The following is a 112,135-nucleotide window of genomic DNA, read 5'->3' as shown; positions in this document are numbered from 1 at the left end:
GTGTTGCTCGACGCGCCGCTGCGCGCACCGGCGCCGGTGGTCCTGCGGCCCGGGCTGTGGCACTGGCTGGTCGCGCGCCTCGGCGACCGGCACGCGTGGCGCGCGGGCGCGTATCTCGTGCTCCGGGTCCCGATCTCGTTCGCCGGGTTCGCCGTCGCCGGGTCGCTCCTGGTGTTCGGCGTCGCGGCGGTGAGCTACCCGGTGCTGTGGTTCTTCACGCGCGACGTGCTGCCGGTCTACAACATCGTGAGCCGCACGTGGCCGGGCACGGTGCTGTGGGCGGTCGGCGGCGTGCTCGCGCTGGCCGCGGTGCCGTGGGTCGTGCACGCGCTGGCGGTCCTCGACCGGCAGCTCGGGCGGCTGCTGCTGTCCGGGCCCGGGTTGCTGCAGCGCCTGCGGTTCCTGGAGGAGACGCGGGCGACGGCGCTCGAAGACGCGGCGCAGCGGTTGCGCCGCATCGAACGCGACCTGCACGACGGGGCCCAGGCACAGCTCGTCGCGATGGCGATGAAACTCGGGCTGGCCAAGGAGGAGCTGGCCACGGACACCGTCGACCTCGACCAGGTGCGCGCCCTCGTCGAGGCCGCGCACGGCAACGCCAAGCAGGCTCTGGTGGAGCTGCGCGACCTCGCGCGCGGCATCCACCCGGCCGCGCTGGACAAGGGACTCGACGTCGCACTGTCCACTGTGGCCACTGCTGCCGGGATGACCGCGACGGTGTCCGTGCGGCTGGGCCGCCGCCCGCCGCCGTCGCTGGAGGCGGTGGTGTACTTCGCCGCCGCGGAGCTGATGACGAACGTGGCGAAACACTCGGGAAAGCCTTGCACCGTCCGAATCGACGAGCACGACGGCGTGCTGCACCTGACCGTCACCGACGCCGGCCCCGGCGGCGCGGCGGTGGTGCCCGGCGGCGGTCTCGCCGGGATCGCGGAGCGGCTGCGGCCGGTGGACGGCGAGCTGACCGTGGCGAGCCCGCCCGGCGGCCCGACCGTGGTCACGGCCGAAGTCCCGCTGCCTCGCTAGGCTGGCGGCAGGGGGGACGCATGCGGATCGTGATCGCCGAGGACTCGACCATCCTGCGCCAGGGCCTGGTCGAGCTGCTGGGCCTGCGGGGCCACGACGTCGTCGCGGCGGTGAAGGACGCCGAGGAGCTGCGGTCGGCCGTGCGCGCGCACCGGCCCGACGTGTCCGTGGTCGACATCCGCATGCCGCCCTCGCACACCGACGAGGGCCTGCGCGCGGCGATCGAGCTGCGCGAGGAGCTGGCGGGCTGCGCCATCCTGCTGTTCTCGCAGTACGTGGAAACGAAGTACGCCAAACAGCTGCTCGCCGACCAGGCCGGCGCCGTCGGGTACCTGCTCAAGGACCGCGTCGCGGAGGTCTCCGACTTCCTCGACGCGCTGCGCCGGGTCGCGGCCGGCGAGACGGTGCTGGACCCCGAAGTCGTGCGCCAGCTCTTCGCCGCCACCGGCCGGTCGGGGCCGCTCGCGGAGCTGACCGCCCGCGAACGCGAAGTGCTCGACCTCATGGCGCAGGGCCGGTCCAACTCCGCGATCGCCGCGGACCTGTTCCTCTCGGCGGGTTCCGTGGAGAAGTACGTGACGAGCATCTTCGCCAAGCTCGGCCTGCCGCCGTCGGAGGGCCACAACCGCCGGGTGCTGGCGGTGCTGCGCTACCTGGGTGTCTGAGACGCTGGCGGTATGTACTCCACCGAGCTCGAAGTGCACACGGGGAACACCGCCGTGGTGCACGACCTGACCCACGAGGCCGAGAAGTTCCTGCGCGACGCCGACGCCACCGACGGCCTGCTGCACGTCTGGGTCCCGCACGCCACGGCCGGCCTCGCGATCCTCGAGACCGGCGCCGGCAGCGACGACGACCTGCTCGCCGCGCTGGAGGACCTCCTCCCCCGCGACGCGCGCTGGCGGCACCGCCACGGCAGCCCGGGCCACGGCCGTGACCACGTGCTGCCGGCGCTGGTGCCGCCGTACGCGACGATCCCCGTGCTGGGCGGCGTGCTCGCGCTGGGCACCTGGCAGTCGATCTGCCTCGTCGACACCAACGTCGACAACCCCGTGCGCAAGATCCGCTTCAGCTTCTTGTGCGGCTGAGCTGCCTCAACCGGCCGCGACCTCGACCGGCCGTTCCGCAGGCCGCGCTTCGGGCAGCTCGCGCCGTGGCCGGCCCGGCCACAGGGTCAACACCAGGCCCACCGCGAGCAGGCCGGTCAGGACCCAGACGCCCGTCGCCACGTCCGGGGCTCCCGGTACGCCCTGCAGCAGGCTGCGCAGGCCCTCGGTCGAGAAGCGGAACGGTGTCCACGACCACAGCAGCGCGCGGTAGGCCGGATCGAGCAGCTCGGGCACCTGCCCGGCCACCGAGGGCGCCACGAGGTACAGCGGCGCCAGGATGGCGAGGGCACGCAGGCCGAGCAGCCGCAGCAGACCGGCTTGCAGCGCCGCGAACGCGGTGACCGTGAGGACCAGGAAGCCGAGCACGTCCCAGGTCAGCGGCAACGTCGAGTCCCACAGCGCGGCGAAGCCCACGAGCACGCCGGTCACCAGCACGCCGCTGCCCAGCACCTGGGCCAGGCGAACCGGAACGCTGACGCGACGGCCGGTGCCGAGCCGCACCAGCACCGCACCGGCGACGAGCGAGCCCAGCCACGCGAGCGCGCCGGCGGCCAGGGGCACGATCCGGCCCGCGGCGCTCGCCGGGTGCAGCATCTCGAGCCGCGGCTCGCCGGGCAGCGCCTGAGCGGCACCCGCGAGGACCTGTTGCGCCACCTGCGTGCCGGCCGGGTTCACCGCGCCGGAGAGCACGACGGTGGCGGCCGGGCCAGGACGGAGCTCCAGAACTCCGTAGACCTCCTTGTCCGCCAACAGGTTCCGGGCCTCGGCCGGGTCGGCGACGCGCCAGTCGAGCTGTGTGCCGCCGTGGGCGGCGACCTGGCGCGCCAGGCCCGCCATCGGCGGCGGCGCCGAAACGGCGACGGGCACGTGGTCGGGCTCGACCGTGGCCTGTGCGCCGAAGGTCAGGAATCCCAGCACCACGGCGGCGAGCGCACCCACCAGCACCGCGACCAGGGCGAACGCGCCCGCGGGGCGCCGAGCAGCAGCCGGCATGACGGCCTCCCAGTTATTCTTCGCCTGTTGAATTAAGACGAAAGTAGGTCGCACCCATCGGAAAGTCAACAGACGTTGAATACTTCCGCCGGTACCCTCACGGCCGTGACGACGACGCACGCGCACCGGCTGGTGCTCTGGGACATCGACCACACGCTCGTGGACCTCACGGGTGTCGGCAGCAGCTGGTACGCCACGGCGCTCACGGCCATGGGCACCGAGCTGCGCACCCATCCCGACTACGGCGGGCGCACCGAACGCGCGATCACCGCCGACATCCTCACCACGCACGGCATCGAGGCGACCGAGGAGAACATCCAGCGCCTGTGGAGCGAGCTGATCGCCGTGGCCGACGAGGCACGCGGCACACTGCACGAGGCCGGCCGGGCGCTCGACGGCGCGGCGGCCGCGCTGGCCGCGATGGCCGGCCACGGTGCCGTGCAGACGCTCGTGACCGGCAACCTGCCGGAGATCTCATTGCACAAGCTCGCCGCGTTCGGCCTCGACGAGCACCTGGAGCTGGAGATCGGCGGCTACGGCTCGCTCTCGGCGCACCGGCCCGACCTCGTCCCCCACGCCGTGGCCGCGGCGGCCGCCAAGCACGGCACGGCGTTCGCGCCCGGCGACGTCGTGGTGATCGGCGATACCCCGAACGACGTGAAGGCCGCCCTCGACAACGGTGCGGTCGCGGTCGCCGTCGCCACCGGGCACTACAGCGCCGAGGAGCTCGCGGCCTCGGGCGCCCACACGGTGCTGCCCGATCTCGCCGACCTCGATTCGGTGCGCAAGGCCGTGCTCGGCTGAGCGGTCCAACCCCTGTTTTCCGCCCCGCACGGCGGTTTCGGCCGCGCGCCGAGGCCGCCGTGCGCGGTCCGCCCCTGGTCGGGCGGTGTTCCCTGAGCCCGCATCCGCCTTCGGGTCAGGGTTTTCTCCCTCCGGGGTAGCACTCCCCTAGGGGGACAAGTCGCTCCCACGAAGGATGTCGGCTTTAGGTCCGGGCGCAAGACTCGGATCATGACGACCGCATCGCCGGCGGCGGGGACCGCCAGCGGTGCCGGCACGGGGGGACGCGGGCGGGCGGCCGGAAGGCCGAGACGCGAGCGGTTCGCCGTGCTCTGGCACCGCCTTCCGTTCACCACCACCGTCGTGCTCGCCATCCTCGTGGCCGGGGTCGCGAGCCGCACGCTCTGGCAAGCCGCGGAGCACCAGCCGGCGTTCGCCTACTACGCCTACGGTTTGCCGTCGCTGGAACACGGCCGCTGGTGGACGCTGGCGACCGGCCCGTTCTTCGCGCTGCGGCCGCTGTTCTACCTGCCGATGGCCGGCACTTTTGCGCTGCTGACGGGGTTCGCGGAGTGGCAGCTCGGCACGCGCCGCACGGTCCTGGTGACCGTCGGCGGGCAGCTGGCCGCGACCACTGCGGCGATCCAGTTCCTCGTGCTGTGCCGCCACTCCGGCTGGACGTGGGCCGCGCACATCGCGACCACGCTCGACGTCGGCTTCTCCGGCGGCACACTCGCGGCCATCGCCGTGGCCAGCGCGACGCTGCGCGCGCCGTGGCGGCTGCAGCTGCGCGCCGGGCTGTGCGGGTACGCGGGGGTCGCCATCGTCTACGTCGGCACGCTCGCGGATCTCGTGCACTTCTTCGCGCTGGTGCTGGCACTTCCGCTCGGCCACCGGCTGGCGGGCAAGGCGCGGCTGCGCGAACCGGTGCGGCCGAACGTGCGCGAGTGGCGGCTGCTGGCGTGCGCGGGACTGCTGCTGCTCGCCGTGGCCGAAGTGGTCATGTGGCTCGTCCCCGGCGACGGCCCGTTCGGCCCGTCCGACGCGGTTTCCTTGTCAGCGCCGGAGATCCTCCTCATGGGTGTGCTCGTGGTGCCGATGGTCAACGGCCTGCGCCGCGGCTCGCGCATCGCGTGGCGCTGGGCCGTCGGGCTGTGCGTGTTCGCGGTGTCGCAGGTGCTCGTGGTGAGTGGGGTGCTGGCCGTGGCGAAGCTGGTGCGCGCCGAGTACGACAGCCACGGGCTTTCGCTGTTCTTCGTGGACAATCTCTTGTGGACGGTCGAGCTGGTGCTGCTGATCGCGGCGAGCGGGGCGTTCCGCGTGCCCTCACGCCGGCGTCGCCGCAAGCTGCCGCGCGGCGGGCCGGACGGCAGCTTCGCCCGGCTTCTGCTGGGGCGCAACGGAGGCAGCACGATCTCGTGGATGACGACGTGGCCGCAGAACGCGTACTTCGTCGCCTCCGACGGCGCCTCCTACCTCGCCTACCAGCGCCACGCGGGGGTCGCGATCGCGCTCGGCGACCCCGTGGCGCCGTGTGGATCGGCGGCTCGCGCGCTCACGGAGTTTCGGGAGATGTGCGAGAACTCCGGGCTGGTGCCGTGCGTTTTCTCCGCGACGGCCGCCACCGCCGGCCTGACGCGCCAGCTGGGCTGGCAGCAGGTGCAAGTCGCGGAGGACACGCTCGTGGACCTCGAGAACCTGGAGTTCCGCGGGAAAGCCTGGCAGGACGTGCGGTCGGCGCTGAACAAGGCGCGCAAGGACGGCATCGAGTTCCGGCTGGTGCGCCTGGCCGAGCAGCCGCCCGCGATCCGCGAGCAGGTGCGTGTGCTGTCGGAGGAGTGGATCGGCGACAAGGGCCTGCCGGAGATGGGGTTCACGCTCGGCGGAGTCGCCGAGGCGATGGACCCGGCGACGCGCGTGGAGCTCGCGATCGACGCGGCGGGCACGGTCCAGGGCGTCACGTCGTGGCTGCCGGTGCACACGGGCTCGGGCACGGTCGGCGGGTGGACCCTCGACGTGATGCGCCGCCGGCCGGGCGGGTTCCGGCCGGTGATGGAGTTCCTGATCGCGTCGGCGTGCCTGGCGTTGCGCGAGGAAGGCGCGCAGTTCGTCTCGCTTTCGGGCGCGCCGCTCGTGCGCAGCCGCGGCTGCGCGCCGGCGCGTGCCGTGGACCGGGTGCTCGACGCGGTGGGCGCGCTGATGGAGCCGTACTACGGGTTCCGCTCGCTGCACTCGTTCAAGGCGAAGTTCCAGCCGCGGCGCGAGCCGCTGTACCTGGCCTACCGCGACGAGGCCGACCTGCCGCGCATCGGCCTCGCGCTCGGGCGCGCGTACCTGCAAGGGGCCGGGCTGAAGGACTTCGCGAAGCTGGCGTTGCGGCGTCAGCGCGTGGTCGGCGGCGGGGTGGTCGTGGACCGGTCGGCGGCCGGCACGCCGCGGTAGCTCCACAGCAGGCGCACGACGTCGGCGCGGCTGGTGGTGTCGTCGGTGTAGGCGAGGAGCACCACGGACTGTGTCGTGGTGGCCAAGGCGAGCGCGCCGACGGTGACGTGTTTCTGGGTGCACGCGCCGATGTCGTCCTGGGTGACGTCGGCGAGCACCACTCGGGCGGGACGGGTGGAGCCGTCGAGCTGCACGGTCGCGTCCTGCGCCGGCGCATACGTCACCTTCGCTCCGGGGTCGTAGGCACTGCCGATGAGGTCGCCGACGGCTTTGCGCGCGGCGGCTTCGGCGTCGCCGCCGTCTTCCGTCGTGACGCCGGACCCGCCGCGGCGGCCGTCGCTGCCGCAGTAGCCGCGGCCCACGGATGCCGTGGTGCTGAGCAGCATCCCCGGCGAGGTCGCCGTGCCGTCCCAGCCGTGGACCACGCCGGGTTCGGGCGTCCAGCTCGGCGGGACGTCGTAGGCGAAGCTGCCGTCGCGAGCGGCCACGGAGGACCAGCCGTCGACCACCGCGGGCACGACGACGTGCGGCTCGGGCCGGAAGGTGACCAGGCCCCGGCTGGGCGTCGACGGGCTCGCCGGGCGATGGTGGGCGGCGTTGAAGAAGTTCATCGCGGCCACCCCGAGGGCGATCACCGCCACGAGGATCCACAGCGCCCGCGACGGCCGCCGCTTCAACCGCGTGGGCGGCCGGATGCGCTGGGGCTCCGCGCGCGGCGCGTGCCCGGTGACGGCGGGATCCTCGGCGTACCAAGGAGTTCCGCCGGACTTCTCGCCGTGCGCCGACCAGGGGCCGCGTTCCGGTTCGGCCGCCGGCTCGGCGGCGGGCTGCCCGGAAACCGGGGAGCCCGTGCCGTAGCCGGCGGCCGGGAAGCCGGGTGTGTCAGCGGGTTCGTACCCGCCGACGCCGGTGAGGGCGGCGTTGTCCTCGTAGCCGCCGTCGTCCTCGCGGCCGGAGCGGCCGAAGAGCCCCACCGGTGTGCGCCGTCAGGAGCGGACGAGCTTGACCAGGTGGCCGACCACGGAGTCGACCGGGATCTCCTCGCGCTCACCGGTGCGGCGGTCCTTGACCTCGACCAGCCCGTTGGCCAGGCCGCGCCCGACCACGAGGATCGTGGGCACGCCCACCAGCTCCGCGTCGGCGAACTTCACGCCCGGGGTGGCCTTGCGGTCGTCGAACAGCACGTCGACGCCGGCCGCGTCGAGCTCGGCGACGAGCTTCTCCGCACCCGCCGCGATGGTCTCGTCCTTGCCCGCGACGACCACGTGCACGTCGTACGGCGAGACCTCGCGCGGCCAGACCAGGCCGGACGTGTCGTGGTTCTGCTCGGCGAGCACGGCGACCAGCCGCGAGACGCCGACGCCGTAGGAGCCCATCGTGATGCGGATCGGCTTCGAGTCGGGGCCGAGGGCGTCGAGCTCGAACGCGTTGGTGTACTTGCGGCCCAGCTGGAAGATGTGGCCGATCTCGATGCCGCGCGCGGCGACCAGGGTGCCGTGGCCGTCGGGCGACGCGTCGCCCTCGCGGACCTCGGCGGCCTCGATCGTGCCGTCGGGCGTGAAGTCGCGGCCCGCCACGAGGTCGAGCACGTGGTGGCCGTCCTGGTCGGCGCCGGTCACCCACGCGGTGCCGGTGACCACGCGCGGGTCGACGAGGTAGCGGACGCCGTTCTCCTTCAGCGCCTTCGGACCGATGTAGCCCTTGACGAGGAACGGGTTCTTCGCGAAGTCCGCCTCCTCCAGCAGCTCGACCTCGGCGGGCTCGAGCGACGCTTCGAGGCGCTTCATGTCGACCTCGCGGTCGCCCGGCAGCCCGACGCCCAGGAGCTCCCACTCCTTCGAGCCCGGCTGGCGGACCTTCAGCATCACGTTCTTGAGCGTGTCGGCCGCGGTGAACTCGCGGCCGAGGCCGGCGGCGTTGAAGAAGGCCACGAGCGACTCGATGGTCGGGGTGTTCGGCGTGGCGTGCACCTGGGCGGCGGGCAGGCCCTCGATCGGGCGCTCGGCCGGCGCGGGGGTGACCACGGCCTCGACGTTGGCCGCGTAGCCGGACTCCGTGCTGCGCACGTAGGTGTCCTCACCCGTCTCGGCGACGGCGAGGAACTCCTCCGACGCCGAGCCGCCCATGGCGCCCGACGTCGCGGCGACCACCACGTACTCGAGGCCGAGGCGGTCGAACAGCTTGGTGTAGGCGTCGCGGTGCGCCTGGTAGGAACGCGCCAGGCCCTCGTCGTCGAGGTCGAAGGAGTAGGAGTCCTTCATGACGAACTCGCGGCCGCGCAGGATGCCGGCGCGGGGGCGCGCTTCGTCGCGGTACTTCGTCTGGATCTGGTACAGCGTGACCGGGTAGTCCTTGTACGAGCTGTACTCGCCCTTCACGGTGAGCGCGAACAGCTCCTCGTGCGTCGGGCCGAGCAGGTAGTCGGCGCCCCGGCGGTCCTTGAGGCGGAAGAGGTTGTCGCCGTACTCGGTCCAGCGGCCGGTGGCCTCGTAGGGCTCACGCGGCAGCAGCGCGGGGAACTGGATCTCCTGCGCGCCGATCGCGTTCATCTCCTCGCGCACGACCTGCTCGACGCGGCGGAGCACCCGCAGGCCCAGCGGCAGCCACGAGTAACCACCCGGGGCGACCCGGCGGACGTAGCCGGCGCGCACCAGCAGCCGGTGGCTGGGTACCTCGGCGTCCGCCGGATCCTCGCGCAAGGTGCGGAGGAACAACGACGACATCCTGGTGATCACGGTGGACTCCCTGCGCTGAGAGACTGAGAAGATGAGCGGGGTTCGACCGACACAGCGTAGTCAACCGCCGCACGCCCACTCCACCCGGTTATCGCGTGGTCGGAGTTTTGTCGGTGCCCCGGGCTAGCGTCGGCGGCATGGCACTCGAACTGGGCATGATCACCATCGACTGCACGGACCCCCGGGACCTCGCGGACTTCTGGACGCGGGCGCTCGGCGTCGCAGTCGAAGCGGACTACGGACCCTTCGTGATGCTCGCGCGCCCCGGCGGCGGCAGGCCCGCGCTGGCCTTCCAGCAGGTCTCCGAGCCGCGCACCGTCAAGAACCGCGTGCACATCGACTTCTCCGCCCCCGACCGCGAGGCGGAGGTGAAACGCCTGGTCGGGCTGGGTGCGAGCGAGCAGGAGCGGCACGCGCAGCCCGGCATCGAGTGGACGGTGCTGGCCGATCCGGAGGGCAATGTGTTCTGCGTGGCGCAGGCGGGCGCGCACTGAGCCGGCGGCGCTAGGTTGGCGGGCATGAGCGCGCGAGTTCTCCTGCCCTGGACCGACATCGAGCTGCCCGGCGGGCTGGCCGCCGCGTACTACGACGGTGTCACCCTGCCCGGCGACGACCTGTCCGGCGTGGAGCTCTACGTGCTGCCCTACGACGCGGGCAGCGAGCCGCCGAAGCTGATCGGGGAGCTGCCTTCGCTGCGTGCGGTGCAGGCGCTCTCGGCCGGGGTCGAGGCGCTGGTGCCGCTGGTGCCCGAGGGCGTCGTGCTGGCCAACGGCCGGGGGCTGCACGACCTCAGCGTGGCCGAGCACGCGCTGGCGCTGATCCACGCGGCTCAGCGGGACCTGCCGCGGTGGTTCGCGCAGCAGGCCACCGGGTCGTGGGAGCGCGAGCACACGCGTTCGCTCGCCGACAGCCGCGTGCTGCTCGTGGGCTACGGCTCCATCGGCCACGCGATCGAGCGGCAGCTGCTGGCGGCCGAGGCAGTGGTCACCCGGGTGGCGAGCCACGCGCGCGAGGACGTGCACGGCATCGCCGAGCTGCCCGAGCTGCTGCCGTCGGCCGACATCGTGGTCCTGATCCTGCCCGAAACCGAGGCCACGAAGGGGCTGCTGGGCGCCCGCGAGCTCGCGTTGCTGCCCGAGGGCGCGCTGGTCGTGAACGTCGGGCGCGGCTCCGCGATCGACACCGCCGCGCTGCTCGCCGAAACGACCACCGGCCGGTTGCGCGCCGCCCTCGACGTCGTGGACCCCGAGCCGCTGCCGGCCGATCATCCACTGTGGAGGGTGCCGGGTGTGGTGATCACCCCGCACGTCGCCGGCGGTTCGGCGTCCTTCTACCCGCGCGCGAAGAAGCTCGTGGCCGAGCAGCTGCGCCGCTTCGTGGCCGGGGAACCGCTGCTGAACCGCGTTGAGCAAGGCGGTCGAACAGAGCTTCAGATCGGCAGTACGTAGCCGTAATAGGTGTCGGCGACCTCGTAGCCGCAGCGTTCGTAGATGCCGACGGCGCTGTGGGCGTTGTCGGTGTCCACGGACAGGGCCGAGCGCTCGAACCCGGCGTCGCGGGCGTGGGCCAGCGTGTGGCCGAGCAGCGCCGTCGCCACCCCGCGGCCGCGCAGCTCGGACAGCGTGCCGACGTAGTCGACGTACAGCTCGCGCACGCCGGTGCCCGCGAAGTCGGCCGGGTGGAACGCGCTGAGGACGAACCCGATCACCGCGTCGTGCGCCGGGGTCAGCAGCAGGAACGACAGGTCGCCGCGGAAGTCCTTCGCACCCGTGATGCGGTGGCGCCAGGCTTCGGGCGACAGCTCGGCGCTGCCCCAGTGGCCGGAGAAGGTCGCGTTGCGGGCCACGCGGGTGAGGTCGTCGTAGCGCTCGTCGAACGCGACCACCTCGTACTCGGCCGGCAGCGGCCGAGCGGGCGGCAACGCGCTCAGGTCGGCGCGCATCTCGACGAACGACCGCGCGCGCCGGAACCCGGCCCGGGCCAGCGCGTCGAGGTACCAGTGCTCGTTCTCGTGCGCCCCGGCGTGCAGCTCCAGCGGAACCTCGGGGAAGGCGCGCTCGTGCACGCGTTTGCCGGCGTCGAGGAACCACGTGGTGAGGTGCGCCGCGACGTCGGCCGTGCGGAACTCGGGGTGCGTCATCGCCTCGACGCGCGGCATGTGCACCGGGTCGGCGGCGTCGCGGCGGCGGATGGCCGCGTAGCTCACCAGGCGGTCGCCGGCCCACCCGCCGGTGCTGGCGAGCGCGAGGTCGAGGTCGGGCCCCTGCATCTCCTCGCGCAGGTCGGCGGCGGTGTAGTGCTCGCCGGTGCGGTCCACCTCCTCGGCGGCCGCGAACACGGTCGCGAGCTGCTCCGCGTCGCCGAGGGTGAGCGGGCGCCAGGTGAGCTCCATGACCTCAGCGTAGGCGGGCGGTGAACAGCGGCGCACCCCGATTACCCTCGTCGTGTGCTGGTGCTCCTCCCTCCTTCCGAGACGAAGGCCGACGGCGGCAAGGGCGCGCCGCTCGACCTCGAGACGCTGTCCTTCCCCGAGCTCAACCCCGTGCGGGCCAAGCTCGCCGACGCACTCGTCGAGCTCGCGCAAGACGTCCCCGCGAGCCTCGCCGCGCTCGGCATCTCCGAGCGCCAGAGCCACGAGGTCGCGCGCAACGGGAGCCTGTGGACTTCGCCGACACTGCCCGCGCTGCGCCGCTACACCGGCGTGCTCTACGACGCGCTCGACATCGGCAGCTTCACCCGCGCCGGCCTGGAGAAGGCCCACCGCCGCCTGGCCGTCACGTCTTCGCTGTTCGGGGTGGTCTCGGCCACCGACCCGATCCCCGCGTACCGCCTCTCGGGCGGCAACAGCGTGCCGGCACTGGGCACCGTGCGCAGCCTGTGGAAGCCCGCGCTCGAGCCGGTGCTGCAGGACATCGAAGGGCTCATCGTCGACCTGCGCTCGGGCACCTACTCGGCGTTCGCGAAGCTGCGCCCCGGTGCGGTGACCGTGCGCGTGGTCACGGAGGACGCCGCCGGCAACCGCACCACGGTGAGCCACTTCAACAAGGCCTACAAGGGCAGGCTGGCCGCGGTGCTCGCGACCTCGCGCACCGAACCGTCCACTGTGGACGAGCTGGTGAAGGTGATCACCAAGGCCGGGCTCACGGTGGAGCGCACCGGCGACCACGCCTTGGAACTGCTGACCGACGACTGATCCCTGGTGCTGAGGCTCAGCCGAACCGCGACGGCGAGCACGCCGTCAGCAGATCCGCCGGCAGGTCTTCGCCGAGGACGAGCGCCGCGATGAGCTTGCCCGCGTAGGGCGCCAGCGTCAGCCCCGCCGGGCCGAACCCCGTGGCCAGGAACAGCCCCGGCGCGGCCTGCCCGAGCAACGGCAGCGTGTCCGGCGTCGCCGGCCGGAAACCCACGCGGGTCTCGGCGAGCGTCGCGTCGGCCAGGCCCGGCGCGACGGTCAGCGCCTGGTCGAGCACTTCGCGCTGGCCGGCGGCCGTAACGCGGTAGTCGAAGCCGGAGCCCGTCTCGCGTGTCGCGCCCGCCACCACCCGGCCGCCCGCGAAGGACAGCAGGTAGTGGCTCGAGCGCGGCAGGACCACGGGCCACGCGGACGTGTCCGTGGCCGGCAGGTCGAAGTGGCTGATCTGCCCGCGCTGCGGCGCCACCGGCACGGCGATCCCGAGCGGTTCGGCCAGTGCCGCCGACCACGCGCCCGCGGCGAGCACCACGGCGTCGCCGGACAGCTCCTCGTCACCGGCGCGCACGCGGGAGCCAGTCAGCAGCGTCGCCTCCGCCGCCACGAACCGCGCGCCCCGCTGCTCCGCGGCGGCGACGAGCGCGGCCCGCATCACGCGGCCGTCGACGCGGCCCGCGCCGGACAGGTGCACCGCGGCCAGCTCGGGCGCCAGCGGCGGGAACAGCTCGCGCGCCTGCGCCGGATCCAGCCGCCGGACCTCGCCCGCCCCCGGCGCCTCCGCGACTCGCTCGACCAGCCGCTCGTGGGCCTCGTCCAGCTCGGCCGCGTCCGCGGAGACGACCATTCCGCCGACGACCTCGAACGACGCGTCCTGCCCCTGCTCGCGCAACGCCGCGGCCAGCTCCGGGTAGTACGCGCCGGCGGCGGCCGCGAGCGGGTAGATCGCGCTGTCCCACCGCGAGGTCCACGGGCTCACGATCCCCGCGCCCGCGTCGGTCGCGACGCCGGACAGCCCGGCGTCCACCACCACGACGTCGGCCCCGCTGCTCACGAGGTGGTAGGCCGTGGCTGCTCCGGCGATCCCGCCGCCCATCACGATCACGCGCATGCCTTCACCCTGCCCGCTCCTGGCCGCGCCGTCGAGCGAGCACCGCCATCGCCGCGTTGTGCCCGGGGATCCCGCTCACGCCGCCCCCGCGCACGGCACCGGCGCCACACAGCAGCACGCGCTCGTGCGCGGTCTCGACGCCCCACTTCCCCGCGTCGGCCGGATCTTCGGCGTAGGGCCAGGACAGGTCGCGGTGGAAGATGTGCCCGCGCGGCAGCCCAAGCTCGGCCTCCAGGTCCAGCGGCGTCTTCGCTTCCACGCACGGGTTGCCCGCCGCGTCGCGCAGCAGGCAGCTCTCGATCGGCTCGGCGAGCACGCTGTCCAGCGACGCGGTCGTGGCGCGCAACGCCTCGGCCCGCGCCCGCTCGTTGTCGGCCTCGAACAGCCGCGCCGGCATGTGCAGGCCGAACAACGTCAGCGTCTGCACGCCCGCCGCGCGCTCGGCCGGGCCGAGGATCGACGGATCGGTGAGCGAGTGGCAGTAGATCTCGCACGGCGGCAGCGCCGGGATCTTGCCCGCCGCGGCCTCGGCGTACGCGGTTTCGAGCTGCGAGTAGGTCTCGTTGACGTGGAAGGTGCCGCCGAACGCGTCACGCGGGTCCACGGCCGCGTCGCGCAGGCGGGGCAACCGCGACAGGACCATGTTCACCTTGAGCTGCGCGCCTTCCGGGCGCGGGCCGGGCACCGTCTCGCCGAGCAGCCGCGCGAGCGTGTCGGGGGCGACGTTGGCGAGCACGTGACCGCCCGCGACGACGTGTTCGGCGCCGTCGAGCGTGTAGCGGACCTCGCCGCCGGGCGACACCGACCGCACCTCGGCGCCGGTGACGAGCGTGGCCCCGGCGTCGCGGGCGGCGTCGGCGAGGGCGCCGGTGACCGCGCCCATCCCGCCGACGGGCACGTCCCAGTCGCCGGTGCCGTTGCCGATCAGGTGGTAGAGCAGGCAGCGGTTCTGCCGCAGGTCTTCGTCGCCGGCTCCGGCGAAGGTGCCGATGAGCGCGTCGGTGAGCACCACGCCGCGCACGGTGTCGTCGCCGAACAGGCCGGTGAGCGTCTCGGCGATCGGCCGCTCGAACATCGTGGCCCACGCTTCGTCGTCGCCGACGCGGGCTTTGAGGTCTTCCCGGCTCGGCAACGGTTCGGTGAGCGTGTCGAACGTCGCCGCCGCCACGCGCCCCGCCAGCGCGTAGAACTCGCGCCACGCGTCGAAGTCCTTTGTGGACCCGGTGACGGCGCGGAAGGCCGCCGCGGTGCGCGCGTCGTCTCCCGTGTCGACAAGGAGACCCGTGTCGCCGGACGGCGTGTAGGACGACATCCGGCGCCGGCGCAGCTCGACGCCCAGGCCCAGGTCGGCCGCGATCTTCCGCGGCAGCAGGCTCACCAGGTAGGAGTAGCGCGACAGGCGCACGTCGACGCCGTCGAAGGCGCGGAACGACACCGCCGCTCCCCCGATCTCACCGCGCCGTTCCAGCACCAGCACCGAGCACCCGGCCCGGGCCAGGTAGGCCGCCGCGACCAGGCCGTTGTGCCCGCCGCCCACGATCACCGCGTCGTACTTCCCACCACTGTCCATGCGGCCGAGGCTAGGGGTATTTCGCGAGGCCCGTTAATTCGGTTGCGCGAGCCCCTCGGACCCCGGCATGCTGCTCGCGAACCGGCGGGGTGCCGGTGGCCGACGGAGACAAGGAGGTGCGTCATGGCGAATGTCCGGGCGCTGACCTGCCCGCTTCCGTCCGCCCCTCTCGGCTAGAGCCTTCGCGCTCGCCCGGTGGGGCACCCCGATCGAGGAGAACCCACCAGTGCGCGAGCACGATTACGAAGACCTTCACGCGTCCGATTTCGAGCGTCCCCGTCGTGGGCGGCGCTTCAGCGACGAGCCCGAGCCGACCCGCCGGGGCCGGCTCACCGAGGGCGAGCGCGTCCGCCTCGCCCAGGCGCGCGACGACGCCTACACCGAAACCGATCTCCCTGGCGGCGCCGACCGCTGGACCACCTGGGACGACGCCGACCAAGGCCCCCACCCGCGACCCGATTGGGTGATCGAGGAGCTCGGGGCCGTAGACACCGACCTGGGAGTGCTCAAAACCGGCAAGGAGGCCGACGTCCACCTCCTGCGCCGCAACCTGCCCGACACGGGCGGAGTGCTGCTGGCCGCCAAGCGCTACCGCAGCGACGAACACCGGTTGTTCCACCGTGACGCCGGGTACCTCGAAGGCCGGCGCATGCGGCGTTCACGCGAGATGCGGGCCATGGCGGGCCGCACCTCGTTCGGGCGCAACCTGATCGCCGAGCAGTGGGCGGTCGCGGAGTTCGCGGCGCTGAGTCGTTTGTGGACGATCGGGGCACCCGTGCCCTACCCCGTCCAGCGTCACGGGACCGAGCTGCTGCTCGAGTTCCTCGGCGAGCCCGACGGCACGGCCGCGCCCCGGCTGGCGCAGCTGCGTCCGGAGCACGACGAGCTGACCGAACTGTGGGAACAGGCGGTGTCGGCGCTGGAACTGCTCGCCACGCAAGGACTCGTGCACGGGGACCTGTCCGCGTACAACCTTCTGGTGCACGAAGGGCACCTGATGGTGATCGACCTTCCGCAGGTCGTCGACCTCGTCGCGAACCCCCGTGGCCGCGAGTTCCTGGAGCGCGACGTGCGCAACCTCGCGGGCTGGTTCCAGGCCCGTGGCCTGCCGGAACGCGTCACGAACGTCGAAGACCTCGTGGCGGAGCTGGCCTATGCCGGAGGGGTGGGCTGATCCCCCGTCCGTACCGTGGGTGGCGTCGGGGCGCTGGGCCATTCGGCTGTGGCACAGGACACGACTGCGACGCCGCCCACAACCGGACACCTGGGTGTGAAGCAGAAGCCCTGACTCCGGTACAGTCAACGCAGACCGCAACCGGCGGCGTGGATGAGTTGGTGTCCGTCGCCTCCAAAGCCCACTGACGGGCTCGCGGTGAAATCCGAAGCATTTCCATCGGCGCTCGATGGTGGGAACTCCTGAGCGCGCCGGGTCCGTCCCTGTGAACGCCCATTGCACACCATCTTGCCCTGCCTGCGAGCGGGCAGCCCGGGCCTCCTTGCGACGTGCCACGTCCGAGAGGCATAAGTGACAGTCACGTTCAACTCCGGCCATTCCGCTGCGTCGTCCCACTCGGGGCCGGGCCGCGGTGACCGTACCGACCGGAAGCCGCGGCAGCGCCCCACGCGTGGGGACTTCCTGCGCGACGACGCCGTCGAGACGGTGGCCACGAAGACCTTCGCGGAGCTCGGCCTGCCCGACGAGCTGCTGCGCGCGCTGGCGGAAGCCGGCATCAACTCGCCGTTCCCGATCCAGTCCGCCACGATCCCCGACGCCCTCGCGGGCCGCGACGTGCTGGGCCGCGCCCAGACCGGTTCGGGCAAGACGCTGGCGTTCGGCCTGGCCATCCTGGCCCGGCTCAACGGCGGCAAGGCCCGCCCGAAGCGCCCCCGCGCGCTCGTGCTGGTGCCGACCCGCGAGCTGGCCATGCAGGTGGCCGACTCGCTGACCCCGCTCGCCAAGTCGCTCGGCCTGTGGTGCCGCACGGCCGTGGGCGGCATGGCCTTCACCCGTCAGGCCGACGCGCTTTCGCGGGGCGTCGACCTGCTCATCGCCACCCCGGGCCGGCTGTCGGACCACGTCCGGCAGGGCACCGCTTCGCTGGGCGACTGCAACTTCATCGCGCTCGACGAGGCCGACCAGATGGCCGACATGGGCTTCATGCCGCAGGTGCGGGAGATCCTCGACCTCACCCCGGCGCGCGGCCAGCGGCTGCTGTTCTCGGCGACGCTCGACGGCGACGTGAACAAGCTGGTGCAGCAGTACCTGACCGACCCGGTCACGCACTCGGTCGCGCCGTCGACCGCGAGCGTCGACACCATGGACCACCACGTGCTCCAGGTTTCGCACCAGGACAAGCAGGACATCATCACGCAGATCGGTGCCCGCGAGGGCCGCACGATCATGTTCGTGCGCACCAAGCACCACGTCGACCGCCTCACCGAGCGGCTGCGTGAGCAGGGTGTGCACGCGGCGGCGCTGCACGGTGGCAAGACGCAGGGACAGCGCAACCGTGTGCTGGCCGACTTCAAGGAAGGCCACACCCCGGTGCTGGTCGCCACGGACGTCGCCGCGCGCGGCATCCACGTGGACGACATCTCCCTGGTGCTGCACGTGGACCCGGCCGCGGACCACAAGGACTACCTGCACCGCGCGGGCCGCACGGCGCGCGCCGGTGCGTCGGGCGTCGTCGTCACGCTGGTGACGCACGACCAGCGCCGCACCGTCCGCCGGATGACCGACCGGGCCGGCGTGCGCGCCGAGACCACGGTCGTCCGCCCGGGCGACGCGGAGCTCTCGCGCATCACGGGTGCGCAGGAGCCGAGCGGCGAGCCGGTGATCGAGCGTCGCCGCGAGTCGCCGCGGCGCAGCGGTGGCCGTGGCTTCGGCGGTGGCCGCGAGCGCGGTGAGCGCAGCTACGGCGAGAACCGCGACCGCGGTGGTTACGGTTCGCGCGAAGGCCGCCCGAGCTTCGGTGGCCGTGGGCGTCAGCAGCGGTCCGGCGACGGTGCGGGCCGCCCGCAGCGCCCGGGTCGTCCGCAGCGCCGCGGTTACGACAGCTGAGTTTCCGTTCGAGGAAAAGCCCCGCCTTCGTGCGGGGCTTTTCCTTTGTGTGGCAGGGCCCACGGTTTCGCGGGTGAGGCGGGTGGGACACTGCGGGACGTGAACGCCATCCCGCAGCTGCCGCCCGAGAACGTCTTCGACTGGCTCGACACCGAGGCCGAGAAGCGCGCGGACGCCGGTCTGGTGCGGCGGCTGCGGGCCCGGCCCGCGCAGGCGGCCGAGCTCGACCTGGCCGGCAACGACTACCTCGGCCTGGCCCGCGACAAGCGGGTCGTCGGCGCCGCCGCGGCCGCCGCCATGCGCTGGGGCGCGGGCGCCACGGGCTCCCGGCTCGTCACGGGCTCGACGGAGCTGCACGCCGAGCTGGAGCTCGAGCTGGCGCGTTTCTGCGGCGCCCAGGCGGCGCTGGTGTTCTCGTCGGGCTTCGCCGCGAATCTCGGCGCCGTGACGGCGCTGTCCGGCGCCGAGTCGGCGATCGTGACGGACAAGTACATCCACGCGTCGCTCATCGAAGGCTGCCGCCTGTCGCGCGCCGACGTGGCGGCCGTGGCCCACGCGACGCCGTCGGCCATCCAGCACGCGCTGTCCACGCGCCGCAAGCCGCGCGCCCTTGTGGTCACGGACTCGGTCTTCTCCGTCGACGGCGACCTCGCCCCGCTGGGCGAGCTCGCGGAAATCTGCCGCGGCGCGGGTGCCGCCCTGCTCGTCGACGACGCCCACGGCTTCGGCGTCCTCGGCGAAGGCGGCCGCGGCGCCGTCCACGCGGCCGGCCTGTCCGCCTCGCCGGACGTCGTCACCACCCTGACGCTCTCCAAGTCCCTCGGCGCCCAGGGCGGCGCCGTCGTCGGCCCGCGGCGCGTGATCAAGCACCTCGTGGACACGGCGCGGAGCTTCATCTTCGACACCGCCCTCGCGCCCGCCAGCGTCGCCGCCGCCCTGACGGCGCTGAACGTGCTGAAGGCCGACCCGTCGCTGCCCACGAAGGTGACCGACAACGCGGGCAACATCGCCATGCAGCTCAAGGCCGCCGGCCTGCGCGCCAGCCTCCCGGACGCCGCGGTGATCTCGGTGCAGGCCCCGTCCGCCGAGGCGGCCGTCACCTGGGCCGAGTCTTGCGCCGACCAGGGCATCCGCGTCGGCTGCTTCCGCCCGCCGTCCGTCCCGGACGGCATCTCGCGCCTGCGCCTCACCGCCCGCGCCGACCTCACCGAGGCGGACGTCGACCGCGCAGTGAAGGTCATCACCGCGACGGCCCCGCAAGGGGCGGCTTCCTAGCTCGCCTCAGGGCCCTCTCCCGGCCATCGCGGGCCGGGCCTCAAGCAACGGATGCCGCCCGGCATCGAGGCACGGCCTCGCTCCGAACCCCGGCGGGGCCAACCCGGCCCGGTGGGCGGTCCGGGTTGGCCGAACTGTGCGACGCCCACCCGCCGGCTGAGCGCGCTGTCTGGTCCCACGCGCGTGGAGCCGTTGCTTCGGCCCGGAGCGCGGCTGCCTAGCCCTCCGCGGGGTCCTTCGCGACCCGGCGCATCGTGATGTGCGGGATGCCGTCGTCGAGGAACTCGTTGCCTTCGGGGACGAAGCCGAAGCGCGCGTAGAGGCGCTGGGCGTACGTCTGCGCGTCCAGGACGAACTCGCCCGAAGCGCCGGCCAGCGCGGCCTCCATCAGAGACGCCGCGAGGCCACGGCCGCGGGCTGACGCGGCCGTGACGACGCGGCCGATGCGGGAAACGCCATCCGGATCGGCGAGGACGCGCAGGTAGGCCGTGATCTCGCCGACGGAGTCCGTGAACCACAGGTGCCGCGTCGACGAGAGCAGGTCACGCCCGTCGACGTCGCCGTAGGCACATTCCTGCTCCACGACGAACACGTCGGCGCGCAAGCGGAGGATGGCGTAGAGCTGGGCGGCGGTGAGTTCGGGGCCGGTCGCGTGGTGCGGGGTCGTCACGACCCCTGCTTAACACAGCTCAGCCGAGGACCCGCTGCGGGGACGGCAGAGCTCAGCCGAGGATCCGCGGCTGCGACTGCGCCGCGATGTCGTCCGCGTACGTCGACACGCGGGTGTACACGCCGGGCTTGCCGGCCTTCGCGCAGCCGTCGCCGAAGGAGACGATGCCGATGAGGGTGTCGCCGACCACGAGCGGGCCGCCGGAGTCGCCCTGGCAGGCGTCGATGCCGCCGTCCGGGTAGCCGGCGCAGACCATGCTCGACGGGTCGTACGTGTCGTACGCCGACTTGCACGTGGAGTCGCTGACGAGCGGCACGACGGCGCTGCGCAGGTAGTCGGAGCGGGCGCCGCCGTCGGCGATGCGGCCCCACCCGAGCACGGTGGCCTGGGTGCCTTCGGCGTACTCCGCGCGGTCGCTCGCCGACGCGATCTTCGCGGGCCGGTAGGGCAGCTGGCCACGCACACTCAGCACCGCGACGTCGGAGCCCTTCGTCGGGTCGGAGAAGTCCGGATCGACCCACTCGCGCGAGACGGCGAGCACCACGCCGTCGCTCGTGCGCTTGTCCTGGCGGCCCGCGACCACGCGAACGTTGCTGCTGGGCAACGCCGCGGCGCAGTGCGCGGCCGTCGCGACCGCCGTGGAGCTCACGATCACGGCGCCGCAGAACTGGTTCCCGTTCTGGTCGGCGAGGTACACCGCGTACGGGTGGTCGGACAGCGTGGCCTCGTCTCCGCCGACGATCCGCGGCTGCGCGCCGGAGGGCGGCGTGGGCGCGTCCTGTGCCGACGCCGTGCTGACCGCGATCGGCACCGTCACCGCGGTCACGAGCAAGGCCCCGGCCGCGAGAAGGAGCGGACGGCGGAACTTGGCGGGCATGGGATTCCCCTTCGGCAGAGCATTCGACCAAGACATCGGCAGGGCATTCGGCAAGAGCGAGCAGCGGGATCGCGGCGCGTGAACGAGCAGCCGCGATTACCCTAAACGGAGCAGGCCCGAAATGGTGTCACTGGAACGGGTGGACTCAGCGCTCACGGAGCGCGTTTGATTGGCTGGTTCCATGCGACGGAGAGCGACGACCGCGGTCGGCATCCTGATCACGTTCCTGCTGGTCGGCTGCAGCACCCCGGCGCCCTCTGCCCCGCCCGGAACGCCGGCACCGAGCGCCGCGAGCCGGACGAGCACCCCACTCCCGACAACCCGGACGGCGACGAGCCCACCGCCCGTCACCTGGCAGGTGGGTGCACACCCGCTCCCCCGCCGGCCCGACGGTTTCGGCGAGATCCTCCCGACTCCACCCGAACTGGTGAACCGCGCCCTGCCGACGCGCGACTTCCTGCCGCCTCCGCCCGGCGACACCTACACGTCGAAGATCGTCCCCGTCCCCGCCGACGTGCTGGCGCGCAGCACCTGGCAGGCCGCGTGCCCCGTGAAGTCGACGGACCTGCGTTACGTCACGCTCTCGTTCTGGGGCTTCGACGGCCGCGCCCACACCGGCGAGCTGCTCGTGAACCGCACCGGCGCCCAGGCCGTCGTCACCGTCTTCGGCAAGCTCTTCGCGGACCGGTTCCCCCTCGAAGAGATGCGCGTGACCAGCCCCGAGGAGCTCGACGCGCCACCCACCGGCGACGGCAACGACACGAGCGCCTTCGTCTGCCGGCCCGTCCGCGGCGAGACGAACTGGTCCGCCCACGCGTACGGGCTGGCCGTGGACGTGAACCCGTTCTGCAACCCGTACACGAAGGGATCGCTGGTGCTGCCGGAGCTGGCGTCGGCCTACCTGGACCGCTCGCGCGTGCGGCCCGGCATGGTCGTCGCGGGCGGACCGGTCGTGCGCGACTTCGCCGCCGTCGGCTGGAGCTGGGGCGGCGCGTGGACCTCACCGGTGGACCGGATGCACTTCACAGCCACCGGGCACTGATCGCGGGAACACCCGGTCGGGCCGCACAGTTGACTAAACTGGGAACGCCCGTTCTACGGCTTTCGGAGGAAGACTGTGCCGCACTACGACCTGGTGATCGTCGGGACCGGATCGGGGAACTCGATCCTCGACCCGCGCTTCGCCGACCTCAAGACGGCGATCGTCGAGAAGGGGACGTTCGGCGGCACCTGCCTCAACGTGGGCTGCATCCCGACCAAGATGTTCGTCTACGCCGCCGACGTGGCCGCGACGCCTTCGCACAGCTCGCGTTACGGCGTGGACGAGGAGCTCAAGGGCGTGCGCTGGCCCGAGATCCGCGACCGCATCTTCGGGCGCATCGACCCGATCGCCGCGGGTGGCGCGGAGTACCGGAAGAACCACGAGGACAACCAGAACGTCGACGTCTACCAGGGCGAAGGCCGCTTCACCGGCATGAAGGAGCTGCGCGTCAGCTTCACCGACGGGCGGCCCGACGAGGTGCTGACGGCCGACCGCTTCGTCCTCGCCGCCGGCGGGCGCCCGGTCGTGCCGGACGTCCCGGGCCTCGCGGAGACCGGCTTCCACACCTCCGACACGATCATGCGGCTCGACGCCCTGCCCCGCCGCATCACCATCCTCGGCGGCGGCTACATCGCGGCGGAGTTCGCGCACGTGTTCGCGTCGTTCGGCGTGGACGTGACCGTGGTCCTGCGCTCGGGCGCGATGCTGCGTGGTGAGGACGAGGACGTGAGCGCCCGCTTCACCGAGCTGGCCGCGGAACGCTTCGACCTGCGCCGTGACCGCAAGATCCTGCGCGCGCACCGCGAAGCGACGGGTGCGGTGCTGGAGCTCGAGGGTCCGCAGGGCGCCGAAACGCTGGGGACCGACCTCATCCTGGTCGCCATCGGCCGCACGCCGAACTCCGACGTGCTCGACGTCGCGGCCACCGGCGTCACCACCAAGGCCAGCGGCCACGTGATCGTGGACGACCACCAGGAGACGGTGGTGCCGGGCATCTACGCGCTCGGCGACCTGTCCTCGCCGTACGAGCTGAAGCACGTCGCGAACCACGAAAGCCGTGTGGTGCAACACAACCTGCTGCACCCGGACGACCGTATCGAGGCCGACCACCGCTTCGTGCCGCACGCGATCTTCACCTCGCCGCAGATCGCCTCGGTGGGCCTGACGGAACAGGACGCGCGCGCTCGCGGTGTGTCCTACGTCGTGTCCAAACAGGACTACGCAGGCATCGCCTACGGCTGGGCCATGGAGGACACGACGGGCTTCGCCAAGCTCCTCGCCGACCCCGCCACGGGCCAGCTGCTGGGTGCGCACATCATCGGCCCGCAGGCGTCGTCGGTCATCCAGCCGCTCATCCAGGCCATGAGCTTCGGCCTCGACGCCCGCACCATGGCGCGCGGCCAGTACTGGATCCACCCGGCAATGCCGGAGCTGATCGAGAACGCACTGCTGAACCTGCCGCTGGGCTGAGGACTCGACGCGAGAAAGGCCTCCCCGTTTCCCGAACGGGGAGGCCTTCGTCGTTGCGGATCAGACGTAGCGCGGCCGCCCCGCCAGGACGCCGAAGAACATCTGCGCGCACATCACCACGATGAGCACGATCAGCGACACCGACCAGCCGCCCGTCGCGTCGTGGAGGAGGCCGAAGACGAACGGGCCGACGGCCGCGAGCAGGTAGCCGTAGCCCTGGGCCATGCCGGACAGGCGCGCGGTGTCGCCACCGGTGCGGGCACGCAGGGCGATGACGGTGAGGGCGAGCGAGAAGACGCTCATGCCGACGCCGATGAGCACGCTCCACAGCAGCGGCGACGCGCTCGGCGCGAAGAGCAGGCCGGCAATCCCGGCCAGGCCGCACAGGCCCATGCCGAAGATCCACCAGCTCTGTGTGCCCTGCCGCGCCGCGATGGGCGGGATGACGAGGCTGATGGGCACGGCGATCACGGAGATCAGGCCGAGCAGCAGGCCCGCGTCGCCCTTGCTGACGCCCGAGTCGATGAAGACCTGCGGGAGCCAGCCCATGACCACGTAGGCGATGAAAGCCTGCAGGCCGAAGAAGATCGTGACGATCCAGGCGAGCGGGCTGCGCATGAGGGACCGTCCGCCGCCAGTGGCCGCGGTCGGTTTCGGGGCGCGGCCGGTGCCGCGCGCGGCGAAGAGCCAGACGGCCAGGGCGAGCCCGCCCAGCACCGCCCACGAGCCGAGCGACAGGCGCCAGCCGCCGAGCGCCGTCTCCAGCGGAGGGCTGGCGGCCGACCCCGCGGCGCCACCACCTTGCAGCGCGGCCGTGTAGACGCCGGTCATCATGCCAACGCGCGCCGGGAAGGAATCCTTGATCACCACGGGGATGAGGACGTTGATCAGGGCGATGCCGGCCGTCGCGACGAGGGTGCCGCCGAGGACCACGAGCTGACCGTCGACGACGCGCAGCACCAGCCCGGCCGTGAGCACCGCAAGCGCGAACCCGATCGCCGAGCCGATGCCGAACCGGCGCGAAAGCAGCGGCGCCGCCAGGCCCGCGCCGGCGAAACACAGGCCGGGCAACGTCGTCAGCACGCTCGCCCAGATCGCCGACGCGCCCAGGCCGCCGCGCATCTCCGCGAGCAACGGGCCGACGCTCGTGATGGCCGGGCGCAGGTTGAGCGCCGTCAGCACCACGGCGACGGCCAGCAGCGCGCCGCCCGCGATCACCCCGGGCCGGCGCGCGCCGCCGGGCTCCTCGGCTTCGATGCCGCCTTCGAGTTCGAGTTCGAGGCGGTCGGAGTAGGAGGCGGGGCGTGGGGTGGGATCCCAGGACTCGACGGACACGTCCGCTACTATTGCATACATAGGATGATTGGATGAAGGGATTAATCCTGTGCCTCTCGCCACCACCCGGCGCGCGGGCCTGGTCGACCAGGTCATCGACCAGCTGCGCGACGCGATCGCTCAGGGGGAATGGCCGGTCGGGCAGCGCATCCCCACCGAGCCCGCGCTGGTCGCCCAGCTCGGCGTCGGGCGCAACACCGTGCGCGAGGCCGTACGCGCGCTCGCGCACACCGGCATCCTCGAGGTCCGCCAGGGCGACGGCACGTACGTGCGCGCGACCAGCGAAGTCTCCGGCGCCCTGCGGCGCCTGTGCGGCACCGAGCTGCGCGAGGTCCTCCAGGTCCGCCGCACCCTGGAGGTCGAAGGCGCCCGGCTGGCCGCCATCGCCCGCACCGACGCGGAGCTCGAGAGCCTGCGCGTATTGCTGGCGCGGCGCGACTCCGCCCAGCTCGACGGCCGCGTCGACGACTTCGCCCGCACCGACGCGGAATTCCACCTCGAGATCGTCCGATGTGGACACAACGGCCTGCTGTTCGAGCTCTACCGCGGCCTGATGGAGGCCATCACCGCCAGCGTCGCCTCCACCTACGACCACCCCGAACACGCCGAGATCGCCCAGCACCGCGCGATCGTCGACGCCATCGAGGCCCACGACGCCACCCGCGCGGCCCAGGCGGCCGGCGACTTCCTCGACGAAATCCTGGCGCGAGCCGAGGAGTCGGGCAAAACCGCCGACTGACCACGTCTCCCCCAGCGCGCCCGGCCACCCCGGCGAACAGCCTCACCCACCCGCGGGACACTTGAACGTGAAAGTCTCTCAGGTAAGTTGCGGCATCCCGGCAGCCACGCGAGAGTTCGATCACCATCCCCCGGACGAAGAGGTCACCTCGTGCGCCGTTCGCCCCTCGTCGTGTTGCTCGTGGTCGCCGGGCTGGTCGCCGGCGCCACCGCCGCGGCCGCCAGTACTCCGTCGTTCCGCAAGTACGTCGCGCTCGGCGACTCGTACACCGCGGGGCCGCTGATCCCGTGGCAGCAGCTCAGCTGGTGCTTCCGCTCGAACAACAACTATCCGTCCTGGCTCGCGACGCGGCTGGGGATCTACGACACCGCCGGCGCGTTCACCGACGTCAGCTGCTCGTCGGCCGACACCTCGAACATGACGCAGCCGCAGGTCACGCCGTCGCCGAGCATTCCGCTGGCCACTCAGCAGCCGCAGTTCGACGCGCTGCACGCCGACACCGACCTGGTCACCATCGGCATCGGCGGCAACGACGACAGCGTCTTCGGCGACCTCACCGGCACCTGCCCCACGCTGCGCGCCGACGACCCGACCGGCGCGCCCTGCCAGGCGCACTACACCGTGAACGGTGTGGACACCATGGCCGCCGCGGTGCAGGCGACCGGCCGGACGTCGCGAAGGTCGTGCAGGGCGTGAAGGACCGCTCCCCCGCCGCGACGATCGTGCTCGTCGGCTACCCGCGCCTGCTGCCGACCACGGGCACGTGCCCGAGCGTGATCCCGTTCGCCGACGGCGACTACGCGTGGGCGGACAGCATCGAGCAGAAGCTCAACGCCGCCATCGAAGGAGCCGCGCAGAGCGAAGGCGTGCACTTCGTCGACACCTACGGCCCCAGCCTCGGCCACGACGCGTGCGCCGGCAGCGCCGCGTGGGTCAACGGGCAGAGCACCAACGTCTTCGAAGCCGTGGCCTACCACCCGTTCAAGGCCGGGATGGAAGCCGAGGCGGGGCTGATCGCCCAGGAGCTCGGCGTGCACACCAGCGCCAAGGAACCGACGCCGAAGAGCAAGGCCGACCCCGCTCAGCTGGCCCGGGCCGCGCGCCTCACGGGAGCGTGAGGATCTCCGCGCCGTCGGCCGTGACCACGAGGGTGTGCTCGAACTGGGCCGTCCACTTCTTGTCCTTCGTGGTCACGGTCCAGTCGTCGTCCCACACGTCGTAGTCGATGGTGCCGAGGGTGATCATCGGCTCGATCGTGAAGGTCATGCCCTCCTCGATCAGCGTGTGGACCGAGGGCTCCTCGTAGTGCAGCACCGTCGGCGCGGTGTGGAACGACGGGCCGACGCCGTGTCCGGTGAAGTCGCGGACCACGCCGTAGCCGAACCGCTTGGCGTACGCCTCGATCACGCGGCCGATCACGTTCAGCTGCCGGCCGGGGCGCACCGCCTTGATCGCGCGCGCCGTCGCCTCGCGGGTGCGTTCGACGAGCAGCTTCGCCTCTTCGGAGACGTCGCCCGCGAGGAAGGTGGCGTTGGTGTCGCCGTGGACGCCGCCGATGAAGGCGGTGACGTCGATGTTGCAGATGTCGCCGTCCTCGATCACGGTCGAGTCGGGGATGCCGTGGCAGATCACCTCGTTGAGCGAGGTGCAGCACGACTTCGGGAAGGCGCGGTAGCCCAGCGTCGACGGGTAGGCGTGGTGGTCGAGCAGGAACTCGTGCACGACCTTGTCGATGTCGTCGGTCGTCGCGCCCGGCTTGACGGCCTTGCCGCCCTCCTCCAGCGCCTGCGCGGCGATCCTCGACGCCACGCGCATCGCCTCGATCACCTCGGGCGTGCGCACACCGTTGCCGGTGTCCCGCTTCGGCGCCGGCCGGTCGACGTATTCGGGGCGGGCGATGTCGGCGGGAACGGCGCGGCGCGGAGTCTGGACGCCGGGCTTCAACGGGGCACGAACGGACATGCCCTCCAGACTACGACGTCACTTCGCGGCCACGCCCGCGAGGAACCGGTGCGCGGCGTCGACGGCCGGTTTCGACGAGCCGGCGTCGGTGAGCAGCACCGCGAACGCCAGGTCACCCTGGTAGCCGACGAACCAGCCGTGGGAGTGCGTGCCGTCGCCGAACTGGGCCGTACCGGTCTTCCCGCGCACGTCGGGCAAGTCGCGCAGCGCGGTGGCCGTGCCGGTGGTCACGACGTCGCGCATCATCGAGCGCACGGCGTCGAGCACCTCGGGCCGCGGCGCCGGGCCGAGGCCGCTCACCTTGGCGGGCCGGCCGCGCACCAGCGTCGGCGAGGGGACCTTCCCCGACTGCACGGCCGCGGCGGCGAGCGCCATCCCGAACGGGCTCGTGACCACGGTCCCCTGGCCGAACCCGTTCTCGGCGCGCTGCACCACGGACTCGGCCGGCGGCGCGGACCCGGTGACCGTCGTGAGGCCGGGGATCACGAAGTCGGCGCCGATGCCGAGCGAGCGCGCCGCGTCGGTGAGCGCCGTCGGCGAGAGGTCGGCGGACAGCTGGGCGAACGTGGTGTTGCACGACTGCGCGAACGCCTTCGCCAGCGGCACCGTGCCCAGGTCGAAGCGGCCTTCGTTGGGCACCACGCGGCCGGCGAACGTCACCGTGCCCGGGCAGGCCACCGGTGAGTCGACCTTCACGCGGCCGGCCGTGAGCGCGGCCGTGGCGGTGACGATCTTGAACGTCGACCCCGGCGGGAAGCGGCCGGTGAGCGCGAGCGGGCCCTGTTCGTCGGCGGGCTCGTTCTGGGCGACGGCCAGGAGCTGCCCCGTCGACGGCTGCAGTGCCACGATCGCGGCGGCGGTTTTCACGGGAGCCAGGGCCTTCTCTGCGGCGGCCTGGACGTGGGTGCTGAGGGTGCTCGTGACGGCCGGCGGATCCTGGGGCGGCACGGCGTAGAGCTCGCTGGCCTCGCTGCCGGTCACGTCGAGCGAGACGATCCGCCAGCCCGCGCCGCCCGCCGCCTGCTGCTCGACCATCGACCGCAGCGCGGGCAGGATCTGACGGCCGGTGTCGCGGTCGTCGGGCAAGAGGCGTTCCTGGCTCGTGAAGCGGACGCCGGGCAGGTCGTAGATGGCGGGCTTGACTTGCTCGTAGTCGGTGTCGCGCAAGGAAAGCACGGGATACGCGGCGCCGGGTTCGGTGGCCTTGATGCCGTCGAGCACGGAGCGGCCGGTGACCGTCGGCTCGAAGCGGTGCAGCGCCGAGCCGAGCTTGCTGGCGACGGCCGTGGTGTTGCCCGTCTTCGCCGGGTCCACGACGACGCCGATCACGGTCTGCGGGCGCAGCAGCGGGAAGCCGTCGCGGTCGAGCACCGGCGCGGGCTCGGCCGGGTCGGCCACGATCGCGATGCTCTGCGACGGCGCGAGCTGCGGGTGCACGACGGTGGGCTGCCAGTGCACCTGCCAGCCGTCCTCGGCCGAGCGCAGCTGCGCGTCGGAGGTGTAGCTCCAGGTGCGGCCCTTGGGGAGGTGCCAGGTGAGGCGGTAGCCGCCGGTGGCATTGTCACCCGACTGCTTCACGGTCTCCTCGCTCGCCTCGATCGACTCGGGCTTGAGCGCGGTGCGGACCTGGGTGAGCAGGGTCTTCGCGGCGTCGGGCGAATCGGTGCGCGCGGCGGCCGCGGCGATGTCACCGGAGCTGACGGCGGTGAGGAACGCGGCGAGCGCGTCTTCCGGTCCGTCGGAGGAGAACAGGCCGCAGCCGGCGAGCGGCAGGGCGGTCAGGAGAGCGGCGGTCAGGGCCGCTGCGCGGTGTCGACGATGCGGGTGCCGACCAGGTGCCATGTTTCGGATCGAACCAGCCCGGCGGGCGGGTCCCGGGCCGAAACGCCGACCCGGAAGGGCGAATCGGGTTCAGAACAGGACGGTCGCGTACTGGCCGACCTGCTGGAACCCGATCCGGCGGTACGCGGCGAGGGCGGGGCTGTTGAACGCGTTCACGTAGAGGCTCGCCGTGCGGCCGAGGCCGTGCACGAGCCGGTTCACGACCGCGGCCGTGCCCGCGGTGCCCAGGCCCGCGCTGCGGCGCTCCGGGTGCACCCACACGCCCTGGATCTGGCCGACACCGGCCGACATCGCGCCGATCTCGGCCTTGAACACGACCTCACCGTCTTCGAACCGGGCGAACGCTCGTCCGGTGGCGATCAGCTCGCTGACGCGGGCACGGTAGCTGGCACCGCCGTCGCCGCTGCGCGGGTCGACGCCCACCTCCTCGATGAACATCGCGACGGCCGCGGGCAGGTAGCGGTCCAGCTCGTCGGGCCGCACCGCGCGCACGTGCGGATCGGCTTTGACGTGCGGGCTCCCGTCGAGCGCCATCAGCGGCTGGTCACCCCGCACTTCCCGCGCGGGCCCCCACTCGCTCGACAGCTCGTCCCACAGCCCCAGCACCTGCTCGGCGGGACCGACGAGCGACGAGCACGTGCGCTGCCTGCGCAACGCCCGGTCCGCGAACGACCGCAACGCCGACGCGTTGCCGCGCAACGGAATGAGGTTCGGGCCGGCGAAGCACAACCCCTGGAACCGCGTGGACCGTCCCGGGCGGCCGTCGGCGGCCCAGAGTTCGCCACCGAGCCGCCAAGGGTCGAGGCCCGCGGCCTCGACCCTGGCGCTGACCATGCAGCTGCTCACCGGGTCGGCGGCCAGTGCGGCGCGCACTGCCGGATAGTCCCGATCGTCGAGCAGCCGTGCACCTGCAAGCCGCAACACAGTGTCCAGAGTGCCAGATGACGCGGATGAACGGAACGCAAGCCTGCCGACACGCTCAGATGAACGGCACAATCGGACACATGCAGAGCTACACGTACAAGGTCGTCGAACTCCGCGAGAAGATGCTCGGCGGCAAAATGTCCGGAGACAAGCTGGAGCGCCTTCTGAACGACGAGGCTCGGGACGGGTGGCAGCTGAAGGCCATCACCTTGGCGGAGGTGAAGGGACGGGTGGGACCGGGAGGGGTGGACGGGCTGTTGGTGACCTTCGAACGGCCGGTCCGGTAGTCAGGCGCCGCGGTAGGTGCCGAGCGTCCAGCTGTTGCCCTCCGGGTCGCGCAGGCTGAAGGTGTGCGAGCCGTAGTCGGTGTCGTGCGGGTCGAGGGTGATGCGGCCGCCGGCGGCGCGGACGCGGGCGTGGACGGCGTCCACGTGGTCGGAGACGACGTAGACCGCGCCGGTGCCCGGTTTCATGGCGTCGTGGACGTCGTCGGCGGGGCCACCGGTGCTGCCGAGCATCACACCGCCGCCTTCGGGCCAGCGGAGCTCGGCGTGGGCGATGGCGCGCTCGGCGCCGCCGGGCACCACCAGCGTCTCCTCGAAGCCGAGCACGTCGACGAGGAAGCGCACGGCCGCGGGGGCGTCGTCGTAGCGGAGGGCGGGCCAGACTGTCGGTTGAGGTGTCATGCCCCCGAGTCTGGCTCCGGGGGCACCGCGTCGTCTTGGAGGAACGGGAGCTCTTCGGCGATCCACGTCCGCGGCGAGCACCCCGCCAGCGCCCGCCATTCGTTCGACAGGTGCGCCTGGTCGTAGAAGCCGGCCTCGACGGCCACCGAGGCCAGGTCCGAGGCGCCGGAACGGAGGAGGCGACCGGCCCGTTCGAAGCGCAGCACGCGCGCGACCTGCTTCGGGGCCAGGCCGACCTCCGCGCGGAAGCGTTCGCCGAAGTGGCGGCGGCTCCAGCCGACCGAGGAGGCCAGTTCCGTCACCCGCACGCCGCCCGAACGCACCCGCAGGAGCCGCCAAGCCTCCCCCAGCTCGGGAGGCGGCGGCGCCGACGCGGCCGACGAAGCCAGCACCTCGTCCAGCACGGCAAACCGGGCCGGCCAATCCGCCGCCTCGAAAAGACGCGAAGGCAACGAGGCCCACGGCCGGCCGAACTCGGCGAGGTCCACGACCCGCCCGCTCAGCTCGGCGGCCGTCACGCCGAGCAGGGAACGCACGCCCAGCGGGTCCAGCTCCACGTGCAGGCCCCGCTGCACCCGGTCCTGCGTGATGAGCGCGGGCGACGTGTGCAGGCCACCGACCAGCGCCTGCAGCGTGCCCTCGCCGGGCAGGCCGGCGAAGCGGATCGGCTGCTCCAGGCTGATGATCAGCGTCACGTGCCGGGAGGGCAGTCCGCGGTGGACCGACAACGTGACGTGGTCCTGGGCGTAGCCGATGTAGCGCGTGACCAGCGGCCGCAGCACCGGGTGCGGCAAGCGGGTGGCCCAGCTGTGACTCACCTGACCAGCGTAGGCCGCGAAGCGCCGGTTTCTGCTACCACGGACAGCGGGGGCCACCGGAGAAAGGACGCGCGAGTGACGATCCAGGAGCAGGCCCAGCAGCTCGAACTGCTGGCCGACTCGGTGCCCACCGGCATCGCCCTCGCGACGAAGGGCGAGCTGGAGGACCTCCAGTCGCAGGTGCTCGGGCTGCTCGGCGAGACGTCCACCGCCACGTCGATCCAGGGCGCGATCCAGCTGGCCAGCCAGCAGATCGACGAGGTCGCCGCGGCCCTGGAGAACGTGCGCATGCAGATCAAGGACGCCGCCCAGCACCACCTGCAGGGCTGAGAACACGAAACCGGCCCCGCACACAGCGGGGCCGGCTTCGAAACCGGGACCTCAGCCGACCGTGACGCTCGGCGAACCCTCGCCGATGCCCTCGCCGGCTTCCTCGGCGATGCGCATGGCCTCTTCGATCAGGGTCTCCACGATCGCGTGCTCGGGCACGGTCTTGATGACCTCGCCCTTCACGAAGATCTGGCCCTTGCCGTTGCCCGACGCGACACCCAGGTCGGCCTCGCGGGCCTCGCCGGGGCCGTTGACGACGCAGCCCATGACCGCGACGCGCAGCGGGATCTCCATGCCCTCCAGACCGGCCGTGACCTGGTCGGCGAGCGTGTAGACGTCGACCTGCGCGCGCCCGCACGACGGGCACGACACGATCTCCAGCTTGCGCGGCCGCAGGTTCAGCGACTGCAGGATCTGCGCGCCGACCTTGACCTCTTCGACCGGCGGGGCCGAGAGCGACACGCGGATGGTGTCGCCGATGCCCTGGCGCAGCAGCGCGCCGAACGCGACGGCCGACTTGATCGTGCCCTGGAACGCGGGCCCGGCCTCGGTGACGCCGAGGTGCAGCGGGTAGTCGCACTGCTCGGCGAGCAGCTCGTACGCGCGCACCATGACCACCGGGTCGTTGTGCTTGACCGAGATCTTGATGTCGTGGAAGTCGTGCTCGGCGAAGAGCGAGGCCTCCCACATCGCCGACTCGGCCAGCGCCTCGGGCGTGGCCTTGCCGTACTTCTCGAGCAGGCGCTTGTCCAGCGAACCGGCGTTGACGCCGATCCGGATCGGCGTGCCGTGGTCCTTCGCGGCCTGCGCGATCTCCTTGACCTGGTCGTCGAACTTGCGGATGTTGCCCGGGTTCACGCGCACGGCGGCGCAGCCGGCCTCGATGGCGGCGAACACGTACTTGGGCTGGAAGTGGATGTCGGCGATCACCGGGATCTGCGACTTCTTCGCGATCGCGGGCAGCGCCTCGGCGTCGTCGGCGGACGGGCAGGCGACACGGACGATGTCGCAGCCGGCGGCGGTGAGCTCGGCGATCTGCTGGAGGGTGGCGTTGACGTCGGAGGTCAGCGTCGTCGTCATCGACTGGACGGAGATGGGGAAGTCGCTGCCGACACCGACGGAACCCACGTGGAGCTGGCGGGTTTTGCGGCGCTCGGCGAGGACGGGGGGCGGCAGTGCTGGCATACCTAGCGCGACGGTCACGTCCCCAGCGTACCTACTCCATCCGGCCCTGCTTCAACGAAGTCAACCGTCACGGTGAGCAGCGTTACCCCCGGTCGGGGGCCCACCGGCCGGGTAGTGACCCGACCGGTGGGACCGGTTACTGCAAGCGAATCGGGTTCACGATGTCCGCTGTGACCGTCAGTAGAGTGATGCCGCCGCCGATCACGACGAGCACCATCGTGACGGCCGAAAGCTTGGTGTAGTCGACCGGTCCGCCCGCCGCCTTGCCACGCAGGCCGCGCAGCCAGTCGCGCACCTTCTCGTACCAGACGACGGCGATGTGCCCGCCGTCCAGCGGCAGCAGCGGCAGCAGGTTGAACACGCCGATGAAGAAGTTCAGGCTGGCCAGCAGGAAGAAGAAGATCTGCCACAGCCCCTGCTCCACGGCCTCGCCGCCGATCCGGCTCGCGCCGACGACGCTGACCGGGGTGTTCGGGTCGCGCTCGCCGCCGAAGATCGCGCTGACCACGGCCGGAATGCGCTCGGGGAACTCCACGAGGCGCTGCGCGGTCTGGGCGAACATGTCGCCGGTGAAGGAGAACGTGGCGCCGATGCCGGTGAGGCCGTTGTAGTGCAGGTATGCGGGCGGGATCACGGTGGAGGCGCCCATCATGCCGACTTCGTGCACCTTGCCGTCGGTGCCCAGCCGCTGCACGCGCGGGATGTCCACCACCAGGTTCACGGTCTTGTCGCCACGCTGCACGGAGATCGGCGTGGGGCCCTTCGCGGCCTGCACGACCTGCAGCACGTCGGTCCAGCTCGCGGTGGGCTTGCCCGCCACGGAGACGATCTTGTCGCCCGACTTGATCCCCGCCGTCGCCGCCGGCGTCGGCGCGCCGGGCGGGCACGAGGTGTCGCTCAGCTGCTGCGTGGTGGTGGCCGGGCGAGCGCAGGAGGTGCTCTGGATGATCGGCTGCACCGGCTCCGACGCGGCCGCGATGTTCGGCAGGCCCATGGTGATCGACATCAGGTAGAGCACGATGAAGCCGAGGATGAAGTGCGTGATCGAGCCCGCCGACATCACGACGGTGCGCTTCCACGTCTTGAACCGCCACATCGCGCGCGGCGCCTCGTCCGGGGTCACCTCGTCGAGCGCCGTCATGCCGGCGATGTCGCAGAACCCACCGAGCGGGATCCACTTCGCGCCGTACTCGGTCTCGCCGCGTTTGAAGGAGAAGATCGTGGGCCCGAAGCCGATGAAGTACCGGCGGACCTTCATGCCGAACATCTTGGCCGTGACCATGTGGCCGGCCTCGTGCAGCGCGACGGAGATGCAGATGCCCAGGGCGAACAGCACCACCCCGATGATGTAGGCGAGCACGCGCTACTTCCCCTTACCCAGCATCGATCCTGCGCGCCCTCGAGCCCAGTGCTCGGCGGCGAGTACGTCCTCGACGTCGCGCGGCTCGCGACGCCATTCGTCGGCGGCTTCGACCACCTGGGAAACAGTGTCCACAATCGACGTGAAGCCGGTGTTCTGCGAGAGGAAGGCGGCCACGGCCTCCTCGTTCGCCGCGTTGTAGACCGCCGGCAGGCAGCCGCCCACGGTGCCGGCGTGGCGGGCCAGCTCGACCGCCGGGAAGGCCTCGTTGTCGAGGGGCTCGAACGTCCAGCTCGCGGCCGTGTCCCACGAGCACGCCGCGGCGGCGCCGGGCACGCGCTCGGGCCAGTGCAGCGCGAGCGCGATCGGCAGCCGCATGTCCGGCGGGCTGGCCTGGGCGATCGTCGAGCCGTCGACGAACGTCACCATCGAGTGGATGATCGACTGCGGGTGCACGGTCACGTCGATGCGCGCGGGCTCGATGCCGAACAGCAGCGCCGCCTCGATCAGCTCCAGGCCCTTGTTGATGAGCGTGGCCGAGTTGATCGTGATGACCGGGCCCATCGACCACGTCGGGTGCGCCATGGCCTGCTCGATGGTCACGTCGGCGAGGTCCTCGCGCTTCTTGCCGCGGAACGGCCCGCCCGACGCGGTGAGCACCAGGCGCGCGACCTCGTTGTCCCGGCCGGAGCGCAGCGCCTGCGCGATGGCCGAGTGCTCGGAGTCCACCGGCACGATCTGCCCCGGCTTCGCGGCCGCGAGCACGAGCGGCCCGCCCGCGATGAGCGACTCCTTGTTGGCGAGCGCGAGCGTCGAGCCGGTGGCCAGGGCTTTGAGCGTGGGCCGGAGGCCCTGCGACCCGGGCAGGGCGTTGAGCACGACGTCGACGTTCACGGCGTCGATGAGCTCCGTCACGGCGTCGGCGCCGGCGAAGATGCGCGGGATGCGGAACTCGCCCCGGGAGTAGCCGCGCCGCTGCGCCTCCGCGTACAGCGCGAGCTGCAGGTCTTCGACCACCGTCGGGCGGCTCACCGCCACGGCCTCCACGCCGTGGGCCAGGGCCTGCGCGGCGAGTGCCTGCGGGTCGGAGCCACCGGCGGCGATGCCCGCAACGGTGAACAGGTGGGGGTTGCGGGCGGTGACGTCGAGGGCCTGGGCTCCGACGGACCCGGTCGAGCCGAGCACGAGGACGCTTCGCGAGGTAGTCATCGCACACCATTATCGCCCGCCGAGCCGCGGCCCGTCTCCGCGGAGCGCTCGGGGGTGTGGGATCATTACGGCGTACGAGGTTGAGCGGGTCAGGAGGAGTGATCGTGGCAGGCAAGGCGATCGAGAAGCGCCCCGAAGTGGACCCGCGCGACGAGCCGTCCGCCGAGTGGGGCTGGCACGGCTCGTTCCCGAAGGCCACGCGCATCGCCGGCTGGGTCAGCGTCGTCATCCTGCTGCTCATGCTCAAGGGCAACCACGAGAACAACACCGAGAACGTGTGGCTCGTCGGCCTCGCCGCGTTCCTCGCCCTGTTGCTCGTGCTCGACTTCCGCAAGCGCCGCACGGCCTGGCGCAAGTAGGTTCACCTTCGCTACCTTGCGGGGCTATGACGTCACGCTGGGTCGCTCTTGTTCTTTCGGTCGTGGCCGGTGTGGCGCTGTTCGCCCCGCCGGCCACTGCTGCGTCTGCCGCCGTTCCGGTCGTCCGCTGCACTTTCACGCCGACGCCGGACAACCCGGCGGCCCGCCCGGTGCTCCGGCCGCTGCCGTTGGCGCTGACGCGCGGGACGGTCGACGTGACCTTCCACTTCAACTACGGCCCGGTCACCGTGCGGCTCGACCGCGCCGGTGCCGCCCCGTGCGCCGTGGCGAACATGGTGTCACTGGTCCTGCAGCACTTCTACGACCGTTCGCAGTGCTGGCGCCTGTCCGATTCGGAGCGCCTCGGCGTGCTCCAGTGCGGCGACCTCTACGAAGTCGAAAAGGGCGGCCCGGGCTACCAGTTCCCGGACGAGGTGTCGGGCGCCGAGACGTACGAACGCGGCACCATCGCGATGGGCAACCAGGGCCCGGGGACCAATGGGTCGGAGTTCTTCATCGTCCATTCCTTCGCGCACATTCCCGCCCAGTACTCCGTGCTGGGCAAGGTGGTGCGCGGCATGGACGCGATCGACCGGATGGTGAAGGACGGCATCATTCCGACCGATCCGAACGGACCGCTGGACGGTGCGCCGAAGCACCCGGTGAAGATCGCGACGGCGTCGTTCGGCCGGTAGGTCAGGCCCGCCGTTCGGCAGCCGCTTTCACCCCGAATCCCGTGATCGGCCGGGACAGATCAGGGGTCAGGAACAGCTGGAAGTAATACCCACCGCGCGGGTGGTCGTCGATGCGAGCGAAGGCTCCGAGGGGTCTGTCGTAGGCGTCCAGCTGTCCAGCTCCCTCGGGGAACCCGATCGAGGGCCAACCGGCCTCCTGCGCCACGCTCTGCCACCGGGCGTAGCTCGACCTCATCCGCAGCGTCCCGACCGGAACCTCGATCACACACGGCGCCCCCGCGTCCAACGCGGCGACCACCAACGTCGGAATCTCCGCCGGGCGTGGCGGGGCGAGCATCGCGAGAAGCAGCTCCTGATCCGCAGTCGAACGCCTCTCGAGTCCAAGTCCCGAGAGCCGGCGCCGATCCAGCACCCGTTCCGCCGGCGCTGCGGCTCTCGCGGACCGCTTCACCCCCCAACAGGTGACCAGGCGGGACAGATCAGGGGTCAGGAACAGCTGGAAGTGGTACCCGCCTTGCGGCCGGTCATCGACGTAACCCAGCGCGAGGAACACGCCTTCGTAGGCGCCGAGGTCGCGAAGTCCCTCGGCGAACCCGATCGACGGCTGGCCGGCGCGGAGCACGTTTCGTTGCCGCCGCCGGAACACTGATCTGAACTCGGTGGCGGTCGACGCCCGCGGCCACAGCTTGAAGGTCGCCCCCGCCGCCAGAGCCCTCGCGGGCCGACGCGGCGATGTCTCCCGGCGCGGTGGACAGCAGCTCCGCCAGACGTTCGCGGTCCGAATCCACCCCAGAACCCACCCCTGACCAGCACGAGTCACCCCAAAGAGTGAATATCACTCGGGCCCGTTTACAGTACGCGAGCAGTCGGGTGGCGGACCGGGGGAGCTCATGCTGATGACCCACGAAACCTACCTCGCCACCCGGCGGTTCCCGGCGTTCGACGGGGTGCGGGCGATCGCCGCGGTGCTGGTGGTGGTGTTCCACTTCGGCGGGGCCGCCTGGGCGCGCGCGAACGGGTGGATCGGGGTGCACGTGTTCTTCGTGCTGTCCGGGTTCCTGATCACGACGCTGGCGTTGCGCGAGGAGGACCGCGCCGGCCGCGTCTCGCTCAAGAACTTCTACCTGCGGCGGGCGTTCCGGATCCTGCCGGTGTACTACGTGGTGCTCGGGCTCTTCGTGGTGGTCACGTTCGCCAGGGGCGAGTTGCGCTCCAGCGGCCTGTTCGGCGCGCTCCCCTGGTTCGCGACGTTCCTCAACGAGTTCCACGTCGCCGGGGTGTTCGGGGTGGCGTGGACGCTCGGCGTCGAGCAGAAGTTCTACCTGGTGTGGCCGCTGCTGGCGTTCGGCGTGGCGGGGCTGGGGTTCGCGAAGCGACTGGGGCTCGGCGCGGCACTCGTGGTGCTCCTGGTCGCGCTGGTGCCCGTGCTGCCGTACTCCGGTGCGTACGCGTCCATCGTCATCGGCTGCACGGTGGCGATCGTTCTCCACCACCGCAAGGGGTTCGCGGTGCTCAAACCCTTCACGCACCCGGCGGCAGGCCTCGTCGTCGCCGCGGCGATCGTGGTGGTGCAGGTGTTCTTCACCGACCTCACCGTCGTCCTGCACGACGACGGTGGCGTCGCGGTCGGCACGGCCTACGCGGTGCTCGTGGCGCTGCTGCTGCCGTCGCTGGTCGCGGGCGGGCCGCTGAGCCGGGTGCTGTCGGTGAAACCGCTGCGGTTCGTCGGGGAGCGGTCGTACTCGCTTTACCTCATCCAGTCCATCGCCGGCTGGACGCTCGCCGGGCTGGTGCCGCAGCTGGCCCACCCGCGCACGCTCACCGCGGTCGGCGTCACGGCCGTCGCGCTGCTGATGGCCGACCTGCTCTACCGCTGGGTCGAGCTGCCGATGATCGCGCTCGGCCGGCGGGTCACGGCGAAGCGCCCCGAGCCGGCCCCGGCGAAAGAGCCCGTTCCGGCGTAACGAAAAGGGCCGCCCCGGGAACGAATCCCGGAGCGGCCCGTGCACCCGAAATGGTCAGCGTTCGCCGGTCGGCGCCACCAGCTCGCTCGGCCCGCCGCCGGACTCCCCGGCGACCGCGGCCAGCTCCTCACCCACCGATTCCGACGTCTTGCCCTTGTCCTTCGTGAGCAGGGACGCGACCGCGCCGATCAGGCAGACCACGATGGCGAAGCCGAACGCCACGGCCAGGCCGTCCTGGAACGGACCCGAGATCAGGTTCGGGAAGAAGCTGCGCCCGGTCAGGAACGACGCCTGGTCCGGCGGCAGCGTGCCCAGCTGGCCGCCCAGCAGCTGCTGGATCGGGTTGTAGCCGAGGAACGCCGCGAAGAGCACGGCCACCGCGGGCAGGTGCGCCACCTGGTTGGCCGGCCCGGCCGCCACGCCGTGGGCGGTGAGGCCCTGGAACATCGCCGTGGGGAGGTTGTCCGACAGGCCCGCGATGATCAGGCTGAAGAAGAAGCCGATCGAGAGCACCATGGCCGCGTTCTGGAACGTGGTCATCATGCCCGCGCCGGAGCCGCGGGCGTCGGCCGGCAGGCTGTTCATCACCTCGGCGCGGTTGGGCGAGGAGAACATGCCCATGCCGATGCCGTTGACGAGCAGGATCGCCGCGAACGCCCAGTAGTTGAAGTTCACCGGCAGCAGGATCAGCAGCAGGAAGGTGATCGCGGTGATCACCAGGCCGCTCGACGCGAGCAGCCGGCTGCCGATGCGGTCGGACAGGATGCCGGCCGTCGGCGCGGACACCAGGAAGCCGACGGTCATGGGCAGCATGTAGATGCCGGCCCACAGCGGCGTCTGCTCGAAGGTGTAGCCGTGCTGTGGCAGCCAGATGCCCTGCAGCCAGATGATCAGGATGAACTGCAGGCCACCGCGCCCGAGCGACGCCGTGAGGTTCGCGAGGTTGCCCCAGCTGAACGACCGGATCCGGAACAGCGACAGCCGGAACAGCGGGTTGGCCACCTTGGTCTCGATGACGATGAACCCGATCAGCACCGCGACGCCGCCGATGAGGCACGAGAGCACCATCGGGCTGCCCCAGCCGGTCGGCGACGAGCCGTAGGGCTGGATGCCGTAGGTGATGCCCACCAGCACCGCGATCAGGCCGACCGCGAAGGTGATGTTGCCCCACCAGTCCATCTTCGCGTGCTTGCGCACCCCGGTGTCGTGCAGCTTCACGTACGCCCAGATCGTGCCGACCACGCCGAAGGGCACCGACACCAGGAAGATCAGGTTCCAGTCGACCGGCGCGAGCACGCCGCCGACGACCAGGCCGAGGAACGAACCCGCGATCGCCGCGACACCGTTCATGCCCAGCGCGAGACCACGCTGGTTGGCCGGGAACGCGTCGGTGAGGATGGCCGACGAGTTCGCCATCAGGAACGCGCCGCCGATGCCCTGCACGATGCGCCAGCCGATCAGCCAGAGCGCCGCCGCGTCACCGTCGAACCAGGTGACGGCCAGGAAGATGGACGACACGGTGAACACCGCGAAGCCGAGGTTGTACATCCTGGCCCGGCCGTACATGTCCCCCAGCCGCCCGAAGCTCACCACCAGTACGGCGGTGACCACCAGGAAGCCCATGATCATCCACAGCAGGTAGCTGGTGTTGGCCGGCTCCAGCGGGTTGATCCCGATGCCCTTGAAGATGTCGGGCAGCGCGATGAGCACGATCGACGAGTTGATCGTCGCGATCAGCATGCCCAGCGTCGTGTTGGACAGCGCGATCCACTTGTATCGCGGGCCCAGTTCCGCGAGTGAATACGTTCTGCGCTCGGCCACAGTGAAACCTTTCTCTCGTTCCCTTAGCTAGGCTAAGCAAGTTGCTTGCCTGTGGCAACCAACTTCGCAAATCGGTTACGAGAGAACCGTCACAGGATGATCACCGTCCTTTGAGGACTCTTTATGTTCACTCGACCGAGTGAACAGCAAAAACCTTCCCGGGATTGAGGATTCCCTGCGGGTCCAGCGCGTTTTTCACGGCCTGGTGCATCTGCAGAACGGCCGGTCCGAGCTCGTTTTCCAGCCCCGGCCGCTTGAGCAGGCCCACGCCGTGTTCGCCGGTCACGGTGCCGCCGAGGGCCAGCGCGTCGGCCACGATGTCGTCGAACGCGGCCTGCGCGCGCCGCCGCGCGTCCTCGTCGCCCACCGGCGTGCTGAGCAACGGGTGCAGGTTGCCGTCGCCGATGTGCGCGACGTTGGCGATGAGCGTGTTGTGCCGCTTCGCCGCGAGGTCGATGCGCGCGAGCATCTCGGGCACGAGGTGGGTGGGCACGCAGACGTCCTCGGTCAGCAGCGGGCCGAGCCGCTCCAGCGCCGGGTACGCCTGCCGCCGCGCGGCGAACAGCGCGTCGGCCTCCGCCTGGTCCGACGACTGCGCCGCCCAGGTGGCGCCCGCCTTCTCGAAGCACTCGAGCATCACGGCGGCCTCGTGCTCCCCCGCCGCGCCCGGCGCGTCGCTGCGACCCAGCAGCACCACCTCCGCGTCGGCCGAGAGCCCCATGTTCTTCCACTCGTCCACGGCGACGAGGCAGTGCCGGTCGACCAGCTCCAGCGCCGAGGGCACCACGCCGGCCGCCCGGATCGCAGCGGCCGCTTCGCCCGCGGCGACGGTGGAGTCGAAGTAGCCCGCCACCGTGCTCTCGGGCGCACGCCGGGCGCGCAGGCGCACGGTGATCTCGGTGATGACGCCGAGCGTGCCCTCGGAGCCGACCATCAGGCCGGCGAGGTCGTAGCCCGCCACGCCCTTCGCGGTGCGGCGCCCGAGCCGCACGAGCTCACCGGTGCCCGTGACGACCTGCAGGCCGAGCACGTAGTCGCGGGTCACGCCGTACTTCACGCAGCACACGCCGCCCGCGTTGGTGGCGACGTTGCCGCCGATCGTCGACCACGGGGAGCTCGCCGGGTCCGGCGGGTACCACAGGCCGTGCTCGGCGCAGGCGGCGCGCAGGTCGTCGTTCACGACGCCCGGGCCGACCACGGCGAGGCGCTCGACGGCGTCGATCTCGTGGATCGCCGTCATGCGGTCGGTGACGAGCACCACGCAGCCGGCCACGGCGTTGGCTCCGCCGGACAGCCCGGTGCCGGCGCCCCGCGTGACCAGGGGCGTGCCGTGCTTGAGACAGACCTTGACCGTGGCCTGCACGTCTTCGGCCGAGCGGGGCCGCACCACGACCTCGGGCAGCGTCCACGGCGCCCATTCGGCCTCGTCGTGGGCGAAGCCGCGCAGCACGTCGGGGTCGCGCACGAGGACCTCGGGCGGCAGGACGGCTTGCAGGTCTTCGATCAACATGGGCGCTCCCGATCGCGTTGCGGCTTCTCCCGCCAGGTTAGGGCGCCGGGATGTCGAAACGGCGGCCTCTGCTTCGACGTAGGAGTAGAGACCGACTTCAGGAGGCAGCCATGGGAACCACTGCACGCGGGATCGCGATGTTGCGGGCCGTCGCCGCCGGGCGCGCGAAGGTGACCTGCAGCGCCGAACCGGACCTGTTCGTCGACGGCCTGCCGTGCTGCGACCAGTTCACCGCCCACGCCTTGGCCCACGAGGGTCTCGTGCGCCCGGCGCGGCTCGGGCTCGTCGGGCAGCAGGTGCCGGCGGAGCTGACGCCGGCGGGCGCGGCCATGCTGACGACGGTGGCCGCGGCGGCATGAGAAACAGCAGGGCCCTGTCGGCTCGCCCGAGCGCGAGACGACAGGGCCCTGGTCCGGGGACGTCTACGTGTTGAGCGTGCCGTAGACGATGATGTTGTCGAGGTAGCTGTGCGCGGCGGCGTCGAACGCCCCGCCGCACGTGATGAGGCGGATCTGCGGGTCGGTGGTGTTGCCGTAGACCGCTTCGGTGGGGAACTCCTTCTTCGCGATCTGGTCGACCTTCGTAACGGTGAAGGTGGCCTTCGACCCGTCCTGGCGCCCGATCACGACCTGGTCGCCCTTCTTCACCTCGTGCAGCCGCCAGAAGATGCCCTTCTGGTGGTTGCCGTCGATGTGCCCGAGCACCACGGCGGGGCCGACCTGGCCCGGCGTCGGGCTGTTGGAGTACCAGCCCGCCTGCAGTGGTTCGGTCACCGGCGGGACCTGGACGGTCTTGTCGGCGTTGAGACCCAGCGGCACGAGCGAGGAGTGCGCGTCGATGCTCGGCACGTCGAGCGACACCGGCACCGACCGCGCGAGCCCGATCACGGGTGCGGCGCTCGCGGGCGCGGCCGGTTGCTGGGCCGGGGTCGTTTCCGAACCGCAGCCGGACAGGGCGAAGGTGGCGACGAGGGCCAGCAGCAGGGCGAAGAGCCCGTACCGGCGGCGGGTCACTCCACTCACTGAGCGAACACCGTGGCGAGCGAGCCGTCACCGGTCTCCGGCGCGCCGGCCGGGATGACGGTGACCTGGCCGGGGCCCTGGGCCGGCGGCTTCGCGGGGGCGGTGGGCTGGGTGGGCGCGCTCGGCGTCGCGGCGACCTTCGCGCAGGTGGAGGAGGCGAGGACGATGTCGCCGCTGCCCAGCGCGCCGGTGGCCTTGCCACCGAGGAGCTTCACGTGCAGCGCGTTGACGGTGAGGGAGCCGTCGTCGTGCTTGATCTGCTCGTTCACGATCACCTGCACCACCCCGGGCACGCCGATCTTCTGGTTCGGCGCGGTGCCCACGGGCAGCTTGCCGATGCGGCCGAGGTCCAGGCCCGCGAGCTCGGACGACGCGGTGATGCCGTCGGGCGTCGACGTGCACTCGGAGCTGATGACGCGCGCCTTCGGCGTCGCGCCCGCGAGCGGGGCGAGCACGGGCAGCGCGGCGTCGACGATGGAAGCCTTGGAGGCGACCTTGCCGTCGGTCTCCTTCGCGGAGCTGCTGACCGCCTTCGCCGTGACCAGGCCCTTCAGCGGCACGTTGACCACCTCCGCGGACGTGGGACCGTCCGTGTTCGACGGCGCGATCTTGCCCGTCTCCACGGAGATTCCCTTGTCCCCCAGCACTCCCGCCAGCAGCGAAACCGACGCGGACGCGCCGTAGGCCGACCCTGCGGGCGCGTCGGCGGCGACCGCCGAGGGGGCGGCGGTGGCGAGCAGGGCGAGGGCTGGAGCGGCGACCACGAGGGTCCGTCCGCGCAGCAGGGCAGAACGCATGAATTGTCCTTTCGAACACCAAGAATGGAACCGCCCGCGGATCCCCGAATCCACGCGTGACCCGACGCAACTGTCGATCACCGGCGAGAACGCGACGCTATCAAGGGGGCCCGGAATTGCAAAGCAAGATCCACTGCGCAGCGCGTCGATCAGCCGAGTCAGTGACCACGTTTTCCGCAGTTTCACCACTAAAGAGTGATGTAACGCTGTGGTTTTGGCCGAGTTTTCTCACTCTGCGCTAGGGCGTACTGGCACCTACTTGGCGGGTTGCTCGCGCCACCACTCTTCGGGGTGATCCTGGGGATGGGTGATCGGCCGGTACTCAGCGTCATGTGACCGATACGGCGGCTCGTGGGTTTCTCGTAAAACTCCGCGTGGGAAATCGTCGCGTGGAATTGTCCACTATGGAGCGTCGAGTGGCATTCACTCGCCGCCGGTCAGCACGACGTCGTGATCCGCCGTCGTGCCGACGACCAGAAAAAGGACGTCGCTCCGGGCCGTGCGGCCGGGAACCTTCAGCAAGTAGCAGTCCGGACAGCCGGTCGGCTTTCGGGGCTCAGACTCCCGCGCCGCCGTCGACGCGGAGGAGGGCGCCCGTCACGTAGGAGGCGCGGTCGCTCAGGAGCCAGGCTGCGGCCTCCGCGATCTCGGCCGGCTCGGCGCCGCGGCGCAGGGGCGTGGCGGCGACGAGGCGGTCCTGCAGGCCCGGCGATTCCGCCTCCCACGCGCGGATCATCTCGGTGAGGGTGTTGCCCGGGCTGATGGCGTTGACGCGGATGCCTTCGGGGCCATACGTGACCGCGGCGGACTCGGTGAGGCTGTTGACGGCCCGCTTCATGGCGCCGTATGCGGGCAGCTCGGGGTTGCCGCGCAGGCTGCCGACCGACGACGTGTTCACGATGGCGCCCGTGCCCGCCGTCGCGCGGATGACGGCGACCTCCGCGGCCATGGCGAGCCAGACGCCCTTGAGGTTCACGGCGAAGACGTGGTCGAACTCGGCCTCGGTCAGGCGGTCCATCGGGCCGGGTTGCTGGATCGTGGCGCCGTTGTTGAAGGCGATGTCGAGGCGGCCGTGGAGCTCGGCCGCGCGGTCGACGGCGCCTCGCACACTGGCGGCGTCGGCAAGGTCGCAGAGCACGTAGTCGGCGGTGCCGCCGGCGGCGCGGATCTCTTCGGTCACGGCCTTGAGCTGGGTTTCCGTGCGGGCTGCCAGCAGCACACGCGCGCCTTCCCGGGCGAACAGGCGCGCGGCGGCGGCACCGATGCCCCGGCCCGCGCCGGAGATGAAAGCGACCTTGCCGGCCAGCAGGCCGGGTGTTTCGTGAAGTTCCATGAGCCCAGGCTGCGCCCGCCGCGGCGGGCGCATTCAGGCATCGGCAGTACCTGGCTGAGCGCCTCGAGGCGCGGATACTGGAAGCGTGGACAGGCGAGAACTGGCCGGCTTCCTGCGCAGCCGGCGCGAGCGGATCACCCCGGCCGACGTCGGGCTGCCCGCGGGGCCGCGCCGCCGCACGCCGGGGCTGCGCCGCGAGGAGGTGGCGCAGCTGGCGTTCATCTCGACCGAGTACTACACCCGCCTCGAACAGGCCCGCGGCCCGCGCCCGTCGCGCGAGGTGCTCGGCGGGCTCACCCGCGCGTTGCGCCTGAGCGACGCCGAACGCGAGCACCTGCACCACCTCGCCGGCGAACCCGCGGTGCCGCTGCCCGGGCCGTCGCGCGTCGTGCGCCAGAGCATCCTCGACCTGCTGGACCGGCTGCCGCAGGCCGCCGCGATGGTGATGTCGGCGACGTACGAGGTGATCGCCTGGAACGACCTCGCCGCCGCCCTGATGGAGGACTTCTCCGCGCTGCCCCGGCTCGACCGCAACCTGATCCGCCGCGTCTTCCTGCGCTCCGACGACCAACGCCTCTACGGCGTGTCCGACGCCGACGAGTTCGCCCGCTACGCCGCCCGTAACCTGCGCGCCACGGCCGCCCGCTACCCGGACGACCCCGAGGTGACCGAGCTCGTCCACGACCTCCTCGCCGGCAGCGAGCACTTCGCGCGCCTGTGGGCTTCGCACGACGTGGCCGCGCAGCCCGGCCTGCGCAAGACCTTCCGGCACCCGGTGGTCGGCCCCCTCACGGTCAACTGCGACGTGCTCGACCTGACCGACCGCGACCAGCACGTGGTGATCTACACCGCCGTGCCGGGCTCGCCCTCGGAGGAAGCCCTGCGGCTGCTGTCGGTGATCGGCACCCAGCGCATGGACGTGACCAGCTGACGCTCAGAACACCGCGAGCGCTTCAGGCGCAGGCGCACAGAGAAGCGGGAGCCCCCTCGACTCGCCTCACCGGTGATGAGCACGATCTGAGACACAGCGATGTCCTTCCGGATGAACCGCGGAATCAGACGACTCCGCCGTTGGCGAAGATGATCTGGCCGTTGACCCACCGGCCCGGACCGGCGAGGAAGGCGACGACCTCGGCGATGTCCCCGGGCCGGCCGAGCCGCTCCATGGGCGACTGCGCCGCGATGCGGTCCATCAGTTCCTGCGACTTGCCGTGGATGAACAGCGGCGTTTCCGTCGGCCCCGGGGACACGGTGTTGACCGTGATGTCGCGCCTGCGCATTTCCCGCGCGAGCATCAGCGTGATCGCCTCGACCGCGCCCTTGGACGCGACGTAAGCGCTGTAGTTGACCTGCTGCAGCTTGGTCACCGAGGTCGAGGTGTTGATCAGCGCGCCGCGCGCGCATCCGGCGCAGACCCTCCTGGCTGACCACGAAAGTGCCGCGGATGTTCGTGCGGTGGACGCGGTCCAGCTCGTCGAGCTTCAGGTCCAGGAACGGCGACAACGGCATGATCCCGGCGGTGAGCACCACGACGTCGAGGCCGCCGTAGCGCTGCTCCACGGCGTCGAACAGGGCCGCGACCTCGACCTCGTCGGCGACGTCGGCCCGGGCGGTGCTCGCGACGCCACCGGCGGCGGTGATCTCCTCGACCACCTCGTCGGCCCGGGCCTTCCCGCCCGCGTAGTGCACGAGCACGTGCATGCCGTCCGCGGCCAGGCGTGTGGCCACGACTCGGCCGATCCCGCCGGAACCGCCTGTCACGACGGCAACGCGCGGGGTGGTGGTCTCAGTCATCGCAGCTCTCCGCATCAGTGTGTGGTGTCGCCGCCAGGTAATCCGCCGATTTGCGCCGACGCCAGGTGCGCACGCGGAACTTGAGCCGATTCCGGCGGAAATTGATTCGCCGCGACGTCCGGGACATCAGAACGCAAGGGGCACACCAAAAAACGGGATTCTTACCCCCATCACACGAAAACAGCGTCCGGACGTCATCCCGATTACGGCGAATACCACGTTTTGCGATACTCGAAGTCCCCGGTTCAGTACACCGTGGACATCGCCTCCCGCACCTGCGCGAGCGTCGCCTCCGCCGCGGCGCCCGCGCGGAGGTTGCCGTCGCGCAGCAACTCCGGCACGAGGGCCGGGTCGCCGGCGAACTCGGCCCGGCGACGGCGGATCGGCGCGAAGTGGTCGTTGACCGCGTCGGTCACGATGCGTTTGAGCGTGCCGCCACCGCCCGCACCCGCCTCCTCCGCGATCTCCCGCGGATCGACGCCCCGGCAGAGCGCGGCCAGCAGCACCAGGCTCGACACCTCCGGCCGCCGCTGCGGCTCGTAGGTGATCACGCGTTCGGAATCCGTCTTGGCGCCCTTGAGCAGCCGGGCCGTCTCGTCCGCCGAGGCCCGCAGCGCGATCGCGTTGCCACGGCTCTTGCTCATCTTCCGGCCGTCCGTGCCGAGCAGCGACGGCGCCGAGGACAACAGCGCCTCCGGCTCCGGGAAGACGCGGCCGTAGCGGTCGTTGAACCGGCGCGCGACGGCCCGAGTCAGCTCGAGGTGCGGGAGCTGGTCACGGCCCACCGGGACGAGGTTGGCCTTGCAGAAGAGGATGTCGGCCGCCTGGTGCACGGGATAGGTGAACATCAGGCCGCTGACCGAACCCTGGTGGGAGTGCGCGATTTCGTCCTTGACCGTCGGGTTGCGCTGCAGCTCGGGCACGGTGACCAGGCTGAGGAACGGCAGCAGCAGCTGGTTGAGCGCCGGCAGCGCGCTGTGGGTGAACACCGTCGAGCGGGCGGGGTCGATGCCGACGGCGAGGTAGTCCAGCACCAGCTCGCGGACGTGGCCGGGCAGGTCGTCGGCGACGTCGCGGTCGGTCAGCACCTGGTAGTCGGCGATGACCAGGATCGTGTCGACGCCCAGGTTCTGCAGGCGGACGCGGTTCTGCAGGGTGCCGAAGTAGTGGCCCAGATGCAGCGGCCCGGTCGGGCGGTCGCCGGTCAGGACGCGGAAGTTCGACGGCGCGGCGAGGATCTCCGCTTCGAGCTCGGCACTGCGCGCGACGGCGGGTTCGACCTCGGCCATCACGCGTTCCGTCCCCGGTGGTGGTCGACGATCTTCGTCGTCAACGTCAGCAGCTGCTGGCGCTCGCCGGCGCTCAGCGCTTCGAGGCTGGCCTTCTCCGCCGCACGGGCGCGGGGCTTGACCTTCTTCAGCACGTCCGCCCCCTCGCCGGTGAGGCTCAGCAGCTTGCGGCGCGCGCTGGCCGGGTCCGTCGTGCGCGTCACCAGGCCGCGTTCGACGAGGCGGGTGACCAGCGGCGTGAGCGTGGCGGAGTCGATCATCGTCGTCGCCGTGACCTCGGTGAGGCTCGACCGCGGGCTGCTCTCCAGCGCGAGCAGCACCGTGTACTGCGGCGGCGTGATCTCCGTGATCCGCTCCTGCCAGCACGCGGTGGTGGCCTGCACTGCCCGGCGCAACATGATCACGTGGTTGCTCCTCAGCCCGGCCACGATCCCTCCGACCTCTCGTGTACGAATATTTCGTACACGAGTGTACTACAGTGGCGGACACCGCACCGCCGCCCGAAGGAGTTCCGTCGTGCTCGACCTCGTGCCCCTGTTCACCCTCGACGTCCGGCTCGCCCCGCCGAAGACCGTCCACAACGGACCCCACGGCGAACGCCGCGTGATCGACATCCTGGGCGGCACCTTCACCGGCGAGCGCTTCAGCGGCGAGGTGCTCCCCGGCGGCGCCGACTTCCAGCTCATCCGCCCCGACGGCGTCGCGGAAATCGACGTGCGCGCCATCCTGCGCACCGAACACGACGATCTCGTCTACCTGACCGGCCGCGGCCTGCGCCACGGCCCCGCCGAGATCATGCGGCGGCTGGCAGCGGGCGAAGACGTCGCTCCGGACTCGTACTACTTCCGCGAGTGCCTGCTGTTCGAAGCCTGCGGCCCGCGGACCGAGTGGCTCAACCGCGTGGTCACCGTCGCCCAGGGCGCGCGCACGCAGTCGACGGTGCAGGTCGACGTCTTCGAGGTGCGATAGCGCGGGCGGCCTGGACACCGTTTCGAGACCGAGGAACTACGCTGTGGCCGCAGCTGCGCCACTCGTGACCGGGGCGCCTACCCGGCAACAGTTATCCAACCGCAGCACCGCCGGCCAGGCGGCGCCCTACAGTGAGCCGGTGACGAACACCGAGGACGCCGGCCCGGCCACCGCACGACGGATGAAGCCCCGTCCTCCCGCCGCGGTCACCCTCGCGTTCGTCCTGTGGCTGGTGCTCGTCGGCGTGGCAGTGCTCGTCGTCCTCGCCCAACTTCTGGCCGGCGTCCAGACCACCGGCAGCGCCGCACTCGTGGTCGCGCTGGAAGCCGGAATCCTGTTCCTGGCCGTGAAGATGCGCGCGGGCGCGAGATGGGCCCGCAGCCTCCTTACGCTGCTCACGATCCTGGCCGTCCTCTCGATCGGCGCGATGACCGCGCGGTACGGCCTCAGCTTCTGGGTCGCTCCGTCGAGTGTCCTCAAAACCCTGCTCCCGATCGGCCAGCTGGCCCTGCAGCTCGTCGCGACGGTTTCGATGAACACCCCGAAAGCAGCGCCGCACTTCCGCTACAAACGATGACCGGCGACGCACCTGCAGTCCATTCCGCCGACGCAGGCGTCTGTGATCACGTAGGGCATGGTTCTGCTCGGCCAGCGGTCAGTGGTGAGCTCTGTCCGATGTGGACGAAATGGCAGCGAGGATCGCGTGCTCCCGTAACCGTTCTCGTGACTGAGCGACCGAGTGGCCGATTGGCCATGCCAGAAGCAGCCGAGTCGATCTCCGTAGCTACCGCGTGGCGAGCCAGGGCGCGAGCAGCACCTCAAGATCCGCATCCGACAACGCCCGCGGGCTTTCGCCGAAGCCCTGCCAACGGGCCGCGTCGCGGGCGGCGTGGAAGTCCACCGAGTACGCGCGCATCAGCACGTACATGAAGCTCTCCGAATCAAACCGCTCGCCCAGCAGCGTGCGGGCCGCGCGGGCCACCGCCACCCCGCCGGAGATGTCGCGCAGCTTGAGTTCCTCGGCAGCCGGGTCCAGCAGACACGGGGTTGAAATCACAAGAACTTTCCCATCACTGAAACGAAAAACTCAGCCTTCGGCAGCCAACTGGCCACACGCCGCCGCAATGTCCTGGCCGCGGGTGTCGCGCACGGTGCAGGCTACGCCCCCCGCGTTCACCAGCCGCACGAACTCCCGCTCCACCGGCTTCGGCGACGCGTCCCACTTCGAACCCGGCGTCGGGTTCAGTGGGATCACGTTCACGTGCACCAGCTGACCCAAGTGCTTGCGCAACCGCTTCGCCAGCAACTCCGCCCGCCACGGCTGGTCGTTGATGTCCCGGATCAACGCGTACTCGATCGACACCCGCCGACCAGACGTGTCCGCGTAATACCGCGCCGCCGACAAGACCTCATCCACCGACCAGCGGTTGTTCACCGGCACCAGCGTGTCCCGCAGCTCGTCATCCGGGGTGTGCAGCGACACCGCCAGACGCACCTGCATCTTCTCGTCCGCCAGCTTCCGGATCGCCGGCGCCAAACCCACCGTCGACACCGTCACCGAACGCTGACCGATCCCCAAACCCGACGGAGCCGGCTCCGTAATCCGCCGCACCGCGGCCACCACCCGCTTGTAGTTCGCGAGCGGCTCGCCCATGCCCATGAACACGATGTTCGACAGGCGGCCGGGTCCGCCGGGCATGTCGCCGTCGCGCATGACGGCGGCGGCGGAGCGGACCTGGTCGACGATCTCGGCCGTCGAGAGGTTGCGGTCGAGGCCGCCCTGGCCGGTGGCGCAGAAGGGGCACGCCATGCCGCAGCCGGCCTGGCTCGAGATGCACAGCGTCGCGCGGTCCGGGTAGCGCATGAGCACGCTCTCGAGCAGCGTGCCGTCGTGGGCGCGCCACAGGGTCTTGCGCGTGGCGCCGGCGTCGGCGGACAGGGCGCGGACCTCGGTGAGCAGCGAGGGCATCAGGTCCGCGACCAGACGCTCACGCGCGGCCGCGGGGATGTCCGTCATGTCGGCCGGGTCGACGGTCAGGCGCGAGAAGTAGTGGTTCGACAGCTGCTTCGCGCGGAAGGCCTTCTCCCCCAGCTCCACCACGGCCTCGGCCCGCTCGGCGGAGGTGAGGTCGGCGAGGTGACGCGGCGGCAGGCCGCGCTTGGGCGCGTCGAAAACAAGGGGGAGAGCAGTCATAACCGATCCAGTATTCCACGTCCACCGGACACGCCGTCAGCACTCCCCCGACCGTGTGCCGCCGGTCACCGCCGGCGGCCGAGACGAGGGCACGACGCCTGCGATCAAGCGGTCAGCGTCTCGAACCGCCGCAGGGTCTCGTCGCGGCCCAGCGCCTGCGTGATCGAGTGCAGGTCCGGGCTGCGGGTGGAGCCGGTGATCGCGATGCGGATGATCTGCGAGGCCTCGCGGATCGAGCCCGGGTATGCGTCGGGGTCCTTCTTGAGTTCCTTGGCGTTCTTGGCGAAACCGTGCTTCGCCGCGACGTCACGGATCTGCTGGAACCACTCCTGGCCGTCGTCGAGCTGCCGGTAGTTCGCGACGAAGTCGGAGGCGACGGCGCGCACGACGTCCGGCGCCACGCCCAGCGCGGCGATGCGCTCGTCGTCCGGGCCGGTCACGGGGGCGTGCAGCTGCGGGAAGAAGAACCCGTAGACCGCGCGGAACTCGCTCCACTTCTTGAGGTCCTTGCGCGGGTTCTCGGCGCCTTCGCGTTCGACGGCCAGCGCGCGCAGGGCCAGCTCCTCCGACGAATCGAGCACCGACAGCAGCTCCGGGTCGAAGCGCTGCGCCCACGTGCGGACGGCGGCGAGGATCTCCGCGCCGGACATCGTCGCGATGTGGTCGGCGGAGATGTCGTCGAGCTTCACGAGGTCCACGAGCGGTCCCGCGACGCCCATCTCGTCGAGGTTGATCGGCTCGTCCAGCGCCTGGGCCAGCGGCAGCTCGGCGAGGCGGCCGTTGGCGAGCCCGCGCAGGTAGTACAGGACGGCCTCGACCGGGTAGCCGGCCTCGATGTAGAAGTCGACCGACGCCTCGGGGTCCTTGCGCTTGGACAGCTTGCGCTTGCTGCCGCCCTCCTGCTTCATCAGCGGGGCGATGTGCGCGTAGGTGATCGGCTCGAAGCCGAGCGCGTCGAACAGCTGCTGGTGCACCGGCACGGACGAGATCCACTCGTCGCCGCGGATGACGAGGTTCACGCGCATGAGGTGGTCGTCCACGGCGTGCGCGAAGTGGTAGGTCGGCAGCCGCGGGCTCTGGTCTGAGCTCTTGAGGATCACCACGTCGTTGCGGTTGGCCTCGGCCTCGATCGTGCCGCGGATGGCGTCGGTGAAGCGCACGCGCGCGCCGGTGTCGTCGGGCGCGCGGAACCGCACGACCCACGGTTCGCCGGCGTCGAGCTTCGCCTGCACGTCGGCCGGGTCGGCGTCGCGCCAGATCGCCCAGGATCCGTAATAGCCGGTGGGAAGCTTCGTGGCCTGCTGGCGCGCGGTGATGGACGCGAGCTCGTCCTTCGTCGCGAAGTCGATGTACGCGCGGCCTTCGCGCAGCAGCTCCCGCACGTAGGACAGGTAGATCTGCTCGCGGCCCGACTGCTGGTACGGGCCGTAGTCGCCGCCGCGCAGCGTGTCTTCGTCGGCCTGCAGGCCGAAGTAGGAGAAGCCGCGCTCGAATTGCTCCAGCGCGCCCTCGACCTCGCGCGACTGGTCGGTGTCCTCGACGCGCACCAGGTAGCGGCCGCCGGACCGACGGGCGACGTCCTGGTCGATCGTGGCGACGTAGATGCCGCCGATGTGCACGAACCCCGTGGGGGACGGGCCGAACCGGGTCACCTTCGCGCCGTCGGGCAGCTGCCGCGCCGGGTAGCGCTGCTCCCAGTGCTCCGGCTCGGGCAGGTCCGCGGGGAACAGGGCGTCGATGACCACTCGGTCCAGCATGGGGGGTCGGGTCTCCCAGGTCGTGTCAGGGCTGTCGTTACGGGGCGTCTTCCTACTCCTTCGAGTATCTCCGACCACCGCAAACGTGCCTCGCGCAGGTCCCCGACAGTCGGCACGTTGCACTCCGACCGTTTCCGATATATCGTGAACCAGTCGCAACCGTTCGAGAAAGGAACATCGACATGAGGCACCCTCACCCCGGTGTGCGAGGCGCACACCAACACGGAGAACACGGTCGTCCCGCTTTCGGCCCCTTCGGCCGCGAGTTCGGCGACTTCGGCTTCGGCCCCGGCGGCCCGATGGGTCGCGGCCGGCGAGGCCACGGCGGTCCCGGCGGACGGCGAGGCCACGGCCCGCGTCGCGGCCGGCGCGGTGACGTCCGCGCGGCGATCCTGACCCTGCTCGCGGAACAGCCGCGGCACGGTTACGAGATCATCCGCGAGATCGGCGAGCGCAGTGGCGGCTTCTGGAAGCCCAGCCCCGGCTCGATCTACCCGACGCTGCAGATGCTGGCCGACGAAGGCCTGGTCGTGAGCAAGGACGAGAACGGCAAGAAGCTGTTCGAGCTCACCGACGAGGGCCGCGCGGCCGCGGAGCAGCAGACCGGCACCCCGCCGTGGGAGCACTTCGCCGAGGACGTCGACCCCGTCGAGGTCGACCTTCGCAAGGCGGGCGCCACGCTCGCGGCGGCGGTCGTGCAGGTGATGCGCGCCGGCAGCCCGGGCCAGCAGGCCCGCGTCGTCGACGTGCTCAACGAAGCACGCCGCTCGGTCTACTCGATCCTCGGCGAGGTCGAGGAAACCGACGAGTCGCCGGAAGAAACCGAGTGACCCGGCAGGACGAGGCCGGTGGGCTTGACCCGCGTGTGCACGCGATAGCCCACCGGCAGCGTCACCCCGGCACCGCCGGCTGTGCTGACCGTGCGCTTGTGCACTTCGGCGACGGCCCGCGCGGCGACCTGCGCGCTGAACTCGATCTTCAGCACTGACTCCATCGCGGCGTGGTCGGTGAACAACCAGCGCGTCGCCACGCGCCGGAGGTTGAAGCCCTCGCCTTCGAAGAACCGCTCGATCTCCACGGGGTCGTAGTGCGGGAGATCCGCCCGCAGCCAGCCACCGTAGGGCTCGCTCGTCGCGTCGAGGTCCACGATCAGGATCGATCCGCCGGGCCGCAGCACGCGTTCCGCTTCACGCAGCCCCGGCTCGCAGCCGGGGCCGAAGAAGTACGCCGTGCGCGCGTGGACCACGTCGACGCTCGCGTCGTCGACCGGCAGCCGCTGCGCGCGGCCTTCGCGCACGGACACGTTCGGCAGTTCCCGCACACGCTTCGCCGCGTCGCGCGCCAGCGGTGCGTGCGGCTCGACGCCGAGCACTGAGCGCGCGTCGCGGGCGAAGCGCGGCAAGTGGAATCCGTCACCACAACCGAGGTCGAGCACGTCGCGTCCGGTCCAGTCGCACTCCTCGCGCAGGACGCGCCAGATCTCGCCGTCGACGTCCTGCGCGCGGTTCTCCACCTCGTAAGCCTGCTGGTAGTACCAGATGTTGGGGCTCGGCAAGACCTCCGTCGCCCGAGACCGGCCTGTGGAGCGGGGGAACCATCGCACGAACTTCTCCAACGACGTCGGCCGCGAGCCGGTTCCGGGGTCCGGGGCTCACAGCGAAAAAATCACGGGCACCGAATAGACTTCTTGCTCACTGGGAGGAGGCCGCGATGACCATCGGTTCGGCCAGCACAAGCGCGATTCCGGCCGGCCTCCCGTGCTGGATCGAGGTGGCCTGTCGCGACGAAGCGGTGTCGCAACAGTTCTACACGGGCTTGTTCGGCTGGCAGTACGACGTGCGCCGCGACCCCGCCACGCCCACCGGCCGCTACTGGATCTCGTCGCTCGCCGGCGAGCCGACCGGCGGTCTCTACCAAGCCGGAGTGCAGACCGAGCCCGGCTGGACGCTGCACGTCTCCGTGCCGCACACCGCGAGCGCGGCCGAGTGGGTGGAGCACCTCGGCGGCCGGGTGACGCTCGGACCCGTCGCGATCCCCGAGCGCGGCAGCATCCTGCACGCGATCGACGCGGCGGGCGCGCCCGTGGTGTTTTGGGAAGCGCCGCAGGACTGGCGGTTCGTGACCGGGATCCCCAACACGTTCAGCGGCGCCGACCTCAACGCGCACGACGGCGCGGCGGCCGACCACTTCTACACCAAGCTCTTCAACTACGCGAGCCACCAGATCGGCGACGGCGAGACCGTCGACTACGCGGAATACCTCATCGAGCACACGCCTGTGCTCTACCGCTACGTGATGGGCCCGGAGTACAGCCGCGACACTCCCCCGCACTGGCTCGTCTACTTCGAGGTCGACCCGGCGCGCGGCTGCGACGCGACTGCGGGCCAGGCGCTGATGCTCGGCGGGTCCGTGGTGATCCAGCCGTACGACACGCCCTTCGGCCGCATGGCGATCCTCGCCGACCCGGACGGCGCGGTGTTCGCGGTGATCGACCACTCGCGCACCCTCGACGACGTCGGCCGCGCCGAGGTCGATGACCCTTACGACGACTGAGCCTCACAACGGCTGAGCCTCACGAAGACTGGGGCCGCAGCAACGCCGTCAGCAGGACGATCCCGCCGTAGCCCCCGGCCACGACCCACATCGCCGTGCCCGGCAACAGCCCGCCGACGAGCGCCACGCCGACCGCGCCGCCGGTCTGGCGCGCCGCGTTGAGCACGCCCGCGGCGATGCCTGCTTTGCCGGGCAACGCGTTCATGGCCAGCGACGTCATCGCGGGCATCGCGAGTGAGCAGAGCCCGAAGACCAGCGAGAAGACCACCAGCAGCACCGGCGACCGCTCGTCCGGCAGCAACGCCATCCCCGCCGCGCCGACCAGCGCCGTGAGGCTGCCGGCGACGATCGGCAGGCGCGAGCCGAACCGGTGCGTGAGCCGGCCGCTGAAGAACGCGTTGAGCCCCACCGCGAGCGTGAGTGGCACGAGGGCGAGCCCGGCGACGAGCGCGCTGAGGTGCCACACGCGTTGCAGGAACAGGGCGAGGCAGAACAGCGTGCCGTAGAGGCAGAAGTTGAACAGGCCGCCGATCGCCGTCGCCACAGCGAAGGCCCGCACGCGCAGCACACCCAGCGGCAACACGGGCACGGCGATCGCCATTTCCGCGACCACGAACGCGATCCCGGCCACGACGCCGGCTCCGACGAGCACGAGCGTGGTCGCGTCCGCCCAGCCCGCGTGCCCGGCCTCGATGAACCCGGCGACCACGCAGGCCAGCGCGGCCGTGCCGAGGACCTGCCCGACGCCGTCGATGCGGGCTTGCCGGCGCGGCGTGGTTTCGGTGACGTACCGGCGCGTCAACGCGATCGCGATCAACCCGACGGGCACGTTGACCGCGAAGACCAGCCGCCAGTCGGCCAGCCCGACCGCGAGGCCGCCGAGCATCGGTCCCGCCGCGAGCCCGACGCCGCTCATCCCGCCCCACACGCCGAGCGCGCGGGCCCGGGCGCCGGCTTCGGGGAACTGGTGCACGATCAGCGCCAGCGACGACGGCAGCAGCGCCGCCGCGCCGGCCCCCTGCACCGCGCGGGCGGCGACGAGCCACGGCAGGGAATCCGCTGCGGCACAGGCGATCGAGGCGAGCACGAACACCGCGACGCCGATCTCGAAGACGCGCCGCGAGCCCCACCGGTCCCCCGCCTCGCCCCACGTGAGCAGGAACGCGGCGAGCGCGACGGTGTAGGAGTCGACGACCCACTGCAGCGCGGCCGTGGACGGTTCGCCGAACTCGGCGCCGATGGCCGGCAGCGCGAGGTTCACGATGGTCGCGTCGAGCGTGATCATCACGAACCCGAGGCACACCGCGGCGAGCGCGAGCCGGGCCGAGGAACGTTCGCGGGTCGAAGGTGGGGTCGAGGCGGTCATGACCTCGAGTGAAACGCGCCGACGCTTCGGTGGTCCACGAACCGTTGGCTACCCCTGGGAGGCCGAAGCTCCCACCGCAGGTCCGGGGGTCGGGTGGCTCAGGGGGGTCGGGCGCGTCACGCGGGGATGAACGCGGACAGCAGCAGCCAGGAGACGACGGCCGAGGGCAGCAGCGAGTCGAGCCGGTCCATGATGCCGCCGTGGCCTGGCAGGAGCGTGCCCATGTCCTTGATGCCGAGGTCGCGCTTGATCAGCGACTCGACGAGGTCGCCCAGCGTCGCGGTGAGCACGATCGCCGCGCCGAAGACCACGCCCTGCCAGGTGTGGCCGTGGAGCATCAGGCTGATCGTGAGGATGCCGGCGACGATGCCGGCGACCATCGACCCGGCGAAGCCCTCCCAGGACTTCTTCGGGCTGATCGTCGGTGCCATCGGGTGCTTGCCGCCGAGCACGCCGGCGATGTAACCGCCGGTGTCGGAGGCGACCACGGCGATGAGGAACGTGAGGACCCGGCCGACGCCGTCCTCGGGCGTCACGAGCATCGCGGCGAACGCGCCGAACAGCGGCAGGTACGCGCTCGCGAACACCGAAGCCGAGATGTCGCGCAGGTAGCCGTCGGCGCCGCCGGGCAGCCGCCAGAGCAGGCAGGCGAGCACCGTGATGACGAACGCCGTGAGCGCGCCCGCGCGGCCGAACGGCCAGGCCAGCCAGATCATCGCCTGGCCGCCGACGAGCACGGGGATCATCGCGACCTTGATGTTCGCGACGCGCTTGAGCACGCCGGCGAACTCGAAGGTGCCGACCCCGATCGCGATCGCGATGACCCCGATGAAGATGAAGCGGACGGTGAGCAGGGAAACGATGATGGCCGCGCCGAGCACCAGGCCCACACCGATGGCCGCGGGCAGGTTGCGCCCGGCCCGGGAGTCCTTCTTGGCCGGCTCCGGCTGTCCACCCGGTTCGGGCTTGTCAGCCGGGTCCGGCTGCGGGGTGTGCTCCACCCGCTCGTCTCGTTCCTCGCTCACCTGGCTCATCAGACCTCGAGCAGCTCGGCTTCCTTGTGCTTCACCAGCTCGTCGACCTGGTGCACGTAGGTGTCGGTGAGGTTCTGCAGCTCCTTCTCGGCGCGCGCGACCTCGTCCTCACCCGCTTCGCCGTCCTTGGCGATCCGGTCGAGCTCTTCCTTGGCCTTGCGGCGGATGCTGCGGATCGACACGCGGGCGTCCTCGCCCTTGCCCTTCGCCATCTTCACCATCTCCTTGCGCCGCTCTTCGGTGAGCTGCGGGATGACGATGCGGATGACGTTGCCGTCGTTGCTGGGGTTGACGCCCAGGTCGGACTCGCGGATGGCCTTCTCGATGGCACCGAGCTGCGTCTGGTCGTAGGGCTTGATCAGCGCCATGCGCGCCTCGGGCACGTTGACACTCGCCAGCTGGTTGAGCGGGGTCATCGCGCCGTAGTACTCGACGACGATGCGCGAGAACATCGACGGGGTGGCCCGGCCGGTCCGCACCGACGTCAGGTCGTCCTTCGCGACGGACACCGCTTTTTCCATCTTCTCCTCGGCGTCGAGGAGGGTCTCGTCGATCACGGCTACTCCCGGTGTTGTGATGGTCGAACCTGTGCTGATCCCAGCAGGTCTAGGCCGACACCCCGTCGGCGGGGGTGCTGACCAGCGTCCCGATCCTCTCACCACTCACCGCACGGGCGATGTTCCCCTCGGTGAGCAGGTTGAAGACGATGATCGGCATGTTGTTGTCCATGCAGAGGCTGAACGCGGTGGCGTCGGCGACCTTGAGGCCTCGCTCGAGCACCTCGCGGTGGCTGATCTCGTGGAACATCGTGGCGCTCGGGTCGATCTTCGGGTCGGCGGTGTAGACACCGTCCACGGCCTTGGCCATGAGCACGGCTTCGCAGCCGAGCTCCAGCGCGCGCTGCGCGGCGGCGGTGTCGGTAGAGAAGTACGGCATGCCGACCCCGGCGCCGAAGATGACCACGCGGCCCTTCTCCAGGTGCCGCTCGGCGCGGCGCGGGATGTACGGCTCGGCGACCTGGCCCATCGTGATGGCGGTCTGCACGCGGGTGGGCAGGCCTTCTTTCTCCAGGAAGTCCTGCAGGGCCAGGCAGTTCATCACGGTGCCCAGCATGGCCATGTAGTCGGCGCGGTCACGGTCCATCCCCCGTTGGGACAGCTCCGCACCGCGGAAATAGTTGCCACCGCCGATCACCACCGCCACCTGCACGCCGGTGCGCGCGACCGCGGCGATCTGGCGCGCGACGGAGTGGACGACGTCGGGGTCGACCCCGATCGAGCCGCCACCGAACATCTCGCCGCCCAGTTTCAGCAGCACCCTTCGGTAGCCACCGTCGACCCGGTCACCCATCTGTGTGTCGCCTCCTGTGTTCGATGGCCGCCGTTCCCCTTTGTGAGGGTGCCGGGCGGCTGGACCCGACTGTGCCCCCGTCCCCGCACCGCGGAGACGGGGGCACAGTGGCAGAACCTAGTCCCAGTACCTCGCTCAGGCCTGGCCGACCTCGAACCGGGCGAACCGGGTCAGGGTCACGCCGGCCTCGTCGAGGAGGGCCTTCACGGTCTTCTTGTTGTCCTTGACCGACGGCTGCTCGAGCAGGACGTTGTCCTTGTAGTACGCGGTGACCTTGCCTTCGATGATCTTCGGCAGGGCCTGCTCCGGCTTGCCCTCTTCGCGGGCGGTCTGCTCGGCGATGCGGCGCTCGTTCTCGACGATCTCGGCCGGCACCTCCTCGCGGGTCAGGTACTTCGCGCGCAGCGCGGCGACCTGCATGGCGGCACCGCGGGCGGCTTCGGCGTCGTCACCGGTGAACTCGACGAGCACGCCCACGGCCGGCGGCAGGTCCGAGCCGCGGCGGTGCAGGTAGGTGGCGGTCTTGCCCTCGAACGCGACGACGCGGCGCAGCTCGAGCTTCTCGCCGATGCGGGCCGAGAGCTCCTGCACGGTGTCGATCACGGGCTTGCCGTCGAGGTCGGCGACCTTGAGGGCCTCGACGTCGCTGGTCTTGAGGGTCTTCGCGACCTCGACGATCTTCGCGGCGAGCTGCTGGAAGTCGTCGTTCTTGGCGACGAAGTCGGTCTCGGAGTCGAGCTCGATGAGCACGCCGCCTTCGCCGGTGACGAGGCCCTCGGCGGTGGCGCGCTCGGCGCGCTTGCCGACGTCCTTGGCACCCTTGATGCGCAGGAACTCGACGGCCTTCTCGAAGTCGCCGTCGTTCTCTTCGAGGGCCTTCTTGCAGTCCATCATGCCGGCGCCGGTCATCTCGCGCAGGCGCTTCACGTCAGCGGCGGTGTAGTTCGCCATCGTGTTGAATCCGTCCGTTTCAGGTACGTGTGAGGTGATCAGCGCCCGGGTGGCCCTGCGCGGGCCACCCGGGCACGGTGGATCAGGAGTTGGCCGGGGCCTGCTCGGTCACGGCTTCGGGGGCCGCCTCGGTGGCGGCCTCGGTCGCGGCAGCCGCCTCGGTGGCGTCGGCCGCGGCGGTCTCCGAACCGGCGAGCAGCTCCTTCTCCCACTCGGCCAGCGGCTCGTCCGACGCCACGCCCGGCTCCGGCTTCGCGTCGGCCGACGCGCCACCACGGCTCGAACGGGCCATCAGACCGGCGGCGGCGGCCTCGGCCACCACCTTGGTGAGCAGCGCGGCCGAGCGGATCGCGTCGTCGTTGCCCGGGATCGGGTAGTCGACCTCGTCCGGGTCACAGTTCGTGTCCAGGATCGCGACGACCGGGATGTTCAGCTTGCGAGCCTCGCCGACGGCGATGTGCTCCTTCTTCGTGTCGACGATCCACACCGCGCTCGGCACCTTGGCCATGTCGCGGATACCGCCGAGGGTCTTCTCGAGCTTGTCCTTCTCACGGGTGAGCGTGAGGATCTCGCGCTTGGTGAGGCCGGCGAAGCCGCCGGTCTGCTCCTGGGCCTCGAGCTCCTTGAGGCGCAGGAGGCGCTTGTGCACGGTCTGGAAGTTGGTCAGCATGCCGCCGAGCCAGCGCTGGTTCACGTAGGGCATGCCCACGCGCGCGGCCTCGTTGGCGATGGCTTCCTGAGCCTGCTTCTTCGTGCCGACGAACATGATCGTGCCGCCGTGCGCGACGGTTTCCTTGATGAACTCGAACGCACGGTCGATGTACGTCAGCGTCTGCTGCAGGTCGATGATGTAGATGCCGTTGCGCTCGGTGAAGATGTAGCGCTTCATCTTCGGGTTCCACCGACGGGTCTGGTGCCCGAAGTGCACGCCGCTGTCGAGCAGCTGCTTCATGGTGACGACGGCCATTGCCGGAATCACACCTTCTCTGTAGTCGCGCACCCCCGCGGTTCGCGCCCGCGGACGTGCTCGTTCGGTTTGTCGCTCGCGGCCGGGTGACCGCTCGCCCTGGTGCTCGTGCCGGCATCCGGACCCCGGTGCTCTCACTGCCGAGAACCCCAGGGACCGCCGGGCGCCGTGCGACTCCTCCGTCCGGGCCTCCACTGGTGTTTCAAGCGGAACCGTCCGGGGCCGCGCGCACGAGCACGCGAAGTCAGCCCAGCGAGTGGGCTGCGGGAAAGATTCTACCCCCTGCCACCAGGGGCGCCCCCACCGGCAGCGCTCCCGCCCGGCGGAGTTGTCCACAACTCGGGCCACCTGTGGATAACTCGCCTTGTTGGCAGGGTGCCGGTCCGAGGGTGCCGCATGATCGAACCCGTGACGACGACCTCGTGTTCCCCGCCGCCCTCTCCGACGCCGCGGCCGCGCTTTGCGCTGGGGCGCGGCGCTTTGCGGATGCTGCGTGTTTTGCGGTTTTCGGGTGGTGTGGGCGCTTCTGGTGTGCTTGCTGATCCGGGGGCTGCGGGTGTTCTGGGGGTTCTGGCCGCTTCGGGCGCCTCGGATCCTTCAGGTGACTCGCGCGCGGCGGGTGGCCTGTGTGGTTCGGCCGAGCTAGGTGCTTGGGGTCCGCTCGGCCGGCCGGATGCTCGACGTGCCGTGGGTGCTGCGGGCGCCCGAGGGGCGCCTTGGGTTTCCCGGCTCGCCTTGCCTGACGGCTCTGCCTTGTCCAGCGGCTCCGCCACGCCACGCGACTCCACCTCGCCAGGCGACTCCGCCACGCCACGCGACTTCGCCGCGCCGGGCGGCTCGGCCTTGCCGAGCGTGTCCGCCTCGCGGGGCACGTTTGCCTTGTCCAGCGGCTCCGCCACGCCACGCGACTCCACCTCGCCAGGCGGCGCCGCCTCGCCGAGCGCGTCCGCCTCGCGGGGCACGTTTGCCTTGTCCAGCGGCTCCGCCACGCCACGCGACTCCGCCACGCCAGGCGGCGCCGCCTCGCCGAGCGCGTCCCCCATGTCCAGCGGCTCGCCCATGCTGGTCAACACTGCCATGCCGGGCGACTCCGCCTTGCCAAACGAGTCCGGCATGCCGGGCGGCTCTGCCATGCCGGGCGGCTCTGCCTCGCGGGACGTGCATGCCAGGCCCGGCGCCTTGCCGAGTGGTTCTGCCTCACCAGGCGAGCCGGCCTTGCCAGGCGAGTCCGCCATGTCGGGCGTGCCTGCCATGCCGGGCGTGCATGACTCGCTCCCCGGACCTCTCTTGCTCCCCGGACCTGCCTTGCTCGGCGGCGCTGCCCTGCCTGACCGGCCTGGCCCCCCGGCGCGGTCCGGCCGGCCGGCGCGGTCCGGCCGCGATGCGTCGCCGAGTCGGGGCGCGGTGGCCGCCAGGCCGGTGCTGCCCGGAAGGCCTCGGCGGGGCCGCCACCGGCGCCCGGCGCCGCCGTTGTGGATGCGGTGGCTCGATGTGCTGCGCCGGGCGGCGGGGCGGACCCGGCTGGTGCTGGGTGCGGCGCTGGTGCTGCTGGCCGTGGTGCCCGGTGCGTGGGCGGGGCGGGCGTTCGCGGATGTTCCGCCTGCAGCGGGGGCCGGCGCGCAAGCGGGGCGGTTGGCGTGGCCGCTCACACCCCGGCCGAAGGTCACCCGGTTCTTCGAGCCGCCCGCCACGGTCTACGGGCCCGGCCACCGCGGCGTCGACCTGGAGGCTGCTGCGGGGCAGCAGGTTCTCGCGGCCGATATGGGCGTGGTGATCTTCGCGGGCGAGGTCGGGGGCCACGGCGTCGTCGCGGTGGATCACGACGGGGGTCTTCGCACGACCTACCTGCCCCTCACGCCGTCCGTGGCCGCCGGCGACCAGGTCTACCGCGGCCAGCCGCTGGGCACCGTGGCCGCCGGGCACCCCGGCTGTCCGACCGCCGCGTGCCTGCACTGGGGCGCCCGCAAGGGAGAGGAGTACATCGATCCGCTGGCGCTCGTCGGCACGCCGGGCCGAGTCCGGCTTAAACCGTGGGCCGACCCGCGGTAATCAGGTGCTGGGCTGCTCCGTGAGCTTGGCGCGCAGCCGCATCACGGCGCGGGTGTGGAGCTGGCTCACGCGGGACTCGGTGACGCCCAGGACCTTGCCGATCTCGGCGAGCGTGAGGCTTTCGAAGTAGTAGAGGCTGACCACGATCTTGTCGCGCTCGGTCAGCTGGGCGATGGCCTCTGCGAGCTGGCGGCGGTTGTCCTGGTCGACGAGGACGGCGACGGGGTCGACGGCGCCGTCGTCGGGGAGCGTGTCGACGAGCGAACCGCTGTCCTTGCCGGCCGCGACGAGGTCCTCCAGCGCGACGACGCTGGTGAGCTGGAGCTGGCCGTAGAAGTCGCGCAGGTCGTCGAGGCCGATGTTGAGCTCGGTGGCCAGCTCGGCGTCGGTGGGGGTCCGGTGCAGGCGCGCACCGAGGCGTTCGAGGGCGCGCTCCGCCTCCTTCGCCTTGCTGCGCACGGCCCGGGGCACCCAGTCCTGGGAGCGCAGATCGTCGAGGATGGCGCCGCGGATGCGCTGCATCGCGTACGTCTCGAACCGCAGCCCGCGGGCGGGCTCGAACTTCTCGATCGCGTCGACGAGGCCGAAGATGCCGGACTGCACCAAGTCGCCCACGTCGACGTGCGTCGGCAGGCCCGTGCCCACGCGGCCGGCGACGTACTTCACCAGGGGCGCGTAATGCAGCACCAGCCGGTCGCGCGACACCTGGTCCGGCTTGTCGGCGAACTGCTGCCACAAGGCCTGGATGCCCGCGTCGACGTCATGACCGGGACGCCCGTCCTCGCTGACGGCGCCCTCGCCTCCGGCAGTGCTCACCCCGGCGTCCGTGACTTGCGGCGTGGAGGTCATTGCACGGTCGTTCTCGGCATGCGGCTCAGTATGGTCTCCGTGCTCGTGCGGCTGCGCGTGCGCCGGCGGTTCGGCCCCCGGTTTTCCGGCCGAGCCGCCACCGGCCTCGTCAGGCCCGTGGGTGCGCTCGGTCATGGATCGCCTTCAGCCGATCGACGGTCACGTGAGTGTAGAGCTGGGTCGTGGCAAGCGTAGCGTGACCGAGCAGTTCCTGAACGCTCCTGAGATCGGCACCTCCTTCCAGCAGATGGGTCGCGGCCGAGTGACGTAGTCCGTGTGGCCCCATGTCGAGTGCTCCGGGTACCGCAGCCACCGCTTCGTGCACCACGCGCCGCGCCGCACGCGGATCGAGCCGGCTGCCGCGAACCCCCAGGAAGAGCGCTTGTTCCGACTTCGGACCGGAGAGCTCCGGACGCCCCGCGTCGAGCCACGCGGTGAGCGCTTCGGCCGCCGGAACGCCGAACGGCACCGTCCGCTCCTTGTCCCCTTTCCCGATCACCGAGACGACACGCCGCCCGAAATCGACCGCGCCGACGTCCAGACCACACAGCTCCGACACCCGGATGCCACTCGCGTAGAGCAGTTCGACGAGCGCACGGTCACGCAGCGCAACCGGATCCCGCTGCTCGGCTCCCATCGCGGCCGCCTGCATCAGCTCGTCCGCCTGATCGGCCCGCAGCACGCCCGGCAACGTCCGGTGCGCCCGCGGTGCCGCGAGCCGGCCGCCCGGGTCCGCCTTCAGCGCCCCCTGGCGGTGAGCCCAGGCAGTGAACGTCCGCGCCGCCGCCGCCCGGCGTGCCAAGGTGGTCCGGCCGGCGCCGTCCGCGCGCTGCCCGGCGAGCCAGGCGCGCAGCAGTCCGAGGTCGAGATCCGCCAGCCCGCGGTTCTCGTCCTCCGCCGCGGTCAGGAACCCCAGCAGCGACACCACGTCGCCCACGTACGCCCGCACCGTGTGCGGCGACAGCCCGCGCTCCAGCGCCAGATGCCGTTCGTACTCGGCCACCAGCGCGCGCTCCGGGCCGGGCAACCCCTCGCGCACCGCCCGTAGATCCGGCCGCTGCGGACCTTTCCGGTGCCCCGAAGCGCGCGGGGCCGCGTCCCGGCGGGCGCTCGCTGACGACATGACGATCACGCTGCGCGAACCACCGCCCGAGGTCAAGCATCGCCACGCCGTTCTCCTCGGTGCCGCACGCACATTCCGGGCCAAGCGGGCTGTGCGTCGCGGCCGCGGTCGTTGCCGTCGACCGAGGTGCCGCGCGGGCGTCGGTGCAGTGGCACGCGGCGGGACGCCGTGTCCGGCACCGATCAAGGTCCTGCGGACCGGCGCGGATGCCGTGCCGCGTGCGGCCGAGCGCGGCGACATCCGGTGCGATCCGGCATCGCGTGGCCGGCGGCCACGCACGAAACTCGGAGCCGTTCACCGCGGACCGATCCGTGGCCGGACGGACTCGTCTTCCGCATGGGCACGGCGGCGAGCGCCGGTCACCGTGGTGCCGCGCGGACGATGCGGCGCCAGCCGGTGTCGCCGCGGACGGCGAAGCCGTCGATTTCCAGTTCGGGCAGCAGGGCGCGCACGCGGTCGACCGGGACGCCCGATTCGGTGGCGACCTGGTCGGCCGAGCGGCCGGCGCGGGGGACGAGTGCTTCGTAGACGCGGAGGGCTTCCGGGGCGAGGACGTCGGTGGGGCGGCGCGGGCGGGGGTTTTCCGGTTCGGGGGCGGGGCCGAACCGGCCGACGGTGTCGACGACCTCGTCGACGGAGGTGACCAGGGTGGCCTTGCAGTCGCGGATGAGGGCGTGGCAGCCGGCGGAGTTGGCGGATTGGACGGGGCCCGGCAGCGCCATCACGACTTTGCCGAGGGCGCCCGCGGTGGTGGCGGTGTTGCGCGCGCCGCTGCGGAGGCCGGCTTCGATGACGACGGTGCCGTCGGTGAGGCCGGCGATGAGGCGGTTGCGGACGAGGAAGCGGTGGCGCGCGGGCGGGGTGCCGGGGGCGTACTCGCTGACGACGGCGCCACCGTTGTCAGCGATGCGCTTGAGCAGGTCGACGTGGCCGGCCGGGTAGCCGATGTCGGCGGCGCAGCCCAGCACGGCGACCGTGACGCCGCCGGCGCCGAGGGCACCACGGTGGGCGGCACCGTCGATGCCCAGGGCGGCGCCGGAGAACACCGGGACGCCGCGGCTGGCGAGGCCGTGGGCGAGCTCGGCGGAGTGGTGTTTTCCGTAGTTGGTCGCGAGGCGCGCCCCGACGACGGCGACCGCTCGGTCGGCCGCCTTCGCCAGGTTGGCGTCGCCGCGGACCCAGAGGCCGAGCGGGGCGGCGACGTTCTCGACTCCACGGCCGGTCGCGACCGCCAGCGAGAGCAACGGCCACGCCGGCCACTCGTGGTCCTCGGGGACGACGAGGCGGGCTCGGGTTTTCGCCGCCGTCTCCAGGTCTTGCTCGGCCAGGTCGACTTCGCGCCGGGCGGCGGTTTCCCGGCGGACCTTGTCGGGGCAGTCGCCGCTGCGGACGCGGGCCGCGGCCTCGACGGGTCCGCGCTCCCCCACGAACGCGACCAACGCCGGCGCCGGAGGTTCGGCGACGCGCAGCAGGTAGGCGCGGGCGAGGCGTTCTTCGTCGGTGGCCACGGCGACGGGCTGTTCGGTGGGCAGGGCCGTCATGCCGCACCTCTCAGTCTCACGAGCAAAAGCCGGCGCGGCGCGAGGACGGCGCGCACGCCGGCGGGATCGCGTTCGGGCAGGTTGTGGGGATTCGAGACGAGACGCAGGTGGCGTTTCACAGCGGATTCCTTTCGGGGCTGGGTCATGCGGCGGTCCTTTCACGGAAGTCGAGAGCGGCGGCGACGTGGTCGGGGGTCGGGTGGGGCGTGGCGGACAGGTCGGCGAGCGTCCAGGCGATGCGAAGGCACCGGTCGGCGCCGCGGGCCGTGAGGAGGCCCCGGTCGAGGGCGCGGTCGAGCAAGGCCGTGGTGGCCGACGGCAACACGAACTCGCGGCGGAGGGCGGGGCCGGGGACGTCGGAGTTGGCGCGCCAGCCGTGTGTGCGCCAGCGGTGGGCCGCGCGGTCGCGGGCGGCCAGGACGCGGGCGCGGACCGTCTCGGACGATTCCGGCGCCGCGGACTGGTGGGCGGAGATGGCGGTCAGCGGCCGCAGGCGCACGCGGAGGTCGACGCGGTCCAGCAACGGTCCCGAGATCCGCCCGAGGTAGCGCCGGCGGACGACCGGCGAGCAGATGCAGTCGGTCTCACGCGGCGGCGCGCAGGGGCACGGGTTGGTGGCCAGGATGAGCTGGAAGCGGGCCGGGTAGCGGACGGAGCCCTTGGTGCGGGCGATGCGGACCTCGCCCTCTTCGAGGACGGTGCGCAGCGAGTCGAGGCGGTGGCCGCTGAACTCGCAGACCTCGTCCAGGAACAGCACGCCGCGGTGGGCCCGGCTAATGGCACCGGGCGTCGCGATGCCGCTGCCACCGCCGACGAGCGCCGCGACGGTGATCGAGTGGTGCGGCGCGACGAACGGCGGGACGGTGACGAGCGGCGACGCCTTGGACAGGGAGCCGTCGATGGAGTGGATCGCTGTGACCTGCAGTGATTCCTCTTGGGACAACGCCGGGAGCAAGCCGGGCAGGCGTTTGGCGAGCATCGTCTTGCCGACGCCCGGTGGGCCGGTGAGCAGCAGGTGGTGCCCGCCCGCGGCGGCAACCTCCAGTGCCCAGCGGGCTTCGGGCTGGCCGACCACGTCGGCCAGGTCTGGTACTTCCGGTGGTTCGGCTGCGACGGGTTCCGGACTCGACTCGAGTTCGCCTTCGCCCTTGAGCCACGCGACGAGATCGGCCAGGCGCGAGACGCCGGCGACTTCGAGACCGTCGACGAGCGCGGCTTCGAAGAGCGACTCCGACGGGACGACGGCTCGCTCGTAACCGGCGGCTCGGGCGGCCAGGAGCCCAGGGAGTACTCCTCGGACGGGGCGGATGCGGCCGTCGAGGGCCAGTTCGCCGAGGAGGATGGTGCGCAGCAGTTTCGTGGCCGGGACGGCTCCGTTCGCGGCAAGCACGGCGGCGGCGATGCCGAGGTCGTAGCCGGACCCGACCTTGGGGAGGTTGGCAGGCGAGAGGCCGAGCGTGACTTTGCCGTCGGGCCAGGGCTGGCCGGAGTTGCGGACGGCCGAGCGCACGCGGTCCTTCGCTTCTCTCAGCCCGGCGTCGGGCAGGCCGACGAGGGTCACCCGGCTCAGTCCGCCACCGAGGTCGGCCTCGATCTCGATCACGCGGCCTTCGATTCCCAAGAGCGCGACGCTCCAGGCTTTGGCGATGGGCATCAGGCCACCTCCGCAACGGTCGCGTGGGTCGCTTCGCCGATCTCGGCGTGGCGGCGTCGGGCATCGAGCAGCCCGGTGCAATGCACCTTCGGTGTGAGCAGCACACCGAAGGTGTGGGCCGCAGGGGCACGCCCGACACGGCGCGGCAACGCAATCCCGCAGGCTGCTTCGGCGGTCATAAAGCCGCTCCCGGCACCGCGGAGCGCCAAGGCTGGGGCGGTGTAGTTGCACCGCGGCAGCGCAACACGGGGCAGCTTCGCGAGGACACCGGATCGACGTGAGTCGCGAAGTTTGTCGAGGTGGGCTCGGTGCGGGTAGTGGGCAAACGCGATGGGCATCAGAAGGCTCCCGCGATGTGGTGGACCTGCGGGTGGGCCCCGGCGGGGGCGAAGACGGTCACGACGTCGTAGCGGGTGCGGCACCAGCCGACGCGGTGGGCGCGCAGCCAGCGTTGGGCGGCGCGGTGGATGCGGGTGATCTTCTCGGCCGTCACGGATTCCGCCGGGGAGCCGTAGGCGTTGGTGGCGCGGGTTTTGACCTCGCAGAAGACGACCTTGTCGCCGTCGGCCAGTACGAGGTCGAGTTCGCCTTCGCGGCAGAGCCAGTTGCGGCTGAGCACCACCAGGCCCGCGTTCTGCAGGTGCCGGGCCGCCAGGTCTTCGCCCCAGCGGCCGAACGCGCGGCGCCACTGAGCGCCCGGGTCCGGGCCGTCGTTCATCGCTCCCCCTCGGCCGCGCCGTCGCCGGGCCTTCGCCGGCTGTCACGGTGCGTGTGCGATCCACCGTCGCAGAGTGACGAGGGAGGGCGCCACCATCTCACAGCCAGGCTGTGGACAACTGGGGAGTTGTGGATAACCGAGGCAAACGGGGTGGAAGGCGGCGTGAAAATGTCAGTGCCGGGTGCTAGGAGCTGCGAACACAAAACGGCCACCCGGGCGAACCCGGGTGGCCGGTGAAACCGAGAGGGACCTCAGCCCGAGAAGGGGCCGTCCTCAGGGAGGCGCAGGTCGGGTTTGTCGAGTTCTTCCACGTTGACGTCCTTGAACGTGATGACGCGGACGTGCTTCACGAAGCGGGCGGGGCGGTACATGTCCCAGACCCACGCGTCCGACATGCGGACCTCGAAGTACACCTCGCCGCCGCCGTCGCGTACCTGTACGTCGACTGCGTTGGCCAGGTAGAACCGCCGCTCGGTCTCCACCACGTACGAGAACTGGCCGACGATGTCGCGGTACTCGCGGTACAGCGAGAGCTCCATCTCGGTCTCGTACTTCTCGAGATCCTCTGCGCTCATGAAATCCGCGCCCCTCCTCGCGTTCGTCTTGCTGCTCCGGCGGCGGAGCGTTCATTCTTACCCACCGAGCGGGCCAGGGCACGGACCGGCGCGCTCGGGTTTTCCCGAGAACCATTCTCCTCTGCGGCGGCTTCCGAAGCCGCGTTCTCCAGAGCAGCGTAGGTGAGCACGACCGGGTGCGGTGGGGTGAGTCCGTGTGCGAGCGCCGCGGTGGCCACATTCGTGTACGACCAGCGGTGCGCGGGGCTGGGGCCGTGCTCGGTGAGAGCCCGCAGGTGGTCGGCGGTGCTGTAGCCCTTGTGCACGTCGAAGCCGTAGTGCGGGAGCTCGTCGTGCAGGCCGGCCATGATGCGGTCGCGCGTCACCTTCGCGAGCACCGACGCGGCGGCGATGGCGGCGACGCTGCGGTCACCCTTGATGACCGCGACGTTGGGCGCCGGGATGCCCGGCACCGGGAAACCGTCGGTGAGCACATACCCGGGATGGTCGCGCAGAGCGGCGACCGCGCGCCGCATCCCCTCGAGGTTCATCACCCGGATGCCGAGCAGGTCGACCTGTTCGGACGGGATCACGATCACGGCGTAGTCGAGGGCGCGCTTGAGGACCAGGTCGTAGACGCGGTCGCGGGCCTTCGCGGTGAGCAGCTTCGAGTCGGTGAGCTCCGGCAGCCGCGCGCCGTCGCCGGGGCGCAGCACGCAGGAGGCCACCACGAGCGGGCCCGCGCACGCACCGGCGCCGGCCTCGTCCACCCCGACGACGGGGCCGAGGCCACGGCGTTCGAGAGCACCCTGCAGACCCCAGAACAGCTCGCCGCGCACGACGGCGCGCGGCGGCCGCAGGGGTTCGGCCGGGGTTCGGGGAGCGGGAACGGTCACAACTGCAATACCCGTCTGACGGACCTTCTCGGGCTGGGCACCCTAACGTCTCGCCTTGCGCAGGCCCGCCTTCACCCGCCGGCCGACGAACAGCGTGGGCACGGCGGCGGCGAACCCGACACCGAGCGGCAGGCCCTCCTGCCACGCCGGGGCACCGAGGGCCACCGGCTGGGCATCGGCCTGCGGATCGTGGTCCGTGACCCCGCCCCAGCGGCTCGGCGGGAAGACGATGATCCGGGCCTTGCCGATCACGTCGCTCACCGGCACGGCGCCGTTGGCACCGCCTCCGCCCTGGTACCGCGAGTCGGACGAGTTGTTGCGGTTGTCGCCCATCACCCACAGGGTGCCCTGCGGCACCTTGACCGGCGCGAACGACTCCTGCATCGCGTGGTCGGGATCTTCCCAGTGGATATACGGCTCGTCGAGCGCCTTGCCGTCGACGATCACGCGGTTCTGCGGATCGCAGCACTGCACGGTCTGGCCGCCGACGGCGATCACGCGCTTCACGAAGTCGCGCTCGTCCGGCGGGGCGAAGCCCACCAGCGAGCCGAGACCCCGGAGGCCGCGGACGATGATGTTGCTGGACTCCTGCGGCGCGATCTCATTCTCGGTCCACGCCGGCGGACCCTTGAACACGATCACGTCACCCGGCGAGGGATCCGTGAAGTCGTAGGTGACGCGGTCGACCAGAATCCGGTCGCCCGTGCAGCCGGGGCAGCCGTGAAGCGTGGCCTCCATGGACCCCGAGGGGATCATGAAGACCTTCGCCAGGAAGGCCTGGATCAGGATCGTGAGCACCAAGGCGATCGCGATCAGGATCGGCAGTTCCTTCCAGAACGACCGCTTCTTCTGAGGCTTGCCCCGCCGGTGGGAGCCCCGACGCTCTTCGGAACGAGAATCGTCCGAGCCGTCGGGGTCATCCTCAGCGGCGTTCTGGGGCACGGGATCGACCACGTCGCCAGGCTACCGGGTACCGCGTGGGCACTCAGGAAGCAGAGGTGGTCTCGCGGTTCTCGCGGCGCTCCTTGATCTTCGCCTTCTTGCCGCGCAGGTCGCGCAGGTAGTAGAGCTTCGCGCGCCGCACGTCGCCGCGCTTGAAGACCTCGACCTCGGCCAGGTTCGGCGAGTGCACCGGGAAGGTGCGCTCGACGCCCACGCCGAACGAAACCTTGCGCACGGTGAAGGTCTCGCGCACGCCGCCGCCCTGGCGGCGGATCACGACGCCCTGGAAGACCTGGTTGCGCTCGCGGTTGCCCTCGATGACGCGGACGTGGACCTTGAGCGTGTCGCCCGGGCGGAAGTCCGGGATGTCGGAACGCAGTGACTGCGCGTCCAGCGCGTCCAGGGTGTTCATCGGTGGTCCGTCCTCGTCGATTCGGTAGTGCTTGCGTACGTCTCCCCGGGCGCGCAGCAGTGCTACGGCCATACCCGGGAGCTGATGGCGGGCTCGTGAACGAGGCGGTCCACTCACGCCAACCTGTCGATTATGGCAGAGGCGCTGGTGTTCGCTTCGCACGGGGTCTAGCCGAGGTCCTCGCCGAGCCGGTCGAGTACCTCGTGATCTCGGCTGTTCAGACTACCCTCCGGCAACCGGGCCAGGAGATCCGGGCGCCGCAGCGCCGTGCGTTCCAGCGCCTGGTCGCGCCGCCAGCGCTCCACGAGAGCGTGGTTCCCGGAGCGCAGAACGTCGGGCACCGCCAGGTCGCGCCACACTTCCGGGCGGGTGTAGCTCGGGCCTTCGAGCAGCCCGTCGGAGAACGAGTCCTCGGCCGCCGACCGCGCGTTGCCGAGCACGCCCGGCAGCAGCCGGACCACGGCCTCCACGATCACCAGCACCGCGGCCTCGCCGCCGACCAGCACGTAATCGCCGATCGACACCTCGTCCACGGGCATGCGGCGCGCGGCGTCGTCGACCACACGCTGATCGATGCCCTCGTAGCGGCCGCACGCGAAGACGAGGTGCTTCTCCTCGGCGTACGCGTGGGCCAGCTCCTGCGTGAACGGCTTGCCCGCCGGCGTCGGGACCACGAGCCGGGTCTCCGGACGGCAGACCTCGTCGAGTGCCGGACCCCAGATCTGGGGCTTCATGACCATGCCCGGGCCGCCGCCGTACGGCGCGTCGTCGACCGCGCGGTGGACGTCGTGGGTCCAGTCGCGCAGGTCGTGCACGCCGATCTCGATGAGGCCGCGGTCGATCGCCCGGCCCAGCAGCGCCGCGCGCAGCGGGTCGAGGTACTCCGGGAAAATCGTGACGACGTCGATGCGCATCTAGGCCTCGTCCAGCAGGCCTTCGGGCGGGTCCAGCACCACGCGCCCGCCCGCGACGTCGACCGTCGGGACGATCGCGCGCACGAACGGCACGAGCACCTCGCGCCCGGCCACGTCGAGCTCCAGCAGCTCCCCCGCCGGCGAGTGGACGACCTCGACGACCTTGCCCACGACCGTGCCGTCGGCCAGCTCGGCGCTGAGGCCGGCCAGCTCGTGGTCGTAGAACTCGTCGGGATCGTCCGTCGGCGGCAGGGTGGCCGTGTCGGCGAGCAGCAACGCGCCGCGCAGGGTCTCCGCGACGTCGCGCGTGAGGACCTCCTCGAAACGCACCAGCAGCCGCCCGCTGTGCTCGCGGGCGGCTGCGATGGTGAGATCCCTCTTGCTGCCGTCACGCAGCTGCGTCGTGACGACCGCACCGACGGCGAACCGCTGTTCGGGCGAGTCCGTGCGCACGTCCACCGCGAGTTCCCCGCGGATGCCGTGCGCCTTGGCGATGCGACCGACTACGACGTCCATCCTGACCGTTTCCGAAAAGGCTCAGCGATCGGTGTCGACGACGTCCACACGGACGCCGCGGCCACCGATGCCGCCCATCACGGTGCGCAGAGCGGTCGCCGTGCGACCGCCCCGGCCGATCACCTTGCCGAGGTCGTCGGGGTGCACGTGCACCTCGAGCGTGCGGCCACGGCGAGTGGTCAGCAGCTCGACCCGGACCTCGTCCGGGTTGTCGACGATCCCGCGCACCAGGTGCTCGAGGGAGTCAGCGAGAAAACTCACTCGGACTTCTCGCCCTCAGCGGCTTCGGCCTTCTCGGCCTCGGCCTTCTTGGGAGCGGACTTCTTCTTCGGCGTGGTGGCCTCGGCGGAGGGCTCCTCGCCGGCGGCGGCCAGCGCCGCGTTGAACAGGTCCTGCTTGGACGGCTTCGGCTCGGCCACCTTCAGGGTGCCCTCGGCGCCCGGCAGGCCCTTGAACTTCTGCCAGTCGCCGGTGATCTCGAGGATGCGCTGGACCGGCTCGGTCGGCAGGGCGCCGACGCCCAGCCAGTACTGGGCGCGGTCGGTGTCGACCTCGATCAGGCTCGGCTCTTCCTTCGGGTGGTACTTGCCGATCGTCTCGATGGCCTTGCCGTCCCGGCGGGTGCGCGCGTCGGCGACGATGATGCGGTAGTACGGCGCACGGATCTTGCCGAGGCGCTGCAGCTTGATCTTGACGGCCACGGGTGTGGGTACTCCTCAGTGCTCTCTGGTGCAGGGTGGGCGCACGACGACCGCGTGGGGACACGATCACGGGCACCCGAAGGTCAGGAGCTCCCGAACGGTGAGAGGGTCCGGACGGAAGCGGGCAAGCGAACATTCTGCCAGATGGCTCGAAGTGCCTGCGCAGGGCCTCGGAACACGGGCCGGCCCGCACCTCAGAACGAGCTGACCCCGAGCGAGCCGAGCAGGATCGCGACCGAGGGCAGGAAGTTGTTCATCGAGTGCGCCACCACACTGCCGGGCAGCCGGCCCGTGGCCAAGCGCGCCAGGCCGATCGGCACGGCGATGACCAGCAGGAGCGTGGTCCGCAGCGGTTCGAGGTGGCTGGCCGCGAACACCGCCGTGGACAGCAGGAAAGCCGCCATGCGGCCCCACCGTTCGCTGCGCCACTGCAGCCGCTCGACCGCGCCCCAGAGCAGGCCGCGGTAGATGATCTCCTCGCAGATCGGCCCGAGCAGCCAGAGGTAGACGAACGTCACGATGGCCGCCGACACCGACATCTTCCGGTCGTCCACCAGCGCGCTGATCGCCGACGTCGCGTCGGCCGAGCCCACGATCTCGGTCCACACCCAGGCACTCAGCGACGTGAGCACCAGCCCGAGCAGGCCGAACTTGAACCCGATCTTCACGTCGGCCCAGCGCCACTCCAGACGCAGGTCCAGCTTGGGTCCGTTGCCGCGCACGACCGTGGCCAGCAGCGCGACACCGGCGGCGATCATCGCGGGCAGCATCGTGCCCAGCAGCACCGTGCGGATCGGCAGCGGCTGCCCGGCCGGCGGATCGCCCAGCAACGCGCTCACGAACGCGGCCGACGCGATGAGCACGGCCTCCACGAGCAGGAACGCCCCGAAGCCCCACCGGTGCGACGGAAACTCGCGCGGGGCGCTCACCAGATCCTCCGGACGGATCGGCGTGGCACCCGGAATCGGTTCCCGGGGCTGGGAAGTGGTCACGCCCGCCCTCCGGTGATCGCTCGGCTCACCGGTCGAGCCTAACCGCCGAGGAGACTTCGCACAGTACTCGGGCGATCACCGATGCGGGAGGAGTTTCAGCCGAAAACCGTGCCACGCAGGACGATGTGCGACGGGTGGCGCAGCACCGCGAGGTCTTCACGCGGGTCGGCCGGGTACACGATCAGGTCCGCCGGAGCGCCGTCTTCGATGCCGGGGTGGCCGAGCCACTCGCGGGCGGCCCAGGACGCGCTCGCCAGCGCCTGCTCGCGGGTCATGCCGGCGCGGTGCAGCGCTTCGACCTCGTCGGCGATGAGGCCGTGGGCGACCATGCCGCCGGCGTCGGTGCCGGCGAACACGCGCACGCCCGCCTCGACGGCCGAGGAGACCATGTCGGCGACGCCCGCGTGCAACGCCCGCATGTGCGCCGCGTACGTGGGGTACTTCGTGGCCTGGTCGGCGATGCCGGGGAAGTTCTCGATGTTGATCAGCGTCGGCACGAGCGCCACGTCACGGCGCGCCAGCTCGGCCAGCTGATCCGGGTTCAGCGCGGTGCCGTGCTCCAGGCAGTCGATGCCCGCGTTGATCAGTCCCGGCAGGGCGGCTTCGCCGAAGACGTGGGCGGTCACGCGGGCGCCGAGGTCGTGCGCGACGCCGACGGCCTCGGCCAGCACGTCGTCGGGCCACAGCGGCGCGAGGTCACCCTCGCCGCGGTCGATCCAGTCGCCGACGAGCTTGACCCAGCCATCGCCGTCGCGCGCTTGCTCCGCGACGGCCTCGGGCAGCAGCGCGACGTCGTCCAGCTCGATGGCGAAGCCGGGGATGTAGCGCTTCGGCAGGGCCAGGTGCCGGCCGCAGCGGATGATCGTCGGCAGGTCGGCGCGCGCCTGCAGCGGCCGCACGTCGAGCGGCAGGCCGCAGTCGCGGATCAGCAGCGTGCCCGCGTCGCGGTCGGTCGCCGCCTGCTCGGCCGCCTCCTCCACCGGCACCGCGCCGCGCGGGCCGAGGCCCGGGTGGCAGTGGGCGTCGACGAGGCCGGGCACCAGAAACCCGCCGGTCGCCAGCGTCTGGGCACCGGGGACGGGCTCGAACGAGATGCGCCCGTCGGTGATCCAGAGCTCACGCGTCGAGCCGTCGGGCAGGACGGTGCCGGAGACGTGCAGGGCGCTCAACGGCTCGGCGCTCAATTGTTCTTGGGGTTCTTCGGCAGCTTGAACTTCGTCGGGTCGAAGCCCGGCACGTCGTTCATGCCGCCGAGCTGCGACAGGTCGGGCATCCCGCCGCCGGTGGGCATGCCACCCGGGGGCAACATCGGCATGCCGCCGGGGAAGCCGCCGCGGACCTTGGGCTGCGTGGGGCCGCGCCCCTTGCCCTTCTTCCCCTTCTTGCCCTTACGCGTCTTGCTGCCGCCACCACCGCCGAAGCCGAAGCGCCCGGCCATCTGCGCCATCATCTTGCGGGCTTCGAAGAAGCGGTTGACCAGGTCGTTGACCTCGCGGACGGTGACGCCCGAACCGTTGGCGATGCGCAGCCGGCGCGAGCCGTTGATCAGCTTCGGGTCGTCGCGCTCGGCCGGGGTCATGCCGCGGATGATCGCCTGCAACTTGTCGAGGTGCTTGTCGTCGACCTGCGCCAGCTGGTCCTTCATCTGGCCCGCGCCCGGCAGCATGCCGAGCAGGTTGCCGATCGGGCCCATCTTGCGGACCGCGAGCATCTGCTCGAGGAAGTCCTCCAGCGTCAGCTGGCCGCTGGTCAGCTTCGCCGCGGCCTTCTCGGCCTGGTCCTGGTCGAAGTGCTGCTCGGCCTGCTCGATGAGGGTGAGCACGTCGCCCATCCCGAGGATGCGTGAGGCCATCCGGTCGGGGTGGAAGGTGTCGAAGTCCTCGAGCTTCTCGCCGTTGGACGCGAACAGGATCGGCTGGCCGGTGACCTCCCGAACCGACAGCGCGGCACCACCGCGGGCGTCGCCGTCGAGCTTCGTGAGCACCACACCGGTGAAGCCGACGCCGTCGCGGAACGCCTGGGCCGTGGTCACGGCGTCCTGGCCGATCATCGCGTCGACGACGAACAGGATCTCGTCGGGCTGCACGGCGTCGCGGATGTCCGCGGCCTGCTTCATCAGCTCTTCGTCGACGCCCAGGCGGCCCGCGGTGTCGACCACCACGATGTCGTGCTGCGCGTGCTTGGCCTCTTCGATGGCGCGGCGGGCGACGTCCACCGGGTCGCCGACGCCGTTGCCCGGCTCCGGCGCGAAGGTGACGACACCGGCGCGCTCGCCGACGACCTGCAGCTGCGTGACGGCGTTCGGACGCTGGAGGTCACAGGCCACCAGCATCGGCGCGTGGCCCTGCTTCTTCAGCCACATCGCGAGCTTGCCGGCGAGCGTCGTCTTACCGGCACCCTGCAGGCCCGCGAGCATGATCACCGACGGCGGGTTCTTCGCGAGGTTCAGCCGGCGTGTCTCGCCGCCGAGGATGCCCACGAGCTCCTCGTTGACGATCTTGATGACCTGCTGCGCCGGGTTGAGCGCCTGCGAGACCTCGGCGCCCTTCGCCCGGTCCTTGATCCGGGCGATGAACTCCTTGACCACCGGCAGCGCGACGTCGGCCTCCAGCAGCGCGATGCGGATCTCGCGCGCGGTGGCGTCGATGTCGGCGTCGGACAGCCGGCCCTTGCGAGACAGCGTCTGCAGGGCGGCGGTGAGCCGATCGGAGAGGGTGTCGAACACGGGTGTGCACGCTCCAGCTGGGTCGTCGTTCGCGTACCGGGCATCGCTGGGCGACCCCGGCAACCTCCCAGGGTAGCGGTCCGGGCCCGGCCGCCTCGCGGGTGCGCGAACCTTCGTCAGAAGGTTAGTACGCACATGCGTAATAATCTTGATCACCACTCCCTGTCAAAGCAAGAAAAACGCTCGACCTGACGCCGTGAATCCGTAAACATCTGCGTATGACTTCAGCAACGACACCGCGTCCGACGCTGGCCGAACCGGAGGCGGACACCGACGAGAAAGTGCCGTTCAGGCGCATCGCCGCGCTGTTCCGGCCGCATCGGGCGCGGATGGCCGGGCTGTTCGCGCTCCTGGTGGTGCAGGCGGGCCTCGGCGTCACCTCGCCGTTCCTGCTGCGGGCGATCCTCGACGACGCGCTCCCCCACCGCGACGCGCTGCTGGTGAGCGTGCTGGCACTCGGGATGATCGCCGCGGCGCTGGGCTCCGGCGCGCTCGGCGTGGCGACAACCGGCCTGTCGAACACGATCGGGCAGCGCGTGATGAACGAGCTGCGCGTGGCGGTCTACGGCCACCTGCAGCGCATGTCGCTCGGCTTCTTCACCCGCACCAAGACCGGCGAGATCCTGTCCCGGGTGTTCAACGACATCGGCGGCGTGGACAACGTGGTCACGACCACCGCGGCGTCGATCGTGCAGAACGGCACCACGGCGCTGGCGATCGCCGTGGCGATCCTGATCATGGACTGGCAGCTGGCCCTGCTGTCGCTCGTGGTCGTGCCGCTGTTCCTGCTGTTCACGCTGCGGCTGGGCGGCAAGCAGCGCAAGCTCGCCCGCGGCCGGACCCGGCGGATGGCGCGGCTGACGACGATCGTCGAGGAGTCCCTGTCGGTCACCGGCGTGCTGCTGGCCAAGACCATGGGCAACGAGCGGCAGATGCGCGAGCGGTTCGCCGAGGAGTCACGCGAGGTCGCGGCCCTGGAGCGCAGCGTGGCGCTGGCCGGGCGCTGGCAGCGGGCTTCGCGGACGATGAGCCTCACGATCATCCCGGCGCTCGTGTACTGGGTCGCCGGCCTGGAGCTGGCCGGCGGCTCGGCGCCGGTTTCGCTCGGCACGGTGGTGGCGTTCACGAGCATGCTCAACCGGCTGCTCGGGCCGGCCACGGCCATGCAGACGGTGAGCCAGAGCGTGGGGGCGGCGAAGGCGCTGTTCGGGCGGATCTTCGAGGTGCTCGACCTGCGCGTGGAGATCGGCGACCGGCCGGGAGCGCGGGAGCTGGTCGTGCGCGACGGCGCGGTGTCGATGCGGTCGGTGTCGTTCCGCTACGACGACGACGGACCGTGGACCCTGCGCGACATCGACCTCGACGTGGCGCCCGGGACGACCACGGCGCTGGTCGGCTCGACGGGCTCGGGCAAGACCACGCTCGCTTACCTCGTGGCTCGGCTGTACGAGGTGACGGACGGCCGCGTGGCCATCGACGGCACGGACGTGCGGGACGTCACGCTCGCGTCGCTGGCCGCGGGGGTCGGGTTCGTGTCGCAGGAGACGTACCTCTTCCACGCGTCGGTGCGGGAGAACCTGCGCTTCGCCAAGCCGGACGCCACCGACGCGGAGATCGAGGAGGCCGCGAAGGCCGCGCACATCCACGACACGCTCGCGAAGCTGCCCGAGGGCTACGACACCGTGGTGGGCCAGCGTGGTTACCGGTTCTCCGGCGGGGAGAAGCAGCGGATGGCGATCGCGCGGATCCTACTGCGCAACCCGCCCGTGCTGATCCTCGACGAGGCCACGAGCGCGCTCGACAACCGAACCGAGCGCTCCGTGCAGGCGGAGCTCGACCGGCTCGCCGCGGGCCGCACCACGCTGACCATCGCACACCGGCTGTCCACTGTGGAGAACGCGGACCAGATCGTGGTGCTCGACGCCGGCCGGATCGTGGAGCGCGGCACGCACGCGGAACTGCTGGCACTCGACGGCCGGTACGCGCGGCTCGTGCGCGGGGAAACCGCCTAATGTGGCGGTATGCAGACCGACGCCGACACCCGCCGTGCCGACGAGCTGGCCGAGCTGGCCCGTCACGTCCGGGAGGGAGTCGGGCGGCTCAACTGGCGCATGCGCTCGGAGGCGGACTCGCCGTCGCCGGGCCCGACGGTGCTGGCCGTGCTGTCGCGGCTCTACCGGGCGGGCACGCACTCGCCGAGCGAGCTGGCCGAGGCCGAGCGCATGCATCCGCAGTCGCTGACCCGCGTGCTGGCTTCGTTGACGGCGCGGGGGTTGATCACGCGGACGGCGGACCCGTCGGACGGGCGCCGATCCCTGCTCGACATCACGCACGCCGGGCGCGTGGTGCTGCGCGAGTACTCGAACTCGCGTGAGCAGTGGCTGGCGGCGGCGATGGAGCGCGCACTGAGCCCGACGGAGCAGCAGCTGTTGCGCATGGCCGCGGACCTGATGGTGCGGATGGCGGATTCCTGAACTCCCTCAGGGGTTCCGGGACGCGGCCGCTCCCCACGGCCGGCCCCGGAACCTTGGCGGAAGGGCTCACCTCCCCGGGAGCCTTCCGCCGCGTGCACGCCAGGCTGGTACCCCGTCCCCCGCTCGCCAGACCCCCAGTACCGGGCGAACGCGTTCCGCCTTGCGTTGGGGAGAAGTCTGCCGGGGCACGGACGGGCGGGGCAGTGTGAAGACCCCCAACCGGAGTTGCGTAGAACTACTCAAGCCGCGGTTGTTCGCCGGGTTCGGCTCGGGAACGGGCGCTCGCGGCCTTCCCGGGCGGCGGCGCGGGCCGTGGCCACCACGGTCCTCCGGCGGAGGGGTTTCGGCAACCCCGTGACGCCTCCGGCCTGTTCGCGTCCGGTGTCCTCGACGCGACGGCTACAGGCGGGTGTCGGGCCCCGCGGACTCGCTCACGCATTCGAACGACGGCTCGGCCTCGGCCAGCGCTTCCGCCGAACAGCCCACCGCGCACGCCGCGGCCTGGAGCACCTCGGTGACCACCTCGACGTCCACGGACGGCGCGGCCGCCAGGGCTCCGTTGCGCACATCCACACGCCCCGCGAGGCCGGCCAGCGCGTGCGCGAGCGCGTGCTGCCCCGCGACGAGCTGGGTGACGACCTCGGTGAGCTCGCCCAACGTCGCCGCTTCGCCGTCCGTGCGCAACGAACCGGCCAGCTCCTCCGCACACGACCTCAGGTGCGCCGCGACCACGGTGGGCGGCAACGAAAGCCTCGGCAGGTTCTGCTCGGACCCCAGCACCTCACACCCCGCCCTCCGCACCGCCGCTCCGGACCCGCGCCATATTGCCACCGGGGCAGGGGTTTGCTGGTGCGACACCCCGATCGTGTGATGGGTGGGGTGGGTGATTGGGCTGGTCACGTTGGTTGGGTGGGTTGGGGTGGGGTGTTTGCGGGTGGGACAGGTTGGGGGGCTTTGGTGTTTCGGTTTAGGTGCGGGGCCTCGCGGGGCGTGTTGCGGTCTGGGTGCACCCCGAAGCTGGATTGTGTTGACGGCCGGTGAGCTGTTGTCAAGGCGGGAAAGCGTGCCTTGACAACAGCTCGCCGGCCGCAAAAAGGCTTCGGATCGGGGTGCCGGGGAGGGGCTGGGTGCAGGTTCCGCTCGGCGGGTGGGCGGCGGTTGGTGAGGTGGCGCGGCCTGGGTGCAGGGTTGGGTCGCGTGGGTGGGTGGCGGTTGGTGAGGTGGCGCGGCCTGGGTGGGTGGTGAGTTGGGTGGGCGCGTGGCGGTGGGGCGGTGGGGTGGTGGGGGTGCGGCGTGTGGGTGGGGGTGTTTACGGGTTGGGGTAGTCGGGGGCTGGGGCGAGCGTTTCGAACCGCTTGGCGAGGGTGGTGAAGTCGGGTTCGCTGAGGCCGGTGCGGGGATCGGGGCGGTGCAGCAGGGCGGCGCCCGGGTGGTGTGCGGGTACCCATGCGCGGTCCGCGGCCAAGATTTCGTCGTCGACCCAGGCGAAGGGGCGGCCGGCGGCGAAGGTCACCAAAGGCCGGGTTTTCCAGTGCAGGCCGTGGGTGTCGGGCTGGGCCGGCTCGTCGATGAGGGGAAGCGCCGGCAGGCCGAGGCGTGGGGCGATGACGTCGTTGGCGTCGGTGAACCAGGTTGTGGCCCAGACGAGGTCGCACGGCAGCGCGGAGAGGCGCGCGCCGTGGGCGGGGTCGAGGCGTGCCAGGAGCGGGTGCTCGGAGGGGCCGGGCAGCGGCGGGTAGAGCGGGTAGTTCGAGGCGCCGAACGGCATGAGGGGGCCGTCGACGTCGAGGAAGAGGAGGGGGCGGGCCACGGAAAACCGTAGCCCGCCCGGGTGGTCACGAAGCGGCGGTCAGCACGGCCTCCTCGACTGTGGCGCGCCAAGGTGAGTCGACGCGGCCGGTGGACGGGCTGACGGCGAAGGAGTCCACGACGGCGCCGCCGAGGGTGGTGGCTTTGGCCCAGTGCACGGAGGCGCCCGAGCGGCTCAGTGCGCGGGCGACGCGGAAGAGCAGGCCGATGCGGTCGGTGGCGCGCAGTTCGAGCACCACGGTGTTGGGGCCGCTGGTTTCGTCGTCGAACCAGAGGACCTTGGGCGCCACCGCGGCCGACGCCGTGGTGGCGTAGTCGCGTTCCTTGGCGGCCAGGCGTTGGGTCAGGGGCAGGGTGCCGGCGACGGCGCGGGAGAACTGCTCCCGCAACAGCGCCGAGTCGGGCAGGGAGCCGAACTTGGGTGAGGCGGTGAAGACGCCGACGCGGTCGCGCAGGACGGCGGCGTGGACTTCCAGCGAGTTGAGCGCCAGGACACCCGCGGCGGGTGCGAGGAGCTCGGCGCGCGACGGGACGGCGAGGGTGACCGTGACGACCTTGCCGTGGGCGGTGATGCGGACCTCGCCGATCCCCGACCGGACGGCTTCGGCCATGAGCTCCCGTTGAGAACTGTCGAGGGGATCCGGCGCGGTGAAACCCTTGCCGTGGAGGGCTTCTTCCCCTGCCGCGACCAAGTCGGCGAGCAACCTCGCTTTCCAGTCGGTCCAGACGCCCGGGCCGGTGGCCAGGGAGTCGGCGCGGGTCAGGGCGTGGAGCAGATCCAGCAGTACGACGTCGCCGTCCAGGGTTTTGACCACGCGGGACACGGTGGCGGGGTCGGCGATGTCGCGGCGGGTGGCCGTGTGGGGAAGCAACAGGTGGTGGCGGACCATGGCGGCCACCGTTTGCACGTCGACGGAAGGCAGTCCGAGACGGGCGGCCACCTGGGCGGCGATGTCGGCGCCCAGCTCGGAGTGGTCGGCGTCGCGGCCTTTGCCGATGTCGTGCAGCAGCGCGCCGATCAGCAGGAGGTCGGGGCGCGCGACGGTGGTGGTCAGGCGGGCCGCCTCGACGCACGCCTGCACGAGGTGCCGGTCCACCGTCCACTGGTGCACGGGCGAACGCGGCGGCAGGTCGCGCACCGCGCCCCATTCCGGGAACAGCCGGGCCCACAAGCCGGTGCGATCCAGCGCCTCGACCGCGTCGACCAGGCCCTCCCCCGCGCCGAGGAGCTCCACCAGAGCGTTGCGCGCCTCGTCCGGCCACGGCGCGCGCAGCTCGGGTGCGGAGTCCGCCAGCGTGCGCAACGTGCCGTGTGCGATGGGTTTGCCCGTGCGCGCCGAAGCAGCGGCGACGCGCAACAGCAGAGCCGGGTCCTTCGCGGGTACGGCGTCGCGGGCCAAGGACACCTCGTCGCCGTGGAGCACGACGCCCTCGGCCAACGGGGTGCGCGAAGGCCGACGGCCGAACCGCGGCCGGGAAGGCTCCACAGTGGACCGCAGAGCGACGTCCACCGCGTAGGAGATCGTCCGCCCCGCCCCGGAAAGCTTGCGTGCCAAGACGAACCGGTCGGCGAGCCCGAGCTCCGAAGCCACGACCTCGGCTTCGGGAGCGCTCAGGATGTCCCGCTCACGGCGAAGCTCCCGGCGCAGCTCCGTGCGCACGTCGAGCAGCAACGCCTTGGCCGCCAGCAGCTCCTCGCCCGGACGCGCGGTGAGCTGCGCCAGCGCCAGCGCCTCCAGCACCGCGAAATCCCGCAGTCCCCCGCGGCCGTGCTTGAGATCCGGTTCCGCCGACTGCGCGATCTCGCCACTGCGCCGCCACCGGGTGCGCACCGAGTCGGCCAGCTCGTCGAGCCGCTTGCGGGCCGTGCGGCGCCACTGGTCGCGCGCGGCGGACGCGAGCCGTTCGGTCAGCTCGGCGTCACCCGCGAGGTGGCGGGCGTCCAGCAAGCCGAGTTGTGTCCGCAGGTCCTCCGACGCGACCTTCAGCGCTTCACCCGGCGTACGCACCGAGTGGTCGAGCCCGAGTTTCGCGTCCCACAGCGGATACCACAACGCGTCGGCGAGCTCGCCGACGCGTGGGTTCCCGTTGTGCACCAGTACCAGGTCCAGATCCGAGAACGGCACCAGCTCGCGCCGCCCCAGGCCGCCGACGGCGACCAGCGCGACACCGGGATCAGCGGTGTCCACGCCGGCCGCCGTGGCGCCCTTCGCGAGCCAGAATTCGTACAGGTCCACCAAGGCCGCCCGCAGCGCGGCCGGGCCGTGGCGGCCGGTGAGCAGCTGTTCTCGAGCCCGGACCAGTTCACCCCCGTGAGTGCTCACCTAGAGCGCGTCCGCTCCGCGCTCGCCGGTGCGCACCCTGATCACGGTCTCGACCGGCGTCACCCACAGCTTGCCGTCGCCGATCTTGCCCGTGTGCGCGGCGGTGGTGATGGCGTCGAGGACCTTTTCGACGTTGGCGTCGTCGGTCACGACCTCGATCTTCAGCTTCGCCACGAAGTCCACGGAGTACTCGGCGCCGCGGTAGACCTCGGTGTGGCCCTTCTGCCGGCCGTAGCCCTGGACCTCGCTCACGGTCATGCCGAGCACGCCCAGCTGCTCCAGCGAGGAGCGGATGTCGTCGAGTGTGAACGGCTTGACGATCGCGGTGATGAGCTTCATGCCTTGGTCTCCTCGAACTTCGCAGGGGCGATGGCGGACTTGACCGGGATCGTGGTCGGCTGGCCGATCCCGCCGCCCATGCCGGTGAAGTCGTAGGCGCTCTCCGCGTGCTGCGCCTCGTCGATGCCGCTCACTTCATCCTCGGTGCTGACGCGGAAGCCGCCCGCCTTCTTGATGATGAACCCGATGATGAAGGAAAGGATGAACGAGTACGCGAGCACCGCGCCCGCCGCGGCCGCCTGGCGACCCAGCTGGGTGAAGCCACCGCCGTAGAAGAGCCCGTCGGCGCCGAGCGAGTTGACGCTCGTGGTGCCGAAGAAGCCGATGAGCAGCGTGCCCACGATGCCGCCGACGAGGTGGACGCCCACGACGTCGAGCGAGTCGTCGAACCCGAAGCGGTACTTCAGCGACACGGCCAGCGCACACAGCACACCGGCGATCACGCCGATCGCGATCGAGCCGAGCGGGCTCACGAACCCGCACGCCGGGGTGATCGCGACCAGACCCGCGACGGCACCGGAAGCGGCACCGAGGGTGGTCGGCTTGCCGAACTTCAGCTGCTCGACCAGCAGCCAGCCGAGCACGGCGGCCGCCGTGGCCACGGTCGTGTTGGTGAACGCGACGGCCGCGAGGTCGTTGGCGGCCAGCGAGGAACCGGCGTTGAAGCCGTACCAGCCGAACCACAGCAGCGAGGCGCCCAGCAGCACGAACGGCACGTTGTGCGGCCGTCCGGTGTCCTTCGGGAAGCCCTTGCGCTTGCCCAGCACGATCGCGAGGGCCAGACCCGCCGCGCCGGCGTTGATGTGGACCGCGGTACCACCGGCGAAGTCGAGCGCCTTCAGGTTGTTGGCGATCCAGCCGCCGACCGAGTTCTCACCGAGGAAACCGTTGAACGAGAACACCCAGTGCGCCACCGGGAAGTACACGACGGACACCCAGATGACCACGAACAGCGTCCAGCCCCAGAATTTCGCGCGATCCGCGATCGCACCGGAGATCAGCGCCGGCGTGATGATCGCGAACATCAGCTGGAACATGCAGAAAGCCAGCAACGGCAAGGCGTCCGGGCCCGGCCACGGCACGGCCGGCGCGGAGTCCGTGGCCGCCGCGGCGAAGCCGACCAGCTTGCCGAAGGTGTCCGACAGCCCGGCGAGGTCGAAGTTGCCGACCAGGCCGCCGAAAGCGTCGTTGCCGAAGGACATGGAGAAGCCGAAGAGAACCCAAAGCACCCCCACCACGGCCAGCGCGATGAAGTTCATCATCAGCATGTTCAAAACGCTCTTCGCGCGGACCATGCCGCCGTAGAAGAACGCCAGTCCCGGTGTCATGAGCATGACCAGCGCGGCGCCGGCCAGCACCCACGCGGTGTCTCCTGCGTTCAGCACAATTGTCCTCCCGTGCCCTGGGTAGATGACCCGGAAGTCTTGGTTCCGGGTGTTTCGCGGGGCGGCACCGAAGGTTTCACGGGCGTGAACTCATCCGTCGCGGTTGTTACGGGGAGGTTTCCCGCCACGCGGGGTGGGGTGTCCGATTGCGAAACGTCATGGTCGAATAGCCGCATGACCTCGGCCGGACCCGGAAATGACCCACTGCCACGACGGGTCGTGGAAGCACTCCGGTGTTCGGTGTGCCTTGCCCCGGTCGGGTTAGCGGGCCGCACGGTGCGTTGCGAAGACGGTCACTCGTTCGACTTGGCGCGCCAGGGTTACGTCAACCTGTTGCACGCACGCATCCCGGCCGGCACCGCCGACACCGTGCCGATGGTCCAGGCGCGTGCGGACCTCCTGAATTCGGGCGCGTACGCACCCCTCGCCGACGAGCTCGCCCGCGTCGCCGCGCCCGCCGCCACCGGCCTCGTGATCGACGCGGGTGCCGGCCCCGGTTACTACCTCGCGCGCGTGCTCGACGCCGCGCCCGAGGCGACCGGGCTCGCGCTCGACGTGTCCGCGGTCGCGCTGCGCCGGGCCGCCCGCGCGCACGAGCGGCTCGGCGCCGTGGTGTGGAACCTGTGGGAGCCGTGGCCCGTCGGCGACGGCGTGGCTTCCGTGGTGCTCGACGTGTTCTCCCCGCGCAACCCCGCCGAGTTCCACCGCGTGCTCGAGCCCGGCGGCGTGCTCGTGGTGGCCGCGCCGCTGCCCGGGCACCTCGCCGAGCTGGGCGACCTCGTGCTGTCCGTGGACGAGCGCAAAGAAGAACGCCTCGAAAACTCGCTGGGCGACCGCTTCACGCGCGTGTCGCGAGTGGACGTGGTCCGCACAGCACCGTTCACCGCGCGCCAGGTGCACGATGTGGTCGCCATGGGTCCCGCCGGTTTCCACCTCGACCGCGACGGCCGCCGGGAGCGTCTCGAAGCCGCCGAAGGTCGCGACGTGACGCTCGCGGTGGGGGTGAGCGTGTGGCGGAGGCAGCCGTGACGCCGGCCGCGCTGCTGGCCGACGCGACCTGGGTGCGGGCCCGCATCGGCGGCGCCGCGAAGCTGTACGGCTGCGCGGCGCCCGAGGTGATCGGCACGATCTGGTGGTACTCGCTCTCGTCCGTGCTCGTCGCGCCGACGATGGAGTCGCTCGCCTCCGGCGGTGCGGTGCTGGACCCGTCGCTGGACGCCGTGGAGCTCGACATCGTGCCCGACGGGCGGTTCCTCGGCTCCCGTTCGACGCGGGCGCTGAGCGGGCCGCTCGGCCCGGCACTCGGCGCGGCGCTGGGCACGGCCATCACCACCGTCGCCGAGGTCACCGGTGCCCGGGCGCGAGCGCTGGGCGCCATCGCGACCGACTCGATCGCCAACCGCCTGCTGTGGGCTTCCGCGCCGCAGCTCGCGGCCGACGTCGTGGCGTCCACCGGCCTCGGCCTGCCCGCGCCGCGATACGTCGCCGTCGGCCGGGCACAAGCGGTGAGACGGGCCTCGTGCTGCCTGATCTACGAGGTAGGCAACCCGAAGTGCGTCAGCTGCCCGCGGCAGAGGCCCGAGGAGCGCGACGCCCGGCTGCGCGCGGCCCTCGGTGGCTAGGACTCACACCCCGACCTGGCGCCACAGCGAGCACTGCGACTGCGTCTGCGGGTCGATCGGCCCGACCCCTGGTCCGGTGCGAACCGCTGCACGCGGGCGCCGTCGGAGAACCTCGGCCACGAGGGCAGGCCTGCGCCGTTGGGGTCGCCGGTGCGCGCGAAGTTCGTGCAGTAGCCGATCATCGTGCGCGACAGCTGCTGCTGGGCCGCGGTGCCCTGTGCTGCCCAGAACAGGTAGCCCATCTCCAGGCCGTGCGCCGCGCCGAGCGGGAAGCCCCGCGGGACGGCGTAACCCGGGATCGGCGGCGCGTTCTCGTCGGCGAAGAAGTACGTGTACACCGGCCGCCCGGCTGAGGCGAGGGCTGGGGCGTCGTCCGCGGTCGGGCAGCCCCAGCCGTCGTCCGTGGTGGCCGCGGCCACCACGGACAGCGTCGCCGCGAACGGCCCGGTGCCCCGCACGGGGCAGGCGGCGGCGATCTTCGCCGCGGAGGCCGCGCCGCAGGTGTCCGCGAGCAGGCCCTCGTACATCGCCTGGTCGAATTTTCCGCCGCCGGCCGCCGTGGCCGCGACGTAGAGGCGCAGCTCGTCGCGGTTGGTGCCGAACAGCACGGGGATCGGCAGCGTGCGGCCCTCGCGCATCGACGTTTCCGGCGAGCCGGGCCGCACGGACGTGCCGTACGGCGTCGCGGTGAACACCTCGGGGTACCCGCCGTCGAGCCACTGCTTCACCGGCACGCGGCGCAGGCAGCCGAGCACGTCCGGGGCCTTGTCGCAGCCGAGCTTCGCGGCTGCCGCGGTGCCGGCGGCCTGCGCGTCCTGCAGCGGGGTGAACAGCGTGTGGCGGCCCGGCCCCGGGGCCAGGGCGTTCTTCACGAAGTAGGCCGAGCACGAGCTGCTCTCCATGATCGCGCGCTCGATCAGCCCCTTGGCCTGCGGCGCGGACAGCAGCGCGCAGGTCGCGAACGCGCCCGACGATTCGCCGAACATCGTGACGTTGCCCGGGTCGCCCCCGAACGCGCTCCACCCAGCGCAGCGCTTCGAGCTGGTCCTGCGGGCCGAAACTCGCGTTGTCGCCCAGCTGCGGCAGCGCGAAGTCGCCCATCGCGCCGATCCGGTAGTTCACCGTCACGACCACGACGCCGTGCTGGTCGACGAGGCGCGCGGGGTCGTAGCCGGCGCCCGCGCCGGTGCCGTCGCCCCCGTGCAGCCACACCATCACCGGCCGCGAGGTGCCGGACTTCGCGGGCGTGGTGACGTTGAGGTAGCGGCAGTCCTCGTCGACGCTCGGCCGGCCATCGGGCGAGGCCGCCTGCGGACAGCGGTTGCCCGGCTTGCCCGCGGCCCGGGTGCCCCGCCGCGGCCGCGGCGGCCGGGGCGAGGCCCAGCGCAGCGCGCCCACCGGCGACTGCGCGTACGGCACGCCCTGGAACTGGTGCACCGCGCCGTTTTCCGTGCCCTTCAAGGTGCCCGAGGCGGTGTGCGCCTCCAACCCGCTGTCCTGCGACCAGGCAGTGCTCCCGCCCGCCGAGCACCCCGCGGCCAGCGGCGCCGCCGCCACGGTGGTCAGCACCTTGCGCACGTCCGGCCTCCCCGGCCGAAGATCACCACGAACGGTAGGCGGCTCGTCACCGTCCGGCATCACCAGGAAGAACGACCCGGGGTCCGACCGAGGCACGAGCTCTCGGCGGAGCTGCCCGGCTTCGACGTCCGCACCGTCGGCCTGCCCAGCGCCGCCTCCGCGGCGGCGGGCCTGCACGCGGACGCGGAGGTCCTGCTCGCCGCGGTCGCGGCGATTCCCGGCCCGGTCGTCTTGTGCGCACATTCCTCCGGCGGAGCGGTCGCGTCGTACGCCCTCACCAGCCGCGCCAACGTCATGAAGGTCGTGTACCTGGCCGCCTTCGCACTCGACCGCGGCGAAGCCCTGCTCGGCGGTCACGGCTCGATCGGTGGGCCGGCTGCGCGGGCAGGCGCTCGCCGCGTTCACCGAGGAGGTCGGCGAACCTTCGTGGCGGACGGCGCCGTCGGCCTACGTCGTGTGCACCGACGACCAAGCCCTGTCACCGGAGGCCCGGCGCCGGATGGCCGCCCGGATCGGCGGCGAGGTGCCTGAGCTGGACGCGAGTCATTCGCCGAACCTGTCGAACCCCGCGAGCCGTGGCGGACATCCTGAAGTCGGTGTGACGATCACGGTTCGGGACGGATGGCCCGCGGCCGCCTCGCTGAGTAGCGTGACGGCTGATGAGTGAACGCACCTGGGGCTTCCGCACCCGCGCCCTGCACGCGGGTGGCACGCCCGACCCCGCCACCGGCGCGCGCGCCGTGCCGATCTACCAGACCACCAGCTTCGTGTTCGAGGACGCGGCCGATGCGGCCAACCTCTTCGCACTGCAGAAGTACGGGAACATCTACAGCCGCATCGGCAACCCGACCGTGGCCGCGTTCGAGGAGCGCCTGGCGAGCCTCGAGGGCGCCATCGGCGGCGTGGCGACGGCGAGCGGCCAGGCCGCGGAGTTCCTCACCTTCTCCGCGCTGGCCGAGGCGGGTGAGCACATCGTGTCCGCGAGCGGCCTCTACGGCGGCACCGTCACGCAGCTCACCGGCACGCTCAAGCGCTTCGGCGTCGAGACGACGTTCGTCAACGGCGGCATCGAGGACTACGCCAAGGCCGTCACCGACAAGACGCGGCTGATCTACACCGAGGTGATCGGCAACCCGTCGGGCGCCATCGCGGACCTGGCCGGGCTTGCCGACCTCGCGCACTCGCACGACATCCCGCTGGTCGTCGACGCGACGCTGGCGACGCCGTACCTGTGCCGCCCGATCGAGCACGGCGCGGACATCGTGCTGCACTCGGCCACGAAGTTCCTCGGCGGCCACGGCACCACGCTCGGCGGCGTGGTCGTGGAGTCGGGACGCTTCGACTGGGGCAACGGCAAGTTCCCGCGCATGACCGAGACCGTCGACTCGTACGGCGGCCTGAAGTACTGGGAGAACTTCGGCGAGTACGCGTTCTGCACGCGCCTGCGCGCCGAGCAGCTGCGCGACATCGGCGCGGTGCTCTCGCCGCACTCGGCGTTCCTGCTGCTGCAGGGCGTGGAGACGCTGCCGCAGCGGATGGACGCGCACGTGGCCAACGCGAAGGCCGTGGCGGAGTACTTGAACGCCGACCCGCGCGTGGCCTGGGTTTCCTACGCCGGGCTGCCCGACCACGCCGATCACGAGCTGGCGCGCAAGTACCTGCCGGCCGGGCCGGGCGCGGTGTTCTCGTTCGGGGTGAAGGGCGGCCGGGCCTCGGGTGAGAAGTTCGTGGAGTCGGTGGAGCTGCTGTCGCACCTGGCGAACGTCGGCGACGCCCGCACGCTCGTGATCCACCCGGCCTCGACCACGCACGCGCAGCTGTCGGACGACCAGCTGGCGGGCGCCGGCGTCGGCCCGGACCTGATCCGGCTTTCGGTGGGGCTGGAAGACGTCGAGGACATCCTGTGGGACCTCGACCAGGCTCTCGACAAGGCGGTGGCCTCGGAATGAGCACGGCGGTGAACTACGACGTTTCGGCCGTGGAGCGGCAGCGCATCCTCGGCCGCACGCGGTCGGTGACGGTGATCGGCGCGTCGGCCAACCCCGCGCGGCCGAGCTACTTCGTGGCGACGTACCTGACGTCGTCCACGCGGTACGAGGTCAACTTCGTGAACCCGCGCCTCGACACGCTGCTCGGCCGGCCGGTGTACCCGACGTTGGCCGACGTGCCGGGTGAGATCGACCTGGTGAGCGTGTTCCGCAAGCACGACGACCTGCCGCAGGTCGCCGAGGAGGTCATCGCGGCGGGCGCGCGCACTCTGTGGCTGCAGCTGGGCCTGTGGCACGAGCAGGTGGCCGATCGCGGCCGCGAGGCCGGGCTCGACGTGGTGATGAACCGCTGCGTGAAGATCGAGCACGCGCGCTTCGCCGGCGGCCTGCACCTGGCCGGCTTCAACACGGGTGTGATCAGCTCGCGGCGCCAGTCCACCCCTTAACGGACGGCCAGCGGGACCACGACCACGGCGGCGATCAGCACCACGAACCCGCCGATCGCCACGGGATTGCCGAAGTTCAGCGTCCAGCCGAGGCCGAACCGCTTGGGCACGAACACCGCGTGGTCGGCGCGGTTGACGTAGAGCAGGCCGCCTTTCCAGAAGCGGTCGTCGTCGCGTTCGACGGCGTCGCGGGGCGGTTCTTCCGCGGTCTCCAGCCGGCTGCCGCCTTGGCCGTAGCGGACGGCGAAGACCAGCAGGCCCGCGGCGCCCACGAGCGTCGGCAGGATGATCGGCACCACCGGGATCGCCGCCGGGGCCGACCAGATCCGGCCCGCCGCCAGGGCGATCGTCAGGTTGGCGCACGCGCCGAAGACCAGCAGCACGCGGGGCAGGGCCGTGACGAAGCGCCGGTGCTGACTGGCGCTGGCTCTCGGACGGGCCGGGTCGAGGTCAGGCCGGAACCGCGGCGCGGTGTAGCCCAGTGCGAAGAACAGCACCGTGAGCCCGGCCTGCACGACCACCAGGCCGAACGCGCTGCCCACCGATTTCGCGGCCGTGCGGTCGGGGACACCGGACGCGTTGTAGTGCAACGTCAGCGTCGCCGGCAGGTCCGGGTAGCGCACGACGCCCACCACGACCGTCGCCGCGAGCACGAGGAGCGCGGGGACGGCCCACAGCCACGGGAACGGCGGGCGCGTGACCCGGGAGGTGTCGGCGCTGACCGTCTGGCGCAGGCCCTGGTACCAGTCCTCGCGCTGCTTGGCCGAACGGATCACCGCGCGCGCCCGCACATACGCCGGCGTGACGACCCCCAGCAGCGCCACGGCAACGAGCACCGGCACCAGGACCTGCTGCACGAGCACGCCCGCGATGAGCCCGGCGACCACCAGTGCGGTCCCGGCCACGCCCACCCACCAGCGGTAGATCCGCCGCTGCTCGGCGATCAGCGGGTCGTCCACGCGCGCCGCCGGCACGCGCACACCGAACGGCACCGTCGGCTTCGCCACCGAGGGCATCACCCACGCACTGGCCAGCAACAGCACCGGAACCAGCAGGTCCTGCAGGACGATCATCCCGATCACGCGCGCACCTCCTCGAACGCCCGCAGCGTCGTTTCGCAGTGGCCGAGGACTTCGCGTTCATCCAGCCCGTGGGCGATCGCCTCGGCCAGCAGGGTCTTCAGCCGCGCCTGCCAGTCGGCCGCGAAACCCGCGGTCGAGACCCGCTGCACCACCGCGCCGCTTTTCCGGGTGATCAGCAGCAGCCCCTCGCGCCGCAGCTGGTCGTAGGCCTTGTTCACGGTGTGGAAGTTGATGCCGAGGTCCACGGCGAGCTGGCGCGTCGAGGGCAACGCGTCGCCGTCGGCGAGCTCGCCGGCCGCGATCGCCTCGACCACACGGTCGTGGATCTGCTGGTAGATCGGGACCTCGCTGGTGAGGTCGACGTCGAGGATCATCGGTGCTCCAGGAAGGTGCGCAGGGCGGTGACCACGCTCGGGTCGAGCACCTGATCGTTGACCGGCGTACCGGACGCGTGCTGGAAGTGGTCCACGGGCAAGGGCCGCGGCACCGTGTGCAGGGCGGCGGCCAGCGGCAGCGTGGTCCGGCAGGGCACCTGGGTGTCCCGCGTTCCGCACGTCAGCAGGACACGCATGCCCGGTCGCGCGATGGACGGCGGGTACACCGCGTCGTCGCTGCGGACGAAGTTGATGTCGACGGGGCTGAAGATCGCCTGCTGCAGGAAGGTCGCGAGCTGGGCGCTCATCCCCGTGTAGTCGAGCGGGCGGCCGGCACGGAAGTCGGTGATCACTCCGGTGAGCGCGGCCTGGTCGGAGGTGGTGACCTGGGCGTCGAGCTGGATCTTCAGCAGGTCGAGCAGCCGGAGGTCCTGCGGTGCGAGCAGCACGAGGCTTTTGACGCGGACGTGTCCCGCCACCAGCATCGCCTGCAACCCGCCTTCGCTGTGCCCGACGATCGACACGTCGTCGCGGTCGACCTCGGGCTGCCTGGCCAGCGTCTGTTCGGCGACGACGGCCTGCCTCGTGAACGTCGGCAGATCCAGCGTCGCCGGGTCCAGCCCGCCGAGCCCTGTGCGGCCGGTGCCGTACTTGTCGAACCGCAGTGTGGCCACGCCGTCCTGGTCCAGGACGTCGGCGAGCAGCTTCAACGTTCCCGGCGTGACCGCGGGCGGCTCGTCGCCGTCGCGGTTCGTGGGGCCGCTGCCGGGGAGCAGCAGCGCCGCCGGGACGCGCTTCCCGGCCCGGTGCGCCGGGACGTGCAGGATGCCGTAGGCGGTCACCCCGTCGGACACGAACTGCACTTCCCGATCGGACGCCGCCACCGTGCCCGGCTCGGCGGCTGCGGCTCCGCTCGTCACCAGGACGACGGCCGTGAGGAACACGGTGAGGCTCATGGGTCTGTTCTACAACTCATAGAACAGATGCACAAGCCTCACCTACGCGACCTGCGGCAGACCACTGCGCCCCACCGTGGCGTTGGGTGCCGTGAACGCAACCAACGCCACAGTGGGGTGGTCCTGCCCAGGGGGACTGGTCAGGCCCGTGAGAAGGTGGCGGCATGGCCAAACCGACCCCGCTGCAGATGCGCAACGCCCTGGCCGCCGTGTTGATGGCGGCGGGGTTCATCTGGAACGTCGTGACCGGCGGACCGTGGTGGCTCGGGGCGATCTTCGCCGTCGGCACGCTGCTCTCGTGTGCCTCGATCTACCTGAACCGGCCCGGCGCGAACTCCTAGAACCTCTCAGGCCGTCGTTTCGGTGAACCGAGTGGTGACGGCTTCGCGGCCGCGTTTGGTGAGCTCGCCGTAGAGGCGCAGGCGGGCGAGGCCGCCGTCCGGGTAGATGTCGAGGCGGGCCTCGGTGATCTGCGGGCCGTCTTCGAGCGCGAAGCGGTGGCGGGTGTCCGGCTGCAGGCGGGTGCGGGGAAGCAAGGGCACCCAGTCGCCGTCGTCGAGGCGGCCCGACAGCGCGGCCCAGCCCGGCGCGTTGCCCTTGAGGTTGCTCGTGTCGATCTCGGCGAAGCGGACGATGCCGGCGCCGGCGAGGCGCACGGTCACCCAGTCGTTGCCGTCGTCGCGGCGGCGCGCGGTTTCCCAGCCCTCGGCCTGGTGCGCGGCGAGCCCGGGCGAGAACAGGTTGCTGGGCGACGAGTAGAACATGTTGCTGCAGCCCGTGACCACGCCGCCGTTGGCCAGCGCGGCGAGGTCGAGCGAACGCGGGTCGAGCAACGCGGGGTCGGGCACCGGCGAGCCGTGCACGCGCAGGCGGGCCACGCCGCCGTCGGGATGTTGCGTGAGGCGGACATGCGTGAACCGCCGGGGCGACGACACCTTGAAGAAGTTCTCCGCGTCACCGACCACCGGCTCGTGGTCCACCAGCACTTCCCAGTCCACTTCGGACAGCTCGGCCGCGCTCGGGTAGCCGGGCACCGACACCGCTTCCACCGACACGAACGGCGGGTAGTTGCCCTTGAAGAACGCCGTGTCCACCACCACGCCCGACACCACACCGGCGACGCCGAGGCGCAGCACGGCCTGGTCGTCACCCGGTTCGCGGTGCCGGCGCGTCTCCCAGCCGTCGTAGACCTGGCCCTTCGGCCCGAACGTCTCGGCCCGGTGCGCGGGACGCCACGGGTTGACGAGGTTCTCCTTCTCGGCGAACAGCTCGTCGCTCGCCCACATCACCGTGCCCCCGAACACGCGGGAAGCGAGGTCCGGCTGGGCTGTCCACTCGGGACGGTCGTGCGACACGTGGTCCTCCATCTCTAGCAGTTCCCCCTGGTCAACAGCTCTCCCCGCGGCTCGTCGCCGGTCACCGGCGAACCCCGCAGCCACGTGCCGCGCACCACGCCGGCCAGCGGCCGCTGGTCGTACGCGCTCACCGGGTTGCGGTGCTTCAGCGCGGCCACGTCGACGACGAACGCCTCGTCGGGCGCGAACACCGAGAAGTCGGCGTCGTAGCCCACGGCGAGGTGGCCCTTGCGCGTCATCCCCACCTGCGCCGCCGGGCGTTCGGCCATCCAGCGCACCACGTCGGCGAGGCCGAACCCGCGTTGGCGCGCCTGCGTCCACACCGCGGGCAGCCCCAGCTGCAGACTGGAGATCCCGCCCCACGCGAGGCCGAAATCGCCGGTGTCGAAGCGTTTCAGCTCCGGCGTGCAGGGCGAGTGGTCACTCACGATCGTGTCGATCACGCCGTCGGCGAGGCCTTGCCACAACAGTTCCCGGTTGGCCGCCTCCCGGATCGGCGGGCAGCACTTGAACTGCGTGGCGCCGTCGCGGATCTCCTCCGCGACGAAACTCAGGTAGTGCGGGCACGTCTCCACCGACAGCGCCACGCCCTCGCGGCGCGCGTTCGCGATGAGCGGCAGCGCGTCCGAAGAGGACAGGTGCAGCACGTGCGCGCGGGCGCCGGTACGCCGGGCCGCCTCGATCACGTGCGTGATGGCCAGGTTCTCGGCGCCACGCGGGCGCGAGCCGAGGAAGTCGGCGTACTTCTCGCCGTGCGGATCCGGTGCGGCGTCGATGGCCTCGGAGTCCTCCGCGTGCACGATCATCAGCGCGTCGAACGAGGTCAGCTCGCGCAGCGCCGCCTCCAGGCCCGTGGCGTCGAGCGGCGGGAACTCGTCGACGCCGGAGTGCAGCAGGAAGCACTTGAACCCGAACACGCCCGCCTCGTGCAGTGCGCGCAGATCGCCGGTGTTGCCCGGGATCGCGCCGCCCCAGAAACCGACGTCCACGTGCGTGCGCCCCGAAGCCGCCTTGCGCTTCACCTCCAGCGCGGCGACGTCGACCGTCGGCGGCAGGCTGTTGAGCGGCATGTCGACGATCGTCGTGACACCGCCGGCGGCGGCCGCGCGCGTCGCGGTCTCGAAGCCCTCCCACTCGGCCCGGCCGGGGTCGTTCACGTGCACGTGGGTGTCCACGAGCCCCGGCAGCAGCACCTCGTCGGCCGCGAGCTCGACCACACGATCACCGGGCAGGTCGACGATCCCCCGCTCCAGTGCGACAATCCGGCCGTCGTCGACCCCCAGCGTCGCAGGGCCTTCACCGGCCGCCGTCACCGCACGTGCGGCGCGCACCACGAGATCCATCTGCGGGCACACTCCTTCTCCTGTCGGCAAGACCGGCAGGTTGTTTCACAGTACGGAAAGTCTCTTTCGCCAACCGAGATTAACCACGACGCTCTCACCTCGTCAACGCCTCGCTCCCCACGTTACGGTCACCAGGTGGAGCTAGAAGCCGAGTTCACCAGCGAACCCTTCCAGGGCGAGGGCGCCCCGCCCGAGCACGCCGTGAGCGCTCGCGACGCGGCCCGAGACGCCGGGCTCGACACCGACTTCGGTCCACTCGGCACACTCGCGCGCGGCTCGGCCGACCAGCTGATGAACGCGCTGCCGGCCATCGCGCGGGCCGCGCTCGAAGGCGGCGCCACGCGTGTCACCGTCCAGCTCCGGCGCACCGACGAACCCGCGCCGACCCCGCCCGTCGAGCTCAACACCGCACTGGCCCGGCTCATCGCCGACGTCGAGCGCGAGCTGGGCGCGAAGCTCGGCGACCTCGACCGCCCGGACAAGCAGCGGGCGGTGCGGCTCTTGCGCGAACGCGGCGCGTTCAGCCTGCGGAAATCGGTGTCCGCGGTCGCCGAGGCACTGGGCGTCACGCGCTTCACCGTCTACAACTACCTCAACCGGGAAGTGGACTGACCAGCGCTTTCAACAAAATGTTGACGGCGACGCGAGGGCGCCGTACCGTCGGCAGGCACCAGCTCCCCCGCAGCGAGGAGATCCCGTGCCACTCGCACTCGCCGAGTTCAACACCGCCGACGCTGCCGACGTGCGGCCCGCGCTCACGGCCTGCCTGGCCGTGCCGCGCTGGGTCGACGCGGTGCTCGCGGGCCGGCCGTACGCGGACTTCGACGCGCTCCTGACCGCCGCTGAAAAAGCCACTCCCCTGCACCGCGACGAGGTGAGCGCCGCCATCGCCGCCCACCCGCGGATCGGGGAGAAGCCGACGAGCACGGGCGCCGACGCCGAGTGGTCGCGCTCCGAACAGTCCGGTGTGGACAACGCCGGCGAGTTCGCCGCCGCCAACGCCGAGTACGAGGCCCGCTTCGGCCACGTGTTCCTCGTGTGCGCCGGCGGCCGCAGCGGCGCGGAACTGCTCGCGAACCTGCGGTCGCGGCTGGGCAACGACCCCGAGACCGAACTCGACGTGGCGGGTGCGGAGCTGGCAAAGATCGCCGCGCTGCGCCTGCGGAAAGCGATTGACGCATGAGCTTGGTGACCACGCACGTGCTCGACACGGCCGCGGGCAAACCCGCCGCCGGCATCGCCGTGCGCTTCGAGCGCGTGGACGGCACGGGCGGCACGCCGATCGCCGAGGGCGTCACCGACGACGACGGCCGCGTCCGCGACCTCGGCCCCGACACGCTCGAACCCGGCGTCTACCGGCTGGTCTTCGACACCGGCGCCTACCTCGGGCCCGAAGCGTTCTTCCCCGACGTCACCATCGCGTTCCGCATCACCGACGGCAGCTCGCACCACCACGTGCCGGTGCTGCTGAGCCCCTTCGCCTACTCGACCTATCGCGGGAGCTGACCGTGGGAATCTCCTTGGGCCCCAACCAGTACGGCAAAGCGGAGGTCCGCCTGGTCACCGTCCGCCGCGACGGGCCGGTGCACCACCTGCGCGACCTCACCGTGTCCACGGCCCTGCGCGGCGACCTCGCCGCCACGCACCTGACCGGCGACAACAGCGCCGTGCTGACCACCGACGCGCAGAAGAACACCGTCTACGCCTTCGCGAAACAGCAGGACGTCGGCGAGATCGAGGACTTCGCGCTGCGCCTGGGCCGGCACTTCGTGGCCGCGCAGGAGGCGATCACCGGCGCGCGCGTCACGGTCGCCGAGCACGCGTGGGAACGCATCCCGGTCGACGGCAGGCCGCACGACCACGCGTTCAGCCGCTCCGGCGGCGAGAGCCGCACCACCACCGTGACCGTGCACGCCGACCGCGCGTGGGTGGTGTCCGGCGTGGACGGTCTGACGGTGCTCAAGTCGGGCGGCTCGGAGTTCCACGGCTTCCCGCGCGACGAGTACACGACCCTGGCCGAGACCGACGACCGCATCCTCGCCACCGCCGTCACCGCGCGCTGGCGCTACGACGGAGATCCCGTCGACGTCGACTGGGCCAAGAACCACCAGGAGATCCGGCGGACGCTGCTGCAGGCATTCGCCACGAAACACAGCCTGTCGTTGCAGCAGACCCTGTACACGATGGGTGAGACCGTGCTGCTCGCACGGCCCGAGGTCGCCGAGGTCCGGCTTTCCCTGCCGAACAAGCACCACTTCCTCGTCGATCTGAGCCCCTTCGGCCTCGAGAACCACAACGAGGTGTTCTACGCCGCCGACCGTCCGTATGGCCTCATCGAAGGCTCCGCGGTCCGTGACGAAGCCGAAGAGCCCGGCCCGGCCTGGACCGACGCCGTGCTCTAGCCCCGAATCCCCACCGGGAGAGCACATGTCAGAACGACCATCCCGTCATCCCGTCGATGTGCGCCCGAAGTGGCCGCAGCTCGTGCTCGGCGGAATCCAGCACGTGGCGGCGATGTACGCCGGCGTGGTGGCCCCGCCGCTGGTGATCGGCGCGGCCGTCGGGCTCTCGCCCGGGCAGCTGAGCCTGCTCATCAGCGCGTCCCTCTTCACCGCCGGCCTCGCGACGCTCCTGCAGACGCTCGGCGTGTGGCGCTTCGGTGCGCGGCTGCCGCTGGTCAACGGCGTCACGTTCGCGTCCGTCGCGCCGATCCTCTCGATCGCGCAGCAGCACGTCGGCAACGCGCTGGGCGTCGTCTACGGCGCGACGCTCGTCGGCGGCGTGTTCGTGGTGCTGGCCGCACCGTTCTTCTCCAAGCTCACACGGTTCTTCCCGCCGGTGGTGACGGGAACCGTGATCACGCTCATCGGCGTCTCGCTGCTGCCCGTGGCCGTGCAGTGGATTTCGGCGCAGCGACCGGCCGCGCGGCCGAGCGGGTTGCTGCTGGCGGGCGTCACGCTGGTCGCGGTACTGGTGTTCACGCGGTTCCTCAAGGGTTTCTGGAGCCGGATCGCGCTGCTGCTGGGTCTGGTCGCCGGGACGCTGCTGGCGTGGCCACTGGGCGAAGTCGACACATCGACACTCAACCAGGCGCCCGTGTTCGGCATCGCGACACCGTTCCACTTCGGCGCGCCGGTGTTCGACATCGCGGCGATCGTGTCGATGCTCATCGTGATGCTCGTGGTCATGGCCGAGAGCACGGCCGACCTGCTGGCGCTCGGCGAGATCGTCGGACGGCCCACCACGAGCCGGACCCTGGCCGACGGCCTGCGCGCCGACGGGCTCGCCACCGCCGTGAGCACGGTGTTCGGCGGGTTCGCGTGCACGGCGTTCGCGCAGAACATCGGGCTGGTGTCGTTGACTCGGATGGTCAGCCGGTACGTGGTCGCGGCCGGCGGCGTGGTGCTGGTGGTGCTCGGCGCGCTGCCGGCCACCGGCGGGATCGTGGCGCTCGTGCCGCAGCCGGTGCTGGGCGGGGCCGGGCTGGTGCTGTTCGGCAGCGTGGCCGTGAGCGGCGTGCGGACGCTGGCGAAGGCGTCGTTCGAGCATCCGGGCAACGTCGCGATCGTGGCCGCGTCGTTGGGCGTGGGCCTGATTCCCATCGCGGTGCCGGGTTTCTACTCGGGATTTCCGCCGGCACTGCAGGTGGTGCTGAACTCCGGCATCAGCGCGGGCTGCCTCACGGCCGTGGTGCTGAACCTGGTGTTCGGCGAACGGTTGATAGAACGCTCTACCGCCCCGGAGCTATCCTCGGTGCCGTGACAGGCACGAAGGACCGCATCCTGGCCGCGGGCGCGGAGCTGTTCCGCCGCGGTGGCTACACCGGCACGGGCGTGAAGCAGATCGTCGAGAAGGCCGGCGCGCCCTTCGGCTCGCTGTACCACTTCTTCCCCGGCGGCAAGGAACAGCTCGCCGAAGAGGTCATCCGCACGTCGGGCATGGAGTACGCGCAGCTGTACGACCTCTTCATCGCCCCGGCGCCCGATGTCGTGAGCGGCATCGAAGCCTTCTTCGCCGCCGGCGTGACGACCCTGCTGGACACCGACTACGTCGAGGGCTGCCCGATCGCCACGGTGGCGCTCGAAGTCGCGACGACGAGCGAACCGCTGCGCCAGGCGACGGCCGACGTGTTCGCGGCGTGGATCGACGCGGGCACGGAGAAGTTCGCCGCGTTCGGCCTGCCGGCCGAGCAGGCGCGGGTGCTGACGATCGCCCTGATCACGAGCCTGGAGGGCGCCTTCGTGCTGGCGCGCTCGATGCGTTCGCCGGAACCGATGGCGGTGGCGGGTGCCGCCGTGGTCGACGTGGCCCGCCGGATCCTGGGCGAGCTGGGGCACGACGGGAAGAAGCGCTAGCGGTACTCGGGCGTCCAGCGGGCTCGCCGGACCGTTTCGGCGAGGTTGTCGTTCGCCGGCGCAACGCCGTCCTGCACGGCCTGCTCGGCGACCGCGATGGCGATCCGCGTGGCGACTTCCGGCACGTCGTCCCACGCCGGCAGCAGGGGTTCGTCCGGGTCGGCGAGGGCGGGTGACGCCTCGCCGAGCGTCTTCGCGGCGACGCGCATCATCGCGTCGGTGACGCGGGTGGCGCCGGCGGCCGTGACGGCCAGGCCGATGGCCGGGAAGATGTAGACGTTGTTGCACTGCGCGACGCGGCGTTTCCGGCCGTCGCGCTCCACCGGGCCGAACGGCGAGCCGGTGGCGACGAGGGCGCGGCCGCCGGTCCAGAAGTCCAGCTCACGCGGGTGCGCCTCGGCGCGGCTGGTGGGGTTGGAGAGCGGGAAGATGATCGGCCGCTCGGTCTTCGCGGCTAGCTCGCGTACGAGGTCCTCGGTGAACGCGCCCGCTGCCGTCGAGAGGCCCAGCAGCACGCCGACGTCGACGTTGTGCACGACGTCGGCCAGCCCGGTGCCGGTCCAGCCCCGGGTTTTGGCGGCCGGCTGGGCGAACCGGCGCTGGCTTTCCGACAGGTCGGTGCGGTCGTCGGTCAGCAGGCCCACGATGTCGACGACCCAGATCCGCCCGGCCGCCTCGGCGTCGGACAGGCCCTGCGCGACCATCTCCTGGCGGACCATCTCCAGCACGCCGATCCCGGCCGAGCCCGCCCCGAGCATCACGACCTGCTGCTGGGACAGCGGCCGCCCGGCCACCTTCGCCGCGCCGTGCAGCGCGCCGAGCGCGACGGCAGCCGTGCCCTGGATGTCGTCGTTGAAGGTGAGCAGGCGGTCGCGGTAGCGCTCGAGGATGGGCTCGGCGTGCGCGGTGGCGAAGTCCTCCCACTGCAGCAGCACCTCCGGCAGCTCTTCGCGCACCGCCGTGACGAAGTCGTCGACGAACGCGTAGTACTCGTCGTCGCCGATGCGCCGGTGGCGCCAGCCGAGGTACTGCGGGTCTTCGAGGCGCTCGACGTTGTCGGTGCCGACGTCGAGCACGATCGGCAACGTGCGCGCGGGGTCGATGCCGCCGATCAGCGTGTACAGCGACAGCTTCCCGATGGGGATGCCCATGCCGCCGATGCCCTGGTCGCCCAGCCCGAGGATGCGCTGGCCGTCGGTGACCACGATGACGTCGACGTCTCGCCACGGCCGGTTCCTGAGCACTTCCCTGAGGTGTTCGCGGTCGGGATAGGCCACATACAGCCCGCGCGGGCGCCGGTAGATCTCGCTGAACCGCTGGCACGCCTCGCCGACGGTGGGCGTGTAGACGATCGGGAGCGTCTCCTCGAGGTGCTCGGCGAGCAGCCGGTAGAACAACGTCTCGTTGCGGTCCTGCAGCCCGCGCAGGAACACGTGCTTGTCCAGGTCGGCCTGCTGGCGCGCGAACTCGGCGTAGGTGTGCGCCACCTGCTCGCCGATCGTCTTCTCCGCGACCGGCAGCAGCCCGAGCAGGCCCAGCTCCCGCCGCTCGTCGTGGGTGAACGCGGTGCCCTTTGTGGTGAGTGGGTCGAAAAGGCGATCGTGTCCGCGGTCCGGCATGCGCGCTCCCCGTCTGATCCACATCGGACGTTCTGCCTCGACTCAACCACGGTGCCGTGTCGTCCGCCAGCCCGCCAATCACCAACCCGACACCACGGCACGGACTGCTTTCGCAGGCTCGGAACCGGCAATCGCGGTCCCGCTTGACCGCCACGGTGGACGAATACCTGAGATCGAAGGCGGCCCGGTCGACGGTGAGCGGGTCCGCGCCGCCGGTGGTCCCGCGGCGATGGCCGCACGGGCCCAGGTTCCCCGGTGTGCGACCGCCCGTCAGCGCGCTACCAGCGAATTCGCCGGGCCCTACGTCCCCGTCAGGTGTTCCGGCCTGACCGGCACCCGGGTGAGCGCCAGGCCCGTCGCGGCGCGGATGGCGGCGACGATGGCCGGGGTGGAGGAGATGGTGGGTGGTTCGCCGACGCCGCGGAGGCCGTAGGGGGCGTGGGGGTCGGGGCGTTCGAGGACGTCGATGGACATCGGGGGCATGTCGAGGGCGGTGGGGATGAGGTAGTCGGTGAAGGAAGGGTTGCGGACGCGGCCGGCGTCGACCTGGATTTCCTCCATGACGGCGAGGCCGAGGCCCTGGGCGGAGCCGCCCTGGATCTGGCCGAGGACGGCCTGTGGGTTGAGGGCGCGGCCGACGTCCTGGGCGCAGTCGAGGGCGACGACCTTGACCAGGCCCAGCTCCACGTCCACGTCGACGACGGCGCGGTGGGCCGCGAAGCCGTACTGGACGTGGGCGGTCCCCTGACCGGTGACCGGGTCGAGCGGATACGTGGGACGGTGGCGCCATTCGACCGTCTCGTCGAACGTGGAGGAGCCCAGCACCGACGCGAGATCCGCCAGCACCACGCCGTCGGCCGCGACGAGCTTGCCGCCGGCCGCGCGCGTCGAAGCGGGAAGCCCGGCCTGGGACAGCAGGCGTGCGCGCACGGCGGCGGAAGCGGCCTGCACGGCGCCGCCGGTCACGTAGCTCTGGCGCGACGCCGACGTCGACCCGCCGTTGCCGATGGAGGTGTCCATGGGCAGCACGGTCACCTGCTCCACGCCCAGCTCGGTGCGCACGATCTGCTGCATGATCGTCACGAGCCCCTGCCCGACCTCGCACGCCGCGGTGTGCACGGTGGCCGCGGGCTCGCCGCCGACGAGCTGCAGCCGCACGCGCGCGGTGGAGTAGTCGTCGAAGCCCTCGGAGAAGCAGACGTTCTTGATCCCCACGGCGTACCCGACGCCGCGTACGACGCCTTCGCCGTGCGTGGTGTTGGAGACGCCGCCGGGCAGGTGGCGCAGGTCGAACGAGCGCGCGGCGGGCAACGGCCTGGCGCGCAAGCGGTCCAGCAGCTCCGCGACGGGCGCGGCCGAGTCCACGACCTGACCCGTCGGCATCACGGCACCCTCGGTCATCGCGTTGCGGATGCGCAGCTCGACCGGGTCGAGGCCGCACGCGGCGGCCAGCTTGTCCATCTGCGACTCGTACCCGAACGCCGCCTGCACCGCGCCGAAGCCCCGCATCGCGCCGCACGGCGGGTTGTTCGTGTAGGCACCCCAGCAGTCGACCGCCACGTTGTCCACTGTGTACGGTCCGACGCCGAGCGTCGCCGCGTTGGCCACCACCGCACCGGTGGACGAGGCGTACGCGCCGCCGTCGAGGAACAGGCGTGCGCGGACGTACACGAGCCGGCCGTCGGAGGTGGCGCCGTGCTCGTAGTACATCTTCGCCGGATGCCGGTGGACGTGGCCGTAGAAGGATTCCTCGCGGTTGTAGACCATCTTCACCGGCTTGCCGGTGTGCAGCGCGAGCAGGCAGGCGTGCACCTGCATCGACAGGTCCTCGCGGCCGCCGAACGCCCCGCCGACGCCGCCGAGGGTCAGCCGGACCTTCTCGACCGGCAGCCCGAGCGCCGCGACGATCTGCTGCTGGTCCACGTGCAGCCACTGCGTCGCGACGTACAGGTCCACGCCACCGACCGTGTCCGGCACCGCGAGCCCCGACTCCGGCCCGAGGAAGGCCTGGTCCTGCATGCCGACCTCGTACACGCCGGACACCACGACGTCGGCCGGCACGTCCGCCGAGCCACGCCGGATCCGCACGTGCCGCACCACGTTCCCGCCGTCGTGCAGCGACGGACCCTCGCCCCGCACCGCCGCCTCGGAGCTGGTGACCGGCGTCAGCTCCTCATATGTCACCTTGATGCGCTTCATCGCCCGCCGCGCCGTCTCCGGGTGGTCGGCGGCGACGAGCGCCACGGGCTCGCCCTGGTAGCGCACGACGTCGTCGGCCAGCACCGGCTGGTCGGCGTGCTCCAGCCCGTAGCGGTTGACGCCAGGCACGTCCTCGTGGGTCAGCACCGCGTAAACCCCTTGCACCGCAAGGGCTTCCGTGAGGTCGATCCCGATGATCCGCGCGTACGGGTGGGGGCTGCGCAGGGTCGCGCCCCACAGCATGTCCTCGTGCCACAGGTCCGAGGAGTACGCGAACTCGCCGCGCACCTTCACCGTGCCGTCGGGCCTCGGCGCGTCGGCGCCGACGCCGTTCGTGGTGCCGGTGGCCTGCGAAGTGGTGGTGGTCGTCATCGGTCCTCCCGCAGCCGGGCGCTCGCGGCGGCCAGGTCGCGGGCGATCACGGACTCGTCCTCCTCGCGCAGCGCGCCGTGCTCCACCACCGTCCGGCCGCCCACGAGCAGCCGCGCCAACGGCGGGGTCGCCCCCAGCACGAGCGCGGCTACCGGGTCGGTGATGCCCGCGTAGCTGAGCCCCGACAGGTCCCACACGGCGAGGTCGCCGAGCTTGCCGGCCTCGATCGCGCCCAGCTCGGCCTCTCGCCCGAGACAGCGCGCGCCGCCCATCGTGGCGAGCCACAGTGCTTCCCGGGTGGTCAGCGCCGTCGGCCCACCGCGTTGGCGAGCCTGCAGCAGCGCCTGGTGCAGCTCTTCGCCGAGGCCGCCGGACTCGTTGGACGCGGCGCCGTCGACCCCGAGGCCCACGGGCGCGCCGGCGTCCAGCAGGTCGCGCACGGGAGCGATGCCCGCGCCGAGGCGGCCGTTGGACGTCGGGCAGTGCGCCGAGCCCGTGCCGGTGGCGCCGAAGCGGCGGATCGCGTCGGGCGAGAGGTGGATGGTGTGCGCGAGCCAGACGTCACCCGCCAGCCAGCCGAGCTTGTCCGCGTACTCGGCCGGCGTGCAGCCGACCTCGGCCAGGCACTGGCGTTCCTCGTCGAGCGTCTCGGCCAGGTGCGTGTGGAGCCGCACGCCCTTGCGGCGCGCCAGGTCCGCCGCGCCGGTCATCAGCCGCTCGGTGACGGAGAACGGCGAGCACGGACCGACCGCGATCCGCAGGTGCGCGTCGGGCGACGAGTCGTGGAACCGGTCGATCACCGCCTCCGTGCCGAGCAGCGCGGCATCGGTGCCCTCGACGAGGTTGTCCGGCGGCAGGCCACCGTCGGACTCGCCCCGGTCCATCGAGCCGCGCACGAGGTGCAGCCGCACACCGATGCGCTGCCGGGCCGCGACGAGCGCCTCGACCTGGTCGCCGCCGTCGCGCGGGAAGACGTAGTGGTGGTCGGCCACGGTCGTGCAGCCGGTGAGCGCGAGCCGCGCCATCCCGGCGGTGCCGGCGGCGTGCGTGATCTCCGCGTCGAGCCGGCCCCACACGGGGTAGAGCGCGACGAGCCACTCGAACAACGTGTGGTCGGCCGCCATCCCGCGCGTGGCCCACTGGTAGAGGTGGTGGTGGGTGTTGACCAGGCCCGGCGTGACGAGGCAGCCGGACGCGTCGACGTGCTCCTCGGCGTCGCCGGTGAAGGTGCCTTCGCCGACTTCGGCGATCACGCCGTTGTCCACGAGCACATACCCCGAGTCGTACTCGGGGCCGCTGACCGTGGCGATCGCGGCGTTCTCGACGACCGTCCTCATGCGACGCCGCCCTTCACAACGGCGGCCGCGCGCACGGCGTCGAGGATCTTCTCATACCCCGTGCACCGGCACAGGTTCCCGGCCAGCGCCTCACGGATCTCCTCGTCGCTGGGCCGGGCCACGCGGTTGAGCAGGTCGTGAGCCGCGACCACCAGGCCGGGCGTGCAGAAGCCGCACTGCACGGCGCCGTTGTCCACGAAGGACTGCTGCACGGGATCCAGCTCGTCGCCCTCGGCGAGCCCTTCGACCGTCCGCACGGAGCGGCCCTCGACCTGGCCCGCCGCGACGAGGCACGAGCACACCGGCACGTCGTCGAGGTACACCGTGCAGGACCCGCATTCGCCCTGTTCACAGGCGTTCTTCGAGCCCGGCAGGCCGAGCCGCTCGCGCAGCACGTAGAGCAGGCTCTCGCCTTCCCACACGTCGTCGGCCTCGCGGGCCTCGCCGTTGACGGTCACGTTCACGCGCACGTGCGCTCACTCCCCCGGTGTTCCTCCCAGGCCCAGGTCAGCGTGCGCCGAGCGAGCACGGCCAGGGCGTGTCTGCGGTAGTCCGCGCTGCCGCGGACGTCGTCGATGGGTGCGGCGGCCTCGGCCACGAGCTCGCCGAAGCGCCGTTTCAGCGAGTCCGCCAACGCCGCGGGCGCGTCCCACGGCAGCTCGGCGGCGAGGAACTCCTCGGCCGCGCGGGCCCGGCGCGGGGTGGGTGCGGCGGACCCGACGGAGGCGCCGACCTCGCGCTTCGCCGGTCGCAGGTTCACCGCGAAGGAGCAGACGGCGATCACCATCGCGTTGCGCGTGCCGACCTTCGCGAACTGCTGCGGACCCGCGTGCGCGGGCAGGTGGACGGCGGTGATCAGCTCGTCGGGCTCCAGCGCGTTGCGCTTCACGCCGAGGTAGAAGTCCTCCGCCGGGAGCAGCCGTGTCCCCCGGACGGACGCGACCTCCACGCGCGCGCCGAGCGCGAGCAGCACGGGGTGCGTGTCGCCGGCCGGTGACGCGGCGCCGAGGTTGCCGCCGACCGTGCCGCGGTTGCGGATCTGCGGCGAACCGACCGTGCGCGAGGCCATCGCCAGCGCGGGCAACGGTTCACCCAGCTCGGTGATCACGCGCGAATAGGGCACGGCCGCACCGAGCCGGACCGTGCGTTCCGAAAGCGTGCTGCCCGACAAGGTGCCGTCCGAAGTGGACCACTCCGCCAGCTCCGCGACACCGGTGAGATCGAGCAGCGCGGCCGGGCGGCGGTGGTCGAAGTTCAGCTCCACCATCACGTCCGTGCCGCCGGCGATCGGTACCGCGTCGGGGCGTTCGGCCTTCATGGCCAGCGCCTCGGCCAGATCGGCGGGTCGCAGGAAATCCACGCTCGAGCTCCTCCCCACGGGCTGATGCCCCAGTACACGCCGAACGCGCCCGCGCGGCAACGGTGCCCCGCCATGAAAGCCGCCCCAGCGGAAGACCACCCGTTTGTGCTTTCCTACAAGTCTGATGACGACCGTGAGAACCCTGCTGGACCTACCCGGCCTGCGCCCGCACCCGAGCACCGCCGAGGACCTGCTCGACCGGGCCGTCACGCGGATCTACGTGACCGAGCTGCCGGACCCGGGCCGCTACCTGACGGCGGGCGAGCTCGTGCTGTCCGGGCTGCTGTGGTGGCGCGGGCCGGGCGACGCCGAGCCGTTCGTGGCGGCGCTCGCGGCCGCGGGTGCCGCCGCGCTGGCCGCGTCGGGCGCCGACGCCGGGGGCATCCCGGAAGACGTCATCGACACGTGTGCCCGCCACGGCGTCCCGCTGCTGGAGGTGCCACCGGACCTGTCGTTCGCCGTGGTCACCGAACGTGTGGTGCTCGCGCTCGCGGCCGCCGCCGACGGGGCCCGCAAACGCTTGCTCACCGCCGCCGCGGAGGACGCGCCACTGGAGGAGCTGCTGGCTCGCGCGGCCGAAGAGCTGGGCACGGCGTGCTGGGTGCTCTCGGGCGTGCCCCGCGTGGTGGCCGGCACGGCGCCGCTGCCGGTGTCGGCGGCCGAGCCCGTGCGCCAGTTCGCCGCCGCCCGCGCCCGGCCGACGGCGGCGGGCGGCCTGACCGTGCTGCCGGTGGAGAGCCGCCACGCGGTGCCGTGGCTGCTCGCCGTCGACGGACCGCTGAGCACCGCGCAGACCGAGCTCGCCGAGGAGCTGGCCGGGTTCGTCGGGTTGGCCCGCGCGCGGTCCCGGCGGTCGCCGGCACCGCTCGGCGGGAACGTCCGCGCGGTCGCGCTGCGGACGGCAGACAGCGAGGAGGCCGACGACGTGCTCGCCGAGCTCCTGGCCACGACAGGCTCGGCCCCCTTCCCCGAAGCGATCCCGCCCACCGGCAGCGGCGACCACACCCAGGCGCTCGCCCTCGTCGCCGACGACGGTTCGTGGCCCGCCGGCTGGGCCGGCGACGCGGTGACCGCTCTGTCCACAGTCGAACCTCTGCTGCGCGCGACGCGGATCCTCGCCGGTGTCAGCGATCCCGTGCCCGTGGCGGAATCCCGCGGCGCGTTCGAAGTGGCGCGCCACGCGCTTTCCCTTGCGGCCGACCGGGAAGGCGATGTGGTGGTCGTGCCCGCCGCCGCGCTCGGCGTGCACCAGCTGCTGCTCGCCGGCACGTCCACCGACCTGCGCGCCGCGTTGCGCCGGCGCCTGCTCGGCCCGCTGCTCGACTACGACGCCGAGCAGCACTCGGATCTCGTGCGCACGGTGCGTGTGTTCCTCGAATGCTCCGGCTCCCCCACGCGCGCGGCGAGAACCCTGCACATCCACGTGAACACCCTGCGCTACCGCATCGGCCGCGCCGCCGAGCTGCTCGGCGTGGACCTCACGGACTTCGTCGCGCAGGTCGACGTCTACCTGGCGCTGACCTCGGAGTCCTGAACCGCCGTGAAGGGCACCTTCAGGGAATCAGGTGCCCTTCACGGACTTGCGGTCAGAGAGCCTTCGCGGCCCGATCCGCGACCAGCTTCAGGAACCGGCCCGGGTCGGCCAGCTCGCCACCCTCGGCCAGCAGCGCCATGCCGTGCAGCAGCTCCGCCGTCTCGGCCAGCGAACCGTCGGCCGGGTTCTCCGCGAACGCCTTGCGCAGCCCCGAGACCAGCGCGTGATCCGGGTTGAGCTCCAGGACCCGCTTGATCTGCGGCAGCTCCTGGCCCATCGCGCGGTACATCTTCTCCAGCGTCGGCGTCATGTCGCCCGAGTCGCCGACGATGCACGACGGCGAGGTGGTCAGCCGCGAGGAGAGGCGGACCTCCTTGACGCTGTCGGTGAGCGTCGCCGACATCCACTTGAGCAGGTCCTCGTACTCGGCCTTCTGCTCGTCGGACGTCTCGTCGCCACCGAGGTCGACCTCACCCTTGGCCACGGACTGGAACGGCTTCTCCTCGAACCCGCCCACGCCGTCGACCCACATCTCGTCGACCGGGTCGGTGAGGATGAGGACCTCGTACCCCTTGGCGCGGAACGCTTCCAGGTGCGGGGAGTTCTCGATCACCGTGCGCGACTCGCCGGTGAGGTAGTAGATGTGCTCCTGGCCTTCCTTCATGCGCGAGACGTAGTCGCGCAGGGAGGTCGGCTTCTCCGCGTGGTGCGTGGATGCGAACGACGAGATCTCCAGAATGGCCGGGCGGTTCTCCGGGTCGTCGAGCAGACCCTCCTTGACCGCGCGGCCGAACTCGCGCCAGAACGTCGCGTACTTCTCGGCGTCCTCGGTCATCATCGTCTTGATCGTGGAGAGGATCTTCTTCTCCAGGCGCCGCCTGATCGCGCGGATCTGGCGGTCCTGCTGCAGGATCTCGCGCGAGACGTTGAGTGAGAGGTCCTGCGCGTCGACGACACCCTTGACGAAGCGCAGGTAGTTCGGCATGAGCGCTTCGCAGTCGTCCATGATGAAGACGCGCTTCACGTACAGCTGCACGCCGCGCTTCGCGTCCCGCATGAACAGGTCCATCGGCGCCTGCGACGGAATGAACAGCAGCGCCTGGTACTCGAACGTGCCCTCCGCCTGCATGCGGACGGTCTCGAGCGCGTTGTTCCAGTCGTGGCTGATGTGCTTGTAGAACTCCTGGTACTCCTCGTCGGAGACTTCCGACGACGGGCGGGCCCAGAGGGCCTTGCGGGAGTTGACGGTCTCGAACTCCGGCGCGGCCGGCTCTTTCGCGGCTTCCTCGGTGCCTTCTTCGGCGGCGTCGAGGGGGCTGGGCTGCTTGGCCATCCGGACGGGCCAGGTGATGAAGTCGGAGTAGCGCTTGACGATCTCGCGGACCTTCCACTCCGACGTGTAGTCGAAGAGGTGGTCCTCGTCGTCGGCCGGCTTGAGGTGCAGGGTGACCGCGGTGCCCTGCGGGGCGTCGGCGACCGGCTCGATCGTGTAGGTGCCCTCACCTTCGGATTCCCAGCGGACGCCGTCGGTGGTGCCGGCTTTGCGGGTGGTGAGGGTGACCTTGTCGGCGACCATGAAGCTGGAGTAGAAGCCGACGCCGAACTGGCCGATGAGGTCCTGCGAGCCGGCCGCGTCCTGGGATTCCTTGAGCTTGCGGAGGAACTCGGCGGTGCCCGATTTCGCGATGGTGCCGATCAGGTTCACGACGTCGTCGCGGCTCATGCCGATGCCGTTGTCGCGGACGGTGAGGGTGCGGGCGTCCTTGTCGAGGGTGAGCTCGATGTGGAGGTCCGAGGTGTCGGCTTCGAGGTCCTTGTCGCGGTAGGTCTCGAGGCGGAGCTTGTCGAGGGCGTCCGAGGCGTTCGAGATGAGCTCGCGGAGGAAGATGTCCTTGTTCGAGTAGATCGAGTGGATCATCAGCTGGAGCAGCTGGCGGGCCTCGGATTGGAATTCGAGGGTTTCGGGTTGTGTCGGTTGAGCGGCTGCTTCTTGAGACATGGTGTCGCGTTTTCCTTTCCCACCCCACACCAGAAAGACGGCCGCGAGCCTACCTGGGGTGGGTTGGGTGGGTTGGGGGTGTTGGGCTTCGCGGGGTGGGTTGGGGTGTGTGTGGGTCGGGGCCTCGCGGGGCGTGTTGCGTTGGGAGGCACCCCGAAGCTGGATTGTGTTGACGGCCGGCGAGCTGTTGTCAAGGCGGGAAAGCGTGCCTTGACAACAGCTCGCCGGCCGCAAAA

108 protein-coding genes and 4 pseudogenes (1 of these 112 cut by a window edge) are annotated in these 112,135 nt (G+C 71.5%); 42 read left to right on the top strand and 70 right to left on the bottom strand.

The window, feature by feature from the left end; translation table 11 throughout:
• The 3 genes in view from AB0K15_RS34630 to AB0K15_RS34620 are tightly spaced (at most 20 nt apart) and all read left to right on the top strand, a layout consistent with a single transcriptional unit that may run on beyond the window.
• Positions 1 to 1,023, top strand: partial view of a sensor domain-containing protein gene (locus AB0K15_RS34630; RefSeq protein ID WP_364060210.1) — the 3' portion only. It extends 249 nt beyond the left edge of the window; only the last 1,023 of its 1,272 coding nucleotides appear in the window; its start codon lies beyond the left edge, outside the window; its stop codon occupies positions 1,021 to 1,023.
• 20 nt (positions 1,024 to 1,043) lie between these two features.
• Positions 1,044 to 1,688 (top strand): response regulator transcription factor, encoded by a 645-nt coding sequence (locus AB0K15_RS34625; protein ID WP_364060207.1) that lies wholly within the window; start codon positions 1,044 to 1,046, stop codon positions 1,686 to 1,688.
• Positions 1,689 to 1,700: 12 nt separating this feature from the next.
• Positions 1,701 to 2,111: a secondary thiamine-phosphate synthase enzyme YjbQ gene (locus AB0K15_RS34620; RefSeq protein ID WP_364060204.1), complete on the top strand. Its 411-nt coding sequence runs from the start codon at positions 1,701 to 1,703 to the stop codon at positions 2,109 to 2,111.
• Here AB0K15_RS34620 and AB0K15_RS34615 read toward each other — a convergent pair.
• A pseudogene (locus tag AB0K15_RS34615) lies at positions 2,055 to 3,125 on the bottom strand (hypothetical protein); the annotation flags it as partial. The gene AB0K15_RS34620 and the pseudogene AB0K15_RS34615 sit on opposite strands and share 57 nt — an antisense overlap.
• Before the next feature lie 105 nt (positions 3,126 to 3,230).
• Here AB0K15_RS34615 and AB0K15_RS34610 point away from each other — a divergent pair.
• Entirely contained in the window at positions 3,231 to 3,929 is a 699-nt protein-coding gene (locus tag AB0K15_RS34610) for a haloacid dehalogenase-like hydrolase (protein ID WP_364060201.1), read from the top strand.
• A 210-nt stretch (positions 3,930 to 4,139) separates the two neighbouring features.
• Entirely contained in the window at positions 4,140 to 6,350 is a 2,211-nt protein-coding gene (locus AB0K15_RS34605; RefSeq protein ID WP_364060198.1) for a DUF2156 domain-containing protein, read from the top strand.
• On the opposite strand, the gene AB0K15_RS34600 is transcribed toward AB0K15_RS34605, so the two are convergent.
• Both AB0K15_RS34600 and AB0K15_RS34595 read right to left on the bottom strand, forming a co-directional pair.
• Positions 6,290 to 7,324, bottom strand: a complete 1,035-nt coding sequence (locus AB0K15_RS34600; protein WP_364060195.1) for a hypothetical protein — start codon at positions 7,322 to 7,324, stop codon at positions 6,290 to 6,292. The two genes, AB0K15_RS34605 and AB0K15_RS34600, sit on opposite strands and share 61 nt — an antisense overlap.
• A gap of 12 nt (positions 7,325 to 7,336) precedes the next feature.
• A complete protein-coding gene (locus AB0K15_RS34595) occupies positions 7,337 to 9,085 on the bottom strand; it encodes a proline--tRNA ligase (protein ID WP_364060192.1) in 1,749 nt (582 codons plus the stop codon).
• A gap of 137 nt (positions 9,086 to 9,222) precedes the next feature.
• Here AB0K15_RS34595 and AB0K15_RS34590 point away from each other — a divergent pair, with 137 nt between their 5' ends.
• Both AB0K15_RS34590 and AB0K15_RS34585 read left to right on the top strand, forming a co-directional pair.
• Positions 9,223 to 9,579 carry a VOC family protein gene (locus AB0K15_RS34590; protein WP_364060189.1) on the top strand — a complete coding sequence of 119 codons (357 nt, stop codon included), beginning with the start codon at positions 9,223 to 9,225 and terminating at the stop codon, positions 9,577 to 9,579.
• A 24-nt stretch (positions 9,580 to 9,603) separates the two neighbouring features.
• Complete coding sequence (locus AB0K15_RS34585) at positions 9,604 to 10,533, top strand: 2-hydroxyacid dehydrogenase (protein WP_364060186.1); 930 nt, start codon at positions 9,604 to 9,606, stop codon at positions 10,531 to 10,533.
• Here AB0K15_RS34585 and AB0K15_RS34580 read toward each other — a convergent pair.
• The gene (locus tag AB0K15_RS34580) at positions 10,515 to 11,477 is read right to left on the bottom strand and encodes a GNAT family N-acetyltransferase (protein ID WP_364060183.1); all 963 of its coding nucleotides are present in this window, start codon (positions 11,475 to 11,477) and stop codon (positions 10,515 to 10,517) included. The two genes, AB0K15_RS34585 and AB0K15_RS34580, sit on opposite strands and share 19 nt — an antisense overlap.
• Before the next feature lie 54 nt (positions 11,478 to 11,531).
• Here AB0K15_RS34580 and yaaA point away from each other — a divergent pair, with 54 nt between their 5' ends.
• Complete coding sequence (yaaA, locus tag AB0K15_RS34575; protein WP_364060180.1) at positions 11,532 to 12,278, top strand: peroxide stress protein YaaA; 747 nt, start codon at positions 11,532 to 11,534, stop codon at positions 12,276 to 12,278.
• 16 nt (positions 12,279 to 12,294) lie between these two features.
• Here yaaA and AB0K15_RS34570 read toward each other — a convergent pair whose 3' ends face one another.
• A complete protein-coding gene (locus AB0K15_RS34570) occupies positions 12,295 to 13,383 on the bottom strand; it encodes an FAD-dependent oxidoreductase (RefSeq protein WP_364060177.1) in 1,089 nt (362 codons plus the stop codon).
• 4 nt (positions 13,384 to 13,387) lie between these two features.
• A complete protein-coding gene (locus tag AB0K15_RS34565; protein WP_364060174.1) occupies positions 13,388 to 14,953 on the bottom strand; it encodes an NAD(P)/FAD-dependent oxidoreductase in 1,566 nt (521 codons plus the stop codon).
• 226 nt (positions 14,954 to 15,179) lie between these two features.
• Here AB0K15_RS34565 and AB0K15_RS34560 point away from each other — a divergent pair, with 226 nt between their 5' ends.
• From AB0K15_RS34560 to AB0K15_RS34550, 3 genes are all read left to right on the top strand, one after another.
• A complete protein-coding gene (locus AB0K15_RS34560; RefSeq protein WP_364060171.1) occupies positions 15,180 to 16,127 on the top strand; it encodes an RIO1 family regulatory kinase/ATPase in 948 nt (315 codons plus the stop codon).
• 351 nt (positions 16,128 to 16,478) lie between these two features.
• Positions 16,479 to 18,014: a DEAD/DEAH box helicase gene (locus AB0K15_RS34555; protein WP_364060168.1), complete on the top strand. Its 1,536-nt coding sequence runs from the start codon at positions 16,479 to 16,481 to the stop codon at positions 18,012 to 18,014.
• A gap of 99 nt (positions 18,015 to 18,113) precedes the next feature.
• A complete protein-coding gene (locus tag AB0K15_RS34550; RefSeq protein WP_364060165.1) occupies positions 18,114 to 19,289 on the top strand; it encodes an 8-amino-7-oxononanoate synthase in 1,176 nt (391 codons plus the stop codon).
• 217 nt (positions 19,290 to 19,506) lie between these two features.
• Here AB0K15_RS34550 and AB0K15_RS34545 read toward each other — a convergent pair whose 3' ends face one another.
• Positions 19,507 to 19,959, bottom strand: a complete 453-nt coding sequence (locus AB0K15_RS34545) for a GNAT family N-acetyltransferase (RefSeq protein ID WP_364060162.1) — start codon at positions 19,957 to 19,959, stop codon at positions 19,507 to 19,509.
• Between the two features lie 52 nt (positions 19,960 to 20,011).
• A complete protein-coding gene (locus tag AB0K15_RS34540) occupies positions 20,012 to 20,836 on the bottom strand; it encodes a serine protease (protein WP_364060159.1) in 825 nt (274 codons plus the stop codon).
• 181 nt (positions 20,837 to 21,017) lie between these two features.
• On the opposite strand from AB0K15_RS34540, the gene AB0K15_RS34535 reads away from it, so the two are divergent.
• Positions 21,018 to 21,878, top strand: coding sequence for a M15 family metallopeptidase (locus tag AB0K15_RS34535; protein ID WP_364060156.1), 861 nt, complete (start codon positions 21,018 to 21,020; stop codon positions 21,876 to 21,878).
• A 75-nt stretch (positions 21,879 to 21,953) separates the two neighbouring features.
• Entirely contained in the window at positions 21,954 to 23,348 is a 1,395-nt protein-coding gene (locus tag AB0K15_RS34530) for a mycothione reductase (protein ID WP_364060153.1), read from the top strand.
• 60 nt (positions 23,349 to 23,408) lie between these two features.
• On the opposite strand, the gene AB0K15_RS34525 is transcribed toward AB0K15_RS34530, so the two are convergent.
• Entirely contained in the window at positions 23,409 to 24,683 is a 1,275-nt protein-coding gene (locus AB0K15_RS34525) for an MFS transporter (RefSeq protein WP_364060150.1), read from the bottom strand.
• A gap of 49 nt (positions 24,684 to 24,732) precedes the next feature.
• Here AB0K15_RS34525 and AB0K15_RS34520 point away from each other — a divergent pair, with 49 nt between their 5' ends.
• Together AB0K15_RS34520 and AB0K15_RS34515 are read left to right on the top strand one after the other, a co-directional pair.
• Complete coding sequence (locus AB0K15_RS34520) at positions 24,733 to 25,422, top strand: FadR/GntR family transcriptional regulator (RefSeq protein ID WP_364060147.1); 690 nt, start codon at positions 24,733 to 24,735, stop codon at positions 25,420 to 25,422.
• 150 nt (positions 25,423 to 25,572) lie between these two features.
• Positions 25,573 to 26,540 (top strand): annotated as a pseudogene (locus tag AB0K15_RS34515) (SGNH/GDSL hydrolase family protein).
• Here the strand turns inward: AB0K15_RS34515 and map are convergent.
• The 3 genes from map to AB0K15_RS34500 all read right to left on the bottom strand — a co-directional run bounded on the left by map (position 26,527) and on the right by AB0K15_RS34500 (position 30,150).
• The gene (gene map / locus AB0K15_RS34510; RefSeq protein WP_364060144.1) at positions 26,527 to 27,384 is read right to left on the bottom strand and encodes a type I methionyl aminopeptidase; all 858 of its coding nucleotides are present in this window, start codon (positions 27,382 to 27,384) and stop codon (positions 26,527 to 26,529) included. The pseudogene AB0K15_RS34515 and the gene map overlap by 14 nt on opposite strands.
• 18 nt (positions 27,385 to 27,402) lie before the next feature.
• Positions 27,403 to 29,226, bottom strand: coding sequence for a penicillin-binding transpeptidase domain-containing protein (locus AB0K15_RS34505; protein ID WP_364060141.1), 1,824 nt, complete (start codon positions 29,224 to 29,226; stop codon positions 27,403 to 27,405).
• Between the two features lie 69 nt (positions 29,227 to 29,295).
• Complete coding sequence (locus AB0K15_RS34500; protein WP_285969432.1) at positions 29,296 to 30,150, bottom strand: GNAT family N-acetyltransferase; 855 nt, start codon at positions 30,148 to 30,150, stop codon at positions 29,296 to 29,298.
• 80 nt (positions 30,151 to 30,230) lie between these two features.
• Here AB0K15_RS34500 and AB0K15_RS34495 point away from each other — a divergent pair, with 80 nt between their 5' ends.
• Positions 30,231 to 30,437, top strand: coding sequence for a DUF4177 domain-containing protein (locus AB0K15_RS34495; protein ID WP_364060138.1), 207 nt, complete (start codon positions 30,231 to 30,233; stop codon positions 30,435 to 30,437).
• On the opposite strand, the gene AB0K15_RS34490 is transcribed toward AB0K15_RS34495, so the two are convergent.
• Positions 30,438 to 30,836, bottom strand: a complete 399-nt coding sequence (locus AB0K15_RS34490) for a VOC family protein (protein WP_364060135.1) — start codon at positions 30,834 to 30,836, stop codon at positions 30,438 to 30,440.
• Positions 30,833 to 31,654, bottom strand: coding sequence for an AraC family transcriptional regulator (locus tag AB0K15_RS34485; protein ID WP_364060132.1), 822 nt, complete (start codon positions 31,652 to 31,654; stop codon positions 30,833 to 30,835). The genes AB0K15_RS34490 and AB0K15_RS34485 overlap by 4 nt, the downstream gene beginning before the upstream one ends.
• A gap of 75 nt (positions 31,655 to 31,729) precedes the next feature.
• Here AB0K15_RS34485 and AB0K15_RS34480 point away from each other — a divergent pair, with 75 nt between their 5' ends.
• Complete coding sequence (locus AB0K15_RS34480; RefSeq protein ID WP_220237842.1) at positions 31,730 to 31,984, top strand: hypothetical protein; 255 nt, start codon at positions 31,730 to 31,732, stop codon at positions 31,982 to 31,984.
• 51 nt (positions 31,985 to 32,035) lie between these two features.
• Here the strand turns inward: AB0K15_RS34480 and ispG are convergent, their stop codons facing one another.
• The 3 genes from ispG to dxr form a co-directional block, all read right to left on the bottom strand.
• Entirely contained in the window at positions 32,036 to 33,187 is a 1,152-nt protein-coding gene (ispG, locus tag AB0K15_RS34475; RefSeq protein ID WP_326569405.1) for a flavodoxin-dependent (E)-4-hydroxy-3-methylbut-2-enyl-diphosphate synthase, read from the bottom strand.
• A 118-nt stretch (positions 33,188 to 33,305) separates the two neighbouring features.
• Positions 33,306 to 34,529 (bottom strand): site-2 protease family protein, encoded by a 1,224-nt coding sequence (locus tag AB0K15_RS34470; protein ID WP_364060128.1) that lies wholly within the window; start codon positions 34,527 to 34,529, stop codon positions 33,306 to 33,308.
• Positions 34,530 to 34,532: 3 nt separating this feature from the next.
• Complete coding sequence (gene dxr / locus AB0K15_RS34465; RefSeq protein ID WP_364060125.1) at positions 34,533 to 35,738, bottom strand: 1-deoxy-D-xylulose-5-phosphate reductoisomerase; 1,206 nt, start codon at positions 35,736 to 35,738, stop codon at positions 34,533 to 34,535.
• 104 nt (positions 35,739 to 35,842) lie between these two features.
• On the opposite strand from dxr, the gene AB0K15_RS34460 reads away from it, so the two are divergent.
• Together AB0K15_RS34460 and AB0K15_RS34455 are read left to right on the top strand one after the other, a co-directional pair.
• Positions 35,843 to 36,097, top strand: coding sequence for a DUF2631 domain-containing protein (locus tag AB0K15_RS34460; RefSeq protein ID WP_364060122.1), 255 nt, complete (start codon positions 35,843 to 35,845; stop codon positions 36,095 to 36,097).
• 26 nt (positions 36,098 to 36,123) lie between these two features.
• Positions 36,124 to 36,792, top strand: coding sequence for a peptidylprolyl isomerase (locus tag AB0K15_RS34455; protein ID WP_364060119.1), 669 nt, complete (start codon positions 36,124 to 36,126; stop codon positions 36,790 to 36,792).
• A 1-nt stretch (position 36,793) separates the two neighbouring features.
• Here AB0K15_RS34455 and AB0K15_RS34450 read toward each other — a convergent pair whose 3' ends face one another.
• Positions 36,794 to 37,414, bottom strand: a complete 621-nt coding sequence (locus tag AB0K15_RS34450; protein WP_364060116.1) for a hypothetical protein — start codon at positions 37,412 to 37,414, stop codon at positions 36,794 to 36,796.
• Between the two features lie 274 nt (positions 37,415 to 37,688).
• Between AB0K15_RS34450 and AB0K15_RS34445 the strand changes: the two genes are divergently transcribed.
• Complete coding sequence (locus tag AB0K15_RS34445; protein ID WP_364060113.1) at positions 37,689 to 38,756, top strand: acyltransferase; 1,068 nt, start codon at positions 37,689 to 37,691, stop codon at positions 38,754 to 38,756.
• 54 nt (positions 38,757 to 38,810) lie between these two features.
• Here AB0K15_RS34445 and AB0K15_RS34440 read toward each other — a convergent pair whose 3' ends face one another.
• A complete protein-coding gene (locus AB0K15_RS34440; protein ID WP_364060110.1) occupies positions 38,811 to 40,577 on the bottom strand; it encodes an MFS transporter in 1,767 nt (588 codons plus the stop codon).
• 127 nt (positions 40,578 to 40,704) lie between these two features.
• Positions 40,705 to 42,087, bottom strand: coding sequence for an FAD-linked oxidase C-terminal domain-containing protein (locus AB0K15_RS34435; RefSeq protein ID WP_364060107.1), 1,383 nt, complete (start codon positions 42,085 to 42,087; stop codon positions 40,705 to 40,707).
• Between the two features lie 110 nt (positions 42,088 to 42,197).
• Here AB0K15_RS34435 and AB0K15_RS34430 point away from each other — a divergent pair, with 110 nt between their 5' ends.
• Positions 42,198 to 42,446, top strand: a complete 249-nt coding sequence (locus tag AB0K15_RS34430; RefSeq protein WP_364060104.1) for a hypothetical protein — start codon at positions 42,198 to 42,200, stop codon at positions 42,444 to 42,446.
• 63 nt (positions 42,447 to 42,509) lie between these two features.
• Here the strand turns inward: AB0K15_RS34430 and AB0K15_RS34425 are convergent, their stop codons facing one another.
• From AB0K15_RS34425 to AB0K15_RS34415, 3 genes are all read right to left on the bottom strand, one after another.
• The gene (locus AB0K15_RS34425) at positions 42,510 to 43,100 is read right to left on the bottom strand and encodes a class F sortase (RefSeq protein ID WP_364060316.1); all 591 of its coding nucleotides are present in this window, start codon (positions 43,098 to 43,100) and stop codon (positions 42,510 to 42,512) included.
• Between the two features lie 5 nt (positions 43,101 to 43,105).
• A complete protein-coding gene (locus tag AB0K15_RS34420) occupies positions 43,106 to 43,906 on the bottom strand; it encodes a choice-of-anchor P family protein (RefSeq protein ID WP_364060101.1) in 801 nt (266 codons plus the stop codon).
• Positions 43,907 to 44,462: 556 nt separating this feature from the next.
• Positions 44,463 to 45,239: a glucose 1-dehydrogenase gene (locus AB0K15_RS34415; RefSeq protein ID WP_364060098.1), complete on the bottom strand. Its 777-nt coding sequence runs from the start codon at positions 45,237 to 45,239 to the stop codon at positions 44,463 to 44,465.
• Positions 45,240 to 45,324: 85 nt separating this feature from the next.
• On the opposite strand from AB0K15_RS34415, the gene AB0K15_RS34410 reads away from it, so the two are divergent.
• Entirely contained in the window at positions 45,325 to 46,170 is an 846-nt protein-coding gene (locus AB0K15_RS34410) for a helix-turn-helix transcriptional regulator (RefSeq protein ID WP_364060095.1), read from the top strand.
• Between the two features lie 124 nt (positions 46,171 to 46,294).
• On the opposite strand, the pseudogene AB0K15_RS34405 reads toward AB0K15_RS34410, so the two are convergent.
• From AB0K15_RS34405 to AB0K15_RS34395, 3 genes and pseudogenes are all read right to left on the bottom strand, one after another.
• Positions 46,295 to 47,033, bottom strand: a pseudogene (locus AB0K15_RS34405) (SDR family oxidoreductase).
• Positions 47,034 to 47,278: 245 nt separating this feature from the next.
• Positions 47,279 to 48,322 carry a tryptophan--tRNA ligase gene (trpS, locus tag AB0K15_RS34400; protein WP_364060092.1) on the bottom strand — a complete coding sequence of 348 codons (1,044 nt, stop codon included), beginning with the start codon at positions 48,320 to 48,322 and terminating at the stop codon, positions 47,279 to 47,281.
• The gene (locus AB0K15_RS34395; protein WP_364060089.1) at positions 48,322 to 48,750 is read right to left on the bottom strand and encodes a MarR family transcriptional regulator; all 429 of its coding nucleotides are present in this window, start codon (positions 48,748 to 48,750) and stop codon (positions 48,322 to 48,324) included. Before AB0K15_RS34395 ends, trpS begins: the two co-directional genes overlap by 1 nt.
• Positions 48,751 to 48,838: 88 nt before the next feature.
• On the opposite strand from AB0K15_RS34395, the gene AB0K15_RS34390 reads away from it, so the two are divergent.
• Both AB0K15_RS34390 and AB0K15_RS34385 read left to right on the top strand, forming a co-directional pair.
• Positions 48,839 to 49,291, top strand: a complete 453-nt coding sequence (locus AB0K15_RS34390) for a DUF3237 domain-containing protein (protein WP_364060086.1) — start codon at positions 48,839 to 48,841, stop codon at positions 49,289 to 49,291.
• Positions 49,292 to 49,430: 139 nt separating this feature from the next.
• Complete coding sequence (locus AB0K15_RS34385; protein ID WP_364060083.1) at positions 49,431 to 49,868, top strand: hypothetical protein; 438 nt, start codon at positions 49,431 to 49,433, stop codon at positions 49,866 to 49,868.
• 207 nt (positions 49,869 to 50,075) lie between these two features.
• Here AB0K15_RS34385 and AB0K15_RS34380 read toward each other — a convergent pair whose 3' ends face one another.
• The 3 genes from AB0K15_RS34380 to AB0K15_RS34370 form a co-directional block, all read right to left on the bottom strand.
• On the bottom strand, positions 50,076 to 50,348 hold the full coding sequence (locus AB0K15_RS34380; RefSeq protein WP_364060080.1) for a hypothetical protein: 273 nt from the start codon (positions 50,346 to 50,348) through the stop codon (positions 50,076 to 50,078).
• Positions 50,349 to 50,378: 30 nt separating this feature from the next.
• Positions 50,379 to 51,485 carry a 23S rRNA (adenine(2503)-C(2))-methyltransferase RlmN gene (rlmN, locus tag AB0K15_RS34375; protein ID WP_364060077.1) on the bottom strand — a complete coding sequence of 369 codons (1,107 nt, stop codon included), beginning with the start codon at positions 51,483 to 51,485 and terminating at the stop codon, positions 50,379 to 50,381.
• A gap of 104 nt (positions 51,486 to 51,589) precedes the next feature.
• Positions 51,590 to 53,242 carry a glutamate--tRNA ligase family protein gene (locus AB0K15_RS34370; RefSeq protein ID WP_364060074.1) on the bottom strand — a complete coding sequence of 551 codons (1,653 nt, stop codon included), beginning with the start codon at positions 53,240 to 53,242 and terminating at the stop codon, positions 51,590 to 51,592.
• A gap of 182 nt (positions 53,243 to 53,424) precedes the next feature.
• On the opposite strand from AB0K15_RS34370, the gene AB0K15_RS34365 reads away from it, so the two are divergent.
• Entirely contained in the window at positions 53,425 to 54,072 is a 648-nt protein-coding gene (locus AB0K15_RS34365) for a PadR family transcriptional regulator (protein ID WP_364060071.1), read from the top strand.
• Here the strand turns inward: AB0K15_RS34365 and AB0K15_RS34360 are convergent.
• Positions 54,015 to 54,845 (bottom strand): class I SAM-dependent methyltransferase, encoded by an 831-nt coding sequence (locus AB0K15_RS34360; protein WP_364060068.1) that lies wholly within the window; start codon positions 54,843 to 54,845, stop codon positions 54,015 to 54,017. The two genes, AB0K15_RS34365 and AB0K15_RS34360, sit on opposite strands and share 58 nt — an antisense overlap.
• 107 nt (positions 54,846 to 54,952) lie before the next feature.
• Here AB0K15_RS34360 and AB0K15_RS34355 point away from each other — a divergent pair, with 107 nt between their 5' ends.
• Positions 54,953 to 55,795 carry a VOC family protein gene (locus tag AB0K15_RS34355; RefSeq protein WP_364060065.1) on the top strand — a complete coding sequence of 281 codons (843 nt, stop codon included), beginning with the start codon at positions 54,953 to 54,955 and terminating at the stop codon, positions 55,793 to 55,795.
• Between the two features lie 19 nt (positions 55,796 to 55,814).
• Here AB0K15_RS34355 and AB0K15_RS34350 read toward each other — a convergent pair whose 3' ends face one another.
• The 6 genes from AB0K15_RS34350 to rpsB all read right to left on the bottom strand — a co-directional run bounded on the left by AB0K15_RS34350 (position 55,815) and on the right by rpsB (position 61,463).
• Positions 55,815 to 57,161, bottom strand: a complete 1,347-nt coding sequence (locus tag AB0K15_RS34350) for a DHA2 family efflux MFS transporter permease subunit (RefSeq protein WP_364060062.1) — start codon at positions 57,159 to 57,161, stop codon at positions 55,815 to 55,817.
• A gap of 116 nt (positions 57,162 to 57,277) precedes the next feature.
• Positions 57,278 to 58,195 (bottom strand): phosphatidate cytidylyltransferase, encoded by a 918-nt coding sequence (locus tag AB0K15_RS34345; protein WP_364060059.1) that lies wholly within the window; start codon positions 58,193 to 58,195, stop codon positions 57,278 to 57,280.
• The gene (gene frr, locus AB0K15_RS34340; protein ID WP_364060056.1) at positions 58,195 to 58,752 is read right to left on the bottom strand and encodes a ribosome recycling factor; all 558 of its coding nucleotides are present in this window, start codon (positions 58,750 to 58,752) and stop codon (positions 58,195 to 58,197) included. Before frr ends, AB0K15_RS34345 begins: the two co-directional genes overlap by 1 nt.
• Positions 58,753 to 58,801: 49 nt before the next feature.
• Entirely contained in the window at positions 58,802 to 59,545 is a 744-nt protein-coding gene (pyrH, locus tag AB0K15_RS34335) for a UMP kinase (RefSeq protein ID WP_364060053.1), read from the bottom strand.
• Positions 59,546 to 59,680: 135 nt separating this feature from the next.
• Complete coding sequence (gene tsf / locus AB0K15_RS34330; RefSeq protein WP_364060050.1) at positions 59,681 to 60,496, bottom strand: translation elongation factor Ts; 816 nt, start codon at positions 60,494 to 60,496, stop codon at positions 59,681 to 59,683.
• 82 nt (positions 60,497 to 60,578) lie between these two features.
• Positions 60,579 to 61,463, bottom strand: coding sequence for a 30S ribosomal protein S2 (gene rpsB / locus AB0K15_RS34325; protein ID WP_360600020.1), 885 nt, complete (start codon positions 61,461 to 61,463; stop codon positions 60,579 to 60,581).
• A gap of 1,476 nt (positions 61,464 to 62,939) precedes the next feature.
• Between rpsB and AB0K15_RS34320 the strand changes: the two genes are divergently transcribed.
• Positions 62,940 to 63,512: a M23 family metallopeptidase gene (locus AB0K15_RS34320; protein WP_364060047.1), complete on the top strand. Its 573-nt coding sequence runs from the start codon at positions 62,940 to 62,942 to the stop codon at positions 63,510 to 63,512.
• Here the strand turns inward: AB0K15_RS34320 and AB0K15_RS34315 are convergent, their stop codons facing one another.
• From AB0K15_RS34315 to ffh, 17 genes are all read right to left on the bottom strand, one after another.
• Positions 63,513 to 64,361 (bottom strand): FliA/WhiG family RNA polymerase sigma factor, encoded by an 849-nt coding sequence (locus AB0K15_RS34315; RefSeq protein ID WP_364060044.1) that lies wholly within the window; start codon positions 64,359 to 64,361, stop codon positions 63,513 to 63,515. It abuts the gene before it with no gap.
• Between the two features lie 109 nt (positions 64,362 to 64,470).
• Complete coding sequence (locus AB0K15_RS34310; RefSeq protein WP_364060314.1) at positions 64,471 to 65,367, bottom strand: tyrosine recombinase XerC; 897 nt, start codon at positions 65,365 to 65,367, stop codon at positions 64,471 to 64,473.
• Between the two features lie 476 nt (positions 65,368 to 65,843).
• Positions 65,844 to 67,025, bottom strand: a complete 1,182-nt coding sequence (gene dprA / locus AB0K15_RS34305; RefSeq protein ID WP_364060041.1) for a DNA-processing protein DprA — start codon at positions 67,023 to 67,025, stop codon at positions 65,844 to 65,846.
• Between the two features lie 142 nt (positions 67,026 to 67,167).
• On the bottom strand, positions 67,168 to 68,679 hold the full coding sequence (locus tag AB0K15_RS34300) for a YifB family Mg chelatase-like AAA ATPase (protein ID WP_364060038.1): 1,512 nt from the start codon (positions 68,677 to 68,679) through the stop codon (positions 67,168 to 67,170).
• Complete coding sequence (locus AB0K15_RS34295) at positions 68,679 to 68,858, bottom strand: hypothetical protein (protein WP_364060035.1); 180 nt, start codon at positions 68,856 to 68,858, stop codon at positions 68,679 to 68,681. The genes AB0K15_RS34300 and AB0K15_RS34295 overlap by 1 nt, the downstream gene beginning before the upstream one ends.
• A 158-nt stretch (positions 68,859 to 69,016) precedes the next feature.
• Entirely contained in the window at positions 69,017 to 69,397 is a 381-nt protein-coding gene (locus AB0K15_RS34290) for a YraN family protein (RefSeq protein ID WP_364060032.1), read from the bottom strand.
• A 251-nt stretch (positions 69,398 to 69,648) separates the two neighbouring features.
• Positions 69,649 to 69,972, bottom strand: a complete 324-nt coding sequence (locus AB0K15_RS34285) for a DUF2469 domain-containing protein (protein WP_003096226.1) — start codon at positions 69,970 to 69,972, stop codon at positions 69,649 to 69,651.
• Entirely contained in the window at positions 69,969 to 70,847 is an 879-nt protein-coding gene (locus tag AB0K15_RS34280; RefSeq protein WP_364060029.1) for a ribonuclease HII, read from the bottom strand. Before AB0K15_RS34280 ends, AB0K15_RS34285 begins: the two co-directional genes overlap by 4 nt.
• Before the next feature lie 42 nt (positions 70,848 to 70,889).
• A complete protein-coding gene (gene lepB / locus AB0K15_RS34275) occupies positions 70,890 to 71,801 on the bottom strand; it encodes a signal peptidase I (RefSeq protein WP_364060026.1) in 912 nt (303 codons plus the stop codon).
• A 31-nt stretch (positions 71,802 to 71,832) separates the two neighbouring features.
• Positions 71,833 to 72,201 (bottom strand): 50S ribosomal protein L19, encoded by a 369-nt coding sequence (gene rplS, locus AB0K15_RS34270; protein ID WP_360599997.1) that lies wholly within the window; start codon positions 72,199 to 72,201, stop codon positions 71,833 to 71,835.
• 167 nt (positions 72,202 to 72,368) lie between these two features.
• The gene (trmD, locus tag AB0K15_RS34265; protein WP_364060023.1) at positions 72,369 to 73,115 is read right to left on the bottom strand and encodes a tRNA (guanosine(37)-N1)-methyltransferase TrmD; all 747 of its coding nucleotides are present in this window, start codon (positions 73,113 to 73,115) and stop codon (positions 72,369 to 72,371) included.
• Complete coding sequence (rimM, locus tag AB0K15_RS34260; RefSeq protein ID WP_364060020.1) at positions 73,116 to 73,631, bottom strand: ribosome maturation factor RimM; 516 nt, start codon at positions 73,629 to 73,631, stop codon at positions 73,116 to 73,118.
• A gap of 21 nt (positions 73,632 to 73,652) precedes the next feature.
• Positions 73,653 to 73,892: an RNA-binding protein gene (locus AB0K15_RS34255; protein ID WP_003103110.1), complete on the bottom strand. Its 240-nt coding sequence runs from the start codon at positions 73,890 to 73,892 to the stop codon at positions 73,653 to 73,655.
• Complete coding sequence (gene rpsP, locus AB0K15_RS34250; RefSeq protein ID WP_220237800.1) at positions 73,889 to 74,332, bottom strand: 30S ribosomal protein S16; 444 nt, start codon at positions 74,330 to 74,332, stop codon at positions 73,889 to 73,891. The genes AB0K15_RS34255 and rpsP overlap by 4 nt, the downstream gene beginning before the upstream one ends.
• A gap of 194 nt (positions 74,333 to 74,526) precedes the next feature.
• A complete protein-coding gene (locus tag AB0K15_RS34245; RefSeq protein ID WP_364060017.1) occupies positions 74,527 to 75,324 on the bottom strand; it encodes a type II CAAX endopeptidase family protein in 798 nt (265 codons plus the stop codon).
• A 95-nt stretch (positions 75,325 to 75,419) separates the two neighbouring features.
• The gene (locus tag AB0K15_RS34240; protein ID WP_364060311.1) at positions 75,420 to 76,493 is read right to left on the bottom strand and encodes an amidohydrolase family protein; all 1,074 of its coding nucleotides are present in this window, start codon (positions 76,491 to 76,493) and stop codon (positions 75,420 to 75,422) included.
• Between the two features lie 11 nt (positions 76,494 to 76,504).
• Positions 76,505 to 78,049: a signal recognition particle protein gene (gene ffh, locus AB0K15_RS34235; protein WP_364060014.1), complete on the bottom strand. Its 1,545-nt coding sequence runs from the start codon at positions 78,047 to 78,049 to the stop codon at positions 76,505 to 76,507.
• A gap of 218 nt (positions 78,050 to 78,267) precedes the next feature.
• On the opposite strand from ffh, the gene AB0K15_RS34230 reads away from it, so the two are divergent.
• The gene (locus AB0K15_RS34230) at positions 78,268 to 80,061 is read left to right on the top strand and encodes an ABC transporter ATP-binding protein (protein ID WP_364060011.1); all 1,794 of its coding nucleotides are present in this window, start codon (positions 78,268 to 78,270) and stop codon (positions 80,059 to 80,061) included.
• A gap of 9 nt (positions 80,062 to 80,070) precedes the next feature.
• A complete protein-coding gene (locus tag AB0K15_RS34225) occupies positions 80,071 to 80,523 on the top strand; it encodes a MarR family transcriptional regulator (protein ID WP_364060008.1) in 453 nt (150 codons plus the stop codon).
• A gap of 399 nt (positions 80,524 to 80,922) precedes the next feature.
• Here AB0K15_RS34225 and AB0K15_RS34220 read toward each other — a convergent pair whose 3' ends face one another.
• From AB0K15_RS34220 to AB0K15_RS34200, 5 genes are all read right to left on the bottom strand, one after another.
• On the bottom strand, positions 80,923 to 81,303 hold the full coding sequence (locus AB0K15_RS34220) for a hypothetical protein (protein ID WP_364060005.1): 381 nt from the start codon (positions 81,301 to 81,303) through the stop codon (positions 80,923 to 80,925).
• Between the two features lie 529 nt (positions 81,304 to 81,832).
• Positions 81,833 to 82,333 (bottom strand): HAD domain-containing protein, encoded by a 501-nt coding sequence (locus tag AB0K15_RS34215; RefSeq protein WP_364060002.1) that lies wholly within the window; start codon positions 82,331 to 82,333, stop codon positions 81,833 to 81,835.
• A 25-nt stretch (positions 82,334 to 82,358) separates the two neighbouring features.
• Positions 82,359 to 84,656 (bottom strand): [protein-PII] uridylyltransferase, encoded by a 2,298-nt coding sequence (locus AB0K15_RS34210; RefSeq protein ID WP_364059999.1) that lies wholly within the window; start codon positions 84,654 to 84,656, stop codon positions 82,359 to 82,361.
• Positions 84,657 to 84,995, bottom strand: a complete 339-nt coding sequence (locus AB0K15_RS34205; protein WP_285969503.1) for a P-II family nitrogen regulator — start codon at positions 84,993 to 84,995, stop codon at positions 84,657 to 84,659. It lies immediately after the preceding gene.
• Positions 84,992 to 86,380, bottom strand: coding sequence for an ammonium transporter (locus tag AB0K15_RS34200; protein WP_364059996.1), 1,389 nt, complete (start codon positions 86,378 to 86,380; stop codon positions 84,992 to 84,994). Before AB0K15_RS34200 ends, AB0K15_RS34205 begins: the two co-directional genes overlap by 4 nt.
• A gap of 174 nt (positions 86,381 to 86,554) precedes the next feature.
• On the opposite strand from AB0K15_RS34200, the gene AB0K15_RS34195 reads away from it, so the two are divergent.
• The gene (locus AB0K15_RS34195) at positions 86,555 to 87,409 is read left to right on the top strand and encodes a putative RNA methyltransferase (protein ID WP_364059993.1); all 855 of its coding nucleotides are present in this window, start codon (positions 86,555 to 86,557) and stop codon (positions 87,407 to 87,409) included.
• Entirely contained in the window at positions 87,391 to 88,002 is a 612-nt protein-coding gene (locus AB0K15_RS34190; protein ID WP_364059990.1) for a (2Fe-2S)-binding protein, read from the top strand. Before AB0K15_RS34195 ends, AB0K15_RS34190 begins: the two co-directional genes overlap by 19 nt.
• On the opposite strand, the pseudogene AB0K15_RS34185 reads toward AB0K15_RS34190, so the two are convergent.
• A pseudogene (locus AB0K15_RS34185) lies at positions 87,999 to 89,640 on the bottom strand (carboxylesterase family protein). The gene AB0K15_RS34190 and the pseudogene AB0K15_RS34185 sit on opposite strands and share 4 nt — an antisense overlap.
• A gap of 307 nt (positions 89,641 to 89,947) precedes the next feature.
• On the opposite strand from AB0K15_RS34185, the gene AB0K15_RS34180 reads away from it, so the two are divergent.
• The 3 genes from AB0K15_RS34180 to AB0K15_RS34170 are packed head-to-tail and all read left to right on the top strand — an operon-like array spanning position 89,948 to position 92,014.
• On the top strand, positions 89,948 to 90,247 hold the full coding sequence (locus AB0K15_RS34180) for an alpha/beta fold hydrolase (RefSeq protein ID WP_364059987.1): 300 nt from the start codon (positions 89,948 to 89,950) through the stop codon (positions 90,245 to 90,247).
• Entirely contained in the window at positions 90,240 to 91,529 is a 1,290-nt protein-coding gene (locus AB0K15_RS34175) for an O-acetylhomoserine aminocarboxypropyltransferase/cysteine synthase family protein (protein ID WP_364059984.1), read from the top strand. Before AB0K15_RS34180 ends, AB0K15_RS34175 begins: the two co-directional genes overlap by 8 nt.
• 8 nt (positions 91,530 to 91,537) lie before the next feature.
• Entirely contained in the window at positions 91,538 to 92,014 is a 477-nt protein-coding gene (locus AB0K15_RS34170) for a CoA-binding protein (protein ID WP_364060308.1), read from the top strand.
• Here AB0K15_RS34170 and AB0K15_RS34165 read toward each other — a convergent pair.
• Genes AB0K15_RS34165 through AB0K15_RS34155 form a run of 3 tightly spaced genes read right to left on the bottom strand, consistent with a single transcriptional unit; the run spans position 92,011 to position 94,426 of the window.
• Positions 92,011 to 93,087 carry a DUF5808 domain-containing protein gene (locus AB0K15_RS34165; protein ID WP_364060305.1) on the bottom strand — a complete coding sequence of 359 codons (1,077 nt, stop codon included), beginning with the start codon at positions 93,085 to 93,087 and terminating at the stop codon, positions 92,011 to 92,013. The genes AB0K15_RS34170 and AB0K15_RS34165 overlap by 4 nt on opposite strands.
• 5 nt (positions 93,088 to 93,092) lie before the next feature.
• Positions 93,093 to 93,470, bottom strand: coding sequence for a GntR family transcriptional regulator (locus AB0K15_RS34160; RefSeq protein WP_364059981.1), 378 nt, complete (start codon positions 93,468 to 93,470; stop codon positions 93,093 to 93,095).
• Positions 93,467 to 94,426, bottom strand: a complete 960-nt coding sequence (locus AB0K15_RS34155) for an alpha/beta fold hydrolase (protein WP_364059978.1) — start codon at positions 94,424 to 94,426, stop codon at positions 93,467 to 93,469. Before AB0K15_RS34155 ends, AB0K15_RS34160 begins: the two co-directional genes overlap by 4 nt.
• A 164-nt stretch (positions 94,427 to 94,590) precedes the next feature.
• Here AB0K15_RS34155 and AB0K15_RS34150 point away from each other — a divergent pair, with 164 nt between their 5' ends.
• The gene (locus AB0K15_RS34150) at positions 94,591 to 94,767 is read left to right on the top strand and encodes a hypothetical protein (protein ID WP_220237786.1); all 177 of its coding nucleotides are present in this window, start codon (positions 94,591 to 94,593) and stop codon (positions 94,765 to 94,767) included.
• A gap of 6 nt (positions 94,768 to 94,773) precedes the next feature.
• Here the strand turns inward: AB0K15_RS34150 and alc are convergent, their stop codons facing one another.
• Both alc and allB read right to left on the bottom strand, forming a co-directional pair.
• Complete coding sequence (gene alc, locus AB0K15_RS34145) at positions 94,774 to 95,793, bottom strand: allantoicase (RefSeq protein ID WP_364059975.1); 1,020 nt, start codon at positions 95,791 to 95,793, stop codon at positions 94,774 to 94,776.
• 2 nt (positions 95,794 to 95,795) lie between these two features.
• Positions 95,796 to 97,124: an allantoinase AllB gene (allB, locus tag AB0K15_RS34140; protein WP_364059972.1), complete on the bottom strand. Its 1,329-nt coding sequence runs from the start codon at positions 97,122 to 97,124 to the stop codon at positions 95,796 to 95,798.
• Between the two features lie 135 nt (positions 97,125 to 97,259).
• Between allB and AB0K15_RS34135 the strand changes: the two genes are divergently transcribed.
• The 6 genes from AB0K15_RS34135 (at position 97,260) to AB0K15_RS34110 (ending at position 101,479) form a co-directional block, all read left to right on the top strand.
• Entirely contained in the window at positions 97,260 to 97,736 is a 477-nt protein-coding gene (locus tag AB0K15_RS34135; protein WP_364059969.1) for a helix-turn-helix domain-containing protein, read from the top strand.
• Between the two features lie 85 nt (positions 97,737 to 97,821).
• Positions 97,822 to 98,307, top strand: coding sequence for a 2-oxo-4-hydroxy-4-carboxy-5-ureidoimidazoline decarboxylase (gene uraD / locus AB0K15_RS34130; RefSeq protein ID WP_364059966.1), 486 nt, complete (start codon positions 97,822 to 97,824; stop codon positions 98,305 to 98,307).
• Complete coding sequence (gene uraH, locus AB0K15_RS34125; RefSeq protein ID WP_364059963.1) at positions 98,304 to 98,630, top strand: hydroxyisourate hydrolase; 327 nt, start codon at positions 98,304 to 98,306, stop codon at positions 98,628 to 98,630. Before uraD ends, uraH begins: the two co-directional genes overlap by 4 nt.
• A 2-nt stretch (positions 98,631 to 98,632) precedes the next feature.
• The gene (gene pucL / locus AB0K15_RS34120; RefSeq protein ID WP_364059960.1) at positions 98,633 to 99,526 is read left to right on the top strand and encodes a factor-independent urate hydroxylase; all 894 of its coding nucleotides are present in this window, start codon (positions 98,633 to 98,635) and stop codon (positions 99,524 to 99,526) included.
• 25 nt (positions 99,527 to 99,551) lie between these two features.
• Complete coding sequence (locus AB0K15_RS34115) at positions 99,552 to 100,886, top strand: nucleobase:cation symporter-2 family protein (RefSeq protein ID WP_364059957.1); 1,335 nt, start codon at positions 99,552 to 99,554, stop codon at positions 100,884 to 100,886.
• Positions 100,883 to 101,479 carry a TetR/AcrR family transcriptional regulator gene (locus AB0K15_RS34110; protein ID WP_364059954.1) on the top strand — a complete coding sequence of 199 codons (597 nt, stop codon included), beginning with the start codon at positions 100,883 to 100,885 and terminating at the stop codon, positions 101,477 to 101,479. The genes AB0K15_RS34115 and AB0K15_RS34110 overlap by 4 nt, the downstream gene beginning before the upstream one ends.
• On the opposite strand, the gene AB0K15_RS34105 is transcribed toward AB0K15_RS34110, so the two are convergent.
• The 5 genes from AB0K15_RS34105 to AB0K15_RS34085 form a co-directional block, all read right to left on the bottom strand.
• Positions 101,476 to 103,098 carry an NAD-dependent malic enzyme gene (locus tag AB0K15_RS34105; protein WP_364059951.1) on the bottom strand — a complete coding sequence of 541 codons (1,623 nt, stop codon included), beginning with the start codon at positions 103,096 to 103,098 and terminating at the stop codon, positions 101,476 to 101,478. The genes AB0K15_RS34110 and AB0K15_RS34105 overlap by 4 nt on opposite strands.
• 300 nt (positions 103,099 to 103,398) lie before the next feature.
• A complete protein-coding gene (gene pucD, locus AB0K15_RS34100; RefSeq protein WP_364059948.1) occupies positions 103,399 to 105,669 on the bottom strand; it encodes a xanthine dehydrogenase subunit D in 2,271 nt (756 codons plus the stop codon).
• Positions 105,666 to 107,006 carry an 8-oxoguanine deaminase gene (locus tag AB0K15_RS34095; protein ID WP_364059945.1) on the bottom strand — a complete coding sequence of 447 codons (1,341 nt, stop codon included), beginning with the start codon at positions 107,004 to 107,006 and terminating at the stop codon, positions 105,666 to 105,668. The genes pucD and AB0K15_RS34095 overlap by 4 nt, the downstream gene beginning before the upstream one ends.
• Positions 107,003 to 107,476 (bottom strand): (2Fe-2S)-binding protein, encoded by a 474-nt coding sequence (locus tag AB0K15_RS34090; protein WP_364059942.1) that lies wholly within the window; start codon positions 107,474 to 107,476, stop codon positions 107,003 to 107,005. The genes AB0K15_RS34095 and AB0K15_RS34090 overlap by 4 nt, the downstream gene beginning before the upstream one ends.
• Positions 107,467 to 108,366 (bottom strand): FAD binding domain-containing protein, encoded by a 900-nt coding sequence (locus AB0K15_RS34085; protein WP_364059939.1) that lies wholly within the window; start codon positions 108,364 to 108,366, stop codon positions 107,467 to 107,469. The genes AB0K15_RS34090 and AB0K15_RS34085 overlap by 10 nt, the downstream gene beginning before the upstream one ends.
• A 124-nt stretch (positions 108,367 to 108,490) precedes the next feature.
• Here AB0K15_RS34085 and AB0K15_RS34080 point away from each other — a divergent pair, with 124 nt between their 5' ends.
• Positions 108,491 to 109,900, top strand: coding sequence for a PucR family transcriptional regulator ligand-binding domain-containing protein (locus AB0K15_RS34080; protein WP_364059936.1), 1,410 nt, complete (start codon positions 108,491 to 108,493; stop codon positions 109,898 to 109,900).
• A gap of 52 nt (positions 109,901 to 109,952) precedes the next feature.
• On the opposite strand, the gene htpG is transcribed toward AB0K15_RS34080, so the two are convergent.
• Positions 109,953 to 111,899, bottom strand: a complete 1,947-nt coding sequence (gene htpG, locus AB0K15_RS34075) for a molecular chaperone HtpG (RefSeq protein ID WP_364059933.1) — start codon at positions 111,897 to 111,899, stop codon at positions 109,953 to 109,955.
• Between the last annotated feature and the right edge of the window lie 236 nt (positions 111,900 to 112,135).

It is taken from the genome of Amycolatopsis sp. NPDC049253 (assembly GCF_040678995.1).
Taxonomy (GTDB): domain Bacteria; phylum Actinomycetota; class Actinomycetes; order Mycobacteriales; family Pseudonocardiaceae; genus Amycolatopsis.
This window is presented reverse-complemented; position numbering and strand designations above follow the sequence as displayed.

Excerpts from the sequence above, each read along its gene's own strand:
- AB0K15_RS34290 (WP_364060032.1), bottom strand. The coding sequence starts at position 69,397 with ATGAACGACGGCCCGGACCCGGGCGCTCAGTGGCGCCGCGCGTTCGGC.
- dprA (WP_364060041.1), bottom strand. The coding sequence starts at position 67,025 with ATGACGGCCCTGCCCACCGAACAGCCCGTCGCCGTGGCCACCGACGAA.
- AB0K15_RS34350 (WP_364060062.1), bottom strand. The coding sequence starts at position 57,161 with ATGACCGCCTCGACCCCACCTTCGACCCGCGAACGTTCCTCGGCCCGG.
- AB0K15_RS34165 (WP_364060305.1), bottom strand. The coding sequence starts at position 93,087 with ATGATCGTCCTGCAGGACCTGCTGGTTCCGGTGCTGTTGCTGGCCAGT.
- AB0K15_RS34355 (WP_364060065.1), top strand. The coding sequence starts at position 54,953 with ATGACCATCGGTTCGGCCAGCACAAGCGCGATTCCGGCCGGCCTCCCG.
- AB0K15_RS34435 (WP_364060107.1), bottom strand. The coding sequence starts at position 42,087 with ATGTTGATCGAAGACCTGCAAGCCGTCCTGCCGCCCGAGGTCCTCGTG.
- rplS (WP_360599997.1), bottom strand. The coding sequence starts at position 72,201 with ATGAACACCCTGGACGCGCTGGACGCGCAGTCACTGCGTTCCGACATC.
- AB0K15_RS34570 (WP_364060177.1), bottom strand. The coding sequence starts at position 13,383 with ATGCGCGTGATCGTGATGGGCGGCGGGATCGCCGGAGCAGCCACGGCC.
- AB0K15_RS34080 (WP_364059936.1), top strand. The coding sequence starts at position 108,491 with ATGACGACCGTGAGAACCCTGCTGGACCTACCCGGCCTGCGCCCGCAC.
- AB0K15_RS34315 (WP_364060044.1), bottom strand. The coding sequence starts at position 64,361 with ATGACCTCCACGCCGCAAGTCACGGACGCCGGGGTGAGCACTGCCGGA.
- rimM (WP_364060020.1), bottom strand. The coding sequence starts at position 73,631 with ATGGACGTCGTAGTCGGTCGCATCGCCAAGGCGCACGGCATCCGCGGG.
- AB0K15_RS34345 (WP_364060059.1), bottom strand. The coding sequence starts at position 58,195 with ATGAGCCAGGTGAGCGAGGAACGAGACGAGCGGGTGGAGCACACCCCG.
- AB0K15_RS34300 (WP_364060038.1), bottom strand. The coding sequence starts at position 68,679 with ATGCCCATCGCCAAAGCCTGGAGCGTCGCGCTCTTGGGAATCGAAGGC.
- AB0K15_RS34105 (WP_364059951.1), bottom strand. The coding sequence starts at position 103,098 with ATGCCGGACCGCGGACACGATCGCCTTTTCGACCCACTCACCACAAAG.
- rpsB (WP_360600020.1), bottom strand. The coding sequence starts at position 61,463 with ATGGCCGTCGTCACCATGAAGCAGCTGCTCGACAGCGGCGTGCACTTC.
- AB0K15_RS34605 (WP_364060198.1), top strand. The coding sequence starts at position 4,140 with ATGACGACCGCATCGCCGGCGGCGGGGACCGCCAGCGGTGCCGGCACG.
- AB0K15_RS34430 (WP_364060104.1), top strand. The coding sequence starts at position 42,198 with ATGGGAACCACTGCACGCGGGATCGCGATGTTGCGGGCCGTCGCCGCC.
- AB0K15_RS34175 (WP_364059984.1), top strand. The coding sequence starts at position 90,240 with ATGAGTGAACGCACCTGGGGCTTCCGCACCCGCGCCCTGCACGCGGGT.
- pucD (WP_364059948.1), bottom strand. The coding sequence starts at position 105,669 with ATGACGACCACCACCACTTCGCAGGCCACCGGCACCACGAACGGCGTC.
- AB0K15_RS34490 (WP_364060135.1), bottom strand. The coding sequence starts at position 30,836 with ATGACACCTCAACCGACAGTCTGGCCCGCCCTCCGCTACGACGACGCC.
- AB0K15_RS34565 (WP_364060174.1), bottom strand. The coding sequence starts at position 14,953 with ATGGACAGTGGTGGGAAGTACGACGCGGTGATCGTGGGCGGCGGGCAC.
- AB0K15_RS34370 (WP_364060074.1), bottom strand. The coding sequence starts at position 53,242 with ATGCTGGACCGAGTGGTCATCGACGCCCTGTTCCCCGCGGACCTGCCC.
- AB0K15_RS34625 (WP_364060207.1), top strand. The coding sequence starts at position 1,044 with ATGCGGATCGTGATCGCCGAGGACTCGACCATCCTGCGCCAGGGCCTG.
- htpG (WP_364059933.1), bottom strand. The coding sequence starts at position 111,899 with ATGTCTCAAGAAGCAGCCGCTCAACCGACACAACCCGAAACCCTCGAA.
- AB0K15_RS34150 (WP_220237786.1), top strand. The coding sequence starts at position 94,591 with ATGGCCAAACCGACCCCGCTGCAGATGCGCAACGCCCTGGCCGCCGTG.
- AB0K15_RS34495 (WP_364060138.1), top strand. The coding sequence starts at position 30,231 with ATGCAGAGCTACACGTACAAGGTCGTCGAACTCCGCGAGAAGATGCTC.
- tsf (WP_364060050.1), bottom strand. The coding sequence starts at position 60,496 with ATGGCGAACTACACCGCCGCTGACGTGAAGCGCCTGCGCGAGATGACC.
- AB0K15_RS34320 (WP_364060047.1), top strand. The coding sequence starts at position 62,940 with ATGCGGTGGCTCGATGTGCTGCGCCGGGCGGCGGGGCGGACCCGGCTG.
- AB0K15_RS34585 (WP_364060186.1), top strand. The coding sequence starts at position 9,604 with ATGAGCGCGCGAGTTCTCCTGCCCTGGACCGACATCGAGCTGCCCGGC.
- map (WP_364060144.1), bottom strand. The coding sequence starts at position 27,384 with ATGTCCGTTCGTGCCCCGTTGAAGCCCGGCGTCCAGACTCCGCGCCGC.
- AB0K15_RS34445 (WP_364060113.1), top strand. The coding sequence starts at position 37,689 with ATGACCCACGAAACCTACCTCGCCACCCGGCGGTTCCCGGCGTTCGAC.
- AB0K15_RS34115 (WP_364059957.1), top strand. The coding sequence starts at position 99,552 with ATGTCAGAACGACCATCCCGTCATCCCGTCGATGTGCGCCCGAAGTGG.
- AB0K15_RS34620 (WP_364060204.1), top strand. The coding sequence starts at position 1,701 with ATGTACTCCACCGAGCTCGAAGTGCACACGGGGAACACCGCCGTGGTG.
- AB0K15_RS34540 (WP_364060159.1), bottom strand. The coding sequence starts at position 20,836 with ATGCCCGCCAAGTTCCGCCGTCCGCTCCTTCTCGCGGCCGGGGCCTTG.
- AB0K15_RS34590 (WP_364060189.1), top strand. The coding sequence starts at position 9,223 with ATGGCACTCGAACTGGGCATGATCACCATCGACTGCACGGACCCCCGG.
- AB0K15_RS34230 (WP_364060011.1), top strand. The coding sequence starts at position 78,268 with ATGACTTCAGCAACGACACCGCGTCCGACGCTGGCCGAACCGGAGGCG.
- AB0K15_RS34285 (WP_003096226.1), bottom strand. The coding sequence starts at position 69,972 with ATGAGCGCAGAGGATCTCGAGAAGTACGAGACCGAGATGGAGCTCTCG.
- AB0K15_RS34455 (WP_364060119.1), top strand. The coding sequence starts at position 36,124 with ATGACGTCACGCTGGGTCGCTCTTGTTCTTTCGGTCGTGGCCGGTGTG.
- AB0K15_RS34415 (WP_364060098.1), bottom strand. The coding sequence starts at position 45,239 with ATGGAACTTCACGAAACACCCGGCCTGCTGGCCGGCAAGGTCGCTTTC.
- AB0K15_RS34295 (WP_364060035.1), bottom strand. The coding sequence starts at position 68,858 with ATGACCGCCGAAGCAGCCTGCGGGATTGCGTTGCCGCGCCGTGTCGGG.
- AB0K15_RS34505 (WP_364060141.1), bottom strand. The coding sequence starts at position 29,226 with ATGGCACCTGGTCGGCACCCGCATCGTCGACACCGCGCAGCGGCCCTG.
- AB0K15_RS34535 (WP_364060156.1), top strand. The coding sequence starts at position 21,018 with ATGCGACGGAGAGCGACGACCGCGGTCGGCATCCTGATCACGTTCCTG.
- AB0K15_RS34195 (WP_364059993.1), top strand. The coding sequence starts at position 86,555 with ATGACCTCGGCCGGACCCGGAAATGACCCACTGCCACGACGGGTCGTG.
- rlmN (WP_364060077.1), bottom strand. The coding sequence starts at position 51,485 with ATGACTGCTCTCCCCCTTGTTTTCGACGCGCCCAAGCGCGGCCTGCCG.
- allB (WP_364059972.1), bottom strand. The coding sequence starts at position 97,124 with ATGGATCTCGTGGTGCGCGCCGCACGTGCGGTGACGGCGGCCGGTGAA.
- alc (WP_364059975.1), bottom strand. The coding sequence starts at position 95,793 with ATGGAGGACCACGTGTCGCACGACCGTCCCGAGTGGACAGCCCAGCCG.
- AB0K15_RS34160 (WP_364059981.1), bottom strand. The coding sequence starts at position 93,470 with ATGATCCTCGACGTCGACCTCACCAGCGAGGTCCCGATCTACCAGCAG.
- uraH (WP_364059963.1), top strand. The coding sequence starts at position 98,304 with ATGAGCTTGGTGACCACGCACGTGCTCGACACGGCCGCGGGCAAACCC.
- dxr (WP_364060125.1), bottom strand. The coding sequence starts at position 35,738 with ATGACTACCTCGCGAAGCGTCCTCGTGCTCGGCTCGACCGGGTCCGTC.
- AB0K15_RS34365 (WP_364060071.1), top strand. The coding sequence starts at position 53,425 with ATGAGGCACCCTCACCCCGGTGTGCGAGGCGCACACCAACACGGAGAA.
- trmD (WP_364060023.1), bottom strand. The coding sequence starts at position 73,115 with ATGCGCATCGACGTCGTCACGATTTTCCCGGAGTACCTCGACCCGCTG.
- AB0K15_RS34155 (WP_364059978.1), bottom strand. The coding sequence starts at position 94,426 with ATGAGCCTCACCGTGTTCCTCACGGCCGTCGTCCTGGTGACGAGCGGA.
- AB0K15_RS34580 (WP_364060183.1), bottom strand. The coding sequence starts at position 11,477 with ATGGAGCTCACCTGGCGCCCGCTCACCCTCGGCGACGCGGAGCAGCTC.
- trpS (WP_364060092.1), bottom strand. The coding sequence starts at position 48,322 with ATGGCCGAGGTCGAACCCGCCGTCGCGCGCAGTGCCGAGCTCGAAGCG.
- AB0K15_RS34095 (WP_364059945.1), bottom strand. The coding sequence starts at position 107,006 with ATGAGGACGGTCGTCGAGAACGCCGCGATCGCCACGGTCAGCGGCCCC.
- AB0K15_RS34420 (WP_364060101.1), bottom strand. The coding sequence starts at position 43,906 with ATGCGTTCTGCCCTGCTGCGCGGACGGACCCTCGTGGTCGCCGCTCCA.
- AB0K15_RS34225 (WP_364060008.1), top strand. The coding sequence starts at position 80,071 with ATGCAGACCGACGCCGACACCCGCCGTGCCGACGAGCTGGCCGAGCTG.
- pyrH (WP_364060053.1), bottom strand. The coding sequence starts at position 59,545 with ATGGGTGACCGGGTCGACGGTGGCTACCGAAGGGTGCTGCTGAAACTG.
- AB0K15_RS34205 (WP_285969503.1), bottom strand. The coding sequence starts at position 84,995 with ATGAAGCTCATCACCGCGATCGTCAAGCCGTTCACACTCGACGACATC.